General features: G+C 71.1%; 112 protein-coding genes, 1 tRNA gene, 2 pseudogenes and 1 riboswitch (2 of these 116 running past the window's edge). Of the genes and pseudogenes, 53 read left to right on the top strand and 62 right to left on the bottom strand.

Annotation, left to right across the window (positions count from 1 at the left end):
• From MQP27_RS14180 to MQP27_RS14175, 3 genes are all read right to left on the bottom strand, one after another.
• On the bottom strand, positions 1-574 hold the 5' end (the start) of the coding sequence (locus MQP27_RS14180) for an ABC transporter ATP-binding protein (protein ID WP_242765424.1). 1,484 nt of this gene lie to the left of the window's left edge; 574 of the gene's 2,058 nt are visible here — the first part of the coding sequence; its start codon is at positions 572-574; the stop codon falls past the left edge of the window.
• Between the two features lie 97 nt (positions 575-671).
• Positions 672-806: a hypothetical protein gene (locus MQP27_RS50945; protein ID WP_278196063.1), complete on the bottom strand. Its 135-nt coding sequence runs from the start codon at positions 804-806 to the stop codon at positions 672-674.
• A gap of 205 nt (positions 807-1,011) precedes the next feature.
• The gene (locus MQP27_RS14175) at positions 1,012-4,068 is read right to left on the bottom strand and encodes an FAD-binding and (Fe-S)-binding domain-containing protein (protein ID WP_242765423.1); all 3,057 of its coding nucleotides are present in this window, start codon (positions 4,066-4,068) and stop codon (positions 1,012-1,014) included.
• Positions 4,069-4,288: 220 nt separating this feature from the next.
• On the opposite strand from MQP27_RS14175, the gene MQP27_RS51900 reads away from it, so the two are divergent.
• From MQP27_RS51900 to MQP27_RS14140, 7 genes are all read left to right on the top strand, one after another.
• The gene (locus tag MQP27_RS51900) at positions 4,289-6,844 is read left to right on the top strand and encodes a sensor histidine kinase (RefSeq protein ID WP_242765422.1); all 2,556 of its coding nucleotides are present in this window, start codon (positions 4,289-4,291) and stop codon (positions 6,842-6,844) included.
• Complete coding sequence (locus tag MQP27_RS14165) at positions 6,841-7,248, top strand: roadblock/LC7 domain-containing protein (RefSeq protein WP_242765421.1); 408 nt, start codon at positions 6,841-6,843, stop codon at positions 7,246-7,248. The genes MQP27_RS51900 and MQP27_RS14165 overlap by 4 nt, the downstream gene beginning before the upstream one ends.
• A complete protein-coding gene (locus MQP27_RS14160) occupies positions 7,245-7,592 on the top strand; it encodes a DUF742 domain-containing protein (RefSeq protein ID WP_242765420.1) in 348 nt (115 codons plus the stop codon). Before MQP27_RS14165 ends, MQP27_RS14160 begins: the two co-directional genes overlap by 4 nt.
• Before the next feature lie 24 nt (positions 7,593-7,616).
• Positions 7,617-8,852 (top strand): cytochrome P450, encoded by a 1,236-nt coding sequence (locus MQP27_RS14155; protein ID WP_242765419.1) that lies wholly within the window; start codon positions 7,617-7,619, stop codon positions 8,850-8,852.
• Positions 8,853-8,905: 53 nt separating this feature from the next.
• The gene (locus tag MQP27_RS14150; protein WP_242765418.1) at positions 8,906-10,252 is read left to right on the top strand and encodes a cytochrome P450 family protein; all 1,347 of its coding nucleotides are present in this window, start codon (positions 8,906-8,908) and stop codon (positions 10,250-10,252) included.
• Positions 10,253-10,375: 123 nt separating this feature from the next.
• On the top strand, positions 10,376-11,494 hold the full coding sequence (gene serC / locus MQP27_RS14145; RefSeq protein WP_242765417.1) for a phosphoserine transaminase: 1,119 nt from the start codon (positions 10,376-10,378) through the stop codon (positions 11,492-11,494).
• Positions 11,495-11,602: 108 nt separating this feature from the next.
• Complete coding sequence (locus MQP27_RS14140) at positions 11,603-12,076, top strand: hypothetical protein (protein ID WP_242765416.1); 474 nt, start codon at positions 11,603-11,605, stop codon at positions 12,074-12,076.
• Here MQP27_RS14140 and MQP27_RS14135 read toward each other — a convergent pair.
• Both MQP27_RS14135 and MQP27_RS14130 read right to left on the bottom strand, forming a co-directional pair.
• Positions 12,057-13,565, bottom strand: coding sequence for a cellulase family glycosylhydrolase (locus MQP27_RS14135; RefSeq protein WP_242765415.1), 1,509 nt, complete (start codon positions 13,563-13,565; stop codon positions 12,057-12,059). The two genes, MQP27_RS14140 and MQP27_RS14135, sit on opposite strands and share 20 nt — an antisense overlap.
• Positions 13,566-13,737: 172 nt before the next feature.
• Entirely contained in the window at positions 13,738-14,739 is a 1,002-nt protein-coding gene (locus tag MQP27_RS14130) for a WD40 repeat domain-containing protein (RefSeq protein ID WP_242765414.1), read from the bottom strand.
• Between the two features lie 94 nt (positions 14,740-14,833).
• Here MQP27_RS14130 and MQP27_RS14125 point away from each other — a divergent pair, with 94 nt between their 5' ends.
• From MQP27_RS14125 to MQP27_RS14110, 4 genes are all read left to right on the top strand, one after another.
• Positions 14,834-15,508: an SGNH/GDSL hydrolase family protein gene (locus MQP27_RS14125; RefSeq protein WP_242765413.1), complete on the top strand. Its 675-nt coding sequence runs from the start codon at positions 14,834-14,836 to the stop codon at positions 15,506-15,508.
• A gap of 84 nt (positions 15,509-15,592) precedes the next feature.
• Positions 15,593-16,180 (top strand): Uma2 family endonuclease, encoded by a 588-nt coding sequence (locus MQP27_RS14120; RefSeq protein ID WP_242765412.1) that lies wholly within the window; start codon positions 15,593-15,595, stop codon positions 16,178-16,180.
• 16 nt (positions 16,181-16,196) lie between these two features.
• A complete protein-coding gene (locus tag MQP27_RS14115; RefSeq protein ID WP_242765411.1) occupies positions 16,197-16,841 on the top strand; it encodes a maltokinase N-terminal cap-like domain-containing protein in 645 nt (214 codons plus the stop codon).
• Positions 16,842-16,881: 40 nt separating this feature from the next.
• The gene (locus MQP27_RS14110; RefSeq protein WP_242765410.1) at positions 16,882-17,874 is read left to right on the top strand and encodes an aldo/keto reductase; all 993 of its coding nucleotides are present in this window, start codon (positions 16,882-16,884) and stop codon (positions 17,872-17,874) included.
• A gap of 128 nt (positions 17,875-18,002) precedes the next feature.
• Here the strand turns inward: MQP27_RS14110 and thpR are convergent, their stop codons facing one another.
• The gene (thpR, locus tag MQP27_RS14105; protein WP_242765409.1) at positions 18,003-18,575 is read right to left on the bottom strand and encodes an RNA 2',3'-cyclic phosphodiesterase; all 573 of its coding nucleotides are present in this window, start codon (positions 18,573-18,575) and stop codon (positions 18,003-18,005) included.
• A gap of 26 nt (positions 18,576-18,601) precedes the next feature.
• On the opposite strand from thpR, the gene MQP27_RS14100 reads away from it, so the two are divergent.
• Entirely contained in the window at positions 18,602-19,111 is a 510-nt protein-coding gene (locus MQP27_RS14100) for a GNAT family N-acetyltransferase (protein ID WP_242765408.1), read from the top strand.
• 7 nt (positions 19,112-19,118) lie between these two features.
• On the opposite strand, the gene MQP27_RS14095 is transcribed toward MQP27_RS14100, so the two are convergent.
• Together MQP27_RS14095 and MQP27_RS14090 are read right to left on the bottom strand one after the other, a co-directional pair.
• On the bottom strand, positions 19,119-20,477 hold the full coding sequence (locus MQP27_RS14095; RefSeq protein ID WP_372511185.1) for an MFS transporter: 1,359 nt from the start codon (positions 20,475-20,477) through the stop codon (positions 19,119-19,121).
• Between the two features lie 24 nt (positions 20,478-20,501).
• Positions 20,502-20,939, bottom strand: coding sequence for a MarR family winged helix-turn-helix transcriptional regulator (locus MQP27_RS14090; RefSeq protein WP_242765406.1), 438 nt, complete (start codon positions 20,937-20,939; stop codon positions 20,502-20,504).
• 152 nt (positions 20,940-21,091) lie between these two features.
• Here MQP27_RS14090 and MQP27_RS14085 point away from each other — a divergent pair, with 152 nt between their 5' ends.
• Positions 21,092-21,274: a BrnA antitoxin family protein gene (locus tag MQP27_RS14085; protein ID WP_242765405.1), complete on the top strand. Its 183-nt coding sequence runs from the start codon at positions 21,092-21,094 to the stop codon at positions 21,272-21,274.
• Between the two features lie 26 nt (positions 21,275-21,300).
• Here MQP27_RS14085 and MQP27_RS14080 read toward each other — a convergent pair whose 3' ends face one another.
• Complete coding sequence (locus MQP27_RS14080; protein ID WP_242765404.1) at positions 21,301-22,695, bottom strand: NCS2 family permease; 1,395 nt, start codon at positions 22,693-22,695, stop codon at positions 21,301-21,303.
• Between the two features lie 113 nt (positions 22,696-22,808).
• On the opposite strand from MQP27_RS14080, the gene MQP27_RS14075 reads away from it, so the two are divergent.
• Positions 22,809-23,075 carry a DUF2530 domain-containing protein gene (locus tag MQP27_RS14075; RefSeq protein ID WP_242765403.1) on the top strand — a complete coding sequence of 89 codons (267 nt, stop codon included), beginning with the start codon at positions 22,809-22,811 and terminating at the stop codon, positions 23,073-23,075.
• A 95-nt stretch (positions 23,076-23,170) separates the two neighbouring features.
• Entirely contained in the window at positions 23,171-25,564 is a 2,394-nt protein-coding gene (locus MQP27_RS14070) for an HAD-IC family P-type ATPase (protein WP_242765402.1), read from the top strand.
• A gap of 94 nt (positions 25,565-25,658) precedes the next feature.
• On the opposite strand, the gene MQP27_RS14065 is transcribed toward MQP27_RS14070, so the two are convergent.
• The 4 genes from MQP27_RS14065 to MQP27_RS14050 form a co-directional block, all read right to left on the bottom strand.
• Positions 25,659-26,531, bottom strand: a complete 873-nt coding sequence (locus MQP27_RS14065; protein WP_242765401.1) for a hypothetical protein — start codon at positions 26,529-26,531, stop codon at positions 25,659-25,661.
• A 191-nt stretch (positions 26,532-26,722) separates the two neighbouring features.
• A complete protein-coding gene (locus MQP27_RS14060; RefSeq protein WP_308289931.1) occupies positions 26,723-27,637 on the bottom strand; it encodes a hypothetical protein in 915 nt (304 codons plus the stop codon).
• A gap of 150 nt (positions 27,638-27,787) precedes the next feature.
• Positions 27,788-31,045, bottom strand: coding sequence for a sacsin N-terminal ATP-binding-like domain-containing protein (locus tag MQP27_RS14055; protein ID WP_242765399.1), 3,258 nt, complete (start codon positions 31,043-31,045; stop codon positions 27,788-27,790).
• A gap of 85 nt (positions 31,046-31,130) precedes the next feature.
• Positions 31,131-32,057 (bottom strand): DUF3027 domain-containing protein, encoded by a 927-nt coding sequence (locus tag MQP27_RS14050; RefSeq protein ID WP_242765398.1) that lies wholly within the window; start codon positions 32,055-32,057, stop codon positions 31,131-31,133.
• A 312-nt stretch (positions 32,058-32,369) separates the two neighbouring features.
• Between MQP27_RS14050 and MQP27_RS14045 the strand changes: the two genes are divergently transcribed.
• The 4 genes from MQP27_RS14045 (at position 32,370) to MQP27_RS14030 (ending at position 35,859) form a co-directional block, all read left to right on the top strand.
• Entirely contained in the window at positions 32,370-33,794 is a 1,425-nt protein-coding gene (locus tag MQP27_RS14045; RefSeq protein WP_242765397.1) for an MFS transporter, read from the top strand.
• 61 nt (positions 33,795-33,855) lie between these two features.
• On the top strand, positions 33,856-34,368 hold the full coding sequence (locus MQP27_RS14040; RefSeq protein ID WP_242765396.1) for a DUF2771 domain-containing protein: 513 nt from the start codon (positions 33,856-33,858) through the stop codon (positions 34,366-34,368).
• Entirely contained in the window at positions 34,338-35,018 is a 681-nt protein-coding gene (locus tag MQP27_RS14035; protein ID WP_242765395.1) for a futalosine hydrolase, read from the top strand. The genes MQP27_RS14040 and MQP27_RS14035 overlap by 31 nt, the downstream gene beginning before the upstream one ends.
• Complete coding sequence (locus MQP27_RS14030; protein ID WP_242765394.1) at positions 35,008-35,859, top strand: 1,4-dihydroxy-6-naphtoate synthase; 852 nt, start codon at positions 35,008-35,010, stop codon at positions 35,857-35,859. Before MQP27_RS14035 ends, MQP27_RS14030 begins: the two co-directional genes overlap by 11 nt.
• Before the next feature lie 50 nt (positions 35,860-35,909).
• On the opposite strand, the gene MQP27_RS14025 is transcribed toward MQP27_RS14030, so the two are convergent.
• Together MQP27_RS14025 and MQP27_RS50935 are read right to left on the bottom strand one after the other, a co-directional pair.
• Positions 35,910-36,410, bottom strand: a complete 501-nt coding sequence (locus MQP27_RS14025; protein WP_242765393.1) for a hypothetical protein — start codon at positions 36,408-36,410, stop codon at positions 35,910-35,912.
• An 18-nt stretch (positions 36,411-36,428) separates the two neighbouring features.
• Entirely contained in the window at positions 36,429-36,812 is a 384-nt protein-coding gene (locus MQP27_RS50935; protein WP_308289930.1) for a cold-shock protein, read from the bottom strand.
• A 176-nt stretch (positions 36,813-36,988) separates the two neighbouring features.
• Between MQP27_RS50935 and MQP27_RS14015 the strand changes: the two genes are divergently transcribed.
• Entirely contained in the window at positions 36,989-37,237 is a 249-nt protein-coding gene (locus tag MQP27_RS14015; RefSeq protein ID WP_242765392.1) for a hypothetical protein, read from the top strand.
• Here MQP27_RS14015 and MQP27_RS14010 read toward each other — a convergent pair.
• The 3 genes from MQP27_RS14010 to MQP27_RS14000 all read right to left on the bottom strand — a co-directional run bounded on the left by MQP27_RS14010 (position 37,216) and on the right by MQP27_RS14000 (position 40,607).
• Positions 37,216-37,860 carry an HAD family hydrolase gene (locus MQP27_RS14010; RefSeq protein ID WP_242765391.1) on the bottom strand — a complete coding sequence of 215 codons (645 nt, stop codon included), beginning with the start codon at positions 37,858-37,860 and terminating at the stop codon, positions 37,216-37,218. The two genes, MQP27_RS14015 and MQP27_RS14010, sit on opposite strands and share 22 nt — an antisense overlap.
• A gap of 64 nt (positions 37,861-37,924) precedes the next feature.
• The gene (locus tag MQP27_RS14005; protein WP_242765390.1) at positions 37,925-38,917 is read right to left on the bottom strand and encodes a hypothetical protein; all 993 of its coding nucleotides are present in this window, start codon (positions 38,915-38,917) and stop codon (positions 37,925-37,927) included.
• A 64-nt stretch (positions 38,918-38,981) separates the two neighbouring features.
• Positions 38,982-40,607: a substrate-binding domain-containing protein gene (locus MQP27_RS14000; RefSeq protein WP_242765389.1), complete on the bottom strand. Its 1,626-nt coding sequence runs from the start codon at positions 40,605-40,607 to the stop codon at positions 38,982-38,984.
• Between the two features lie 712 nt (positions 40,608-41,319).
• Here MQP27_RS14000 and MQP27_RS13995 point away from each other — a divergent pair.
• The 3 genes from MQP27_RS13995 to MQP27_RS13985 all read left to right on the top strand — a co-directional run bounded on the left by MQP27_RS13995 (position 41,320) and on the right by MQP27_RS13985 (position 46,665).
• The gene (locus MQP27_RS13995; RefSeq protein WP_242765388.1) at positions 41,320-43,902 is read left to right on the top strand and encodes a helicase-associated domain-containing protein; all 2,583 of its coding nucleotides are present in this window, start codon (positions 41,320-41,322) and stop codon (positions 43,900-43,902) included.
• 141 nt (positions 43,903-44,043) lie between these two features.
• On the top strand, positions 44,044-44,943 hold the full coding sequence (locus MQP27_RS13990) for a UTP--glucose-1-phosphate uridylyltransferase (RefSeq protein WP_242765387.1): 900 nt from the start codon (positions 44,044-44,046) through the stop codon (positions 44,941-44,943).
• A gap of 78 nt (positions 44,944-45,021) precedes the next feature.
• Complete coding sequence (locus tag MQP27_RS13985) at positions 45,022-46,665, top strand: DNA repair helicase XPB (protein WP_242765882.1); 1,644 nt, start codon at positions 45,022-45,024, stop codon at positions 46,663-46,665.
• A 27-nt stretch (positions 46,666-46,692) separates the two neighbouring features.
• Here MQP27_RS13985 and MQP27_RS13980 read toward each other — a convergent pair whose 3' ends face one another.
• Positions 46,693-46,875 carry a hypothetical protein gene (locus MQP27_RS13980; RefSeq protein ID WP_242765386.1) on the bottom strand — a complete coding sequence of 61 codons (183 nt, stop codon included), beginning with the start codon at positions 46,873-46,875 and terminating at the stop codon, positions 46,693-46,695.
• A gap of 291 nt (positions 46,876-47,166) precedes the next feature.
• On the opposite strand from MQP27_RS13980, the gene MQP27_RS13975 reads away from it, so the two are divergent.
• Positions 47,167-49,215 carry a HelD family protein gene (locus MQP27_RS13975; protein WP_242765385.1) on the top strand — a complete coding sequence of 683 codons (2,049 nt, stop codon included), beginning with the start codon at positions 47,167-47,169 and terminating at the stop codon, positions 49,213-49,215.
• Here MQP27_RS13975 and MQP27_RS13970 read toward each other — a convergent pair.
• Both MQP27_RS13970 and MQP27_RS13965 read right to left on the bottom strand, forming a co-directional pair.
• Positions 49,206-49,952 carry a copper homeostasis protein CutC gene (locus tag MQP27_RS13970; protein ID WP_242765384.1) on the bottom strand — a complete coding sequence of 249 codons (747 nt, stop codon included), beginning with the start codon at positions 49,950-49,952 and terminating at the stop codon, positions 49,206-49,208. The genes MQP27_RS13975 and MQP27_RS13970 overlap by 10 nt on opposite strands.
• A gap of 158 nt (positions 49,953-50,110) precedes the next feature.
• A complete protein-coding gene (locus MQP27_RS13965) occupies positions 50,111-50,776 on the bottom strand; it encodes a maleylpyruvate isomerase family mycothiol-dependent enzyme (protein ID WP_242765383.1) in 666 nt (221 codons plus the stop codon).
• 46 nt (positions 50,777-50,822) lie between these two features.
• On the opposite strand from MQP27_RS13965, the gene MQP27_RS13960 reads away from it, so the two are divergent.
• The 3 genes from MQP27_RS13960 to MQP27_RS13950 all read left to right on the top strand — a co-directional run bounded on the left by MQP27_RS13960 (position 50,823) and on the right by MQP27_RS13950 (position 53,441).
• A complete protein-coding gene (locus tag MQP27_RS13960) occupies positions 50,823-51,467 on the top strand; it encodes an HD domain-containing protein (protein WP_242765382.1) in 645 nt (214 codons plus the stop codon).
• Positions 51,468-51,495: 28 nt separating this feature from the next.
• Positions 51,496-52,563 carry a GNAT family N-acetyltransferase gene (locus MQP27_RS13955; protein ID WP_242765381.1) on the top strand — a complete coding sequence of 356 codons (1,068 nt, stop codon included), beginning with the start codon at positions 51,496-51,498 and terminating at the stop codon, positions 52,561-52,563.
• Positions 52,564-52,700: 137 nt separating this feature from the next.
• On the top strand, positions 52,701-53,441 hold the full coding sequence (locus MQP27_RS13950) for a hypothetical protein (protein WP_242765380.1): 741 nt from the start codon (positions 52,701-52,703) through the stop codon (positions 53,439-53,441).
• Positions 53,442-53,453: 12 nt separating this feature from the next.
• Here the strand turns inward: MQP27_RS13950 and MQP27_RS13945 are convergent, their stop codons facing one another.
• Complete coding sequence (locus MQP27_RS13945; protein WP_242765379.1) at positions 53,454-53,723, bottom strand: DUF4031 domain-containing protein; 270 nt, start codon at positions 53,721-53,723, stop codon at positions 53,454-53,456.
• Complete coding sequence (locus MQP27_RS13940; RefSeq protein ID WP_242765378.1) at positions 53,720-54,100, bottom strand: DUF8819 family protein; 381 nt, start codon at positions 54,098-54,100, stop codon at positions 53,720-53,722. Before MQP27_RS13940 ends, MQP27_RS13945 begins: the two co-directional genes overlap by 4 nt.
• Positions 54,101-54,155: 55 nt before the next feature.
• Between MQP27_RS13940 and MQP27_RS13935 the strand changes: the two genes are divergently transcribed.
• Positions 54,156-55,091, top strand: coding sequence for a MurR/RpiR family transcriptional regulator (locus MQP27_RS13935; RefSeq protein WP_242765377.1), 936 nt, complete (start codon positions 54,156-54,158; stop codon positions 55,089-55,091).
• A gap of 77 nt (positions 55,092-55,168) precedes the next feature.
• Positions 55,169-56,101: an N-acetylmuramic acid 6-phosphate etherase gene (murQ, locus tag MQP27_RS13930; RefSeq protein WP_242765376.1), complete on the top strand. Its 933-nt coding sequence runs from the start codon at positions 55,169-55,171 to the stop codon at positions 56,099-56,101.
• A gap of 54 nt (positions 56,102-56,155) precedes the next feature.
• On the opposite strand, the gene MQP27_RS13925 is transcribed toward murQ, so the two are convergent.
• Positions 56,156-57,064: a LysR family transcriptional regulator gene (locus MQP27_RS13925; RefSeq protein ID WP_242765375.1), complete on the bottom strand. Its 909-nt coding sequence runs from the start codon at positions 57,062-57,064 to the stop codon at positions 56,156-56,158.
• A 71-nt stretch (positions 57,065-57,135) separates the two neighbouring features.
• Between MQP27_RS13925 and MQP27_RS13920 the strand changes: the two genes are divergently transcribed.
• The 3 genes and pseudogenes from MQP27_RS13920 (at position 57,136) to MQP27_RS13915 (ending at position 58,303) form a co-directional block, all read left to right on the top strand.
• Positions 57,136-57,567 carry a RidA family protein gene (locus MQP27_RS13920; RefSeq protein WP_242765374.1) on the top strand — a complete coding sequence of 144 codons (432 nt, stop codon included), beginning with the start codon at positions 57,136-57,138 and terminating at the stop codon, positions 57,565-57,567.
• Between the two features lie 18 nt (positions 57,568-57,585).
• Positions 57,586-57,741, top strand: a pseudogene (locus tag MQP27_RS51895) (Rid family hydrolase); the annotation flags it as partial.
• Positions 57,734-58,303: a hypothetical protein gene (locus MQP27_RS13915; protein WP_242765373.1), complete on the top strand. Its 570-nt coding sequence runs from the start codon at positions 57,734-57,736 to the stop codon at positions 58,301-58,303. The pseudogene MQP27_RS51895 and the gene MQP27_RS13915, both read left to right, overlap by 8 nt.
• Positions 58,304-58,464: 161 nt before the next feature.
• On the opposite strand, the pseudogene MQP27_RS13910 reads toward MQP27_RS13915, so the two are convergent.
• Positions 58,465-58,764, bottom strand: a pseudogene (locus MQP27_RS13910) (class I SAM-dependent methyltransferase); the annotation flags it as partial.
• Between the two features lie 126 nt (positions 58,765-58,890).
• Between MQP27_RS13910 and MQP27_RS13905 the strand changes: the two are divergent.
• Together MQP27_RS13905 and MQP27_RS13900 are read left to right on the top strand one after the other, a co-directional pair.
• A complete protein-coding gene (locus MQP27_RS13905) occupies positions 58,891-59,844 on the top strand; it encodes an ankyrin repeat domain-containing protein (RefSeq protein ID WP_242765372.1) in 954 nt (317 codons plus the stop codon).
• 41 nt (positions 59,845-59,885) lie between these two features.
• Positions 59,886-60,455: a hypothetical protein gene (locus MQP27_RS13900; RefSeq protein WP_242765371.1), complete on the top strand. Its 570-nt coding sequence runs from the start codon at positions 59,886-59,888 to the stop codon at positions 60,453-60,455.
• Between the two features lie 39 nt (positions 60,456-60,494).
• Here the strand turns inward: MQP27_RS13900 and MQP27_RS13895 are convergent, their stop codons facing one another.
• The 8 genes from MQP27_RS13895 to thrC all read right to left on the bottom strand — a co-directional run bounded on the left by MQP27_RS13895 (position 60,495) and on the right by thrC (position 69,313).
• Positions 60,495-62,027: a carboxylesterase/lipase family protein gene (locus MQP27_RS13895; protein ID WP_242765370.1), complete on the bottom strand. Its 1,533-nt coding sequence runs from the start codon at positions 62,025-62,027 to the stop codon at positions 60,495-60,497.
• 71 nt (positions 62,028-62,098) lie between these two features.
• Complete coding sequence (locus MQP27_RS13890; protein WP_242765369.1) at positions 62,099-63,001, bottom strand: metallophosphoesterase; 903 nt, start codon at positions 62,999-63,001, stop codon at positions 62,099-62,101.
• A gap of 17 nt (positions 63,002-63,018) precedes the next feature.
• Positions 63,019-63,615 carry a GNAT family N-acetyltransferase gene (locus MQP27_RS13885; RefSeq protein WP_242765368.1) on the bottom strand — a complete coding sequence of 199 codons (597 nt, stop codon included), beginning with the start codon at positions 63,613-63,615 and terminating at the stop codon, positions 63,019-63,021.
• 145 nt (positions 63,616-63,760) lie between these two features.
• Positions 63,761-64,879, bottom strand: a complete 1,119-nt coding sequence (locus MQP27_RS13880; protein ID WP_242765367.1) for an NADH:flavin oxidoreductase — start codon at positions 64,877-64,879, stop codon at positions 63,761-63,763.
• 166 nt (positions 64,880-65,045) lie between these two features.
• Positions 65,046-66,668, bottom strand: coding sequence for a chaperonin GroEL (gene groL, locus MQP27_RS13875; RefSeq protein ID WP_242765366.1), 1,623 nt, complete (start codon positions 66,666-66,668; stop codon positions 65,046-65,048).
• A 357-nt stretch (positions 66,669-67,025) separates the two neighbouring features.
• The gene (locus tag MQP27_RS13870; RefSeq protein ID WP_019057200.1) at positions 67,026-67,232 is read right to left on the bottom strand and encodes a cold-shock protein; all 207 of its coding nucleotides are present in this window, start codon (positions 67,230-67,232) and stop codon (positions 67,026-67,028) included.
• A 430-nt stretch (positions 67,233-67,662) separates the two neighbouring features.
• Positions 67,663-67,938: a ubiquitin-like small modifier protein 1 gene (locus MQP27_RS13865; protein ID WP_242765365.1), complete on the bottom strand. Its 276-nt coding sequence runs from the start codon at positions 67,936-67,938 to the stop codon at positions 67,663-67,665.
• Between the two features lie 88 nt (positions 67,939-68,026).
• Positions 68,027-69,313, bottom strand: a complete 1,287-nt coding sequence (gene thrC, locus MQP27_RS13860) for a threonine synthase (RefSeq protein WP_242765364.1) — start codon at positions 69,311-69,313, stop codon at positions 68,027-68,029.
• Between the two features lie 18 nt (positions 69,314-69,331).
• Positions 69,332-69,478, bottom strand: a riboswitch (SAM riboswitch).
• Positions 69,479-69,606: 128 nt separating this feature from the next.
• Here thrC and MQP27_RS13855 point away from each other — a divergent pair.
• Complete coding sequence (locus tag MQP27_RS13855; RefSeq protein ID WP_242765363.1) at positions 69,607-70,551, top strand: glucosyl-3-phosphoglycerate synthase; 945 nt, start codon at positions 69,607-69,609, stop codon at positions 70,549-70,551.
• Between the two features lie 84 nt (positions 70,552-70,635).
• Positions 70,636-72,099: an alpha,alpha-trehalose-phosphate synthase (UDP-forming) gene (locus MQP27_RS13850; RefSeq protein WP_242765362.1), complete on the top strand. Its 1,464-nt coding sequence runs from the start codon at positions 70,636-70,638 to the stop codon at positions 72,097-72,099.
• A 25-nt stretch (positions 72,100-72,124) separates the two neighbouring features.
• On the opposite strand, the gene otsB is transcribed toward MQP27_RS13850, so the two are convergent.
• Genes otsB through MQP27_RS13835 form a run of 3 tightly spaced genes read right to left on the bottom strand, consistent with a single transcriptional unit; the run spans position 72,125 to position 74,508 of the window.
• On the bottom strand, positions 72,125-72,979 hold the full coding sequence (otsB, locus tag MQP27_RS13845; RefSeq protein ID WP_242765361.1) for a trehalose-phosphatase: 855 nt from the start codon (positions 72,977-72,979) through the stop codon (positions 72,125-72,127).
• A gap of 9 nt (positions 72,980-72,988) precedes the next feature.
• Positions 72,989-73,225, bottom strand: coding sequence for a DUF3263 domain-containing protein (locus MQP27_RS13840; RefSeq protein ID WP_242765360.1), 237 nt, complete (start codon positions 73,223-73,225; stop codon positions 72,989-72,991).
• Positions 73,226-73,275: 50 nt separating this feature from the next.
• On the bottom strand, positions 73,276-74,508 hold the full coding sequence (locus MQP27_RS13835; protein WP_242765359.1) for an extracellular solute-binding protein: 1,233 nt from the start codon (positions 74,506-74,508) through the stop codon (positions 73,276-73,278).
• 138 nt (positions 74,509-74,646) lie between these two features.
• Between MQP27_RS13835 and MQP27_RS13830 the strand changes: the two genes are divergently transcribed.
• The 3 genes from MQP27_RS13830 (at position 74,647) to MQP27_RS13820 (ending at position 77,829) form a co-directional block, all read left to right on the top strand.
• Complete coding sequence (locus tag MQP27_RS13830) at positions 74,647-75,588, top strand: ROK family protein (protein ID WP_242765358.1); 942 nt, start codon at positions 74,647-74,649, stop codon at positions 75,586-75,588.
• An 80-nt stretch (positions 75,589-75,668) separates the two neighbouring features.
• On the top strand, positions 75,669-76,799 hold the full coding sequence (gene nagA, locus MQP27_RS13825; RefSeq protein WP_504979075.1) for an N-acetylglucosamine-6-phosphate deacetylase: 1,131 nt from the start codon (positions 75,669-75,671) through the stop codon (positions 76,797-76,799).
• A gap of 100 nt (positions 76,800-76,899) precedes the next feature.
• The gene (locus MQP27_RS13820; RefSeq protein ID WP_242765356.1) at positions 76,900-77,829 is read left to right on the top strand and encodes a 1-phosphofructokinase family hexose kinase; all 930 of its coding nucleotides are present in this window, start codon (positions 76,900-76,902) and stop codon (positions 77,827-77,829) included.
• Positions 77,830-77,839: 10 nt separating this feature from the next.
• On the opposite strand, the gene MQP27_RS13815 is transcribed toward MQP27_RS13820, so the two are convergent.
• Entirely contained in the window at positions 77,840-78,799 is a 960-nt protein-coding gene (locus MQP27_RS13815; protein WP_242765355.1) for a carbohydrate-binding protein, read from the bottom strand.
• 131 nt (positions 78,800-78,930) lie between these two features.
• The gene (cdgB, locus tag MQP27_RS13810) at positions 78,931-80,589 is read right to left on the bottom strand and encodes a diguanylate cyclase CdgB (RefSeq protein WP_242765354.1); all 1,659 of its coding nucleotides are present in this window, start codon (positions 80,587-80,589) and stop codon (positions 78,931-78,933) included.
• A gap of 375 nt (positions 80,590-80,964) precedes the next feature.
• Here cdgB and MQP27_RS13805 point away from each other — a divergent pair, with 375 nt between their 5' ends.
• Both MQP27_RS13805 and MQP27_RS13800 read left to right on the top strand, forming a co-directional pair.
• Positions 80,965-81,549 (top strand): flavin reductase family protein, encoded by a 585-nt coding sequence (locus MQP27_RS13805; protein WP_242765353.1) that lies wholly within the window; start codon positions 80,965-80,967, stop codon positions 81,547-81,549.
• Positions 81,550-81,602: 53 nt separating this feature from the next.
• Complete coding sequence (locus MQP27_RS13800; protein ID WP_242765352.1) at positions 81,603-82,073, top strand: GNAT family N-acetyltransferase; 471 nt, start codon at positions 81,603-81,605, stop codon at positions 82,071-82,073.
• Here MQP27_RS13800 and MQP27_RS13795 read toward each other — a convergent pair.
• Positions 82,070-82,981 carry a sigma-70 family RNA polymerase sigma factor gene (locus MQP27_RS13795; protein ID WP_242765351.1) on the bottom strand — a complete coding sequence of 304 codons (912 nt, stop codon included), beginning with the start codon at positions 82,979-82,981 and terminating at the stop codon, positions 82,070-82,072. The genes MQP27_RS13800 and MQP27_RS13795 overlap by 4 nt on opposite strands.
• A 124-nt stretch (positions 82,982-83,105) precedes the next feature.
• Positions 83,106-83,546: an alternative ribosome rescue aminoacyl-tRNA hydrolase ArfB gene (gene arfB / locus MQP27_RS13790; RefSeq protein ID WP_242765350.1), complete on the bottom strand. Its 441-nt coding sequence runs from the start codon at positions 83,544-83,546 to the stop codon at positions 83,106-83,108.
• Between the two features lie 207 nt (positions 83,547-83,753).
• Between arfB and MQP27_RS13785 the strand changes: the two genes are divergently transcribed.
• Complete coding sequence (locus MQP27_RS13785) at positions 83,754-84,329, top strand: TerD family protein (RefSeq protein WP_242765349.1); 576 nt, start codon at positions 83,754-83,756, stop codon at positions 84,327-84,329.
• Positions 84,330-84,426: 97 nt separating this feature from the next.
• Here MQP27_RS13785 and MQP27_RS13780 read toward each other — a convergent pair whose 3' ends face one another.
• The 4 genes from MQP27_RS13780 to MQP27_RS13765 are packed head-to-tail and all read right to left on the bottom strand — an operon-like array spanning position 84,427 to position 86,943.
• Positions 84,427-85,395, bottom strand: coding sequence for a DUF3710 domain-containing protein (locus MQP27_RS13780; RefSeq protein WP_242765348.1), 969 nt, complete (start codon positions 85,393-85,395; stop codon positions 84,427-84,429).
• Positions 85,396-85,398: 3 nt separating this feature from the next.
• Positions 85,399-85,857 (bottom strand): hypothetical protein, encoded by a 459-nt coding sequence (locus MQP27_RS13775; RefSeq protein WP_242765347.1) that lies wholly within the window; start codon positions 85,855-85,857, stop codon positions 85,399-85,401.
• 1 nt (position 85,858) lies between these two features.
• Positions 85,859-86,071 (bottom strand): DUF397 domain-containing protein, encoded by a 213-nt coding sequence (locus MQP27_RS13770; RefSeq protein ID WP_242765346.1) that lies wholly within the window; start codon positions 86,069-86,071, stop codon positions 85,859-85,861.
• Positions 86,068-86,943, bottom strand: coding sequence for a helix-turn-helix domain-containing protein (locus MQP27_RS13765; protein WP_242765345.1), 876 nt, complete (start codon positions 86,941-86,943; stop codon positions 86,068-86,070). The genes MQP27_RS13770 and MQP27_RS13765 overlap by 4 nt, the downstream gene beginning before the upstream one ends.
• Positions 86,944-87,088: 145 nt before the next feature.
• Between MQP27_RS13765 and MQP27_RS13760 the strand changes: the two genes are divergently transcribed.
• Both MQP27_RS13760 and MQP27_RS13755 read left to right on the top strand, forming a co-directional pair.
• Positions 87,089-87,580 (top strand): ATP-binding protein, encoded by a 492-nt coding sequence (locus MQP27_RS13760; RefSeq protein ID WP_242765881.1) that lies wholly within the window; start codon positions 87,089-87,091, stop codon positions 87,578-87,580.
• A 227-nt stretch (positions 87,581-87,807) separates the two neighbouring features.
• Complete coding sequence (locus tag MQP27_RS13755; RefSeq protein ID WP_242765344.1) at positions 87,808-88,677, top strand: helix-turn-helix domain-containing protein; 870 nt, start codon at positions 87,808-87,810, stop codon at positions 88,675-88,677.
• Here MQP27_RS13755 and MQP27_RS13750 read toward each other — a convergent pair.
• On the bottom strand, positions 88,659-89,108 hold the full coding sequence (locus MQP27_RS13750; protein WP_242765343.1) for a hypothetical protein: 450 nt from the start codon (positions 89,106-89,108) through the stop codon (positions 88,659-88,661). The genes MQP27_RS13755 and MQP27_RS13750 overlap by 19 nt on opposite strands.
• 87 nt (positions 89,109-89,195) lie before the next feature.
• Between MQP27_RS13750 and MQP27_RS13745 the strand changes: the two genes are divergently transcribed.
• On the top strand, positions 89,196-89,708 hold the full coding sequence (locus MQP27_RS13745; RefSeq protein WP_242765342.1) for a GNAT family N-acetyltransferase: 513 nt from the start codon (positions 89,196-89,198) through the stop codon (positions 89,706-89,708).
• A gap of 60 nt (positions 89,709-89,768) precedes the next feature.
• Here the strand turns inward: MQP27_RS13745 and MQP27_RS13740 are convergent, their stop codons facing one another.
• Positions 89,769-91,199: a M1 family metallopeptidase gene (locus MQP27_RS13740; protein WP_242765341.1), complete on the bottom strand. Its 1,431-nt coding sequence runs from the start codon at positions 91,197-91,199 to the stop codon at positions 89,769-89,771.
• A 37-nt stretch (positions 91,200-91,236) separates the two neighbouring features.
• Here MQP27_RS13740 and MQP27_RS13735 point away from each other — a divergent pair, with 37 nt between their 5' ends.
• Complete coding sequence (locus MQP27_RS13735) at positions 91,237-91,737, top strand: hypothetical protein (protein ID WP_242765340.1); 501 nt, start codon at positions 91,237-91,239, stop codon at positions 91,735-91,737.
• A 54-nt stretch (positions 91,738-91,791) separates the two neighbouring features.
• Here MQP27_RS13735 and MQP27_RS13730 read toward each other — a convergent pair whose 3' ends face one another.
• From MQP27_RS13730 to MQP27_RS13720, 3 genes are all read right to left on the bottom strand, one after another.
• Positions 91,792-92,256, bottom strand: coding sequence for a DUF5707 domain-containing protein (locus tag MQP27_RS13730; protein WP_242765339.1), 465 nt, complete (start codon positions 92,254-92,256; stop codon positions 91,792-91,794).
• Positions 92,257-92,490: 234 nt separating this feature from the next.
• On the bottom strand, positions 92,491-93,129 hold the full coding sequence (locus MQP27_RS13725) for a hypothetical protein (RefSeq protein ID WP_242765338.1): 639 nt from the start codon (positions 93,127-93,129) through the stop codon (positions 92,491-92,493).
• Positions 93,130-93,159: 30 nt separating this feature from the next.
• Positions 93,160-93,807 (bottom strand): pentapeptide repeat-containing protein, encoded by a 648-nt coding sequence (locus tag MQP27_RS13720; RefSeq protein WP_308289936.1) that lies wholly within the window; start codon positions 93,805-93,807, stop codon positions 93,160-93,162.
• A 305-nt stretch (positions 93,808-94,112) separates the two neighbouring features.
• Between MQP27_RS13720 and MQP27_RS13715 the strand changes: the two genes are divergently transcribed.
• The 3 genes from MQP27_RS13715 to MQP27_RS13705 all read left to right on the top strand — a co-directional run bounded on the left by MQP27_RS13715 (position 94,113) and on the right by MQP27_RS13705 (position 97,893).
• Positions 94,113-95,273 (top strand): NAD(P)-binding protein, encoded by a 1,161-nt coding sequence (locus tag MQP27_RS13715; RefSeq protein ID WP_242765336.1) that lies wholly within the window; start codon positions 94,113-94,115, stop codon positions 95,271-95,273.
• A gap of 47 nt (positions 95,274-95,320) precedes the next feature.
• On the top strand, positions 95,321-96,301 hold the full coding sequence (locus MQP27_RS13710) for a zinc-binding dehydrogenase (protein ID WP_242765335.1): 981 nt from the start codon (positions 95,321-95,323) through the stop codon (positions 96,299-96,301).
• 161 nt (positions 96,302-96,462) lie between these two features.
• Positions 96,463-97,893 carry an MFS transporter gene (locus MQP27_RS13705; RefSeq protein WP_372511179.1) on the top strand — a complete coding sequence of 477 codons (1,431 nt, stop codon included), beginning with the start codon at positions 96,463-96,465 and terminating at the stop codon, positions 97,891-97,893.
• A gap of 91 nt (positions 97,894-97,984) precedes the next feature.
• Here the strand turns inward: MQP27_RS13705 and MQP27_RS13700 are convergent, their stop codons facing one another.
• The 3 genes from MQP27_RS13700 to MQP27_RS13690 form a co-directional block, all read right to left on the bottom strand.
• The gene (locus MQP27_RS13700) at positions 97,985-100,618 is read right to left on the bottom strand and encodes a glycosyl hydrolase (protein WP_242765334.1); all 2,634 of its coding nucleotides are present in this window, start codon (positions 100,616-100,618) and stop codon (positions 97,985-97,987) included.
• A gap of 103 nt (positions 100,619-100,721) precedes the next feature.
• Entirely contained in the window at positions 100,722-102,131 is a 1,410-nt protein-coding gene (locus MQP27_RS13695) for an NAD(P)/FAD-dependent oxidoreductase (protein ID WP_242765333.1), read from the bottom strand.
• 10 nt (positions 102,132-102,141) lie between these two features.
• On the bottom strand, positions 102,142-102,798 hold the full coding sequence (locus MQP27_RS13690) for a rhomboid-like protein (RefSeq protein ID WP_242765332.1): 657 nt from the start codon (positions 102,796-102,798) through the stop codon (positions 102,142-102,144).
• On the opposite strand from MQP27_RS13690, the gene MQP27_RS13685 reads away from it, so the two are divergent.
• Genes MQP27_RS13685 through MQP27_RS13675 form a run of 3 tightly spaced genes read left to right on the top strand, consistent with a single transcriptional unit; the run spans position 102,797 to position 105,292 of the window.
• Positions 102,797-103,726 (top strand): aminoglycoside phosphotransferase family protein, encoded by a 930-nt coding sequence (locus MQP27_RS13685; RefSeq protein WP_278196056.1) that lies wholly within the window; start codon positions 102,797-102,799, stop codon positions 103,724-103,726. The two genes, MQP27_RS13690 and MQP27_RS13685, sit on opposite strands and share 2 nt — an antisense overlap.
• Positions 103,723-104,202 carry a GNAT family N-acetyltransferase gene (locus MQP27_RS13680; RefSeq protein WP_242765330.1) on the top strand — a complete coding sequence of 160 codons (480 nt, stop codon included), beginning with the start codon at positions 103,723-103,725 and terminating at the stop codon, positions 104,200-104,202. Before MQP27_RS13685 ends, MQP27_RS13680 begins: the two co-directional genes overlap by 4 nt.
• A gap of 52 nt (positions 104,203-104,254) precedes the next feature.
• Complete coding sequence (locus tag MQP27_RS13675; RefSeq protein ID WP_242765329.1) at positions 104,255-105,292, top strand: DUF4037 domain-containing protein; 1,038 nt, start codon at positions 104,255-104,257, stop codon at positions 105,290-105,292.
• A gap of 20 nt (positions 105,293-105,312) precedes the next feature.
• On the opposite strand, the gene MQP27_RS13670 is transcribed toward MQP27_RS13675, so the two are convergent.
• The 4 genes from MQP27_RS13670 to MQP27_RS13655 all read right to left on the bottom strand — a co-directional run bounded on the left by MQP27_RS13670 (position 105,313) and on the right by MQP27_RS13655 (position 106,278).
• Positions 105,313-105,378: transfer RNA gene (locus MQP27_RS13670), tRNA-OTHER, on the bottom strand.
• A 263-nt stretch (positions 105,379-105,641) separates the two neighbouring features.
• Positions 105,642-105,821 (bottom strand): hypothetical protein, encoded by a 180-nt coding sequence (locus MQP27_RS13665; protein WP_242765328.1) that lies wholly within the window; start codon positions 105,819-105,821, stop codon positions 105,642-105,644.
• Positions 105,821-106,030 carry a hypothetical protein gene (locus MQP27_RS13660; RefSeq protein ID WP_242765327.1) on the bottom strand — a complete coding sequence of 70 codons (210 nt, stop codon included), beginning with the start codon at positions 106,028-106,030 and terminating at the stop codon, positions 105,821-105,823. The genes MQP27_RS13665 and MQP27_RS13660 overlap by 1 nt, the downstream gene beginning before the upstream one ends.
• Entirely contained in the window at positions 106,027-106,278 is a 252-nt protein-coding gene (locus tag MQP27_RS13655; protein ID WP_242765326.1) for a hypothetical protein, read from the bottom strand. The genes MQP27_RS13660 and MQP27_RS13655 overlap by 4 nt, the downstream gene beginning before the upstream one ends.
• A gap of 231 nt (positions 106,279-106,509) precedes the next feature.
• On the opposite strand from MQP27_RS13655, the gene MQP27_RS13650 reads away from it, so the two are divergent.
• On the top strand, positions 106,510-107,268 hold the full coding sequence (locus tag MQP27_RS13650; RefSeq protein ID WP_242765325.1) for a GntR family transcriptional regulator: 759 nt from the start codon (positions 106,510-106,512) through the stop codon (positions 107,266-107,268).
• A gap of 75 nt (positions 107,269-107,343) precedes the next feature.
• Here the strand turns inward: MQP27_RS13650 and MQP27_RS50930 are convergent, their stop codons facing one another.
• The 6 genes from MQP27_RS50930 to MQP27_RS13620 all read right to left on the bottom strand — a co-directional run.
• Positions 107,344-107,997, bottom strand: a complete 654-nt coding sequence (locus tag MQP27_RS50930) for a collagen-like protein (RefSeq protein WP_278196054.1) — start codon at positions 107,995-107,997, stop codon at positions 107,344-107,346.
• Positions 107,994-108,260: an MreC domain-containing protein gene (locus MQP27_RS13640; protein WP_242765324.1), complete on the bottom strand. Its 267-nt coding sequence runs from the start codon at positions 108,258-108,260 to the stop codon at positions 107,994-107,996. The genes MQP27_RS50930 and MQP27_RS13640 overlap by 4 nt, the downstream gene beginning before the upstream one ends.
• Positions 108,261-108,485: 225 nt before the next feature.
• On the bottom strand, positions 108,486-109,298 hold the full coding sequence (locus MQP27_RS13635) for a LysM peptidoglycan-binding domain-containing protein (RefSeq protein ID WP_242765323.1): 813 nt from the start codon (positions 109,296-109,298) through the stop codon (positions 108,486-108,488).
• 63 nt (positions 109,299-109,361) lie between these two features.
• Complete coding sequence (locus MQP27_RS13630; protein WP_242765322.1) at positions 109,362-109,607, bottom strand: hypothetical protein; 246 nt, start codon at positions 109,605-109,607, stop codon at positions 109,362-109,364.
• A 22-nt stretch (positions 109,608-109,629) separates the two neighbouring features.
• Positions 109,630-110,031, bottom strand: a complete 402-nt coding sequence (locus tag MQP27_RS13625) for a hypothetical protein (RefSeq protein ID WP_242765321.1) — start codon at positions 110,029-110,031, stop codon at positions 109,630-109,632.
• Between the two features lie 9 nt (positions 110,032-110,040).
• Positions 110,041-110,681 carry the end of a hypothetical protein gene (locus MQP27_RS13620; RefSeq protein WP_242765320.1) on the bottom strand. It continues 2,815 nt past the right edge of the window, so 641 of the gene's 3,456 nt are visible here — the last part of the coding sequence; its start codon lies off the right edge, out of view; its stop codon occupies positions 110,041-110,043.

The following is a 110,681-nucleotide window of genomic DNA, read 5'->3' as shown; positions in this document are numbered from 1 at the left end:
GAGGGGCGAGGACGAAGGTGGCGGCGGCGAGGTCCCAGCGCAGCCAGAAGGCGGCGGCCGCGTAGAAGAGGGCGGAGAAGGCTGCCGAGGCCGCACCGACCAGTCCCGACACGACCATCGTCTCGATCGCGTCGACGTCACTGGTCAAGCGGGACAACAGGTCGCCCTGGCGGTGGCGTTGGAAGAAGTGCGGGGGCAACTGCTGCACGTGGTCGAAGACATGCTCGCGCAGTCGCATGACGAAGCGTTCGGTGATCCACGCGGCCAGCGAGTTGCCGGCGTACGCGACGATCGCGCCGAGGACGGCGACGCCCAGCCACTTCACTGCCGGGCCCCAGAACGCGGCCAGGGACCCCTTCTGCAGGGCGTTGTCCGTGAGGTCGCTGAAGACGAGGATGGCCTCGGTCTCGGCGAGCGCGGCGACGACCGTGCACAGCCAGACGAGGATCAGCCAGCGACGCAGGCCTCTGGTCAGCGGCCAGAAACGACGGAAGGCTGTGCGGGCGGGAATGGTGGGGGTGAAGTCTTCTTCCTCGTATTCAACCTCCTCATCGTCTTCATAATTCCTGCTCATTTCGCATTCCCCTCCCTTTCCCCCGGAAATCGGAAAGGGGGCCGACGGTGCACCATCGACCCCTTTCTTCAAGTATGAATCAGCCGGATCAGCTGGTTCAGCTGTCCTGGCCGGGCAGCGGCTTGGGCGCCGGCTTCGGGTGGTGCTTCTTCTTGGGCTTCGGCGGGGGCGGGGGCGGCAGCTGCTTGTTCTTGGGCTTCGGGGGCAGCGGGGCGAGCTTCTTGAGGCTCATTTCCGACTCCTTGTTTCGCGCTGTTCTTGTGATGCCATTCGCTGAATTCCGCGTCCGGAACCCGACATCGAAGAACCTACACGGCGCGGAACTCAAGGGACAGCAAAGTCGACGAGAGAACGGCAAACAAGCGCTGTGAATACCTAGGTGAATCCTGAGAGAGGGCGCCGAACCTGAGAGTCCCCTTATGAACCTGAGAGCAACCTTATGAACGGCCGTCCCCCGGTCCTTCCTCCAGCCCGTCCGCCAGTACCTCCGCCAGGTGTCTGCCCCGGACACCGGCCAGTTGTCGCAGTTGGGTGCGGCAGGAGAAGCCGTCGGCCAGGACTGTTGTGCCTGCCGGGGCTTCTCGCACCGCCGGGAGCAGTTGGTCCTCCGCGCAGGTCTTCGACACCTCGAAGTGGCCTTTTTCGAAGCCGAAGTTGCCTGCCAGACCGCAGCAGCCGCCCGCCAGGTCGCCGGTCAGGCCTGCCGCCTCGCGCAGACGGCGGTCAGGGGCGTCGCCCAGGACCGCGTGCTGGTGGCAGTGGGTCTGGCCGGTGATCGGGCGGTTCAGGGCGGGTGGGGTCCAGTCGGGGGCCAGGCGCTCCAGGGCCTCCGCGAAGGTCATGACCGAGGCCGCCAGGCGGGCCGCGCGCGGGTCGTCGTGAAGGAGTTCGGGGAGGTCGGTGCGGAGGGCCGCCGCGCAACTCGGTTCCAGGACGACGAAGGGGAGGGTCGCCGCTTCGGCCAGATCCGGGTCGAGCAGCACTCCGAACTGGTCCAGCGTCCGCTTCAACACCTCCCGGGCGCGGTCGAGTTGGCCGGTCGAGATGTACGTCAGGCCGCAGCAGACCCGGTGGCGGCGGGCCGGCCGGAGGCTGGGCGTGAACGACGTGCTGCCGTCATCCTCCCGTACTTCCTTCACCCGCCTGGGCAGCGTCGGCAACGGGACCGGCACGAGTCCGGCCGCGTCCAGCACGCGCACGGCCGCCTTGCCCACCTCCGGGGAGAGGTGCTCGGTGAAGGTGTCCGGCCAGATGAAGACGTGCTTGGGCAGGCCTTCATCGTCATCATCGTCATCGTCATTCTCATCTTCGACCTCGGCCTCGGCTTGGGCTTCGGCTTCGGCCTCGGCTTCCACTTCCTCCTCGGTCTCCTCTTCTTCGGTCTCCTCGAACTCCAGCCCCCTCTCCCGGATCATCCGCAGCATCCGCTCTCTCGCCCAGCGGCCGTACCACTGCGTGAACCTCTCCTCCGCCACCCGCGGGATGTCCCGCTCGGGCGCGATCCCCCCGATCCGTTTCGCGAGCGCCGCCAACGGGCCGATCGAGGCGAGCGCGTTGACCAGCCGTGCCGTGCGGGTGCGGGCCACCCAGTTCAGCCATACCGGCAGTCGGCCCATGCTGTAGTGCGCGGCCGGGCGGCGGCGGCCCTCGTAGTGGTGGTGCAGGAACTCCGCCTTGTACGTGGCCATGTCGACCCCGACCGGGCAGTCGGTACGGCAGCCCTTGCAGGACAGGCACAGGTCCAGCGCGTCCCGTACCTCCGTCGAACGCCAGCCGTCGGTGACCACCTCGCCCGCGAGCATCTCGTGCAGCAGCCGGGCACGCCCGCGCGTGGAGTGCTCCTCCTCGCCGGTCGCCCGGAAGGACGGGCACATGACGGATGCCCCGGGGGCCGATGTCGTACGGCATTTGGCGACGCCGACACACCGCCGGACCGCCGCCGAGAAGTCACCGCCGTCGGACGGGTAGCCGAAGGCCACGTCGACCGGCTTGCCGGGCAGGACCGAGAAGCGGAGGTTCGCGTCCAGGGGGGACGGGTGGACCAGCATGCCGGGGTTGAGGAGGTCGTCCGGGTCCCAGACGGCCTTCGCGCGCTCGAAGAGGGCGACCATGTCCGTGCCGTACATCTTCGGCAGCAGTTCGGCCCTGGCCTGTCCGTCCCCGTGTTCGCCGGAGAGCGAGCCGCCGTGGGCCACGACCACCTCGGCCAGTTCCTCCGAGAAGCGGCGGAAGCGGGCGATGCCCGGCTCGGTGAGCAGGTCGAAGTCGATACGGACGTGGATGCAGCCGTCCCCGAAGTGGCCGTACGGCGTGCCTCGTAGCTGGTGGCTGGTCAGCAGCGCGCGGAAGTCCCGTAGATACGCGCCCAGTCGGGGCGGCGGCACCGCGCAGTCCTCCCAGCCCGGCCAGGCCTCGCTGCCGTCCGGCATGCGTGTCGCCGTACCGCTCGCGTCCTCCCGGACACGCCACAGTGCCCGCTGGTCGGCGGGGTCGGTGACGATCAGGGAGTCGACGACGTCGGCGGCACGGGCGATCGTCTCCGCACGCGCGCGTGCCTCGTCCGGGGTGTCGCCGCCCGTCTCCACGAAGAGCCAGGCCCCGCCGCGGGGCAGTCCGGTCGCCTCGGCCGGCGGGACCAGGTCCGCCGCCATGCCCTCCACCGTGAGCGGGCCGTACGGCAGCAGGCCCGCCGCCGCCTCGGCCGCCGCGCTCTCGTCGGCGTACCCGAGCACGGCGAGCGCACGCGCGCGGGGCGACTCGACCAGTCGTACGACCGCTTCGGTCAGCACGCCCAGCGTGCCCTCGCTGCCGCAGAAGGAGCGGGCCACGTCGGTGCCCTTCTCGGGGAGCAGGGCGTCCAGGGCATAGCCGGAGATACGGCGGGGCAGGTCCGGGAAGCCGGTGCGCAGGCGGGCCAAGTCCCCGTCCACCAAGGCCCGGAGGCCGTCCGGGGCGCCTTGCCAACCCTGGCCGGGGCGTAGGCGCTGCCCGCGCGCGGTGAGCACCTCCAGCTCGATCACGCTGTCCGCCGTGGTCCCCCAGGCGACCGAGTGGGAGCCGCAGGAGTTGTTGCCGATCATGCCGCCGAGCGTGCAGCGGCTGTGCGTGGAGGGGTCGGGGCCGAAGCGCAGGCCGTGCGGGGCGGCGGCCTCCTGGAGGCGGTCCAGCACCAGGCCGGGCTGGACCACGGCGGTGCGGGCGGCCGGGTCGAGGGAGACCAGGCGGTTCATGTGGCGGGTGAAGTCCAGGACGACGCCGGTGCCGGTGGCCTGGCCGGCGATCGACGTGCCGCCGCCGCGCGCCACGACCGGCACGGCGTGCTCGCGGCACACCGCCAGTACGGCCGCCACGTCCTCGGTGTCGCGGGGGGCCACGACTCCCAGCGGGACCCGCCGGTAGTTCGACGCGTCCATGGTGACCAGCGCCCGGTCGGTGACGCCGAAACCGACCTCACCCCGGACGACCCTCCGCAGCTCCCGCTCCAGATCCGTCATGCTCCCAGCATGCATCCCGCCACTGACAGTGACGATGCGCATGGGGCGGCGGAAACTGTGAACGCATTCGGAACCTGCCCAATTCGATCACGAACTCCCATATAGTGACCGGCAGTTGAGCATCAGGTGTCGCTTCTCGCACGGCAACACAACCGGCACGATCGAACCACCTAGGACCCGACCGCGGACCGACCGCGGACTCCGACCGAGGACCCGATTCATGACCGCCCCCACCCTGCCCGGCGAACGACCCAGCCTCCGCAGCCTCGCGCCCGTGCCCCTGCTCACCGCCGTCCTCGCCGCGCTCGCGGTCGCCGGTGCGGTCGCGCTGGCGCCGAGGTCGCAGCGTGTCGCGCTCGGTCTCGGCGCGGGCATCGGCGCGCTGCTGCTGTGCGTGGCCGTCACCGTGGCCACGCGCGCGGTCGTGTCGGCGCGGATCACCCGGCGCCGGCTGGAGGCCGTGACCGCGGACACCGGGCGGCTGCTGCAGGACCGCATCCGGCAGAGCGCGGAGTTCGACCGGGAGCGGGCGCGGCTGACCGAGGAGCTGACGCGCGAGCGGGGGCGGCTCGCCGCCGAGCTCGCGCATGAACGGGCCGTGCTGAGCGCCGAGTTCAGCGAGGAGCGGGCGCGGCTCGCCGCGGAGAACGGGCGGCTGGCCGAGCGGGCGCGGCGGGCCGACCAGGAGCGGGCCACGGCGATCTCGGCGACCGCCAACGCGGCCGGGCGGATGCAGGCCTTGGCCACCGGGATGCTCGCCGACCTGCGCGCGATGGAGGAGCGGCACGACGACGAGGACGTCCTTGCCGACCTGCTCCATCTCGACCACCGTACGGCGCAGGCGGGGCGGCTCGCGGACTCCGTGGCGGTGCTGGCGGGGGCGCGTTCGGGGCGGCGCTGGGCCCGGCCGATCGGCATGGAGTCGATCCTGCGCGGTGCGATGGGGCGGATCAGCGGATATCGGCGGGTGCGGGTGCACTCCGCGAGCGAGGCCGCGGTCGCGGGGCACGCCGCGGAGGGCGTGATGCACGCGCTGGCGGAACTCCTCGACAACGCGGCCAACTTCTCGCCGCCGACTGCGGAGGTGCATGTCTACGTCGAGGAGGTGCCGGCCGGGGTCATCGTGTCCGTCGAGGACAGCGGCCTGGTGATGGGCGACGTCCAGCTCCGCCGCGCCGAACGCGCGGTCTCCGGCGACGAGACGGACCTCGGCGGCCTCACGGGCACGCGCCTCGGCCTGGCGGTGGTGGGCCGACTGTCCCGCAAGTACGGCCTGAAGGTCTCCTACCGCCCGTCGGCCCGCGGGGGCACGGGCGTGCTGATGCTGATCCCGCAGGACATCCTCGTACCCGAGCAGTACGCGAACGGGAACGGGCCACGGGAGGAGTTGACGCTGGCGCGGGTGGGGGTGGGGGTGGGGGTGGGGGTGAACGGGCGGGTGGCTACGGCTGGTGGGGGGCCGGGGGGTGCGGCTGGCGGGAGGCCGGGGAGTACGGCTGGCGGAGGGCCGGGGAGTAGGGCTGGCGAGAGGCCGGGGAGTACGGCTGGCGGAGGGCCGGGGAGCACGGCTGGCGAGAGGCCGGAGAGTACGCCTGGCGAGAGGCCGGGGGGAATGGCTGGCGGAAGGCTGGGTGCGGGTGCCGACAGGAGGCTGGCGGCGACCGCTGACGGAAGCCTGGGGGTGGGTGTCGAGGGAAGCCTGGGGGTGGGTGTCGACGGAAGCCTGAAGGAGGGCGTCGACGGAAGCCTGAGGGCAGGTGCCGACGGAAGCCTGAAGGCGGGTGCCGACGGCGGCCAAGAAGGGTCGGGGAGCGGCGAGTTACCGCTTCTGAGTGACGGGCAGACGCGGAACCCGACCGACGGGACACCTCGGATGCCGGCCGACGGGAAGCCGTGGGTGTCGGGGGACGAACCGGGGGCGGGGTCTGCCGACGGGCGTGCGCGGGGGGTCGCCAACGCGCATGCGCAGGGGTCGGCCGATGGGCACGCGCGTGTGTTGTACGACGGGCACGCGCCAGGGGCCGCCGACGGGCACGCCCCAGGATCCGCCGACGGTCTCGCATCGGGGCCGCACAACGGACACGCGCCGGGCTCTCCCAACCGGCACGCGCGTGTGTCGTACGACGGGCACGCGCATGTGGCCGACGGCGAGCAGCGGAGTGGCGGCGGGCCCGATGCCGTGGGGACGCACGAGTCCTCTGATCGCGGTGCCGCTTCCCTTGGCGAGGTGCTCCCCGTAGCGCTGCCCAAGCGGCGTCGCGGGCGGGCCCTCGCGGAGGCCGAGAGGGAGCGGGAGCGGGCACGCGCGCGTGCTGCCGAGTTCGACCGGGAACGTGGACGCACGCGTGCGCGTGCCGAGGGTTTCGACGGCTTCGGCGACCCAAGCAGCAGCACTGGTGGCCCCGACAGCTCCGGTGGTTCCGGCAGGTCCTGGGGTCTCCGCGATGCCGATCCCTCCGCCCCCGAATCCGCCCGCATCTCCCTCGACGACCCCCTCGCCCGCGCCGCCCGCTTCAGCAGTTTCCGTCGGGCCGTGCGCAGTTCCCTCTCCGACCAGGCCCCACCCACACCGGACACCAACGCCCACGACATCGACGTACACACAGCGCATGGCATCGAGACTCGCGGCCATGCGCCGGACGCCTCCGAAGCGACCGAGACGCGTGGGCGTACGCCCGACACCCCCGAAGCCGCCGAAACCCGCAACCGTACGCCCGAAGCCCCCGAACCAGCCGCCCCCATCCCCTCCCACCAGGAAGGCCCCACAACCTCATGACCGGCACGTCCACCGCCGACGAGAAGCTCACCTGGCTCATCGAGGGATTGTTGGAGCGCACTCCGGGGGCGCGGCACGCGCTCGTGTTGTCCCGGGACGGGCTGAAGCTGTGCCGGACGCCCGAACTCACCGTCGACCAGGCCGATCAGCTCGCCGCGATCGCCGCCGGCATCCAGTCGCTGTCGCACGGCGCGTCCATGGAGTTCGGGGACGGGAGCGGGGGTGTGCGGTCGGCCATGGCCGAGTTCTACGGCGGCGTCCTGTTCATCGTGGAGGCAGGCGACGGCGCCCATCTCGCCGTCGTGACCGACGAAGACGCCGACGCCGGTCTCGTCGGCCACAACATGACCGAACTCGTCGAGCAACTCGGCCTCCACCTGACCGCGCGGCCCCGGACGTCATGAGCCGCCCCGGCAGGGACGACTCACCCGACCGCCTCTACACCCTCACCGGTGGCCGCGCCCGCTCCGCCCCGGACAACCCCTTCGACCTGATGACGCTCGTGGTCGCCGAGTGCGATCCGAGCACCGGCATGCAGTCGGAGCACGCGACGATCCTCCGGCTCGCCCAACGACCCACCGCAGTCGTCGAGTTGGCCGCAGTGCTGAAACTGCCCGTCAGCATCACCAAGATCCTGCTCTCCGACCTCCTCGCGGCGGGCCGGGTCAGCGCACGCCATCCGCGCAAGGCAGCCGTCATCGACCCCGACGTCCTGGAACAGGTGCTCCTTGCACTCCGCAACCTCTGAACCCAGCCGTGAGGAGTTCACCCTGTGACCGCGCCCGTCCCCGCGCCCGTCCCCGCCCCCGCCCCCGTGCCGCTCGGCGGACCCAGGTTCCAGGCCGAACCGGCCGAGCTGTACCGGGAGATGCGGCGCGAGCACGGTGCCGTGACGCCGGTCCTGCTGGACGGGAACGTACCGGCCTGGCTCGTGCTCGGCTACCGCGAACTGCACCAAGTCACCGGTGACCCCGTGCTGTTCAGCCGGGACTCGGAGCTGTGGAACCAGTGGGAGCGCATCCCCGCCGACTGGCCGCTGCTGCCGATGATCGGCCGCCGGCAGCCCTCGATCCTCTACACGGTCGGCGAGCGCCACCGGGAGCGCGCCGCGATGATCAGCGACGCGCTGGAGGCAGTTAACCCCTCCGAACTGCGCACGTACGCCGAGAAGTTCGCGGACGAGCTGATCGACGGGATCTGCGCGAACGGCGTGACCGACCTCGTCGCCGACTACGCGATGCTGCTGCCGGTGCGGGTGCTGGCGCGGCTGTTCGGGTTCCCGGACGAGCAGGGGCCGGGGCTGGTGAGCGCGCTCAACGACATGATCGACGGGCGGGAGCGGGCGATCGCGGGGCAGGGCCATGTGGCCGCGTCCATGGCGCGGTTGCTGAGCGAGCGGCGGGCCGTGCCCGCGGACGACGTGGTGTCGCGGATGCTCGCGAACCGCGGCGGGTTCACCGACGAGGAGATCGCCCAGGATTTGATGGTGATGATGGCGGCCGGCCATCAGCCGACGGCCGACTGGATCGGCAACTCGCTGCGGCTGATGCTCACCGACGAGCGGTTCGCGGCCTCGCTGTTCGGCGGCCGCAACAGCGTCGCGGACGCCATGAACGAGGTGCTGTGGGAGGACACGCCCACGCAGAACGTCGCCGGCCGCTGGGCCTCCCGGGACACGCAGCTCGGCGGCCGGCGGATCCGCGCCGGCGACCTGCTCCTGCTCGGCCTCCAGGGCGCCAACTCCGACCCCCAGGTCCGTACGGACGGCTCCGCGCTCACCGGCGGCAACAGCGCGCACTTCTCCTTCGGGCACGGGGAGCACCGGTGTCCGTTCCCCGCGCAGGAGGTCGCCGAGGTCATCGCGCGCACGGGCATCGAGGTCGTACTGGACCGTCTCCCCGACATCGACCTGGCCGTCCCGCCCGAATCCCTGAGCCGCCGTCCCTCCCCCTGGCTCAGAGGCCTGACCCGCCTGCCCGTCCGCTTCACCCCGGTCCCGGCGCTCTGACCCGACGACACCCCCGGCACTCCGACGACCCCGGCCCTTGGAGGCGCTTCCCCATGACCACCGGCATGGAAGACACCCGGAACACCCGAAATACCCAAGACGCCCAAGACACCCAAAACACTCGCGACACCCGCGACACCCGCGACACCCGTATCGCCCTGGATCCCTTCGTCACCGATCTCGACGGCGAGAGCGCGCGACTGCGCGCCGCGGGACCGCTGGCCGCCGTCGAACTCCCGGGCGGGGTCCCCGTCTGGGCGGTCACGCACCACGCCGAGGCGAAGCAGCTGCTCACCGACCCTCGTCTCGTGAAGGACATCAACGTCTGGGGTGCCTGGCGGCGCGGTGAGATCCCGCCGGACTGGCCGCTGATCGGGCTCGCCAACCCCGGGCGTTCCATGCTCACCGTGGACGGCGCCGACCACCGCCGGATGCGCGCGCTGGTCGCGCAGGCGCTGACGCCGCGGCGAGTGGAGCGGATGCGGGAGAGGATCGCGGAGCTGACCGAAGACCTCCTGGACGACCTCGCCGAACTGACCGGCCTGGACGACCTGGCTGGCCTGGACGATCTGGCCGGGACCCCGGGTCCCGTCGTCGACCTGAAGGCGGCCTTCGCCTACCCCCTCCCCATGTACGTCATCGCCGACCTCATGGGCATCGACGAGTCGCAACTCCCGCGCCTCAAGGAGCTGTTCGAGAAGTTCTTCTCGACGCAGACGCCGCCCGCCGAGGTCGTCGCCACGCTCACCGAGCTCGCGGGCATCATGGCGGCGACGGTCGCCGCGAAGCGGGCCGACCCCGGCGACGACCTGACCTCGGCCCTGATCCTTGCGTCCGAGGACGGTGACCACCTCACCGACGAGGAGATCGTCTCCACCCTCCAGCTGATGGTCGCGGCGGGCCACGAGACGACGATCTCCCTCATCGTCAACGCGGTGGTCCAGCTGTCGCGCCACCCCGAGCAGCGCGCCCTGGTCCTCGCCGGAAAGGCGGACTGGTCCTCGGTGATCGAGGAGACCCTCCGCCACTCCACCCCCACCTCGCACGTCCTGATCCGCTTCGCGACGGAGGACGTCCCGGTCGGCGACCGGATCCTCCCGGCGGGCGACGCGCTGATCGTGTCGTACGCCGCGATCGGCCGCGACGAGCGGGCCCACGGCCCCACCGCCGGCGACTTCGACATCACCCGCACCTCCCCGAACCGCCACATCTCCTTCGGCCACGGCCCCCACGTCTGCCCCGGCGCCGCCCTCTCCCGCCTGGAGGCGTCGGTAGCCCTCCCGGCTCTGTACGAGCGCTTCCCGGGCCTCGACCTGGCGGTCCCGGCGACGGAACTCCGCAACAAGCCGGTGGTGACCCAGAACGACCTGTTCGAGTTGCCGGTGCGGCTGACGGCGTAGAACTCCAGGAGGCGGGGGGCGAGCAGGCGGGAGCAAGGAGGCAAGGGGCAAGGTCGTCCACGGAGCGTCTCACCCGACGGACGACGTTTCGCCCACGTTTCCTCCACCGGCTACGCTCCCCCCGTGGCTGAGATCCAGATTCCCGCTGACATCAAGCCCGCCGACGGACGTTTCGGCGCGGGCCCCTCCAAGGTGCGGACGGAAGCGCTGGACGCGCTCGCCGCCACCGGTGCGTCCCTGCTCGGTACCTCCCACCGCCAGGCCCCGGTCAAGAACCTGGTCGGCCAGGTGCGCGAGGGCATCTCCGAGCTGTTCCAGCTGCCCGAGGGGTACGAGGTCGTCCTCGGCAACGGCGGGTCGACCGCGTTCTGGGACATCGCGACGCACGGCCTGATCGAGAACAAGTCGCAGCACCTCAGCTTCGGCGAGTTCAGCTCGAAGTTCGCCAAGGCCGCGAAGCTCGCCCCCTGGCTGGCGGAGCCCGACGTCATCACCACCGACCCCGGCACGCACCCCGAGCCGGTCGCCGAGGCGGGCGTCGACGTCTACGCCTTCACGCACAACGAGACCTCGACCGGCGTCGCCATGCCGATCAAGCGCGTGGCCGGTGCCGACGAGGGCGCGCTGGTTCTGGTCGACGCCACCTCCGGCGCCGGCGGCCTGCCGGTGGACGTCAGCGAGACGGACGTCTACTACTTCGCCCCGCAGAAGTCCTTCGCCTCCGACGGCGGCCTGTGGATCGGCGTCTTCTCCCCGGCCGCGATCGAGCGCGCCGAGCGCATCCACGCGTCCGGCCGCCACATTCCGGAGTTCTTCTCGCTCCCCACGGCGATCGACAACTCCCGCAAGAACCAGACGTACAACACCCCGGCGCTCGCCACCCTCTTCCTGCTGAACCAGCAGCTGGAGTGGATCAACGGCCAGGGCGGCCTGGACTGGGCGGTCCGCCGCACGGCGACCTCCTCGCGCACGCTGTACGGCTGGGCCGAGGACGTGAAGTTCGCCAACCCGTTCGTCGCGGACCCGGCGAAGCGCTCGCAGGTCATCGGCACGATCGACTTCACCGACGAGGTCGACGCGGCCGCCGTCGCCAAGGTCCTGCGCGCCAACGGCATCGTCGACACCGAGCCCTACCGCAAGCTCGGCCGCAACCAGCTCCGCGTCGCCATGTTCCCGGCGATCGACCCGGAGGACATCGACGCGCTGACGAAGTGCATTGACTACGTGATCGAGAAGCTGTAACTCCCTGGCCAACCTGCATAGTTGTCCACGTAGTTGTTCACGTAGTCGTGCAGCTTGTTGCAGGGCCCTGTCGGTGACAGGGCCCTGTGCGCTGGGTACGGCTGTGGCATGAACAGACCGATACCCGGCACCGTGCAGGTCGCGGTGCGTCACATCCTCAGCGACAACACGACCGGCGTGCTGACCAAGACCCGCAGCATCACCTGGCGGGACACCCGGTACCGGGTGCGCCGGCCGGCATCAGGCAAGCACACCGTGCAACTGACCTGCTCGGCGTGCGAAGCCGCCGTCCTGGCCGAGGTCCGGGACGAGGCCGGTACCCGCAGGACCACCACCGTCCTGCGGGCTCTGGCCGCATTGTGCGTGCTCGTCCTCGTCGTGGCCTTCGGTTACGCCGTCCACGAAGGCGGCAAGACGCTGCCCGAGGGCCAGTCGTCACCGGTCCTGTTCCCCATCAGCATCATCGCGATCGCCCTCGCGCTCATCGCCGCTCCCCTGTTCTTCGCCAAGAGCCTCCGCTACACCGGCGTCAGCCTGCTCAACGCCCCCAAGCTGCACGGCATCATGCCGGTGCGCAACTGACCGTCGGCACACCCCCGCCCCCGGGCGCGCCCCCGAACCCGAAGCTCACCGAACCGCCCACCGGCACACTCCCGTTGTGCGCGGCGTTCACCGCCGTCACCGTGGCGCCGCTCTGGGTGTACGAGGCGTTCCACATGTTGGTGACCTGCTGGGCGCCGCTCCACGTCCAGGTCACCTTCCAGGACGAGATCGCAGCCGTACCGGTGTTGGTGACCTTCACCTCCGCGTTGAACCCGCTGCCCCAGTCGCTGCTGACGGTGTAGGCGGCGCTGCACGCGGCCGACCCCGGGGAGCCGCCGCCGCTTCCACCGCCCGTGCCCGGGAACAACGGCGCCTTCACGCTCGCCAGGTAGCCGTCCTTCACCGTGTCCACGGTCTGCCAGTCGTCCTTCAGGATCCCGCCCGTGTCACCGGAGTTGGGGTTCCACGACCAGAACGTCCAGTGGAAGGAGTCGGCCCCGTACGCCGACGTCGGCCGCAGGTAACTCACCAGCGCCGCAAGCCACTTCTGGTCGACGGCCGACGCGAGCGTCGTACCGAACTCGCCCACCCACACCGGCGCGATGTTCTGCTTGAAGATGTAGCCCCAGTACTTGTCCCAGACCCCCGGCATGTTGTCCGGGAAGGAGGGATCGCTGAACCACGGCTGCTGGGCCACGCTGGTGGCGTAGTCGTGGGCGGAGTACACGACCCGGCCCGCGACGTCGAGCTGCACCGGGTACTGGGCCACGCCCATCAGGTTGCCGCCCCACCACCCGGACACGCCGTTGTACGTCTGCACGCCCTCGACGAAGATCAGCAGATCGGGGTTGACCCCGAGCACGGCGTTGCCGGCCCGCTGAGCCGCCAGCCGCCAGTCCGTCGCCGTGTCCCCGCAGCCCCAACAGGCCGGATCGTGCGGCTCGTTGTGCAGATCGATGCCGACGACGGTGTCCTGGCCCTTGTAACGGGCCGCCAGTGCCTTCAGGTCGGTGATCCAGGTCGACTCGGGGACCGCCGCCGTGTACCAGAGCGCCGACTGCCCGCCCGCGTCGGGCCGGTGCCGGTCGAGGATGACCTTGAGGCCGTCCTGACCGGCGTAGGCGACCAGCTTGTCCATCACCTGAAGGGAGTTGAGGCCCTGCAGGTCGGCGTTCTTGCCGCTGCTGAAGTCGATGCTGTTGGGGACGGTGGAGGACTTGAAGATGTCGTCGCTGTAGGGGAGGCGGATGGTGTTGTAGCCCAGCGACCTCATCTGGTCGATCATGGACTTGTAGTCGCGGGACCAGAGCCCGTGGACCACGTAGTTGCTCGTCTCGAAGCCGAACCAGTTGATGCCGGCGATCCGGACCGGCTGCCCGGCCGCGTCCAGGATCTGCCGGCCGCTGGTGTGCCAGTACCCGGCACCGGGTGCCTCGGCCGCGTCCGCCGGACGGACCCCGGCACCGGCCAACGGCAGCAGGAGCGCCGCCGCACCGGCGCACAGCGCTCTTCGCAGGCTGCGGAACATGTCGCTGCTTCCTCTCGGGAGTTCGGGAGGCGCGGGCCCGGAACGAGTGGGAGCGCTCCCACAACCCGGCACCTCCCATGGAAGCCAGCCACCATGAACACGTCAACAGCTAGGACAGAGCAGGACGGGAGGAGACCGGACCGAATGCCGGTCAAAGCCCCCGCCGGGCCCGCTAGTTACGCCGGGTCAGCCGCCGGAAGCCGAACAGCACCGCCACCACGACCGCGACGGCGAGGGCGCCGACCTTGAGTTTTCCGTCCGGGCCGGTGCCGTTGTCCCCCGACGCGCCCGAACTCCCGCTGGACGAGGGCGAGTCGGAGCCGGTGCCCGCGGCGCCGCCGGGGGCGTCCTGTGCCTGCACCTCGCTGTTCGCGCCCTCCATCCCGAGCAGGATCTTCGTACCGTCGGCGGAGTAGGAGACGGACTCGCCCTGTCCGAGGGGCACGTCGAAACGGCCGCCGCGCTTGAGGTCGCCGCCGTTCCAGTCGTACCAGATACCGCCCAAGTACCCCCGTACGACGATCCGTTCGCCGTTCGGCGAGAACGCGGCGTCCGTGGCCCACAGGTCGATGGGCTTGACCGGCTTGAAGACGTTGGTGCCGGTGGAGGAGAGGGTCGCCGGGCCCTCGTAGAGATGGCCGCCGTCCTCGTGCTTGTCGATGATGTAGACGCGGCCGGTCTTGGGGTGGACGAGGAGCGACTCGGCGTCGCGGGAGCCGTCGGTGTACTTCACGACGTACTGGGTGGCCCGGATCGACTGGTCCTTGAGGACCTTCGGCTCGGGGAACTTGTAGATCCAGACGTACGGCCAGGTCACGCCGTCGTTGTCGCCGATGTCACCGACGTAGATCTGGTTGCCGGGGCCCATGGCGACGGCCTCGACGTCGCGCTGCGTGCCCACCCCGGTGAGGGTGATCGTCGCGACCGTCTTCCCGGTGCCGCTGTCGACGGCGTAGAGGTGGACGCCCTTGCCCGTGTCCTGGTCGTTGTGGGTCCAGTAGATGCCCGGGTGGAGGTGCGAGGCGGTGAGACCGCTGGACTCGGTGATCCGCGGGTCCTTGATGGTGAACCCCTGGTCCCCCTTGCCGTCGTCGGCGGCGGAGGCGGAGGCGGCGGGCAGCGCGAAGGCGCCCACGAGCAGGATCCCGGCGAGGAGAGCGAACGGTCGGCGCATGCCCCAAGCCTGCCATCCCGGACTGTCAGCAAGGTGTCAGGCTTCACACCTCACCCGCCCCATTGATCCCCCGCCGATCGTCCATCATGAGCGGATGCTTAGGTTCATGCCGGTCGGTGACTCCATGACGATCGGGAGCGCGGGCGAACACACCTGGCGCTATCGCATGTGGCAGCACCTGCGGGACACGTACGGCGGCCCGTTCGCGCTGGTCGGCCCGCGCGAGACGCTGTACGACAAGGCGGCGGGGGCGCCGACCTCGTACGAGTACGCCGACCCCGACTTCCCGCGCGCCCATCTGGCCGGCTGGGGCGAGGGCTGGCAGCACATGGCACCGCTGATCGCGGAGGCGGTACGGTCCTGCCGCGCCGACGTCCTCCTCGTCTCCCTCGGCCTGATCGACCTCGGCTTCTACACGAACGCGGACCAGACCGCCGAGAACGTCCACCGCTTCGTGGCGGAGGCCCGCTCGGCCAACCCGCGCATCCGCATGGCGGTCCTCCCCGTGATCCCGAACGTCCGCGCCACGACGGACGCCCCCTTCGCCGCCCAGGTCACCCGCTTCAACGAACTCCTGGCGAAGACGGTCGCCGACCTGGACGAGCCCCGCTCGCCCCTGCTTCTGGCGTCGCCGCCGCCCTCGTACGACATCAATCTCGACACGTACGACGGCACGCACCCGAACGCGAGCGGCGAGCACCGGATCGCGGCGGCCTTCGCGGACGCGATGCACCAGGGGTGGGATCTGGGGGAGCCGTATGAGGGGTGACCCGACCCCGTGACGTGGTCACCGTGCGTATCGTTGTACTGCGCGGCTGCACCTGTTCGTGGGCGGCCGGGGAGGAGCGCCACGGTGACCGTCGTTGAAGACAGGATCGAGATGGCCGAAGCGAGCGGCGAGCTCACTCTGGATGTCATGTTCGAGTGGCTCGAGAAGATGCCCATCCCCGAGGGAACGAAGGTCGAGATCGTCGGGGGAAACATCTTCATGTCACCGCAGCGGCACACCCATTTCCAGATCGTCTTCGACATCCTGGAGCAGCTGCGGGCCAAGTATCCGCGCACCCGACTGGCCTCGGACGTGCGGATCGACTTCCCCGGGCATCTCAACGGCTTCGCCTGTGACGTGGCAGCCGTGGCCGACCGTTCGGTGAGGGACGACAAAGGACGCTGGCGCTACCAGGACGTGGAGTTCGTCGCGGAGGTCATCTCCAAGAACACGGCCGCCAACGACTACGGCCCCAAGAAGGACGCCTACGCGCTCGCCGAGGTCCCCGTCTACCTCATCGCCGACCCCTACCAGGGCAAGTGCCACCTCTACACCCAGCCCAAGGACGGCGAGTACATCGCTGAATTCTCCATCGCCTTCGGCTCGGACCTCGACATGACCACCACCCACCTCGGTCTCACCCTCAAGACCGACGAGTTCCCCCGCGACTGACTGACAGAATCGCCCCATGGCGATCATCCACCACACCACCGTCAAGCCCACCAAGCTCGAACTCCTCACCACCTGGCTGCCCACCCGGCCCTGGTATGTCGGCGGCGGCACACCGGAGTTGGCCAAGGCCGGCGGGTTTCGGCTGGACGATCCGGAGGGCGAGGTCGGGGTCGAGTTCATGGTGGCCGTCGACACCTCCGGCCCCGCACCCGTCGCCTACCACGTGCCCCTCACCTACCGCGGCGCCCCTCTCCCCGGCGCCGAGCACGCCCTCGTCGGCACCATGGAGCACGGTGTGCTGGGCCCGCGTTGGGCCTACGACGGCACCCACGACCCGGTCCTCCGCACCGAACTCCTCGCGCTGATCGAGGGCCGCGCCCAGGCCATGGCCCAGAGCATCACCGACACCCCGGATCACGAGGTGGCCCGCTCGTACACCGGCCCCGGTCTCGGTGCCGCGTCCCACCCGGTCCAGATCACCGACGACCGGCACGGCACCACATTCCCCGCCCCGGACGGCACCACCCTCCGCATCCACCGCGTCCTCGACCCCACCGCCCCCGACGCCCGCCCCGAGGCCGCGACCGGCCATGTCGCGGGCGCCTGGCAGTCGCCGGACGGCGCCCGCGTCCGGGCCGTGTTCGCCGCGCTGTACTCCTGACCTTGCCTAGAGCGCACTCCACGCCGTTGGCTTGTGAACCATGAAGTACACGCAGCTCGGACGCACGGGACTCAAGGTCGGCCGACTGGTCCTCGGGACGATGAACTTCGGACCGCAGACCGACGAGGCCGACAGTCACGCGATCATGGACGCGGCGCTGGACGCCGGCATCAACTTCTTCGACACCGCGAACGTGTACGGCTGGGGCGAGAACAAGGGCCGTACCGAAGAGATCATCGGCAACTGGTTCGCGAAGGGCGAGGGCCGCCGCGACAAGGTCGTCCTCGCCACCAAGGTGTACGGCAACATGGCCGCCGACGGCGAGGCCTGGCCCAACCACGACAAGCTCTCCGCCCTCAACATCCGGCGGGCCGTGGACGCCAGCCTGAAGCGGCTGCGGACCGACTACATCGACCTCTACCAGTTCCATCACGTCGACCGCAGCACTCCCTTCGAGGAGATCTGGCAGGCGATCGACGTACTGGTGCAGCAGGGGAAGATCCTCTACGTGGGGTCCAGCAACTTCCCCGGCTACAAGATCGTCCAGGCCAACGAGATCGCCGCCCGCCGCGGCGGGACGATCGGACTGGTCAGCGAGCAGTGCCTGTACAACCTCGCCGAGCGGCGCGCGGAGATGGAGGTGATCCCGGCCGCGCAGGAGTACGGCCTCGGGGTCATCCCCTGGTCGCCGCTGCACGGCGGGCTGCTCGGCGGGGTCATCAAGAAGGAGGTCCAGGGCGGCCGACGCGCCTCCGGACGGGCCGCCGACACCCTCGCCGACCCCACCACCCGCGCGCAGATCCAGGCCTACGAGGACCTGCTGGACAAGCACGGGGTGGAGCCCGGCGAGGCCGCTCTGGCCTGGCTGCTCACGCGGCCGGGAGTCACCGGCCCGATCGTCGGCCCGCGCACGGCCGAGCAGCTGGAGTCGGCGCTGCGGGCGGTGGAGCTGGAGCTGAGCGAGGAGCTCCTGACCGGCCTCGACGAGATCTTCCCGGGTCCGGGGCCGTCTCCGGAGGCCTTCGCCTGGTAGGAACGGCCGTCACGGCGGCGGTGTCCGGCTACTTTCCGAGCGCCGCCGCCAACGCCACCACGACGAACAACAGCACGAGCACACCGGCCATGATCCGGTTCCGGGTCTTCGGGTCCACGTACCCGAGCCTAACCGGCCCCGCCGAGCGCCCAGCGGGCGACCGCCTCGTACCGCGGCTGCTCCCCCGGCACCCCGGACGTCGGCAGGCTGCTGCGCACCAGCACCAGCTCGTCCACCGTCCAGGTGCGGCCGGCGAAGCCCGCGAGGGCGTCCAGGTAGGGCCGTACGTCGATCGCCTCCCGGCTGCGGGCCACCGTGAGGTGGGGCTTGTAGCGCCGGTGCTCCCCCATCTCCACGCCCGCCTTCCGCGCGGCGGCCTCCGCCCGGTCCGCGAGCAGCCGCAGCGTGCGCAGCTCCCCTTCCGCCCCCGCCCACAGCGCCCGCCCGTGCCCGAACTGTCCCCCGCCGCGCAGCGCGAGCGCGAAGGGTTCGGTGCGGCGCGCGGTCCGCGCCAGTCTCGCCGACAGTTCCGGTACGACGTCGTCGTCGACCTCGCCGTAGAAGGCCAGCGTGAAGTGCCAGCCGGGGCGGCCGGTCCAGCGCAGCGCCTCCGCGCCGGGCAGCCGCTTCAACTCGGCCACCTCCGCGGCCAGTTCACCGGCGACGTCCTCGGGCGGCAGCACGGCGGCGAAGAGTCTCATGGGCATCAGCCTGCCACCATGAGGGCATGGAGATCAGCATCAGAGAAGGCGAGCCGGACGACATCCCCGTGATACTCGGCCTGTTCGACGGCGCGGTGGAGTGGCTGGTCGCGCAGGGGCGGACCGGGCAGTGGGGCAGCGAGCCGTGGTCGCGCAACCCGCGGGCGGTGGCCATGGTGGAGCGCTACGTCGGCCAGGGCACCGCCTTCCTCGCGGAGTACGACGGCGTCCCGGCCGGCACCCTGACCCTCACCGACGGCCCCGGCCCCGGCATCCCGCCCGCCGAGGAACCCGAGCGCTACGTCCACCTGCTGGCCTCCGACCGCCGCCTCAAGGGCCACGGCATCGGCGCCGCCCTCCTCGCACGCGCGGCCGATGAGACCCGGCGCTCGGGCATATCGCTGCTGCGGGTGGACTGCTACGCGGGCGGCGACGGCAAGCTCGTGCGCTACTACGAGAGCAACGGCTTCACGCGTACGGAGACCTTCGTCGGCACGGGCGACTGGCCGGGGCAGGTGCTGGAACAGCGCCTGTAGTCCCGCCTCACGCCGCCGCCGTCAGCTCCTCCCGCCGCTCCCGCGGCACGAACCGGACGTGCGGGTGGCCGCCGTTCCAGCCGACCGACAGCCGCAGGCCGCCCACGCGGGCCAGCACCAGGCCGATGAGGACCGCCGCCGTGGCCGCGATCGCGCCGCCGACCGCGAGGCCCGCGCGGACGCCGTACGCGTCCGTGATCCAGCCCGCGATGGGTGCGCCGACCGGTGAGCCGCCGAGGAACACCATCATGTAGAGGGCCATCACCCGGCCGCGCATGGCGGGGTCGGTGCCCATCTGGATGCTGGTGTTGGCGGTGACGTTGATCGTCATGCCGAACATGCCGATCGGGACCATGAGCAGGGCGAAGAGCCAGAGGGAGGGGGCGGTGGCGGCGACGAGTTCCAGCGTGCCGAAGGCCGCCGCGGCCCCGATCATCACCCGCATCCTCGCTGTGCCGCGACGGGCGGCGAGCAGGGCGCCGACCAGGGAGCCGACCGCCATCAGCGTGTTGAACGCGCTGTAGGAGCCGGCGCCCGCGTGGAAGACGTCGTCCGCGAAGGCCGAGAGGTAGACCGGGAAGTTGAAGCCGAAGGTGCCGATGAAGCCGACCAGGACGATGGTCCAGATCAGGTCGGGGCGTCCGGCGACGTAGTGGAGGCCCTCCCGCAGCTGGCCCTTGCCGCGCGGGGCGCGCTCGACGACGTACAGCTCACGCGCGCGCATCAGCAGCAGGCCCGCGATCGGGGCGACGAAGGACAGGCCGTTGAAGAGGAAGGCGTAGCCGGTGCCGACGCCGGTGATCATCAGGCCGGCGACGGCCGGGCCGACCAGGCGGGCGGACTGGAAGTTGGCGGAGTTCAGGCTGACCGCGTTCTGCAGCTGGTCCGGGCCGACCATCTCGGAGACGAAGGACTGCCGGGCCGGATTGTCGACGACGGTCGCGAGGCCGACGGCGAAGGCGGCGAGGTAGACGTGCCAGACCTGGACATGGCCGGTCAGGGTGAGCAGGGCCAGCACGATGCCGGCGACGCCCATCGCGGACTGGGTGAACAGCAGGGCGCGGCGCTTGGGCAGCCGGTCGACCAGGACACCGCCGTACAGGCCGAAGAGCAGCATCGGCAGGAACTGCAGGGCCGTCGTGACGCCGACGGCGGTCGCGGAGCCGGTGAGGCTGAGGACCAGCCAGTCCTGGGCGATGCGCTGCATCCAGGTGCCGATGTTGGAGACGACCTGGCCGACGAAGAAGAGCCGGTAGTTGCGGACCTTCAGCGAGCTGAACATCGAGGACCTGCGGCGGTCGGGGGGAGAGACAGGGGTAGTAGGTGCCGGTGCGGGGGCGGAGTCTGCTCCGGGTCCCGTACTCAAAAGGGTTCGCCTCCTCGAAGTGGCTTACAGATGTGCGAGCTTCTCCAGCACGGGGGCGGCGGCGCGCAGTTTCGCCCACTCGTCCTCGTCCAGGCCCTCGACCAGGTTGGCCAGGAACGCGTTCCGCTTGGCGCGGCTCTCCTCGAGCATGGCCTCGGCCTGCTCGGTCTTGGTGACGACCTTCTGGCGCCGGTCCTCGGGGTGCGGCTCCAGGCGGACCAGCCCCTTGGCCTCCAGCAGCGCGACGATGCGGGTCATCGACGGCGGCTGCACATGCTCCTTGCGGGCGAGCTCGCCCGGCGTGCACGGGCCCCAGGTGGACAGGGTGCCCAGCACCGACATCTCGGTGGGGCTGAGCGACTCGTCGACACGCTGGTGCTTGAGCCGACGGGACAGCCGCATGACGGCTGAGCGAAGCGAGTTCACGGCGGCAGCGTCGTCGCCATGGGTGAGGTCCGGCATCTCTTTAGGGTAACTCATTACTCTCTCTAAACAAGCTGGGGCGCGCCGGGATTCCCGTGACTCCGGACACTCAAACCGCATGTTCACCCGTACGAGTGAGTCGACAGCAGAAAGTGAACATCACCGGAACCCCGCCAGCGACCCTCGACTCCATGGGGACCGAAGTGCTCAGCCTGCGGATAGACGGGGAGCTGCTCGACCGGCTCCGGGACCACGCCTCGAAAAGGGGAATGAGCGTCCAGGACTATGTGGTCCGGACGCTCATTCGAGACGACTTCGACGAGCGGTTCCAGACCGCCGTCGAGGAGACGGAGAAGTTCTACGGGGTTACCTGACCGGTCAGGCCGGACTCAGGCCGGACTCAGGTCAGACCCAGCGCCGGCATCAGGTAGTAGAAGCCGAACACCGCCGCGACGACGTACATCGGCACCGGGATCTCCCGGCCCCGTCCGGCGGCCAGGCGCAGCACCACGAAGGTGATGAAGCCCATGCCGATGCCGTTGGTGATGGAGTAGGTGAAGGGCATCATCACCATAGTGATGAAGGCGGGGATGGCGATCGTGTAGTCCGCCCAGTCGATCTCCCTGACGGAGTTGGACAGGATCAGGAAGCCGACCGCGAGCAGCGCCGGGGTGGCCGCCTGGGACGGGACCATGGTGGCGACGGGGGTCAGGAACAGGGCGATCGCGAAGAGCCCGCCGGTGACGACGTTCGCGAATCCGGTACGGGCGCCCTCGCCGACGCCGGCCGTGGACTCCACGAAGGCGGTGGTGGCCGAGGAGGAGCTGGCGCCGCCGGCGGCGACCGCGAGGCCGTCCACGAACAGGACCTTGTTGATGCCGGGCATCTCGCCCTTGGCGTTGGTCAGCTTCGCCTCGTCGGAGACGCCCATGATCGTGCCCATCGCGTCGAAGAAGCACGACAGCAGGACCGTGAAGACGAAGAGGATGCCGGTCAGCACGCCGACCTTGTCGAAGCCGCCGAACAGGCTGACCTTGCCGATCAGGCCGAAGTCGGGGGTGGCGACCGGGTTGCCGGGCCACTTCGGGGTGGTCAGGCCCCAGGACGGCACCGTGGCGACCGCGTCGATGATCATCGCGAGGACGGTCATGGTGACGATCGAGATCAGGATCGCGCCGGAGACCTTGCGGACGAGGAGCGCGAGGGTGAGCAGCGCGCCGAGGACGAAGACCAGGACCGGCCAGCCGTTGAGGTGACCGTCGCCGCCGAGCTGGAGCGGGACGGTGGTCTGGGCGGCGTCCGGGATGCGGGAGACGAAGCCGGAGTCGACGAGCCCGATCAGCATGATGAACAGGCCGATACCGATGGAGATCGCCTTGCGCAGGCCGAACGGCACGGCGTTCATGACGCGCTCGCGCAGGCCGGTGGCGACCAGGAGCATCACGATGAAGCCCGCGAGCACGACCATGCCCATCGCGTCCGGCCAGGACATCCGGGGGGCGAGCTGGAGCGCGACGACCGAGTTCACGCCGAGGCCGGCGGCGAGGGCGATCGGGACGTTGCCGACGACGCCCATGAGGAGGGTGGTGAAGGCGGCCGTGACGGCGGTCGCCGTGACCAGCTGCCCGTTGTCCAGGTGGTGCCCGTACATGTCCTTCGCGCTGCCGAGGATGATCGGGTTCAGCACGATGATGTAGGCCATCGCGAAGAAGGTGGCGAAGCCGCCCCGGATCTCGCGGGGCAGGGTCGAGCCCCGCTCGGAGATCTTGAAGTAGCGGTCTAGGGCGGTGTGCATTGGATGTTCCTACGAGCAGAAGTGGACAGACGCAAACGGTTTCAGTATGAACATATGAGATCGCTGGTGACCATCTCCGCGCGTAGATGTGATCGCCTCGTAAGCTGTCTTCCATGGCGAAGTGGACACCGCAGCACGAGGCGCCGGAGCCCCTGGAGGGCCCCGTGGTCGCGACCATCACCGGCGGCACCATCCTCTGGTTCGTCCTCTTCCTGGTGCAGCTGCCCTTCTACGGCTGGTACGACGACCACGGTCACCTGTGGTGGCTGTGGACGTGTCTGGCCGGCGGAGTCCTCGGGCTGTACGGCGTCTACTTCGTCCGGCGGCGCGACGCGGCGATCAAGCGGGCGGCGGCACCGGAGGCGGAGTCGGCCGAGTAGGCCGTACTACCGCTGCACGAGCCTGCTCCTCCCCAGGTCGGATCTTCCGCCCACTCGGCGGGTGAAGCCGCAAATCCGCACGTACCGTCGAATGCATGACGCACATCGACGCGGGCGCCGAGCTCGACCCTGCGCACCCTGTGACCGCCTCCGTGGCGGCGCGCGGACTGACCGCGGCCGAGGTGGCCGAGCGGGTGGCCCGGGGGCAGGTCAACGACGTTCCCCTGCGCAGCAGCCGGTCGATGGCGGAGATCGTCCGGGCGAACGTCTTCACCCGGTTCAACGCGATCATCGGTGTGCTCTGGCTGATCATGCTGTTCGTCGCGCCGTTCCAGGACAGCCTGTTCGGGTACGTGATCATCGCCAACACCGGCATCGGGATCATCCAGGAGTGGCGGGCGAAGAAGACCCTCGACTCGCTGGCCGTGATCGGCGAGGCGAAGCCGACGGTACGGCGGGACGGGATCGCCGCCCAGGTCAGCACCTCGGAGATCGTGCTGGACGACCTCATCGAGATCGGGCCCGGCGACAAGGCCGTGGTCGACGGGGTGTGCGTCGAGGCCGACGGCCTGGAGATCGACGAGTCGCTGCTCACCGGCGAGGCCGACCCGGTCGTCAAGCGGCCCGGGGACCAGGTGATGTCGGGCAGCTTCGTGGTGGCCGGCGGCGGCGCGTTCCAGGCGACCAGGGTGGGCCGGGAGGCGTACGCCGCCCAACTGGCCGAGGAGGCCTCACGCTTCACCCTCGTCCACTCTGAACTGCGCACCGGTATCTCCACGATCCTCAAGTACGTGACGTGGATGATGATCCCGACCGCGATCGGCCTGGTCATCAGCCAACTCTTCGTCAAGGAGCACGGGTTCAAGGACTCGGTCGCGCGGACGGTCGGCGGGATCGTGCCGATGGTCCCGGAGGGGCTGGTGCTGCTCACCTCCGTCGCCTTCGCGATAGGCGTGATCCGACTTGGCCGGAAACAGTGCCTCGTGCAGGAACTCCCCGCCATCGAGGGCCTCGCCCGCATCGACACCGTCTGCCTCGACAAGACCGGCACCCTCACCGAGGGCGGCATGGACGTCACCGAGCTGCGGCCCTTGCAGGGCGCCGACGAGTCGTACGTACGCAAGGTGCTCGGCGCCCTCGGCGAGTCCGACCCGCGCCCGAACGCCTCCCTCCAGGCGATCATCGACGCCTACCCGGACGTCGAGGACTGGCGCTGCACCGAGTCGCTGCCCTTCTCCTCCGCCCGCAAGTACAGCGGCGCCACCTTCAGCGAGGGCAACGGCGAGAGCAGTACGTGGCTGCTGGGAGCGCCGGACGTGTTGCTGGGTGACGGCGACCCGGCCCTCGCGGAGACCGCACGCCTCAACGAGCAGGGGCTGCGGGTGCTGCTGCTGGCCCGCGCGGGCCGTGAGCTGGACGATCCCGAGCCCGCGCGGGAGGCCCGGCCGACCGCTCTCGTCGTACTCGAACAGCGGCTTCGGCCCGACGCGGCGGACACCCTGCGCTACTTCGCCGAGCAGGACGTCAAGGCCAAGGTGATCTCCGGGGACAACGCGGTGTCGGTGGGCGCGGTGGCCGCGAAGCTGGGGCTGAGCGGCACCACCGTCGATGCCCGCCGGCTGCCCTCCGACCAGGAGGAGATGGCGAAGTCCCTCGACGAGGGCACGGTGTTCGGGCGGGTCACCCCGCAGCAGAAGCGGGACATGGTGGGCGCCTTGCAGTCACGCGGGCACAACGTCGCGATGACCGGGGACGGGGTGAACGACGTACTGGCCCTGAAGGACGCGGACATCGGCGTCTCGATGGGGTCGGGGTCGGAGGCCACGCGGGCGGTCGCGCAGATCGTGCTGCTGAACAACAGCTTCGCGACGCTGCCCGACGTGGTCGCCGAGGGGCGCCGGGTCATCGGGAACATCACGCGGGTGGCGACGCTGTTCCTGGTGAAGACGGTGTACTCGGTGCTGCTGGCGGTGCTGGTGGTGTGCTGGCAGGTGGAATACCCGTTCCTGCCACGGCACTTGACGCTGCTGTCCACCCTGACGATCGGCGTCCCGGCCTTCTTCCTGGCCCTCGCGCCCAACAAGGAACGGGCCCAACCCCACTTCGTACGGCGGGTGATGCGGTACTCGATCCCGGGCGGGGTGGTGGCGGCGGTCGCGACCTTCGTGACGTATCTGATCGCCCGTCACTACTACGTCGGTGAGGGCTCGTTGGACGCGGAGACCAGCGCGGCGACGCTCACGCTCTTCCTGATCTCGATGTGGGTGCTGGCGATCATCGCCCGCCCCTACACCTGGTGGCGGATCGCCCTGGTGGCCTCGATGGGCGTGGCGTTCCTGTTCGTGCTCTTCGTCCCGTGGCTCCAGCACTTCTTCGCGCTGAAGCTGGTCGGGGTGACGATGCCGTGGGTCGCGGTGGGCATCGCGGCGGTGGCGGCGGTCGCCCTGGAACTGCTGTGGAAGTGGGTCGACCGCCGCTTTCCTGCGTAACGCTCCGCTGGATGTGCCGAGACGTGTCGTCGTTCGTCTGCGGCATCATCGTGGCCGGTCGCGCAGTTCCCCGCGCCCCTTTGGGGCGCGGTTCTTACTGCACGTCTACGTAGTCGCCCGTCGCGCTGACCGCCGGGGTCGTCGTGGTGCCCGCGAAGGAGAAGCGGTAGTAGCCGTCGACCGTGGCCTTGGTCGTCGTCTTCAGGGCGCCCGTCGAGTTCGAGTAGATGCCCTTGAGGGTGGTGTAGGTGGTGGAGCCCTTCTTGCGGAACTGGAGCTTCACCGGCTGGTTGGTGTAGCCGTGGTACTTGTTGTCCTCCCAGTTGGCGCGCGTGAGCGTGCCGGTGACCGTGATGGTCTTGCCCTTCTTCACCGGCTCCGGCGAGGCGTTCACCGTCAGCTTGGAGAAGCGCTGGACGAGGGTGGTGCCGAGGCCCCCCTGCAGGGAGTAGTCGTTGGTGCTGTACTGCAGCGCGAGCGCGCCGGCCGACCACTTGCCCGCTTCGGAGTTGAGCAGGTCGCCCTCGGCCGGATAGATGTCGATCTTGCCCGAGCAGCTGGCGGTGGTGTCGGAGGTGACCGTGCAGGTGGCGGGCGCCTCGCCGCCGAGCATGTTCGTCGGGGCGGTGATCGAGCCCTTGTAGATGACCGGGCCGCTGTCGAAGTCGTCCGACGTGGGGTCGTAGTTCGCACCGTGGGTCAGCGTGTAGGTGACCGTGGTGGAGTAGTGGCCGCTGACGCCGACCTTGATCGCCTTGGCGATCTTCAGGTCCGAGAAGGTGACGCCGAGGTCCGCGGCGGTGGTGTCGGCCGTGCTGAACGCGGTCCTGCCGGAGTGTGCGGCGAGGATCTTCGCGGCTTCCGCCTGGTACGAGGACGTCGAGTCCGCTGCCTGCGCGGCCGGCAGGGCGAAGGCGGAGATGGCCAGGGCGCCGGAGACGGCGGCCACAGTGGCACGTATGCGCATGTGTTCCCCAAGTGGAGAAAAGTGAATGTGGAGCCTGTTGGCTCACGGGATGAGATCCGTGACCGGTGTGGGGAGTTGTACGGGGTCCGGGGATTTTTACCGTGGATTGCGAAGCCCTTGCCATCCACGGAGAAACGGCGGCTTCCGGGGTCCCCGCCCGGAAGCCGCCGTCACTCGCGGTTGGTTGCCGCTTACTTCACGTCGACGTAGTCACCCGCGGCGCTGACGGCCGGGGTGGTCGAGGTGCCCGCGAAGGAGAAGCGGTAGTAGCCGTCGACCGTGGCCTTGGTCGTCGTCTTCAGGGTGCCGGTGGAGCTCGTCTTGATGGTCTTCAGCGTGGTGTAGGTGCTGGAGCCCTTCTTGCGGAACTGCAGCTTCACCGACTGGTTCGCGTAGCCCGCGTACTTGGTGGTCTCCCAGTTGGCGCGGGAGAGCTTGCCGGTGACCGTGACGGTCTTGCCCTTCTTGACCGGCTCCGGCGCGGCGTTGACGGTCAGCTTGGACAGGCGCTGGAGGTTGTAGGCGGCGACCTTGTCCTTGACGGCGACGCCGACCTTGCTCAGGTCCAGGTCCGGGTCGTCCGGGAGCTGGCCGTTCCAGGCGACGGCGAAGGCGGCGGCCTTCCAGGCGCCCGCGTCCTCGTTCAGCAGGGTGAACGGGTCGACCGCGACGGAGGCGGTGCAGGTGGCGACGGTGTCCGAGGTGTCGGTGCACTTCGCCGGGTCGCTGTCGATCCACCACTCCTCGTCGTCGAAGGAGGCGCCGCGGTAGAGCTCGACGGCGGAGACGAAGTCGTCCGCGTGGATGTTGACCTCGACGCCGTGGGTCAGCGTGAAGGAGACCGGCACCTTCACGACGTTGGTGGTGCCCACGACGATGTTCTTGCCCTTGTTGACCTTCACGTTGGAGAAGGTGGCGTTCAGGGCGTACGGCGTGCCGGTGACGTCCGCGGTGCTGAACGCGGTCTTGCCGGCGGCGGAGTGGGCGGCCTTGTTGGAGGCGGCGACACCCGCGGGAGCCTTCGGGCCGTCGGCGGCGAGAGCCGCGGGCGCGACGAGGGCGGAGAGGGCCAGGGCGCCGGTGACGGCGGCCACGGTGGTGCGCATACGCATGTGATCCCCGTAAGGAAGTGACCAGTGAGCCTGTTGGCTCACGTGATCAGATCCGTGACGCGGGGGAATGGTTGTACGAGGGTGAACAATTTGTGCGGGAGATTTTGAGATCAAGGACCGCCCTGTGAAGGGCGGTCCGTCCGGTCAGTCGAACCAGCGGTCCCGCGCGAGCTCCTCGGTCCGCGAGGGGTCCTCCAGCAGCGCCGCGACCTCGAATCGCCGCGGCCACTGCCCGGCCGCCCAGGCGAGCCCCGCGGCGACGCCTTCGAGGGTGGCCGCGTGCAGGACGCCGTCGCCGGTCAGCCGCCAGTCCAACTCCACGCCGTCGACGAGGAGTTCCTCGTGTTCGACGTACGTGGCGGGGGTCCGCGGCCCCAGCAGCACCCGTACCGGGTCCGGTACGTCGTGCTCGGCGCCCTCGGAGTCCACCTCGCCGGTCACCGACTCGCTCAGCCGCCGCACCTGGAACAGCTCCGCCAGCTCGGCCGCGCGCGCCGGCCGCACCGGCAGCAGCGGCACACCCTCGGTGAAGGGCAGCAGGTCCGGCGAGTCCACGACCACGGCGTCCGCCGCGTCCACGACCTCCACCCGCCCGTCCACGACGGCCCGCAGCTCGTCCGGCAGTGTCACCTGCTCGGGGTCCAGGTCGGCCAACGCCCCGTAGAGGGCGTGCAGTTGGGCCCCGCTCACCGGCCGCTCGGGGTCGGCGAGCCGGTCCAGCAGCTCGGCGGCGCCGCCCGGCTCGTCGAGGAGCGCCGCGACCGAGGTCCGCACCCCCAGCGCCCGCAGCACCTGCTCGTCGTCGAACCCGGTCGCGTCGGCCTCGTCGTACAGGCCGCGCAGCAGCGGGTCGCCGCCGGAGGCCAGCAGACCGGCGGGGCGCCGCCCGTCGATCACCGGGTGCCCGCGCAGCCACCATGCGGTGTAGGGCCGTACGACTTCATGGGTGCCGTCGGGCAGCAGGATCCGGACCGGCTGGGTGAGCGCGTCCCTCAGCGGCGGCCGGGCGAGCAGCGCGAGGGCCTGCGGCCACTTGTCGTCGTCGACGAGGTCCAGATCCCGTACGGCGATCAGCTCGGTGGCGACGGGCGGTACCGGCGAGTCGGGGAACCGGTCGAGGACGTCCTCGCTCCAGACGTCGACGGCGTCGAGCAGCCCGGCGTCGTCCGGCTCCGCGAAGTCCCCTTCCCGGGGCTCCAGTTCGTCCGGGTCGAGGACGACGTCGGTGGCCCGCACGAGCGCGAAGTTCGCGAGGACCCCGCAGGCGGCCAGCGGCTGCTCGCCCCACTTGTCGGCCAACTCGGCGTCGACGGTGGCGAGTTCACCCTCGCGCATCACGCTGTGGAAGGGGCTGCCGGGAAGGACGAGTTCACCTGCGGGCGCCAACTCCCCCTCCTCGTCGGGGAGGGCGAGGGCGCCGAGCCACGGCTCGTCCCCGGGCTCCAGGCCCGCGTCCCGTACGAGCGCGAGGACGGTGTCGGCCAGTTCCTCGGCGTCCGGGGCATCCTGCTCCCAGTCCAGCCCGCCCTCGTCGTCGAGGGAGGCGGCGACGGCGGCCCGGACCTGCGGGGTGGTGAGGACCGCGCGGGGCGTGGCGGGCAGCGCGCCGAGCTTCTCCAGGAGGGGGTGGGCGGCGTCCGGGTGGGCGACCTTGAGGCCGAGGCGGGCGAGCACCTCGGGGTCGATGCGGGCCGCGTCCGCGGTGGGCAGCAGCACCTGCCGGGGCCCGATGGTGGTCCGCCCGTCGGCGAGCGGCACGGGCAGCCCGGTGAGCCGGTCCGGATCGACCCCGGCGAGGCTGTCGTAGAGCCGCCGCCACCAGCCGGGCTCCTTCTCCAGCCCCGCGAGCCGGTCGACGGCGTCGGTGAGGGGAACGCGGGCGACGCCCAGGGTCCGCAGCTCGGCCCGGCGTTCGAGACCGGCGGGCAGGAGAGTGGGCAGCACTTCGGCGAGCACCCGAACGGTCTCGGCCCCGGCACCCTCGACGATCTCGGCGTCTCGGGGGCGGAGGGACTCGGGGAGGTCGAGATCGGACGCGTGCGCGTCGGCGAACTCGGCGGAGCCGGCCGCCCTGGCGCCCGCGACGGACCCGGTCGGCTCGCCGGACCAGGCGGACCCGGCCGACGGGGTCTCTCTCGGTCCGGCGGCCCCTTCGGCTTCCGCGGCCGCCGCGGTCTCCGCCGCCGGTGGCAGGAACTCTGTCCTCGGGAGGCGTTCTAGGATCGCCGCTCGCAGTGCGCCGTCCAGTTCGCCCTTGCCCAGGGGGCCCGGGACCAGGGTGATGATGCCCTCGGTCACCGGGCGCCAGGTGCCGAGGAGTTCGGCGTAGGCGTCCGCCGCGCGCTGGACGAGGAAGTCGGTGAGGGGGCCGGGGGCGGCGTGGCGGCGGGTGGTGTCCAGCGGGAAGGAGGCGATGAGCAGCGCCGGTACGCCGAGGGGCTCGTCACTCGGGGTCGGGGCGTGGACGAAGGGGCTGGTGGCGGGCCGGGCGGGGCTGCCGTCGGCGTCGGCCGGTACCGCCCAGGTGACGGACCAGTGCGGGCGGAGGCGCTCCTCGACCGGGCGGTCGGCGAGCAGGTCCGGGGTGAGCGGGCCGTGCGCGGCGGCGGTGCGCCAGCGGGTCGTGCCGGTCCGGGAGTCCTCCACGACCGTGTAGGGGCCGTCGGCGCCGCGGCGCAGGGTGCGCACGGTGCCGGTCTCGACCACGACCTCCTCCAGGCCCGGCAGGGCGAGGAGCAGCGCGTCGTCGACGGCGTCGAGGAGCCGCTCGGCGAGATCGGTGGCGGCGGTGTCGCGCAGCGGCAGGATCACGACGGTGTCGTACGGGTCCGGGGCGGAGCCCTCCGCGGCGAACGGCAGCCGCAGCAGCGGCACATGACCGTCCCGCCGCCGGATCTCGTCGCCGAGCCCGGGGCTGTGCCGCGCGGTGTCGGCGGCGAGCTCCCGCGCCTCGGCGAGGGACCACCGCACACCGCCGTGCCGGCCGACGACCGCGGGTTCGTCGGTCACGGCGAGCACGGCCGCGAACCCGACGCCGAACCGCCCCACGGCCCCGTCCCGGTCCCCGGCGTCCCGCTTGGCGGAGGCCCGCAGCGTGGCGAGCGACTCGACACCGGCCGCGTCCAGCGGGGCACCGGTGTTGGCGGCGACGAGGACGCCGTCGCGGAGGGTGAGGCGCAGCCGCCCCGGCACGCCCGCCCGGGCGGCGGCGTCGGCGGCGTTCTGCGCGAGTTCGACGACGAGCCGGTCCCGGTACCCGCCGAGGACGAGATCCTCCTCGGCGTTGGCGTCCTCACGGAAACGGGCGGGGCTGGTGGCCCAGGCATCCAGCACACCACGCCTGAGACGGGCGGTGCCGAAGGGATCCGCACCTTCGGCTGCGGGCCGCACGAACTTGCTCACGTTCACTCTCCTCATCGGCGTGAGCACGAAGGTACCGCCGCGCGCGGGAGGAGAGCGCCACGGGCCGTCCGCGGACGCCGGACGGCTACGAGTGCCCCAGCTCCGCCGCGTCCTCGTCCGCCACCGCCGGCACCGAGCCCGAGTCCGCGGACGGGCGCAGCGGGAAGGGGTCGACCTTGGTCTCGTCGATCACCGGCGGGGCCGGGACCGGCGGCTTCGGCATGACCGCGGCCTCGGAGTGGCCGCCGCAGCCGTAGGAGAGGGAGACCACCCGGCCGTCCGCCGGGGAGAACTCGTTGGCGCAGACGCCGAAGGCCTGGCCGAGGGAGCCGCCGATCGGCTGGAGGAAGCCGCAGCTGACGCAGGTCGCGGGGGCCGCCTGGGCCATGGGGGTCTTCGCGCCGTACGCCTCGTCCCAGCGGTCCGCGGCGATGTGCAGGCCGTAGCGGGACAGGACCCGGGCGCGGCGCATGCCCAGTTCCTCGGCGACCGAGGTGATGGAGCCGCGGGCGGGGGTGACCGGAAGGTTCGCGGGGGTGCCGGCGGTGACCTCCGCGTCCTCCGCCTCCACCAGCTCGGCCATCTCCTCGGAGACCGGCGAGGAGGGCATCGGCTCGTCGTCGCCGGAGTAGCCCGGCTCCAGGCGCAGGTCCTCGGCGTCGGTGGGCAGGAGGTCGCCGGGGCCCATGTCGCCGGGGCGGAGGCGTTCGCTCCACGGGACCCACTCGGGCGCGAGGAGGGCGTCCGGGCCGGGCAGCAGGACGACCTCGTCGAGGGTGACGATCTTGGCGCGGGAGGCGCGGGCCACGGTGACCGCCCACCGCCAGCCGCGGTACCCGAGCTCCTTGCACTCGAAGAAGTGCGTGACGACACGGTCTCCCTCGGAGACCAGCCCGGCGTGCTCGCCGACGACGCCGGGCGCGGCGGCCTCCTCGGCTGCGGCGCGGGCGAGGTCGACGGCCTCGGCACACAGGCGGTCGGTGGTGCGGCTTCGCGTTGTCGCTGCGCTCACAGGTATCGCTTCTCTCCTACGCCGTCACTCGGGTGCGCCGGCCTGAAGGCGGTGGGCCTGGACGGAGCGGACCAGGGGGCCGCGTCGACGTCCGTGCCCGATCGCGCTCGGGCGCACCTCATGCATCCATTCTGCGGGATGTCCGAGAGGCGCGCGGCCGAGAACGTTCGCCACGACGCGCTACGCACGCTACCTTCTCGCGACCCTCCGGCCTACACCGACGTGATGGTTCATAGCCCCATGGGCGCTTCATACGCGTTCATACGCGCGGTAACCGCACTACACACAGCTTTCTCGGGGCACTATGACGGAGTGGCAGCCGCAAGGACGCCCCAAGGAGCCACCGGGGTCGGTGGGATCAAGGGCAGCAGTCGTGGTGGCGGTTCGGGCCGGTTCGGCGGGTCCGTCCGCGCCGTCGGGCGTGCCCTGCACTTCCCGGTGACCGGCACGGCGCGCGGGATCCGCAAGGCCACGCACGCGCACGGAGCCGGTGAGTCCGGTCTCGGCAAGCTGATCGAACTGCACGCGGTGAACGGCGCGGGCGACGTGATGATCACCGTCGCGCTCGCCTCCACCGTCTTCTTCGCCGTGCCGACGGACGAGGCGCGCGGCCGCGTCGCCCTCTACCTCGCCATCACCATGGCCCCGTTCACCGTCCTCGCCCCGGTGATCGGCCCGCTCCTCGACCGACTCCCGCACGGCCGCCGCGCCGCGATGGCCGGTTCCATGCTCGCCCGCGCCATGCTCGCGCTGATCCTCTCCGGCGCCGTCGCCAGCGGCAGCCTGGAGCTGTATCCGGCCGCGCTGGGCGTGCTGGTCGCGTCGAAGGCGTACGGCGTGATCAGAAGCGCCGTCATGCCCCGCCTGCTGCCGCCCCGCTTCTCCCTCGTGAAGGCCAACTCGCGGGTCACCCTCGGCGGTCTCCTCGCCACCGGTGTCGCCGCGCCGATCGGGGCGGGCCTGCAGGCGATCGGCCCGCGCTGGCCGCTGTACGGCGCCTTCGTGATCTACATCGCCGGTACGTTCCTGTCCTTCACGCTGCCGCCGAAGGTCGACTCGGCCAAGGACGAGGACGTGGCGCTCCTCGCGGCCGACGAGGAGCACCTGCACGGCCCGCACCTCAAGCCGGTCAAACGCCCCGGTCTGCGGACCGTCGGCATCGGTGTCACCCACGCGCTCGGCGCGAACGCCGCCCTGCGCTGGCTGTCCGGCTTCCTCACCTTCTTCCTCGCCTTCCTGCTGCGCGAGCACCCGCTGACCGGCGAGAGCGCGGCGGTCTCCCTGGGCCTGGTGGCCGTCTCGGCGGGCGCGGGCAACGCGCTCGGCACGGCGGTCGGGGCGTGGCTGCGGCAGCGGGCGCCGGAGATCATCATCGTGACCGTCCTCGCGGTGGTGCTGGGCGCGGCGATCGTCGCCGCGATCTTCTTCGGCGCGTTCCTGGTGGCGTGTCTCACCGCGACGACCGGTTTCTGCCTGGCGCTGGCCAAGCTGTCCCTGGACGCGCTGATCCAGCGGGACGTGCCGGAACTGGTCCGCACCTCGGCCTTCGCCCGCTCCGAGACCATGCTCCAGATGGCCTGGGTGCTGGGCGGCGCGATCGGCATCGTGATGCCGCTGAACGGCACGGCGGGGCTGTGCCTGGCCGCCGCGGTCCTCGCCCTCGGCTGGGTCCTGACGACCAGGGGGCTGCTGAGCTCGGCCCGGCGCGGGGGCCCGGTGAAGCCCCGCGTGGCGTAACACACAGCCACGCCGCACCCCACGTAAGGAGCGCGTCAGGGCCGCCCTATAGCCTTCGTCCATGACCTCGATGCCACGCGGCGGAGCCGCAAGTGTCTACGCCGTTGTGCGACGCCGCCGCGCCGTCGCCGTCGCCGGCGCCGTTTCCGCCGGACTGCTCGTCCTCTCGGCCTGCGACAAGCCGACGCCCCGCTCGACGATCACGGTCGGCCGCTCCTCGGTCAGCGAGGAGGCCACGTGCGGTGGTGAGGGCAAGAACCTGCAGACCGCAGCCCTCGCGACGTGCCTGAAGGACAAGGACATCCAGTCCATCAAGGTCGACCCCGACGACACGGTCCGCTTCGGCGTCGACCCGGACATCGCCGACAAGCGGTGGACGATCCTGATGAACGGTCAGCCGCTCACCGAGGACAGCGACAAGACGTACCGCACCATCCCGGGCAGCGTCTTCTTCAACCAGCAGTACGGCGCCACCGGCAACTCGACCCTGGTCTCCATCAAGGCCGGCGACGGCAAGAAGAGCGGCACGGGCGTGACGGGCCTGTGGTCGTTCAAGCTCAAGAAGGACGACTGATCACGTCTTCGGTACGTGTCCTCGTGGCCACCGCGGTCCCCGCCGAACGGGACGCGGTGGCACGGTCGTTCACCACCGGTGACGTCATCGCGGCCGGCGTCGGCCCCGCCCTCGCGGCCGCCGCCACCGCAACGGCCCTCACCCGCGCTCCGTACGACCTCGTCGTCTCCGCCGGCATCGCGGGCGGCTTCCAGCCGGACGCGCCCGTCGGCTCCCTGGTCGTCGCCGACGAGATCACCGTCGCCGACCTGGGCGCCGAGACCGCCGACGGTTTCCTGCCCGTCACCGAGCTGGGCTTCGGGACCGTCACCCACCGTCCACCGAATTCACTCGTACGGGAGCTCGTGCGCGCCACGGGCGCCCGCGCCGGAGCCGTACTCACCGTCTCCACGGTGACCGGGACCGCCGAACGGGCCGCCGGACTGCGGCACCGCCACCCCACCGCGCTGGCCGAGGCCATGGAGGGGTTCGGAGTCGCCGAGGCCGCCGCGCTGCACGGCGTCCCCGTGCTGGAGATCCGCGCCGTCTCCAACCCCGTCGGCCCGCGCGACCGCGCCGCCTGGCGCATCGGCGACGCGCTCGCGGCCCTGACCGAGGGGTTCGGGAAGCTCGCGCCCGTCCTGGAGAGTTGGAAAGAGCATGACCTCTGAGCGCCCGTTGCAGATCGCGTACTCCCCCTGCCCGAACGACACCTTCGTCTTCGACGCCCTCGCCCACGGCCGCGTCCCCGGCGCCCCCGCGCTCGACGTGACCTTCGCGGACATCGACATCACCAACGGCATGGCCGAGCGCGGCGAGTTCGACGTACTGAAGGTGTCGTACGCCGTGCTGCCGTACGTCCTCGGCGAGTACGCGCTGCTGCCGTGCGGCGGGGCGCTGGGGCGGGGGTGCGGGCCGCTGGTGCTGACGCGGGAGGCGGGGGCCGACCTCACGGGCCGTACCGTCGCGGTGCCGAGCGAGAAGTCGACGGCGTACCTGCTGTTCCGGCTGTGGGCGGCGGACACCCTGCCGGGTGGGGTCGGCGAGATCGTCGTACTGCCGTTCCACGAGATCATGCCGGCCGTGCGGGACGGGAAGGTCGACGCGGGGCTGGTGATCCACGAGGCGCGGTTCACGTACCAGAACTACGGGCTGCACAAGCTCGCGGACATGGGCGAGCACTGGGAGGGGACGACCGGGCTGCCGATTCCGCTGGGCGCGATCATCGCGAAGCGGTCGTTGGGAGCGGATGCGCTGACGGGGCTGGCCGACGCGATCCGGACGTCCGTACGCGCCGCCTGGGACGATCCCGAGGCTTCTCGGGCGTACGTCATGGAGCACGCCCAGGAGATGGACCCGACGGTCGCGGACCAGCACATCGGGCTGTACGTCAACGAGTTCACGGCCGACCTCGGCGAGGACGGTTATGCGGCGGTACGGGAACTGTTGACGCGGGCTGCGGCGGAGGGGTTGGTTCCGGCCCTTGGACCGGATGCGCTGGCGTTTCCCTGACGCTTTCGCTGCGGCGCCGTCGTGGCTGGTCGCGCAGTTCCCCGCGCCCCTTACGGGGCGCTCTCGTCGCCGTCGGCCAAAGGAGTGCGGGGCGGCCAGTGCGCCAGCGACAGCATCCCCAGCACCTTGTGGATGAGGAACCAGGCCAGGGGGAGTTCGACGCACACCGCCATGGCCGCCGACATCCAGACCCCGTCGGTGCCCAGGGCCAGGGAGACGTCGAACCACGCGTCGCAGATCAGGAGGGCCGCCGTCGCGGCCGCCGAGACCGCTACCGCGCGGTGTCGGCGCCAGCCCAGCACCGCGGTGCAGGCCATCGCGAACACCAGCAGGACGTCGAAGCCGACCCAGGCCGTGCGCCACTGGCGGACCGTGTAGCCGCTCGGCAGCGTGAACCAGAGCAGGATCGTCCAGGGGACGAGACCGACCGCGGACACCGTGAGCAGTTCCAGGGTGTGCCTGCGCTGCCTGCGGATCCGTTCCAGGAGTTCGGCGGACGGGGCCCCGGAGACCGTGGCCCCGCCTTCGTGCTCGGTGCGTATGTCGCTCACGTCGGTCGCTTCGGACGGCTACACGTCGAGCTGGTCGGCGACCGCGCGCAGCAGGCCGGCGATCTTCTTGCCGGCGGCCTTCTCGGGGTAGCGGCCCCGCTCCAGCATCGGCGTGATGTTCTCGAGCAGGGTCGTCAGATCCTGGACGATGGAAGCCAGTTCGTCGGGCTTCTTACGGGTCGCGGCCGCGACCGAGGGCGTCGGGTCGAGAATGCTCACCGAGAGCGCCTGGTCACCTCGCTGACCGGCGACGACCCCGAACTCCACTCGCTGTCCCGGCTTGAGTGTGTCTACTCCGGCGGGGAGGACCGAGGAATGGACGAAGACGTCACCGCCGTCGTCGCGGGAGAGAAAGCCGAAGCCCTTCTCGCTGTTGAACCACTTGACCTTGCCGGTAGGCACGTCTGTCCTCGTCCTCGTACTCGTCGGAAAACTGCTTCTGGAAACGGCTGTGGAACGGCTCTTGATAGCACTTGGGCGGGTCGTCACGGACCCGCCGGTACCAAGGCTAATGGTCTTCAGGCCGGTGACAAGACGTCGCCGGGTTGTTCCTTCGCGCTGGGAACTACCCTGGTCCGGTGCGTGACAAAACCCAAACGAATTCCGCCGCGCCCGGTGACCGACTGATCCGTGCCGGTGCCATCGTGTTCTTCCTCGGCGCGCTGGCCACACTCGTCACAGTGGCTCCGCTGTTCCTCCACGCGAAGCCATTTCCGACATACATGTTCGGACTGAGCATGCTCATGGGAGTCGGCTTCCTGATCGCCGGTGCCGGAGTGCTCCGGTCCATTGCCGCCGGCCGCCGTCAGGCGCGAGCGGGCCGGTAGCCGTCGAGCCAGCCCGGGAACTCCGTGAGGTCCCCGAGGACGACGTCCGCCCCGGCCGACGCCAGCTCCTCGGTGCTGCACGGCCCGGTCGCCACGGCCACCGACAGCGCGTCGGCCTTGCGCGCCCCGCGCACGTCCCCGACGTGGTCGCCGACGTACACCCCGGCCCCGTGCTCGCGCAGCGCCTCCGCCTTCTGCTCGGCCCACAGGTCGCCGACGACCTCGTCGGGCCGGATGCCGAGGTGCTCCAGGTGCAGCTTGGCGTTCGGCTCGTACTTCGCGGTCACGACGACGGCCCGTCCCCCGGCCGCCCGCACCGCGTCGATCGCCTCCCGGGCGCCGGCCATGGCGGGTGTCGCGGCGATCGCGATGCTCGGGTACATCGACCGGTACAGATCGCTCATGGCCGCGATCTCGCTCTCCGGGAACCAGTTGATCAGCTCCTCGGCGAGCGGCGGCCCGAGCCGGGTGACCGCCAGGTCGGCGTCGATGTACGTCCCCGTCCGCTCGGACAGCGCCCGGTAGCAGGCGTGGATGCCGGGCCGGGAGTCGATGAGGGTCATGTCGAGGTCGAAGCCGACGGTGAGGGGGGCGGGTGCGGTGGTGGAGGCCATATCGGCCATTGTGCCCAGTCCGTACGACGGCCAGGCGTCCGCCAGGTGTGACGTACACCTGCATCCGCGCCACCTACATCCGGCGCTGTGACCGCCATACGACGAACAGGGCCGACAGCACGGCCGCGCCCCGCACCACCCACGGCCAGGTCTGGGCGATGGCGTCGTTCATGTGGCCCTGGGCGATGGGGTCGCCCCAGCGGCCGTCGTTGCGGCCCCACAGCCAGACCAGTCCGGCCGCGACGGCGATGCCCGGCATCCCGATGACCGCCCACTTGGACTCGTTCTGCGTCAGGCGGCGGGAGGCGTAGGCGATGAGCCAGCCGAGCAGCAGGGCGAACCAGTTCCCGAGGATCGCGCCGACGACCAGCAGCCCGGCGGCGAGCAGCAGGAGGGGGTTGCTCCAGCCGCCGGCCGGGAGGGAGAGGCGGCGGCGGGGCGCGGGCGCGTCCTCGACGACCTCCGCCTCCGCTTCGGCCTTCTCGACGGCGGGCGCGGGCTGCGGCTCCTCCTCCTTCGGCCTCGGGGGCTTGAGCAGGTCGGGGATCTCCACTCCCCCGACGAACCCGGTGGGCAGGCTGTCCTCGAACCGGGTGTTGTCCACCCGCCACCAGTCGGGGTGGGTGGCACTGCCGCCGAGCTCGGCGGCGCTCGCCAGGTGCGGCGGGGAGGGGACGTCGGAGGGTGGTGCGTGTGGCTCGGGCTTCGCCGGGCGCGGACGCGGTACGACGCGACGCAGGCTCCTGGGCAGGCGCTTGCCGTCGTTGGGCTCGTCGTAGGGCTCGTCGTCGCGCTGGACCGGCACATGGGCCGGGGTGGCGGGGGCCACCGGGGCCGCGCTGCCTCCGGCCGCCTTGACGACCTCGTCGGGGCTGCCGAGCCGGGAGATGATCCGGCGGACGGCGGCGGGGCTGTCGACGGTGGCCTTGGCGCGGCGGCGCTCGATCTCGCCGCGCAGCTCGGAGACGAGGCGCATGCGGGAGGCCGACGGCAGCTGGCGCTGCTGCGCGACGTCCCCGACGGCGCTCAGATACTCGTAGACGACCTTGTCGCTCTCGATCCCCACGAAGTCCCCTCCGGGGCGGCTGCGTTGGATACCCCGTCGGGACGACGGTAGCGCAGGTGTCGGCTCACGTCGGCGTGCACACCAGCGGGTATTCGGTCTCGGAGCAGGGGCGGTTGCCGTACTCGCGCAGGATGTCCTTGCCGCCCTGGTCGGTGAGGTAGCGCAGGAAGGCGGCGGCGATGGAGTCGGCGGGCGGTTCGCCGTAGGTGTAGGCGTACTCGGTCTGCCAGTACGGGTAGGTGCCGTCCTCGACGCCCTCCAGGGTGGGCGGCATGTCGTCGATGCGGAGCTTGACGAGGCCGCCGGTGGTGACGCTGCCGGCCTCGCTGTAGCCGAGGGCGCCGGGGATGGAGGCCGTGCGTTCCAGCAGCGTGCCGGTGCTGTCGACCTCGCAGACGCCGGGTTTGTTCCGGTCGAGCTGGGCGCAGTCGTCGACACCGGCCTCGGGGACGGAACGGCCCTTGAGGACACGCTGTTCCAGGGCGCCCCGGGTGCCGGAGCCGCGGTGGCGGTCGACGAGGTGGATGGGGAGGTCTGCGCCGCCGACGTCCGACCAGTTGGTGATCTTCAGGGCGTAGATGTCGCGGATCTGCTGGAGGGTGAGGCTGCGGACCTTGGCGTCCTGGTTCACGACGAGGGTGAACAGGGAGTAGGCGATCGGGCGGGGAAGCACCTGGGGGTGGCTGCCGTCGGCGGGCCCGTCGGTGAAGGAGACGCGGTCGCCGAGCCCCTCGGTCCCGGAGATCCCGGCATCCGCGCCGGCCTTCTCCAGCGCGGCGATGCCTTCCCCGCTGCCCTGGAAGGACCCCTCGTCGGCCACGACCTTCGCGCCCTTGGCCTCGCACAGCCGCGCGTACTCCTTCGCGGCCTCGGTGACCGCGGGCGCGAAGGCGGTGGAGCCCTGCAGGCGCAGGGTGCCGCCGACGCAGTCCAGCGGGGCGGGTCTGGCGGGCCAGAAGAGGGTGAGGCCCGCCTGGAGGAGTACGGCGACGGCGAGCAGGCCGATGAAGGCCAGTGCCGGGCGGGAGGCGAAGGTGTGGGCCTCGGTGCGGGCGGGCTTGAGCCGGGCGAACCAGCGGCTCCAGGCGAAGGGCGGGCCCTCGCCGCCGATCAGGTCGGCCTGGAACTCCGGTGCGGGGAAAGGGGTGTTGGGGATGCCGGAGCTGCGTTCCAGTACCGCCAGCACCTTGTAGTGGGCGCCCGGGTTCAGTGTCACCCTGGGCAGCCGGATGAGGCCGGCACCGTTCTGCGCGCCCATCCCGAAGCCGGGGGTCTCCTGGGCGACGTCTCCGTGCACGGTGACGAAGAAGGGGCCCAGTACGGGGTGGCTGAGCTCGGTGACCGCCATGCCGACGACCCTGCGGTCCTTGAACAGGACGTGGATGCCGGTGTCGCTGGTGGGAGGGGCCAGATAGTCACTGGCCTCGATCGGCCGCCAGCCGGCGTTCTCGACCCGCACCAGCACGAAGGACGGCTCGTTCAGCAGCCCGTTCCTGCCCTGGAGTTGGGACAGTACGGCGGCGCTCGGGGCGTGGGTCGAGTCGGTGGCGAGGACGTCCATCTGGAAGCGGTAGCCGAGCCGCTTGCGCCGGATGACGACGAACTCCCACACGAACGCCAGCACGGGGATCGTCACGCTGACGATCGCGACGACGTTGTTGAAGTCAAGCTCGACACCGAAGAGGCTCACCGCGAATCCCCTTGATTCATAGAGTGGTTGAGGGGGAGGGAGAGGGGGTGGCTGAGGTGGGGTTGGGGGTGGGAACCCAGGGTGACGAGTGGAAGCGGAGGGTTGCCAGGGCTGCCGCATTCCTCCCGATGAAATTCATGCAGGGGCCATCCAGGCAACGCGGCGTTTGCCGGGGCCGGCCCTTCACGGCCCTTCGCGGTCCTTCGCGGCCCTTCGCGGCCCTTCGCGGTCCTTCGCGGTCCCTCTCGGGGACGGCTCTCCGGAGGGGCGGCTCTCCGCAGGGGTGGGCTATTCGCAGGGCGGCTCTCTGTCAGGGGGCTCTCCGCGAGGGGGCTCTCCGCGAGGACTGGCCGCACCCGCACGCCCCGCCCGGCCACCTCTCAGCCCGTCCGGCGATTGAGGACGAGCGATTGCCATCCCCATCCCCCACCCACCCTAGGAGGCGCCTCTCCGAAGCACGCCTCTCCGGAGGGGCGGCTCTTCGCAGGGGTGGGCTCTCCGCAGGGCGGCTCCCCGCCAGGGGGCTCACCGCAGGGCGGCTCTCCGCCAGGCCGGCTCACCGCGAGGACTGGCCGCACCCGCACGCCCCGCCCAGCCGCCTCTCAGCCCGTCCGGCGATTGAGGACGAGGCCGTTCAGGCCGGACGGGGGGCTGGGGGCGGAGCTCCCAGGGGCGTCGGCTCTGGGGGGTCGTAACCGCTAACGTGGGTCAGATGAGCACCCCCGGCCCACGTTCCCTCGCAGAGGCGCTCCGGCTCAGGGACGACGCCTCCCTCGCCGCGCTGCTCCGTGCCCGCCCCGACCTCATCACCCCCGTCCCGTCCGACCTCACCCAGCTGGCCACCCGGGCCGGCACCCGCGCGTCGGTCGTCCGGGCACTGGAGCGGCTGGACCGTTTCGCGCTGCAGACGGCGGAAGCGCTGGCCGTGGCGTCGGACCCGGCGTCGTACGACGAACTGCTGGGCCTGATGACCGGCGACGAGGGCGACCCGAAGGTCACCGCGGCGCTCCCCCGCGCCGTCGCCACCCTGCGCGAACAGGCCCTGGTGTGGGGCGGCGAGGACCGGCTGCGGCTGGTGCGGACGGCGCGCGAGCTGCTCGCCCCTTCGCCGCAGCATCCGTCCCCGACCGGGCTCGGGCCCACCGTCCAGGAGGCCACCGCGGGGATGTCTCCGGGCCGTATCCAGGAGATCGTCGTCACCGCCGGGCTCGCCTCGACCCACGACTCCGTCTCGGCCGTCGCCGCGCTGACCGGCCTCTTCAACGACCGCGGGAGGATGGCCGCGCTGCTCGCCGAGGCCCCCGCGCAGTCCCGGGAGGTGCTGGAGCGGCTGGTGTGGGGTCCGCCGTACGGCCAGGTCACCGCCGAGCCGGCCGCCCACCTGCGCCACCTCCTCGACCGCGGCCTCCTCCTGCCGACGGCGCCCGGCACGGTCGTACTCCCCCGCGAAGTGGCCCTGCACCTGCGCGGCGGCCGTGCCCACCGCACCACGGAGCCGCTGCCGCCCGCGCCAGAGCCGACGGCCGTGCACCGTCCACAGGTTGTGGACGCGACGGCGGCCGGGCAGGCGTACACCGCGCTGGCGACCGTGGAGGAGCTGCTGAAGGACTGGGACGAGGGCGGGCCTGCGGTGCTGCGCGCGGGCGGGCTGAGCGTGCGCGACCTCAAGCGCACGGCCGTCGCCCTGGACGTGTCCGAGCCGGTCGCCGCGTTCTGGGTCGAACTCGCCTACGCGGCGGGCCTGTTGGCCTCCGACGGCGAGGCCGACGAACGTTACGCGGCGACCCCGGCCTACGACGAGTGGCTGGAGCAGCCCGCCGCACAGCGCTGGGCCCGGCTCGCCCAGACCTGGCTGACGGCGACCCGGACGCCTGGACTGGTCGGCGGCCGGGACGCGAAGGACCGCGCACTGTCTGCGCTCGGGCCGGGCCTGGACCGTTCGGCGGCCCCGGAGGTACGGCACCGGGTGCTGACGCTCCTCGCCGGCCTCCCGGAGGGCGCCGCCCCGTCACCGGACTCGGTCCTGGACCGCCTGCGCTGGGAACGCCCCCTGCGCGGCCCCCAACAGGACGACGACCTGCGCGCCCGCCTGGCCCGCTGGACCCTGACAGAGGCGGAACTCCTGGGCGTGACGGGCCGAGGCGCCCTGTCGGGCCACGGACGGGCACTGCTGGGAGCGCCGGCGCCGACAGGGGCCGCGAAGAAGGGCGGGGGCAGAGAGGCAGCGGAGAGCGGGACCGCCACCGCCGGGCCGAGCCGGCCCCGAGTCGATGACAACGGCCCCGGTGACAAGCTCCCCGTGCATCACACCCCGGTCGTCGTGGAGCCGTTGTCTCCCCCCGAGCAGGCCGTCGCCTCCGCGGCCGCGGCCCGGCTGCTCGCGCCGCTGCTCCCCGAGCCGCTCGACCACGTCCTCCTCCAGGCCGACCTCACCGCGGTGGCCCCCGGCCCGCTCCAGCGGCCGCTCGCCGACATGCTGGACGTGCTGGCGGACGTGGAGTCGAAGGGCGGGGCGACCGTCTACCGGTTCACGCCCGGGTCGGTACGGCGCGCCCTCGACGCCGGCCGTACCGCCTCCGACCTGCACGCCTTCCTCGCCGCGCACTCCCGTACGCCGGTCCCGCAACCGCTCGCGTACCTGATCGACGACGTGGCCCGTAAGCACGGACATCTGCGAGTGGGCGCCGCCTCGGCGTACGTGCGGTGCGACGACGACGCCCTGCTGAACGAGATCATGGCCGACAAGCGGGCCGCCTCCCTGCGGCTGCGCCGCCTCGCGCCCACCGTGCTGGCCACCCAGGCCGACCCCGCCACCCTCCTGGACGGCCTGCGCGCGATGGGCTTCGCGCCGGCCGCCGAGTCCGCCGACGGCGACGTCGTGATCACCCGCCCCGACGCCCACCGCACCCCGCCGCGCGCCGCCCCGGAACCCGTCCCGGACGGCCCGCCCACCCCCGACGCCACGCTCCTGACGGCCGCGATCCGCGCCATCCGGGCCGGCGACCTCGCCTCCACCACCCCGCGCAAACAGCCCCCGTCGGCCACCGCCCCCACCGGCGCCCTCCCCCGCACCAGCTCCGCCGAGACCCTCGCCACCATGCAGGCCGCCGTCCTCACCGGCGAGGCCCTGTGGATCGGCTACGTCAACGCCGAGGGCGCCGCCAGCCAGCGCGTCATCGCCCCGATCCGCGTCGAGGGCGGCTTCGTCACGGCGTACGACCACACGGCGGACGAGGTACGGACGTATCCCCTGCACCGCGTGACGGGGGTGGCGGAGCTGGCGGACGAAACATGAACCGGCCGGCCGGCGGCCCTTTCGCCACAGCTCCACCCCCGCGTCCGGAACTGTTCACCCGGGGCTTCCGGTCCGGGCTCGCGGGCAGCGTTTCCTGAACGGGACCGGAACCGAGACCGGCTTTTCGACGAAAGGGGCCCCATGGCCACGACGATCCGCCGCGCAGTCATCCCCGCCGCGGGGCTGGGCTCCCGCCTGCTGCCGCTGACGAAGGCCATCCCGAAGGAGATGCTGCCGGTCGGCGACAAGCCCGTCGTGGAGCACACCGTGCGGGAGCTGGTGGCGTCCGGCATCACCGACATCACGATCGTGGTGTCCGGCGGGAAGGGGCTCATCCAGGAGCATTTCCGGCCGAATCCGGGGCTCGTCGCCCAGCTGCGGGCCGACGGCAAGACCGCGTACGCGGACGCCGTCGAGGAGGTCGGCGAGCTCTCCCGCCTCGGCCACATCACCTACCTCGACCAGCACGGCCCGTACGGAAACGGCACCCCGGTCCTGAACGCCGCCCGCAATGTCGGCGACGAGCCGATCCTCGTCCTGTGGCCCGATGACGTGTTCGTCGCCGAGGTACCCCGCGCCCAGCAGCTCATCCGCGCCTACGAGGCGACCAGCTGCCCGGTGCTCGCCCTGCTCCCGATGGACCCGGCCGACTCCCAGCGCTACGGCGTCCCGCGCGTGAAGGAGGACCTCGGGGACGGGCTGCTGCGCATCACCGGCCTCGTCGAGAAGCCGAAGCCGCAGGACGCGCCCTCCGCCTACGCGGCCATCGGCGGGTACGTGATCACCCCGGGCATCGTCGAGGAGCTCCGCAAGCAGACCAAGGCCTGGTACGAGCACCGCACCGGCGAGATCTACCTCACCGACGCCATCAACGCCTACGCAGCCACCAAGGCGGTCTACGGCCAGGTCATCCAGGGCCGCTGGTACGACACCGGCAACCCGCTCGCCTACCTCACGGCCCAGTTCGCCGCCGCGCTCGCCGACCCGGAGTACGGGCCGCACCTGCGCCGGCTGGCCGAGCTGGACGAGCATCGCCCGTGATCGTCCCCCGTTTTTCCGGGGGTGGGGCACACTGGACGTTTGGCCGGTGAGAACGGCCGTACGGAAAGGGTGCCCCGGGTGAATGGTCCGCTGATCGTCCAGTCCGACAAGACGCTGCTCCTGGAGGTCGACCACGAGCAGGCCGACGAGTGCCGTCGGGCCATCGCCGCGTTCGCGGAGCTGGAGCGGGCGCCCGAGCACATCCACACCTACCGGGTGACGCCGCTCGGCCTGTGGAACGCGCGGGCGGCCGGGCACGACGCCGAGCAGGTCGTGGACGCGCTGGTGCAGTACAGCCGCTATCCGGTGCCCCACGCGCTGCTCGTCGACGTCGCCGAGACGATGGACCGGTACGGGCGGCTGACGCTCAGCAAGCACCCGACGCACGGGCTGGTGCTGACGACCACGGACCGGCCGGTGCTGGAGGAGGTGCTGCGCTCGAAGCGGATCGCCCCGCTGGTCGGCGCCCGGATCGACCCCGACACCGTCGCCGTGCACCCCTCCGAGCGCGGGCAGATCAAGCAGACGCTGCTCAAGCTGGGCTGGCCGGCCGAGGACCTCGCCGGGTACGTGGACGGCGAGGCGCACCCCATCGAGCTGAACGAGGACGGGTGGGCCCTGCGGCCGTACCAGAAGCAGGCGGTGGAGAACTTCTGGCACGGCGGGAGCGGTGTGGTCGTGCTGCCGTGCGGGGCGGGCAAGACGCTGGTCGGCGCCGGTTCCATGGCCCAGGCGAAGTCGACGACCCTCATCCTCGTCACCAACACCGTCTCGGCCCGGCAGTGGAAGCACGAGCTGGTGAAGCGGACCTCGCTGACCGAGGACGAGATCGGTGAGTACAGCGGTACGCGCAAGGAGATCCGGCCGGTCACCATCGCGACGTACCAGGTGCTGACGACGAAGCGGAAGGGTGTCTACCCGCACCTCGAGCTCTTCGACTCCCGCGACTGGGGGCTGATCGTCTACGACGAGGTGCACCTGCTGCCGGCGCCGGTGTTCAAGTTCACGGCGGACCTTCAGGCACGGCGGCGGCTGGGCCTGACGGCGACGCTCGTGCGGGAGGACGGCCGCGAGTCGGACGTGTTCTCGCTCATCGGCCCGAAGCGGTTCGACGCTCCGTGGAAGGAGATCGAGGCGCAGGGGTACATCGCGCCGGCGGACTGCGTGGAGGTACGGGTCAATCTCACCGACTCCGAGCGGCTCGCGTACGCGACGGCCGAGCAGGAGGAGAAGTACCGCTTCTGCGCGACGACCGACACCAAGCGCAAGGTCACGGAGGCGATCGTCCGCCGCTTCGCGGGCCAGCAGATCCTCGTGATCGGCCAGTACATCGATCAACTCGACGAGCTGGGCGAGCACTTGGACGCGCCGGTGATCAAGGGCGAGACGTCGAACGCGCAGCGCGAGAAGCTCTTCGACGCGTTCCGCGAGGGCGAGATCAGCGTCCTGGTCGTCTCCAAGGTCGCGAACTTCTCCATCGACCTGCCCGAGGCGACGGTCGCGATCCAGGTGTCGGGCACCTTCGGCTCCCGCCAGGAGGAGGCCCAGCGCCTAGGCCGTGTCCTGCGCCCCAAGGCCGACGGCCACCAGGCCCACTTCTACTCGGTCGTCGCCCGCGACACGATCGACCAGGACTTCGCGGCCCACCGCCAGCGCTTCCTGGCGGAGCAGGGGTACGCCTACCGGATCGTGGACGCGGACGAGCTGCTGGCAGAGGGCTGAGATCGTCGCCGAGCACACGTACTCAGGTCACTTCCTGCGTACGCCCGCTTCCTCGCCGTACTCGCCGAGTATGACGACGTCGAACGCCGCGCCCGCGAAGACGCGGACCGCGCGCAGGGCATTGCCTATCCGGTGGGCCGCGTGGGCGCCGGAGACGGGGGTCGCGCCGGACGGGCGACCGGGGGCTGGGGTTATGGTCGCTGCACTCATGTCTCCATGGTGGCTTTCGAGGCATAAGGATGGCATCGGCCCAAGGTCCACTCTTCCTGTGGTCCTTGGGTACACCCTGTGGGTGGAGCCTCCTACACCGGACGCAGGGGCCATCCCCTAGGGGACGGACGGAGAGGGACGGACGCCGGGCGTTAATTCGTTGGCCTCCCGCCGGGCGCCTGACCTAGACTCTCCGCTCTTGCCCGCCTCCCTTCCCGGAGTGCCGCCGACCGGACGGAAACCGGCCGGCACATCGCAGCCCAGGCCCGCAGCACCTTCGGAGGCACCCCCTTGTCCACGCCCGTCGACGACCCCCTCGGCCCGCTCCACCGGGAACGCTCCCACCTCGCCGAGTCCCGAGCCGCCCTGCGCGCCATGCGGGAGGACGTCGAGTCCCTCGACATCAGCGACGTGACCGCGAACTGGGTCAACGCCCAGATCCTGGAGCGCCAGATCGACGAGCGCATCAAGGCGCTGGCCGACCTGAGCGACACCCCGCTGTTCTTCGGCCGCCTCGACTACCTGCACGCACCCGGCGCCGACCAGGCGGAAGGCGCGGACGGCGAACGCTTCTACATCGGGCGCCGGCACGTGCACGACCAGGACGGCGACCCGATGGTCATCGACTGGCGCGCGCCGGTCTCGCAGCCGTTCTACCGGGCGTCCAAGAAGGACCCGATGGACATCGCCCTGCGCCGCCGCTTCGGATACACCCGCGGCGAGATCACGGCGTACGAGGACGAGCACCTCTCCGACCCGGCCGAGGCGGCCCGCACCAGCAAGCTGCTCCAGCAGGAGATCGAGCGCCCGCGTGTGGGCCCCATGCGCGACATCGTGGCCACCATCCAGCCCGAGCAGGACGAGATCGTGCGGTCCGGGCTCGGCGGGACGGTGTGCGTGCAGGGAGGGCCGGGGACCGGGAAGACCGCCGTCGGCCTGCACCGGGTGGCGTATCTGCTGTACGCGCACCGGGAGCGGCTCGCCCGCACCGGCACCCTCGTCATCGGGCCGAACCGGTCCTTCCTGCACTACATCGAGCAAGTGCTGCCCGCGCTGGGCGAGTTGGCCGTGCAGCAGGCGACGGTGGACGACCTGGTGGCGGCCGGGGCGGAGGTGCGCGGGAGCGACGACGCGGCGGCCGCGGTCATCAAGGGCGACGCGAGGATGGCGGAGGTGCTGCGCCGGGCCGTGTACTCGCACGTGACCATGCCGACCGAGCCGGTGGTCGTCGTGCGCGGGTCACGGCGGTGGCGGGTTCCTGCGTACGAACTCGAGGACATCGTGCGGGAGTTGCTCGCCCGCGACATCCGTTACGGCGCCGCCCGCGAGGCCCTGCCGCAGCGCATCGCGCACGCCGTGCTGGTGCAGATGGAGCGGGCCGGGGAGGCGCCGGACGACCGGGTGCAGGACGCGGTGGCCCGCAACGCGGCGGTGAAGGCGGCCGTGAAGGAGGTCTGGCCGCCGGTCGACCCGGCGAAACTCGTCCTGCGGCTGCTCACCGACGCCGACTTCCTCGCCGTACAGGCGGAGGGGCTGCTCGACGAGGACGAGCAGAAGACGATCCTGTGGACGAAGCCCGTGCGGTCGGTGAAGTCCGCCAAGTGGTCCGCTGCCGACGCGGTGTTGATCGACGAGGCGACGGACATCGTGCAGCGCACGCACTCACTCGGGCATGTGGTGCTGGACGAGGCGCAGGACCTCTCGCCCATGCAGTACCGGGCGGTCGGCCGCCGCTGCTCGACCGGCTCGGCGACCGTCCTCGGCGACCTCGCGCAGGGCACCACGCCCTGGGCTACGCGGAGTTGGGAAGAGGCGCTGGCCCATCTCGGCAAGGCGGACGGGGTGATCGAGGAACTGACGGCCGGTTTCCGCGTGCCGACGGACGTCATCGCGTACGCCTCCCGGCTGCTGCCGCACATCGCGCCCGGCCTCACGCCGGTCGCGTCGGTCCGGGAGAATCCGGGCTTCTTCGAGCGGCGGGAGGTCGGCAGTGCGGGGGAAGTCGTGGCCGCGTGCGAGGAGTTGCTGCGGCGGGAGGGGTCCACGGGGCTGATCGCCGCGGACGCGCGGGTGCCGGTACTGGCGGAGGCGCTGGCTTCGGCGGGCCTCGGCTATCTGGCACCCGGTGAGGAGACCACGGCCGAGACTCGGCTGACGCTGGTGCCGGCCTCGCTCGCCAAGGGGCTTGAGTACGACTATGTGGTGCTGGACGAGCCGCAGGCCGTGGTGGACGGGGAGCCGGATGAGCGGACGGGGTTGCGGCGGTTGTATGTGGCGTTGACCCGGGCGGTCTCGGGGTTGATCGTGACGCATGCGGGGGCTTTGCCGGCTCAGTTGTGAGTGCGGGTGGGTGGGGGCTGGTCGCGCAGTTCCCCGCGCCCCCAAGAAGGTTGGTCCACGACCCGGCGCCAGATGCTCACCGCCTCTGCCGACACCGGTCGGCCCCAGCCTTCCGGCCTGGCTGCACCGCCGATGTGGAAAGCCCCGACGCCCGCCGCCCTCAGTTGTGGCACGTGCTCCAGTCTCAGGCCTCCGCCCACCATGATCTGGGGCTCGTAACCCGGCTCCCCACTCCTCGCCGCCTCCCTCAGCAGCGTCGGCAGGCCCTCGTCCACTCCCGCCGCCGAGCCTGCCGTCAGGTAGGCGTCCAGGCCCGGGAGGCCGTCCAGTTGTTTGCGCAGGGCGTCTCGGTCGGTGGTGTGGTCGATGGCGCGGTGGAAGGTCCAGCGGCAGCCGTCCAGTTCCGCCACCACCCGCTCCACCGCCGCCAGGTCGACGCCCCCGTCCGCGTCCAGGAAGCCGAGGACGAACTCCTCGGCCCCCGCCTCCCGCAGTTCCCTCGCCGCCCGTACCACCCGGCCCGGGTCCCCGGCCGCGAAGCCGTCCTGCAGGCGCAGCATCACCCTCAGGGAGATGTCGACGGCGGCGCGGATCGCTGTGAAGGTCTCGGTCGGCGGGGTGAGGCCGTCGGCCGCCATGTCGGTGACCAGTTCGAGGCGGTCCGCGCCTCCGGCCTGGGCGGCGATCGCGTCCTCGGCGTCGAGAGCGATCACCTCCAGGACTGCACGCTTGCTCATGGGACCCCATTCATCTCATCGGCTCGATGGGCACAGTACAGGTCTAGTCCAATTCACAGACTACGCCGGTACGGCCGCCGACACGACGACGCCCCTGGGTGGAACATCGAGGGAAGATCAGCCGAGGGGTTCAGCCGATGAAGTTCAGCCAAAGAGGTTCAGCCGAAGAGGTTCAGCTCCTCCGCCTCCACCCCGGCCAGCTCGAAGTCCGCCCCCTCCACCGGACGGCCCGAGTACAGCCGTACGAGCGTCGCCGCCCCGCCGATGAAACGCGCCGGCGTCCGCCCGGCCACCGGGTCGCCCAGGCGCAGGGGCTCGTCCACGTCGTCCAGGTCGGCGTGCAGCGGTACGTGCGCCTTCTCGCGGGTGACGCGGGCGAGGAGGGTGAGGGCGTCGGGGAGACCGGCGCCCGCGTACGCGCCCGGTTCGCCCCATACGTCCCGTACGTCGCCCGCGTGCACCCACTCCCCCAGCGCGACCATGTCCAGCACCCCGCCCGCCTTGGCGATCACCGGGCCGGCCTCGGTCATCCCGCGTTCGAGTTCGTCGACGACCTGCTGGTTCGTCCACTCGGCCCGCTCGGCGATGTCCCGGTCGTTGCACTCGGGCGAGAACACGCCCTTCTCGTAACGGCTCTCCACGACCCGCATCAGCGCGGACGAACAGTGGGCCAGCACGTCCCGCACCGTCCAGCCCGGACACGCGGCCGTCGGCAGGGCGAAATCGGCGTCCGGGCGGGAGCGGAGGAGGGGGATCAGCGCGTCGCGCTCGCCGGTGAGGATCCGTCCGGGGAGTTCGGGGTCGCGTACCTCGGCAGTTGTCATGGGCCCACGCTAGGACGCTCCGGGTGATCGGCGGGAGAATGCGGGCATGGCCGATCTCGACGCCCTGCGCTACCGCTGGACCCGTGCCCTGGAGGGCGCCCGGTCCCCTTCCGCCGGCCCCGCCCCCGCCCCGTACGCCGAGAACCTCCTCGCCCGCTGGCAGGAGCCTCAGCGGCACTACCACACGCTCACGCACCTCACGGCGGTCCTGGAGCACATCGACGTACTGGAGGAGTACGCGGACGACGCGGACCTGGTGCGGCTGGCGGCCTGGTTCCACGACGCGGTCTACCTCCCGGACCGGTCCGAGAACGAGGAGCGCTCCGCCCGCCTCGCCGAGCGCGCCCTTCCCGAGGCGGGGGTGCCGGAGGGGAAGACCGCCGAGGTGGCCCGGCTGGTCCGGCTCACCGTCACGCACGCCCCCGAGCCCGGCGACGCGAACGGCGCCGTCCTGTGCGACGCCGACCTCGCGATCCTCGCCGCCGCCCCCTCCGCGTACGCCGCCTACACGGCCGCCGTCCGCGAGGAGTACCACTTCGTCCCCAACGGCGCCTTCCGCGAGGGCCGTTCGGCGATCCTGCGCCAACTGTTGGACCTGCCACGGCTGTTCAGGACGCCGTACGGGACGGAGAAGTGGGAGGCGACGGCCCGGTACAACATCGGCGCCGAGCTGGAAATGCTGTCGCCCTGACATGCGGGATCGGCCTAGCCTGCGGCTCATGCGAAACATGGGCGGGGAATATGTGACGGACGCCGTCGCCGGGTGTGTGGCGGCGCTGCGGCCTGCGGTGGAGCGGGACTGGACCGAGGTGAACGCGGCCGGGCTGGAGTGGTCCGTGCACGCCACGGCGGTGCACATCGCCGACGATCTCGTCGCGTACGCCGCCAATCTGGCCGGACGGGCCCAGGACGACTACGTCCCCTTCGAGCTCAGGCTCGACGACGGCACCGACAACTCCGGGCTGCTGCACGTCATCGAGGCGACCGGCGCCCTGCTCGCGGCCGCCGTGCGCACCGCGCCGCGCGAGGCGCGGGCCTTCCACCCGTACCCCTTCCGCAGCGCGAACCGCGAGGGCTTCGCCGCGATGGGCGTCGCCGAGGTGCTGCTGCACACGTACGACATCACGGCCGGACTCGGGCTGCCGTACGAACCCCCGTCCGTACTCCCGGAGTTCGTCCTCACCCGGATCTTCCCGGAGGTCCAGCCAGGGCCCGACCACTGGCGCACCCTGCTGTGGGCCACCGGCCGCGGCGAGCTGCCGGGGCGTGCCCCGGTCACCGAGTGGCGGTGGAAGAACAACCTCGTCGTCGAGGCCGAACGCCTCACCCTGCAGGGGCTCACGCCCGCCGCGGCCCGCGACCTGGCCGTGGGCGGCGACGGGGGCTTCGCGTGGATCGAGGGCGGCCCCTTCGAGGGCACGCGGGACGCCGCCGGCTTCATGGCCAAGGCGTACGAAGGGGGCGTCCACCGGCCGGAGTTCGGCGTCTTCACCCTCGTACGGCGGGAGGACGGACAGGCGATCGGCGGCATGGGGTTCCACGGGGTGCCGGACGAGGAGGGGCGGGTCGAGATCGGTTACGACCTCGTCGAGGGCGCGCGTGGGCAGGGTTACGCGACGGAGGCGCTACGGGCCCTGGCCGACTGGGCGTTCGCCCGGGACGACGTCAGCTCCCTCTTCGCGACCATCGACCCGGACAACCTCCCCTCCCAGGCGGTCGTCACCCGCGCCGGGTTCCGGCGGGCGGGGGTGGACGAGGAGGGGTACGCCTACGAGCTGCGCCGCTGACCGCGCCTGGCGTACCCGGGGCCCATACCCGTCCCTTTTCCTCCCCCGGACCGTCCGGTGTCCGGATAATTCCGGTACGGAATCAGGGGAGTCGGGGAAATCCGGGAAATCCGGGACCGGGAAATCGGGGGAGCGCCATGAGTCAGTACGACCCACCCGGCATGCCCGGACCGCCGCAACCGGACCCGGACCATCTGCTGGCCCGCCGGAGCGTGCGCTGGACCATCATCGGGGTGGTACTGAGCACCGCGCTGGCCCTGATCGGGCTGTTCGTCCAGGCCTCGCAGTCGGGGGGCGGGACTTCGGCGGGCGGGACTTCGGGGGGCAGCTCCGGCGGCAACTCCGGTGACAGTACGGCCGGTTCAGGCGATACGGGGGTTACGGGGGGTACGGCGACCACCGTCGGCCCGTCCGAAAGTGTCGACTCCGCCGACGACGGGCTGACCTCCGCCGAGCGCTCGCTGCGGGACTCGCTCAACAGCAGCCAGTGGCAGCGCGAGAGCTGCGAGCACTGGACGGCGCCGGACGCGACCGCCGCGCTGCGCTGCACCGTCAGCACCCTGGGCGGCACGACCAAGGCGAAGATCGCGACGTACCCCTCCAAGAGCGAGGTCCAGGAGGTGTACCTGCGTTACACGGCGCGGCTCGCCGAGGGGAACTGCGACACCACCCAGAACGCGCGCGGCACCTGGCACGAGAACGACACCTCGACCCCGGCCGGCGACATGGCCTGCTACTGGGCCGGCGCCGGGCAGTACACCATTTTCTGCACGTACTACGACCGGCCCGCGCTCTTCGAGGTGGACGGCAACGACCCGGCGGCGCTGACCGACTGGTGGCACACGGTCGACCCCGTCTTCACGAGCTCCACGGGCTGACCGGCCGGACGCTCAGGACACCGGCCGCCCCTTCGGCCGGCGCAGCCCCGCGCCCGTCAGCAGCCGTACGACCTCCCGGCTGCTGACCTCCACCGCCCCGGCGGCCACCGCGTCCGCGTACCGGTGCGCGGGGATGTCGTAGTGGTCGCGCTCGAAGGCCCGGCGCGGGACGCCCAGGTCGTCGGCGAACAGCCGGAGTTCGTCGTACGAGACATCGCTGATGAGGTGGGACCACATGCGTCCGTGGCCCGGCCAGTTCGGCGGGTCGATGTACACGGTCACGACAGTACCGAGCCCAGCGCGCCCACCGCCGCGACCTGCACGCCCGCCTTGTGGCAGACCCAGTGCGGGTCGGGGCCCAGCTCGGGCTCCACATCGAGGGCGTGCGGGTCGCCGGAGCCGCAGACCGGGCACACCGGCCAGCGGCCGTACGTCTCCAGGAGCGCGTCCTGGACGTCCTGGGCGACCAGCCCGGCCACATAGGGCGCGCCCTCCGGCCACTGCTCCACCCACCAGCGCCGCTGCACGACGGACTCCTCGACCATCGACACCACGTCCGCCGCGGCGACCTCGCCCGCGGCCAGATCGGCGAGCACGAGGGCGCGTGCCGCGTGCAACGCCTGCTCCAGGGGGCTGATGGGGGTGCCGGAGGGGTCCATGCCCCCATTGTGCGCACTCTTGACCGGGACACCGAGCCGAAAATATCTTTCATACGTGACCCAGGACGTGAAGGAAATTTTCGCCCTCCCGGGCGGTCCGCAGGCCGGCCGGGCCGGTGCGCCGCCCGCCCCCGCCGCGCTCGCCGCCAAGGTGCGTACCCTCGCGCCCTCCATGACCCGCTCCATGCAGCGCGTCGCCGAGGCCGTCGCGGGCGACCCGGCGGGCTGCGCGGCCCTCACGGTCACCGGACTCGCCGAACTCACCGGCACCAGCGAGGCGACGGTCGTACGCACGGCCCGGCTGCTCGGCTACCCGGGCTACCGTGACCTGCGGCTCGCCCTCGCGGGTCTCGCGGCGCAGCAGCAGTCGGGGCGGGCGCCGGCCATCACCACCGACATCGCGGTCGACGATCCGATCGCCGATGTGGTGGCGAAGCTCGCGTACGACGAGCAGCAGACCCTCGCGGACACGGCGGCCGGGCTCGACACCGTGCAGTTGGGGGCGGCCGTCGCAGCGGCGGCGGTGGCCCGGCGCATCGACGTGTACGGGGTGGGCGCGTCGGGGCTCGTCGCGCAGGACCTCACGCAGAAGCTGCTGCGGATAGGGCTGATAGCCCAGGCGCACAGCGATCCGCATCTCGCCGTCACGAACGCGGTGCAGCTGCGGGCGGGGGACGTCGCCATCGCGATCACGCACTCCGGGTCGACCGGGGACGTCATCGAGCCGTTGCGGGTGGCCTTCGAGCACGGGGCGACGACCGTCGCGATCACCGGGCGGCCGGACGGAGCGGTCGCCCAGTACGCCGACCACGTGCTGACGACGTCGACCGCGCGGGAGAGCGAGCTGAGGCCGGCGGCGATGTCCTCCCGTACGAGTCAACTCCTCGTCGTGGACTGCCTGTTCGTGGGGGTGGCGCAGAAGACGTACGAAACGGCGGCACCGGCGCTCGCCGCGTCGTACGAGGCGCTGGCGCATCGGCATCGCAGGTAGGGACTGACACCCGACCGCACTACACGAGGGCAAGAACGAACGCACACCGGACCGCACGACCGAGAGAGCCGCCCGCCATGACCTCCACCTCCAACCCCCGTGATCTGCGCGCCGAGTTGGAATCGCTGACCACCGAGGCCTTCCGGCCGGAACTCGCCGACATCGACCAACTGTCCACGCCGGAGATCGCGCGGCTCATGAACGGCGAGGACGCCACCGTGCCGGCCGCCGTCGCCGAACGCCTCCCCGAGATCGCCGCCGCCATCGACGCGGTGGCCGAGCGGATGGCCCGGGGTGGCCGGCTGGTCTACGCCGGGGCGGGTACGGCGGGGCGGCTCGGCGTCCTGGACGCGTCGGAGTGCCCGCCGACCTTCAACACCGACCCCTCGCAGGTCGTCGGGCTCATCGCGGGCGGTCCGCCGGCCATGGTGACGTCCGTCGAAGGGGCCGAGGACTCGGCGGAGTTCGCGCGGGCGGACCTGGACGCGCTGAGCCTCACGCCCACCGACACGGTCGTCGGCATCTCCGCCTCCGGTCGCACTCCGTACGCCATCGCCGCCGTCGAACACGCCCGCCGGGTGGGCGCGTTGACGATCGGGCTCGCCTGCAACGCGGACAGCGCGCTGGCGGCGGCGGCCGATCACGGCATCGAGATCGTGGTCGGCCCGGAGCTGCTCACCGGCTCCACCCGCCTCAAGGCGGGCACGGCCCAGAAACTCGTCCTCAACATGCTCTCGACGATCACGATGATCCGGCTGGGCAAGACGTACGGGAACCTGATGGTCGACGTACGCGCCTCGAACGAGAAGCTGCGGGCCCGCTCACGCCGCATCGTCGCGCTCGCCACCGGGGCGTCGGACGAGGAGATCGAACAAGCCCTGGCGGCCACGGACGGCGAGGTCAAGAACGCGATCCTCACCATCCTGGCCAACATCGACGGCCCAACGGCGGCCCGACTGCTGGCAGAGTCCGGGGGGCACTTGCGGGCGGCGCTGGCGGGGGCGGGCTGAGGGTCCGGGAGGGCCCGGGGGGGGCCGGGGGGCCGTACGTGACGCTCCCGTCGGCTAAGGCGTGGACGGTGGGGCCTGGTTGAGCGTCGCCAACAGGTGGGCGACGAGGGGGTCTTGGTCGTTCTTCCGCCAGGCGACGGCCACTCGGGTGCGGGCGGTGCCGGGGTCGATCCTGCGGAAGGCCACGCCCTTGAGGCGGATCCGTCTGATGCTCGCCGGGGCCAGGGAAACGCCGAGGCCGGTCTCCACGAGAGCGCAGACGGTCTGCCACTCGACCGCGTGCTGGACCACCCGCGGTGTGAACCCTGCCGCGGTGCACAGGCCGGTGATCTGGTCGTGCAGTGACGGGCCGACCCTGCGGGGCAGCAGCACGAAGGGCGCGTCCGCCAACCGAGCCAGCTGGACGCTCCGTCCGGCGGCCAGCGGGTGGGCGGACGGCAGCACGGCCACGAACGGCTCGGTGAGTACCGTCCTGAAGCCGAGCTCCGGCTCGTCGGCGGGGGGTTCGCGCAGGAGGCCGATGTCGATGGTCCGGTCGTGCAGGGCGACGAGCTGCGGAGCGGTGGTCATCTCGTGGATGTCCAGGTGCACGCCGGGGAACCGCTCACGGAAGGTGCGCAGCAGGCCGGGCAGGACCGTCAGGGCGACGGAGGCGGCGAAGCCGATCCGCAGGCGGCCGGCGCTGCCGCTGCCGACGGCCCGGGCCGCGGCCAGACCGTCCGCGAGGCCGCTGAGTGCGCGCCGGGCGGCGGGCAGCAGTTCGCGGCCCGCCGGGGTCAGGGCGACCTGCCCCGGAGCGCGGGTGAACAGCGCGTGGCCGACCTTCTCCTCCAGGCGGCGGATCTGCTGGCTCAGCGGCGGCTGGGCGATGCCGAGGCGGGCGGCCGCGTGGCCGAAGTGGAGTTCCTCAGCGAGTACGACGAAGGCGTGCAGCTGCGGCAGGGGAAGTTCGGGGCGATCCATACGTCTGGAGATATCAGATCATGCGTAGGGAAGTATTAGACGTATCGATGCCGCTCTTCTAGCGTCGGCGCATGACAGAGCGACGACGTGCGGTGCTCGGCGGCTCGGCCTTCGAGGAGCAGATCGGCTATGCCCGTGCCGTGGTCGACGGCGACCGGGTGCACGTGTCCGGGACGACCGGATTCGACTACACCACCATGACGATCTCCGACGATGTCGTGGAGCAGGCCGAGCAGTGCCTGCGCAACATCGGGGCCGCGCTGGCCGAGGCGGGCTGCACCTTCGCGGACGTGGTGCGCGTGCGCTACCTGCTCCCCGACCGCGAGGAATTCGAACCCTGCTGGCCGGTCCTGCGCCGTGCCTTCGGCGATGTCCGCCCGGCCGCCACGATGCTCGTGTGCGGCCTCGCCGACCCGCGGATGAAGATCGAGATAGAGGCGGACGCGCGACGCCACTCGGCAACGCCCGCCGTTCCCGTGGGGGCCTCCTGGCGGAGCCGGTGAAGGACGTCCCCAGGTTACGCCGACGCCCTCACCCGGTGGCGGACCGACGCCGAGCACCGGGCGGCGCAGGAGCGCGGCCGGGCCGAGTGGTACGAGCGGTACTCGCTGCATGTGGCGAAGGTGGAGCGGAGTCACGGGTTCACGCGGGTGACCGTATCTTTCCGGGATGAGTAACTCTGCTGCGGCCGCCGTCCTCACCACCGCCGACCTGTCCGAAGCGATACGCGCGGTGCGCACTCTGCTGGGCCTCGCGGACGTCTCGCAGGCGGAGGTCGACTTCGAGGGCGTGATCAGCTCGCCGGCCGTACTGGCACAGGTGCGTGACGTACTGCCCGACCTCGTGTGGTGGGCGTCGGCCGGCAAGGAGCACGGTTCGTCGGAGGCGGGCGACGATCCCGCGGGCTGTCTGCCGATCCGGGTGTACGACTGGTGCCGTCCACTCGACCGCGCCGAGCCCTTCATCGCCGCGCTGGGTCCGGATCCGGCGGCCGTCCGCTGGGATCTGGACGGCTGGCCCGCGGTGCCGGAGGCGGGCCTGGAGGCGATCTCGCAGAAATGGGCGTACCTCACCCTGGCGGTGAACTCCCGCGACATCTACCAGGAGGAGCCGTCGCAGGACCACACGGTGTACGTCCACGCCCGGGACCGCAACGGCGACCAACTCCCCCGCGTCCACTGGCTCGCCGCCCAGGTGGGCGGCCGGTTCACCGGCAGGGTGGAGATCGCCCCGCTGTGACCACCGCTCCTCCCGTCCCCGGAACCCGTCGTACCCCCGAAACCGAGCACCTCATTCACGCCAGACAAGCGTGTAGCGCACATACCCGAGCAACCGCGCAACGGCACTCTCGTCCCTCGCCAGCCCGACGACGAGCGTGCCATCGGGGCGAGACGGTCCCGGCCGTCCGGAATGCCGTCGGGCGCGTCCGCGACGCTGAAGCTCACACGTGTGTCGCCGCCGCTCAACTCCTTCGCGCGAGCGATGATTTCCGGATCCGCATCGATCCCGTACGTCTCCTCGGCCCGCCCGGCGAGCAGCCGCGCCAGATCGCCGGTTCCGCAGCCGACGTCCAGGGCGCGGCCGAAGCGGTGGGGCAACTGCCGTAGCAGCCACGGGTGGTAGTGGGCGTTGTGGTCCCAGGGGTGGGCGGAGTTGAAGCGGGCGAGGGCGTCCAGGACCCGGGGGGTGAGGATCTTCATCGGCTCAGTGTGCAGCCCGCACCCCTCCGGCCGTTGTCAGTGGGGTCTGCGATGGTGTGGGTACGGAGATCCACGGGCTGGAGGGGGCACGGGATGGTGGGGCGGGATGCCGGTGGGTGGGGCGGCATGGACTACCGGGGGTGGCAGGACCACGAGGACGTTCGGCGGCGGCTCGACGCCGGGGCCGATCCGGAGAGGTTCGGCGTCGGCGGTTCCCGGCCGCTGCACCGCGCCGCACTCTTCGGCTCCCCCGAGGTCGTCGCGGAGCTGGCCAGGCGCGTGGCGGACGTGGACGCGCTGGAGGGCGGGACCACGGCGCTGTGGGACGCGGTGGTCGCAGGCCGCACGGACAACGCGCGAGCACTGGCCGCCGCCGGAGCCGACCCGGAATGGACCGGCCACGGGGGCTGGACACCGGCCCGACTGAGCCTCGCCGGCCCGGAACCGGACCTGTTCACCTCGCTCCTGAAGGAATCCCCCGAGGGCCGACCCGCGCTGACGGACGCCGAACTCGCCGTCGTGGCGGAGGCGCGGCGGCTCGTCGCGGCTCTCGGGGACTTCTACTACGACGGCCTCGGGCTCGCCTGCGTCGCCGGTATCGACGCCGAGGAGGCCATACGGCGGCTCGAAGCGACCCCGGCGGACGAGGAGCTGATGGCCTCCGTGGTCGCGGACCCGTTCGAACATGACATGGACGAGACCCTGCGGTTCGTCGGCGTGACGACCGTGCCTGGCGGCTGTGTCCTCACCCAGCCCTGGGGATACGGCCCCTCGATGCCCGGCATACACACCCGCCTCTCCGCGGGCACCGCCTCCTACGGCCTGTACGCCAACCCCAAGAGCGGCAACCAGGGCAGCATCCACCGCGACGGCGTCTGCGAGGGCTGGGACCTGCACCCCGGCGGCGGCCCGGACGCGGGCGACAGCCCGGCCGAAGTCCTCTTCTCCTACGTCTACTGCCACCACGCCGTGGCCTACTGCCTGGCCCACGCCGGCCTGCGCCCGACCGACCCCCGAGCGGTCCTCGGCCCCCCGGACCACTGGGTCGAACTGCCCGACCGCGACTACTGGACCACGTGAGGAGCGTCCCGAAAAGTGCGACGAACACGCAGACTGGCACCATGAACCACGCCCAGCTGACCGCCCTGGGCCGTGCCCTCCGCCTCCTCGGCGAGCACGGCGAGGCTCTCACCGCCGACACCCCTGACACCAGGCTCCACGAGGTCAGGGCCGATCTGCGCCGCGCCCTCGACCTGCTGGAGGAGAGCGTCACGGCCGCCGCGCCCGCCACCCGTTGCGCCGAACACCCGAACGGCCCGGTCGACGAGAGCGCGCCCGACCTCTGTCTGCTCTGCGAGACCCGCCGCCGCGCCGCCCGCCGCAACGAGTTCAACGGCGGCCCGCTCCCCCACGCCCCCGCCGAGTCCGCCCCCTCCCGCTACGGCGTCCGCGGCGACCGCCCACAGCCCCAGCAGCGCTGGCTGCCGGAGCTGTGGAACGGCCAGGAGTGGCAGCTGTGCGGCACCCCGAGACGGGACCGCCGCGAGGCCGAGCTCTACCTCGCCGCCCAGCGCCGCGGCCCGCGCGCCGCGATGGCGTACCGGCTCGTGCACGAGTTCACCGACTACGAGGTGCTCCGGGTGTGGGGCACCCCGGTGAAGGTCGACATCGAGCCGCTGGGCAACCTCTAGCCGGCTACCCGGCGGATGCCGGCCACCCGGGGATGCCGGCTACCCGGCGGGCCTCAGCAGCGGCAGCGGCTCGAAGTCGTACGTCTCCCACAGGCGCCGCGACGCCTCCTCCGGATACGGCCGCACCTCCGGCTTCACGTCCAGGACCTGCACCAGACGCTCGTCGAGGTCGTACGCCGGCCAGCCCGGCTCGCCCGTGCGCGCGAACGCCGTCCACGCCGAGCGGAAACGGGCCGACAGCTCCCGCGCCTGGTCCGGCACCCCGCTGCCCATGAACAGCAGGTTCCCGAGGTCCGCCTCGTACGTGCCGAACAGCAGCGGGATGTCCAGCCCGTGGCACGCGCCGAGCACGCCCCCGGCACCCGGCGCCGGCCAGGTCAGTTCGTAGACGTGGGCCCGTCCGCCGCCCGCCACCTGCGCCTCGGCCAGCCGCAGGCTCGGCATGCCGAACAGCCAGTCCGTCTGGACGCGTTCGTACAGCTCCCCCGGCCCGGCCTCCGGGAAGGCGGCACGGTAGGCCCGCTCCCCCTCCGGACCGGGCCCGAAGGTCCGCAGCGCCCCTGCCGCCTGCTCCTCGGTGATCTTGCCGAACTGCCCGCCCATGACGACGAACAGCCGCCACTCGTCGCGGTTGTGCCCGGCCAGCAGCTCCACGTCCCGGCCCGCGCCCGCCGCCAGCGCCTGCCAGGGCGTCGTCGGCAGCACCTCGCCGTCGACGACGGGAGAGAAGGGCGTGACCGTCGGCGCCAACTGCCCCCACCGGTCCTCGTACTGCCGCATCTTCTCGCTCAACTGCTCACCCGCGGAGGTGAGTTGGCGCGGATCAACGGCGGACAGCGCGGCGGCCGTGGGCGGCAGGCCCACCTCCTTGGCGATCTCGGCCGCCACGTCCCGGGCCAGCTCGTCGGAGAAGAAGGTGCCCGGCACGCTCTGGGCGACGGCCCGCCGGAACAGCCCGCGCGCGCTCGGCATCGCCAGCAGCGAGGCCACGCCGCCCGCGCCCGCCGACTCCCCGAAGACCGTGACCTGCGCGGGGTCGCCGCCGAACGCCGCGATGTTGTCCCGTACCCACTCCAGCGCGGCGACCTGGTCCAGCAGCCCCCGGTTGGCGGGCGCCCCGTCGATCCGCGCGAAGCCCTCTATCCCGACCCGGTGGTTGAAGGTCACGACCACCACGTCGCCGTCCCGGGCGATGTGCTGGGCGTCGTAGCCAGGGCTGCCGGCGTGCCCCATCTTGTAGGCGCCGCCGTAGATCCACACCATCACCGGCCGGCGGGCCGACGGGTCCGCCGCCGGGGTCCAGACGTTCACGGTCAGCCAGTCGTCGCCCATGGGCCCCGGGATCTCGCCCGTACGCCCCTGGAAGGCCGCCTCCTGCGGGGGCGGCGGCCCGAACTCGTACGCCTCCCGGACCCCGTCCCACGCCCGCGCGTGCCGCGGCGCCTGGAACCGGGCCTCCCCCACCGGCGGCTCGGCGAACGGGATGCCGCGGAAGACCGTCAGCCCGCCCTCCTCCCGTCCCCGCACGGCACCGGCCTCGGTGCGTACGACCGGACCCTCGGCTGTCGTCATCGTCGACTCCTCACTGGTGGGGGGCGGGCAACGCTGCTCACCCCCACCCAAACGCAAAGAGCTTGCGTAAGTCAACCAATCGGCGGTGAAGAGGCGTCGTACTGCTCCAGCAGCGCCCGCGTCCGTTCCTCGTCCAGCTCGTAGACCGTCTCGTGGGCGCGCGGGTCACGGGCGTGGAAGGTGTGGAACATCGGCCCCGCCACCCCGCCGAGCTCCACGAGCGAGGCCGAGGCCCCGCGCACGGCCCGCTCGGTGCCGGGGGCGGTGGTGAGGTCGATGCGGTTGACGATGCCGGGGGTGACCCACACCGGCACGGACTCCAGCATCCCGAAGAGCTGGAGGTGGTAGTGCCCGGTGAGGATCACCCGTACGTCGCTCCCGCGGATCGCCGCCGCCAGGGCCTCGGGATTGCGCAGCCCGAAGACCGGCTGGGTGGCGGAGATGTCGAGGCTGACGGGCGGATGGTGAAAGGCGAGAAGCGTGCCGCGCTCGGCGGGCACGTCCAACACCCCCCGCAGCCAGTCCAGTTGCTCCTCCCCGATCCACCCGTGGATCCGCCCCGGCACGAGCGAGTCCAGCGTGACGACCCGCCACCCGTCCACCACACTCACGGCGGCCCGTTCCCCGCCCGAGGATTCGTGGACGAGGACGTCGCCCCGCTCACCACCGTCACCCGTCAGGTGCCCACTCCCCAGCACCTTGCCGAAGGCCTCGCGCTCATCATGATTGCCGGTGGTGTAGAAGACGGGCGCGTCCAGCCGCCGCGCGAACTCGCCCACCAGCTCCTTCACGGCCGAATACGCCTCCACCGCCCCGTCGTTGGCGATGTCCCCGGTGACGACGACCGCGTCCACGCCACGCTGGTGGCGGAGTTCGGCGAGGATCAGACGGAGGGATTCGGTGGCGTTGACGCCGTGCCGGTTGGGGGCGTCGGTTCGTTCGACGTGGGTGTCCGACAGATGCAGGATCCGCATACCACCGAACGCTAGCCCTAGTTGACGCCTCCGGGCCGCCACATTGTCGTGACGACCTTCCCGCCGGCGATGGTGATCTCCTCGCGCACCCGGAAGCCGACGCTCTCGTAGCGCTTGAGGTTGGCCGGGTTGGTGGACTCCAGGTAGGCGGGGGCGCCGAGTTCGTCGATACGGGCGAGACTCTCGGCGACGAGCCCCATGCCGAGCCCCTTGCCGCGGTGGTCGGCGTGCGTCCCGAGGATGGTGAGGTAGAAGAACGGCTCAGCGGGATGCGCTTCCTCGAACCGCTCCCCGATCTCCATGATCGCCCGAGCGGTCCGCTCATCAGTCACCTCGGCCAACTCCCGCTCCAGCCGCCCCACTTCCTCCTCCGTCAGCTCGACACCGCCCGGCGGAATCCAGATGGCGGCGGCTTCGACGTTCGGGGTGACAAGGGTCCAGGGATAGCGGAGGGCGGAGGTGACGTAGGCCCGCCACATGACAGCCGCCTGAGCACCCCGCCGCGCCTCGTCGGGAAAGGCGGAACCCCAGACGGGATCGTGGAAGAAGGCGGAGTTGAAGGTGGAGACGATGGACTCGACATCGGCGGCACCGGCGACACGGACGGAAGTCATGCAGTCATTCTTACCTCCGGCCACTTTTTCAGCCCCGACCAGCCCCTCCAGCCCGTCCGGCGTTTGAGGACGAGGCCGAAGGCCGATGGGGGGTCTGGGGGCGCAGCCCCCAGGGACGCGCACCCCCACCCACACCGGCACCGAATCAGCTCAGCGAGCGCAGCGACCCCGCGTCGTACGGCGCCAGCTCATCCACCCGCCCCGCAAGAACCTTCGCCGCCCACTCCGGATCCTGGAGCAGCGCCCGCCCGACCGCGACCATGTCGAACTCCTCGGCCTCCAACCGGTCGAGAAGGTTGTCGATGCCCTTGACCGGCGCCCCTTCACCCTGGAACCCCTTGAGGAAGTCCCCGTCGAGACCGACCGAGCCGACGGTGATGACCGGCTTGCCCATGAGCTTCTTCGTCCACCCGGCGAGGTTCAGATCCGAACCGTCGAACTCCGGCAGCCAGTACCGCCGCGTAGACGCATGGAACGCGTCGACACCCGCGGCGGCCAGCGGCGTGAGGATCGCCTCCAGCTCCTCCGGGGTCTCGGCGAGCCGCGCGCCGTAGTCCTGCTGCTTCCACTGCGAGTAACGGAAGATGATCGGGAACTCGGCCGACACCGCCTCCCGGACCGCCGCGACGATCTCGGCCGCGAACGTGGCACGGGCGACGGCGTCACCGCCGTAGGCGTCCGTACGACGGTTCGTGCCCGCCCACAGGAACTGGTCGAGGAGGTAGCCGTGGGCGCCGTGCAGCTCCACGCCGTCGAAGCCGATGCGCTCCGCGGCGGCAGCGGCCTCGGCGAACGCGCCGATGACGTCGTCCACGTCCTTCTGCGTCATCGCCTTGCCGGTCGGCTCGGCGCCCGCGGTCACCAGACCGGAGGGGCCGACGGCGGGGGCGTCGGCGTACGGCGCCTGTCCCTGCTCGCGCACCATGCCGATGTGCCACAGCTGCGGGACGATCGTGCCGCCGGCCGCGTGCACGTCCTCGGCGACCTTGGCCCAGCCCGCGAGCTGCTCCTCACCGTGGAAGCGCGGTACGCGGTCGCTGTTGCCCGCCGACTCGTGGCCGACGTACGTCCCCTCGGTGACGATCAGCCCGACACCGGCGGCGGCACGGCGCGCGTAGTACGAGCGAACGTCCTCGCCGGGAACGCCGCCCGGGGAGAACATGCGGGTCATCGGCGCCATCACTATCCGGTTCGGGACGGTGAGGCCGTTGATCGTCGTCGGCCGGGAGAGGACCTCGGCGGCGCGGGAGGTGGTGGTGGTCACGTGGGTGGGCTCCTCGTGCGGGGCTGCGTTAACCGGCTGGTATGTGCATACGCATTGTTGCACCCGCTTAAGCAATCCTCCTATGACCTCGAACACGCCCGAGGGCGGCACCCCTGTCTCCAGGGAGTGCCGCCCTCGGTAGGAACCCGGATCAGCCGGCGGCCGATCAGAAGTCCATGTCACCGCCCGGCATGCCGCCACCGGCGGGCGCGGCGGCCTTCTCCGGCTTGTCGGCGATGACGGCCTCGGTGGTGAGGAAGAGCGCGGCGATGGAGGCGGCGTTCTGCAGAGCGGAACGCGTGACCTTCGCCGGGTCGATGATGCCTTCCTTGACCAGGTCGACGTACTCACCGGTCGCGGCGTTGAGGCCGTGACCCGGGGTGAGGTTGCGGACCTTCTCCACCACGACGCCGCCCTCGAGGCCGGCGTTGACGGCGATCTGCTTCAGCGGGGCCTCAAGGGCGAGCTTCACGGCCTGCGCGCCGGTCGCCTCGTCACCCTCCAGCTCCAGCTTCTCGAAGACCTGGGAGGCCTGCAGCAGGGCCACGCCACCACCGGCGACGATGCCCTCCTCGACGGCCGCCTTGGCATTGCGCACGGCGTCCTCGATGCGGTGCTTGCGCTCCTTGAGCTCGACCTCGGTCGCGGCACCGGCCTTGATGACGGCGACACCACCGGCGAGCTTCGCCAGGCGCTCCTGGAGCTTCTCGCGGTCGTAGTCCGAGTCGCTGTTCTCGATCTCGGCGCGGATCTGGTTCACGCGGCCCGCGACCTGCTCGGAGGAGCCGGAACCGTCGACGATGGTGGTCTCGTCCTTGGTGATGACGACCTTGCGGGCCTTGCCCAGCAGGTCCAGGGAGGTGTTCTCCAGCTTGAGACCGACCTCCTCGGAGATGACCTCGCCGCCGGTGAGGATGGCGATGTCGTTCAGCATCGCCTTGCGGCGGTCGCCGAAGCCCGGGGCCTTGACCGCGACGGACTTGAAGGTGCCGCGGATCTTGTTGACGACCAGGGTCGACAGGGCCTCGCCCTCGACGTCCTCGGCGATGATCAGCAGCGGCTTGCCCGACTGCATGACCTTCTCCAGGAGCGGGAGCAGGTCCTTGACCGAGGAGATCTTGGAGTTGGCGATCAGGATGTACGGGTCGTCGAGGACGGCCTCCATACGCTCCATGTCGGTGGCGAAGTACGCCGAGATGTAGCCCTTGTCGAAGCGCATACCCTCGGTGAGCTCCAGCTCCAGACCGAAGGTCTGGGACTCCTCGACGGTGATGACGCCTTCCTTGCCGACCTTGTCCATGGCCTCGGCGATGAGCTCGCCGATCTGGGTGTCGGCGGCGGAGATGGAGGCCGTGGAAGCGATCTGCTCCTTGGTCTCGACATCCTTGGCCTGCTCGAGGAGGGCACCGGAGACGGCCTCGACGGCCTTCTCGATACCGCGCTTGAGGGCCATCGGGTTGGCGCCGGCGGCTACGTTGCGCAGGCCTTCCTTGACGAGCGCCTGGGCGAGAACGGTCGCGGTGGTCGTACCGTCACCGGCGACGTCGTCCGTCTTCTTGGCGACTTCCTTGACCAGCTCGGCGCCGATCTTCTCGTACGGGTCCTCGAGCTCGATCTCCTTGGCGATGGAGACACCATCGTTGGTGATCGTGGGGGCGCCCCACTTCTTCTCGAGGACGACGTTGCGGCCCTTGGGGCCGAGCGTCACCTTCACGGCGTCCGCGAGCTGGTTCATGCCGCGCTCGAGGCCGCGCCGCGCCTCCTCGTCGAACGCGATGATCTTGGCCATGTGAAGTGGTCCCTCCAGGACTGGGGGTGATTCCTTCGGACCGCGCCCGCGCCCGCGACGGACGGCTCGCCGACCCATGGGTTCCTTGCCCCACCCGGCCTGCGGGCCTCACCGACCCGGTCCTTCTTTGTCACTCTCACCTTCAGAGTGCTAACGCCAATGATTAGCACTCGGCATGGTCGAGTGCAAGCGCCTCTCGGGGACCGGCCAGACCCCGCACGGGCTCCCGGCAGGCCCCGCACGGGCCCCGACGCGTGCCCCGGGCATGCCGAAGGGCTCGTAACCCATGACTCCCCATGGGATACGAGCCCTCCGAAGAAGAACGAAGAACGACGCTGTTACTGCCCGGCGCGTGCTTCAGCTGGTCGCCAGACGGACCATGTCCGCCTGCGGCCCCTTCTGACCCTGCGAGATCTCGAAATCGACCCGCTGGCCCTCTTCCAGGGTGCGGTACCCGTCCATCTGGATGGCGCTGTAGTGGACGAAAACATCCGCACCACCGTCGACCGCGATGAAGCCGTACCCCTTCTCCGCGTTGAACCACTTGACGGTGCCCTGAGCCATGCCTAACTCCCCTATTACTGGCCCTTGCACAGATCCGCACTTCGCGGATCCGGGTCAGACCTCACCCCCCACGGTTTGGGGGCGTGCGCCGGAACGCGTCGACCGCGGCTGAATGTATCTGTCCAACTGCCGTCTGCAACAGGTCAATCGGACGAGAATTCTGGACGGAACCGGTCCGGAATGTAGTGAGAATTCGCCTGAATTCAGGGCAAGTCGGGCCCCATAAAAGGAACATAAGCCGCAAAAGACCTGCACACTTTGGCTGCTTCTTGTCGCATCCGGAGCCGGTACTCATATGCGTCCGGCATGCGGGAAGCAGCAGGTTCCCCAACTGTACCGTGCTCAACCATGCAGAATTGCCCCCTCCGCTTCTCTCACGGAGGGGGCAATTCGGTGAACTCTTGGTGACCGCCGTTACCGACGGTAATAATCAGCCTCCGGCGACGGCCGGGATGATCGAGACGCCCGCACCGTCCGGGGTCGCCGTCTCCAGCCCCTGCTCGAACCGCACATCGTCGTCGTTCACATACACGTTGACGAACCGCCGCAACTTGCCCTGATCGTCGAGCACCCGGGCGGCGATGCCGGTGTGGTTCTTCTCCAGGTCGGCGATGACCTCACCAAGGGTCGCACCCTCGGCGCTCACCTCGGCCTGCCCGCCGGTGTAGGTGCGCAGGATGGTGGGGATGCGGACGTTGACGCTCATTCTCATGACCTCCGGTCAGCTACAGCGCCCCATCAGGGGCGCGGGGAACTGCGCGACCAGCCCCCACCGGCCCGCAGACGAACGACGGTTATGCGAGTCCAGCCTCGCGGAACGAATCAAGGTTGGGCCGAATCGTCGCGGTAAGCCCCGTACCGGCCACCGCGTCGAGGGTCTTGAGGCCGTCGCCCGTGTTGAGCACGACCGTGGTGAGGGCCGGGTCGAGTACGCCGTTCTCGATCAGCTTGCGCGTGACCCCGACGGTCACCCCACCCGCGGTCTCCGCGAAGATCCCCTCGGTCCTGGCGAGCAGCCGAATCGCGTCGACGATCTGCTCGTCGTTCACGTCCTCCACCGCACCGCCGGTACGGCGCGCGATGTCCAGCACGTACGGCCCGTCCGCAGGGTTGCCGATGGCGAGCGACTTGGCGATCGTGTTCGGCTTCTGCGGCCGTACGACATCGTGCCCCGCCTTGTACGCGACGGAAACCGGGCTGCACCCCTCGGCCTGCGCACCGAAGATCTTGTACGGCTTGTCCTCGACGAGCCCGAGCTTGATCAGCTCCTGCAGCCCCTTGTCGATCTTCGTGAGCTGCGAGCCGGAGGCGATCGGCACCACCAGCTGGTCGGGCAGCTTCCAGCCCAGCTGCTCGCAGATCTCGTACGCCAGGGTCTTGGACCCCTCCGCGTAGTACGGCCGCAGGTTGACGTTGACGAAGCCCCAGCCCTCGCCGGCCGGGTCGCCGATCAGCTCGGAGCAGAAACGGTTCACGTCGTCGTAGTTGCCCTCGATGCCGACGAGTTCGCCGCCGTAGACCGCGGCCATGACGACCTTGCCCTGCTCCAGGTCGTGCGGGATGAAGACGCAGGAGCGGAAGCCGGCGCGGGCCGCCGCGGCACCCACCGCACCGGCGAGGTTGCCGGTGGAGGAGCAGGAGAGGGTGGTGAAGTCGAAGGCGCGCGCGGCCTCGATGGCCTGGGCGACGACGCGGTCCTTGAAGGAGTGCGTCGGGTTGCCGGAGTCGTCCTTCACGAAGAGCTTGCCGGCCTCGACGCCCAGCTCGCGCGCGAGGTTGTCGGCCTTGACGAGCTTGGTCCAGCCGGGGTTGATGTTCGGCTTGTCGGCCACGTCGGCCGGAACGGGCAGCAGCGGCGCGTAACGCCAGATGTTCGCGGGTCCCGCCTCGATCCGCTTGCGGAGCTCCTCGGTGTCGTAGGCCGAGAAGTCGTACGCGATCTCCAGCGGGCCGAAACACTCCTCGCAGGCGAAAACCGGACCGAGCGGTACACGGTGACCGCACTCGCGGCAGGAGAGCGCCGCGGCGGGACCGAGGTCGACGGTGGGGTTCGTGGTGCTTGCAACTGTCTGCGCAGCCATGTGAGGCGAGGCCCTTTCTCCTCATCTTCCTCACGACGCATCTCGCCGTGAGACGGATTTGGCACCTTCCCTAGCCGGGAGCCTCACCACGACGACGTGGAAAGACCGGCTGGAGGGTTGCCGGGGCTTCATCGGGCCGTATCCCTCTGCCCCTCTGGATGAGCGGTATTCGGTTGTACGTTCAACGACCTCGGACATGCGATGGTCATCGACGTTGTTCAAGACTGTAACCGAAGGCCAGGACAGTTGAGATAGTCGTCCGAACCGCGAGACACAAGTGAGGAGCCGCCTACGTGCTGGAAGAAGTCGAGCGCTGGCTGAGCACCCGCTCCTGGTCCGTCACCGACCGTCCGCTGCACCAGATCCTCGCCGCCAAGCACCGCTCGGGCCAGACGGTCTCCGTCGTGCTGCCCGCGCTCAACGAGGAGGAGACCGTCGGCGACATCGTCGCGATCATCCGCCACGACCTCATGCAGCAGGTCCCGCTCGTCGACGAGATCGTCGTCGTCGACTCCGGATCCACCGACCGTACCTCCGAGGTCGCCGAGGCGGCCGGTGCGCGGGTCGTCCACCGCGACGAGATCCTGCCGCGCATCCCGACGGTCCCCGGCAAGGGCGAGGTGCTGTGGCGCTCGCTGCTGGTCACCGACGGGGACATCGTCTGCTTCATCGACGCCGACCTGAAGGACTTCTCGTCCGACTTCGTGTCCGGAATCGTCGGTCCGCTGCTCACCGACCTCGGGATCGACCTGGTCAAGGGCATGTACGACCGTCCGCTCGCGGGCGCGGCGGGCCAGGGCGGCCGGGTCACCGAGCTGATGGCCCGCCCACTGCTCAACATGCACTGGCCGCAACTGGCCGGTTTCGTGCAGCCGCTCGGCGGCGAGTACGCGGCCCGCCGCTCCCTCCTCGAACAGCTCCCGTTCCCCGTCGGCTACGGCGTTGAGCTCGGCATGCTGGTCGACGCCCTGCACCTCGTCGGCCTCGACGCGCTCGCCCAGGTCGACGTCGGCGTCCGCAAGCACCGGCACCAGGACGGCCAGGCGCTCGGCCGCATGGCGGCGGCGATCTACCGCACCGCCCAGCTGCGGCTGGCCCGCGGCCACCTGATCCGCCCCTCGATCATCCAGTTCGAGCGGGGCGAGGACGGCTTCGAGCCACGCACCTATTCGGTGGACACGGAGGAACGGCCGCCGATGGTGGAGATCGCGGAGTACGCGGACCGCAAGGTCGCGTAACGGCACGGAGCGGTCCGTATACGGGCCGCCACCGGAAACCGGCCATACGTTTGAGCTTTTCCGGGCCGGGCTAGGTTGAGGCGTATGGCTTCCACGCACGGTGCTGCTCATCAGGTGCTGGTCGCGTCCAATCGCGGACCGGTCTCGTACGAGGTGCGGGAGGACGGCTCGCTGGCCGCCAGGCGCGGCGGCGGCGGGCTGGTCTCCGGTCTGTCCGCGATCGGTCCGGACGCGGGCGCGCTGTGGGTGTGCTCGGCGCTGTCCGACGGCGACCGCGAGGCGGTGCGGCGCGGCGAGGGCGAGGCCGGCGTGCGGATGCTGGACATCCCGGCCGACGTGCACGCGGACGCGTACAACGGCATCGCGAACTCGGTCCTCTGGTTCGTCCACCACATGCTGTACCAGACGCCGCTGGAGCCGGTGTTCGACGCGGAGTTCCGGCGGCAGTGGGAGTCGTACGAGACCTACAACCGGGCGTTCGCGCAGGCGCTGGCGGAGGAGGCGGCCGAGGGCTCGGCGGTCCTCGTACAGGACTATCACCTGTGCTTGGTGCCGGGGATGCTGCGGGAGCTGCGGCCGGACCTGCGGATCGGGCACTTCTCGCACACGCCGTGGGCGCCGGAGGACTACTTCCGGATGCTGCCGGACGACATCCAGGTGCGGTTGATGGAGGGCATGCTCGGGGCGGACCGGGTGGCGTTTCTGACCTGGCGGTGGGCGACGGCGTTCCAGAAGTGCGCGGACGGCGTCGACGTCGACCGCTGGGTCTCCACATGGCCCTCGGGCGCCCCCAGGACCATCGAGCATCTGCGCGACGGCCGCCGGACCGGCCGCGAGACGCTGATCGGCGTCCACGGGCTGGGCGCCGACGCTGAGTTCCTGCACGCGCGCTCGCACGAGGCGGACGTCGAGGAGCGGCTGGCGGCGCTGCGGGAGGAGATCGGCGCGGGGCGGAAGACCATCGTCCGGGTGGACCGGACGGAGCTGTCGAAGAACATCGTGCGCGGGCTGCTGGCGTACCGGCAGCTGCTCGACGACCACCCGGAGTGGCGCGAGCGGGTCGTGCACGTGGCCTTCGCCTACCCCTCCCGGCAGGACCTCGCCGTCTACCGGGACTACACGACCGAGGTGCGGCGGCTGACGGAGGAGATCAACTCACGGTACGGGACGGCGGGTTGGACTCCGGTCGTACTGCACGTCAAGGACGACTTCGCCCGCTCGCTGGCGGCCTACCGGCTGGCCGACGTGGCGCTGGTGAACCCCATCCGGGACGGCATGAACCTGGTCGCGAAGGAGGTGCCGGTGGTGTCCGACGAGGGCTGCGCGCTGGTGCTGTCGCGGGAGGCCGGGGCGTTCCAGGAGCTGGGCAAGGACGCGATCGTGGTGAACCCGTACGACGTGACCGGCACGGCGCGCGCCCTGCACGAGGCGCTCACCATGCCGGTGGAGGAACGGGCCGAGCGCACGAAGCGGCTTGCTGCCGCGGCTACGGCGTTGCCCCCGGCGCAGTGGTTCCTCGAGCAGCTGGAGGCGCTGCGGCGGGGCTGAGCCGCCCCGAAGCAGACCGGCTGCCCTAGCCGAGCCGGTTCGCCAGTGCCCGCAGCAGCCCCACCACCCCCTCCGGCCCCTCCACCACCAGGTCCGCCCGCTCCCTCAGCTCGGTCACCTCGTCGCTGCCGCTGCACACCAGTACTCCCGGCACCCCGTCCGAGCGCAGCTTCTCCACCGCCGCGAACGCCGGGAGGTCGCCCAGGTCGTCGCCGGCGTAGAGGACCGCCGTCGCGGCGGTCTCGCGGACGTGGTCCAGGAGGGCGACGCCCTTGTCCATGCCGGGTGGGCGCAGTTCCAGGACCAGGCGGCCCGGTTCGACGATCAGGCCGTGGCGGGTGGCGAGGTCGGTGAGGGGGGCGCGCAGGGCCTCGAAGGCGGCCTGCGGGTCGGTGGCGCGGCGCGTGTGGACGGCCACCGCGCGGCCCTTCTCCTCGATCCACGTGCCCCGCCAGGCCCCGGCCCGGTCCAGGAACCCGGGGAGTTCGGCGCGGACGGCGGCGACGCCGGGGTGCGGCGGGGGAGCCGTGACCTCGCCGCTGACCGCGTCCCAGCGCTCCGCGCCGTAGTGCCCGAGCACGGTGAGGTGCTCCAGGCCGGGCACGCCCGCGAAGCCCCCGTGCCGGACGGCGACGTCCGCCGGGCGGCCGGTCACCACGGCGACCGAGGCCACCTTCGGGGCGAGCCGCGCCAGCGCGGGGACCGCGTCCGGGTGGGCGCGGGCCTGCTCGGGGTCCGCCACGATCGGGGCGAGGGTGCCGTCGAAGTCGAGGGCGATCACCGACCTGCCGGGGTTCGCCAGGATCGCGTCGAGTCCGTCGCGGCCGGCCCGGGTGGCGGGCGTCGGCAGGGGGTCCGTGTCCGTGTCATGGGTGCCCATACGGCGACCCTAACGGTCACCCCTGCGCTGCTCCCGCACCCTTCTCAGCCTGTTCACCGTCACCGGGTCGTGGGCCAGCGCCCGCTCGTCGTCCAGCAGGGCGTTGAGCAACTGGTAGTAGCGGACCGGAGCCAGCCCCAGCTCCTCCCGTATCGCCCGCTCCTTCGCGCCCGGCCCCGAGAACCCCCGGCGCTCCAGCGCGAGCACGGCCCGCTCCCGCTCCCCCAGCTGCTGCTCCTCTTCCATGTCACGAACCGTAGCGCCCGCCACTGACAGTCACCCCGGCCGGCGGGAGGCTACTCCGCGCTCTCCGCCATGGACGCCGTGGACTGCAGTTGCGCGAGCGTCGCCGCCGGGCTGCCGTTCGCGGCCACCGCCTGGCCTATCCGCTTCTTCACCGCCGCGCTCACCGCCGCCCACGAGGTCTTGTCCACCGGCGGCAGCTCGGACTGCGGCAGCTCGTCCAGGAACGGCTTGAGGTCGGCGTCCTGCTCGGCCGAACTCATGGTCTGGGAAGCCGAGTTGGTGACCGGAAGGAGGTCGTACTCGCGGGAGAAGTCGAGGACGTTCTTGTCGGAGTAGACGAAGTCGAGGAACTTGCCGACCTGCTCGGCGTGGCCGTTCTTCTTGAAGGCCATCATCCAGTCGGCGACGCCCATGGAGTTCTTGGTCGCGCCGTCGACGCCGGGCATCGGCACCATGCCGTACTTGACGCCCTTCTTCGCGGCGATCTTCATCAGCGAGGGGTGCCCGTTGAGCATGCCGACGTCACCGCTCGCGAAGGCGGCGAAGGCCGCGGCGCGGTTGAGCTTGCCGGGGGCGACGGGTCCGGTCAGGCCCTTGTCGACCAGGTCGTCCTTGAGCCAGGTGAAGGTGTCGACGTTCTGCGCGGAGTCGATGCCGTACGTGCCGACGGTGTCGGTGTAGCCGCCCCCGCCGCTCAGCAGCCACTGCATCGTCTCGGCCTGCGCCTCCTCGGGCCCGAGCGGCAGCGCGTACGGGTACTTCACGCCCTGTGCCTTCAGCGCCTCGGCGTCGGCGGCGAGCTGCTTCCAGGTGGTCGGCGCGCTGAGCCCGGCCTGCTTGAAGAGGGTCTTGTTGTAGAAGAGCAGCCGGGTGGAGGCCGCGAACGGCATGCCGTACTGGATGCCCTTCACCTGCCCCGCGGTGGCCAGCTGGGAGGCGAAGTCGGCCTGGGTGCTGATGGAGAGCAGGTCGTCGGCCGAGTAGAGCAGGTCCTTGGCCGCGTAGTCGGCGTACGCACCGATCTGCGCCATGTCCGGCGCCTTGCCGGCGTCGACCATCTCCTTGACCTTGCGGTCGACGTCGGTCCACGAGTAGACGGTGACCTCGACCTTCACGCCGGGGTGCGCGCTCTCGTACTCCTTCACCAGCTTGTCCCAGTACTTCTGGGAGGTGTTGGCGCCGGAGTCGCCGTAGTCCGCCGCGACCAGTCTCAGCGTGACGTCCCCGGAGCCGCCGGTGACACCGCAGCCGCCGAGGGCCGCCGTCATCCCCAGCGCGGACATCACCGCGACCGTTCCCGTCCTGCGCCGCCGCACTACGCCACGTCCCAACTGTCTCGCCGTTCAATATGTGGACGCCATAAGGTCTACACCACGTAAGTGGACTAGACCTCTCGCGGGTCGGCGGGCCACACTACCCCCGTGAGACATGTCATCGCCCTCGATGTGGGCGGCACCGGGATGAAGGCCGCGCTGGTCGGTCCGGACGGCGAGCTGCTGCACCAGGCCCGCCGCGCGACCGGCCGCGAGCGCGGGCCGGAGGCGGTCGTCGAGTCGATCCTCGACTTCGCCGCGGAACTGCGCGCGTACGGCCTCGACCGCTTCGGCGAGCCCGCGGCCGCGGCCGGCGTCGCCGTCCCCGGCATCGTCGACGAGGAGCGCGGCGTCGCCGCCTACTCGGCCAACCTGGGCTGGCGCGACGTACCCCTGCGCGACCTGCTCGCCGGCCGCCTCGGCGTACCCGTCGCCCTCGGCCACGACGTCCGCACGGGTGGACTGGCGGAGGGCCGGATCGGCGCGGGCAAGGGTGCCGACCGTTTCCTCTTCGTGCCGCTCGGCACGGGCATCGCGGGCGCGATCGGCATCAACGGCCGCGTCGAGTCCGGCGCGCACGGCTTCGCGGGCGAGATCGGGCACATCGTCGTACGGCCGGGGGGCAGCCCCTGTCCGTGCGGGCAGGTCGGCTGCCTAGAGCGGTACGCCTCCGCGGCGGCCGTGAGCGAGGCGTGGGCGGCGGCCTCCGGGGACCCCGAGGCGGACGCGGCCGACTGCGCGAAGGCCGTCGCGTCCGACGACCCGAACGCCGTCCGGGTCTGGCAGCAGGCGGTGGACGCCCTGGCCGACGGCCTGGTCACCGCCCTCACCCTGCTGGACCCACGCACCCTCATCATCGGTGGCGGCCTGGCGGAGGCGGGGGAAACCTTGTTCACACCGCTACGGGAGGCCGTGCGACGCCGGATCACTTTCCAGAAACTGCCGACCATCGTCCCCGCGGCACTGGGAGACACGGCGGGCTGTCTGGGTGCCGGGCTACTGGCCTGGGATCTCCTGACCACCACCAACCGTACGGAGGTAACCCCCTGATGGCAGCCGACCTAGGGGCGCGGGGAACTGCGCAACCAGCCACAACGCACCCGCAGCCCGCAGCGGCCGGAACCCCCCTGGTGCTGTCCGGCGCCACGGTCGTACTCCCCACAGGAACCGTCCAAGGCGGCCGAGTCATCGTCGACGGCCCCCGAATCGCCGGTTCCGCTCCGGAGAACGCCCAGGTCATCGACGTAACCGGACACTGGCTGGTGCCCGGCTTCGTCGACATCCACAACCACGGCGGCGGCGGAGCCTCCTTCACCTCCGGCACCGTCGACGACGTCCTCACCGGCATCCACACCCACCGCCTGCACGGCACCACCACCCTCGTCGCCTCCACCGTCACCGGCGACATGGACTTCCTCGCCCAGCGCGCGGGCCTGCTCAGCGAGCTCGCCGAGCAGGGCGACATCGCCGGCATCCACTTCGAGGGCCCCTTCATCTCCCCGTGCCGCAAGGGCGCGCACTCCGAGGAGCTGCTGCGCGACCCCGACCCCGCCGAGGTCCGCAAGCTGATCGACGCGGCGCGCGGCCGGGCCGCGATGGTCACCCTCGCCACCGAACTGCCGGGCGGCATCGACTCCGTACGGCTGCTCGCCGAACACGGCGTCATCGCGGCGGTCGGCCACACCGACGCGACGTACGAGCAGACGGTCGAGGCGATCGACGCCGGTGCCACCGTGGCCACGCACCTGTTCAACGCCATGCCCGCCCTCGGCCACCGCACCCCCGGCCCGATCGCCGCGCTCCTGGAGGACGAGCGGATCACGGTCGAGCTCATCAACGACGGCACGCATCTGCACCCGGCCTCCCTCCAGCTGGCGTTCCACCACGCCCGCGCGGGCCGGGTCGCCTTCATCACGGACGCGATGGACGCGGCCGGTTTCGGCGACGGGCGTTACATGCTCGGTCCGCTGGAGGTCGAGGTCAGCGAAGGCGTGGCGCGGCTCGTCGAGGGCGGGTCGATCGCCGGGTCGACGCTCACCCTGGACCGCGCCTTCCAGCGGGCAGTGACCGTGGACCGGCTGCCCGTGGAGGACGTCGTGGAGGCGATCTCCGCCAACCCGGCGCGCCTGCTCGGCCGGTACGACCGGATCGGCTCGCTGGAGCCGGGCAAGGACGCCGACCTGGTACTTCTTGACCATCAATTCGCCCTCAAGGGCGTGATGCGCCGCGGTGAATGGGTGGTCGATCCCCAACTGGGGTGATGTGTCCGGCTGTTGGGGCGGAGGTTGTCCTGGGAGAATGGGACGGCCGCCGCCTGTCCGGCGGGCGTACCGCATTCGTCGTCGGGGGAGGTCGGCCCAGGTGATCCTCACGGTGACGCTGAACACCGCTCTCGACATCACGCACCGCGTCCCGGCCCTGAAGCCGCACACCTCGCACCGCGTCACGCAGGTGACCGAACGCCCCGGCGGCAAGGGCCTGAACGTGGCGCGCGTGCTGGCGGCGCTCGGCCACGAGGTGACGGTCACCGGGTTCACCGGCGGCGCGACCGGCCGTATCGTCCAGGACCAGCTCACGGCCGTCCCCGGGGTGGTGGACGCGCTGGTCCCCGTATCGGCCGCGACCCGGCGCACAATCGCCGTCGTGGACGAACAGACAGGCGACACCACCCAGCTGAACGAACCGGGCCCCACGATCACCTCGGCCGAGTGGTCCGCCTTCCAGGAGGCGTACGAGGATCTGCTGCCGTCGATGGCGGCGGTGGCCCTGTGCGGCAGTCTGCCGCCGGGGGTGCCGGTGGGCGCGTACGCGGGCCTGGTGCGGCTGGCGAAGGCGGCCGGGGTGCCCGTACTCCTCGACACGAGCGGGGAACCCCTCCGCCGGGGCGTGGCCGCCCGCCCGGACCTGATCAAGCCGAACACCGAGGAGCTGGCCGAACTCACTGGCTCCCACGAGCCGTTGCGCGCCACCCAGGACGCCCGCCGCCGCGGCGCCCGCGCGGTGGTCGCCTCCCTCGGCACGGAGGGCCTGCTGGCCACCACCCCCGAGGGCCGCTGGCGCGCGACCCCACCGGCCCGTCTGCACGGCAACCCGACAGGCGCCGGAGACTCGGCAGTCGCGGGCCTCCTCTCGGCCCTGGTGGAACAACTCCCCTGGCCCGACCGCCTGTCCCGCGCGGTGGCCCTCTCGGCGGCGACCGTACTGGCCCCGGCGGCGGGCGAGTTCGACCGCGAGGCGTACGAGGAACTGGTGGGGCGCGTGGCGGTGACCGGGGAGGTCACCGCCGCGTGACCACCGGTCCCTAGCCGGTGACCTGGCCCTTCTTCAGGTACAGCTGGTCCAGCAGGATGTTGCACTTGTCGCCGGACTGGCAGGTCAGGGTGATCGTGTTCGAGCCCTTCTTGAGGGTCGGGTACGAGTACGTCGTCGTCCAGCCCTTGGCGAAGTCGCCGTCCTTGGCGTGCGCGAAGTTGCTCAGCTTCATCTTCGAGCCGAACGTGTCGCCGTTGATGACCAGCGACATCGACTGGTCGTCGCCCGCCGTGCTGTAGCGCGCGAACAGCGTGTACGCGCCGCCCTCGGGGAGGTCGTCGATGGTCCAGGTGACCGACGCGCCCTCGTTGTTGAGGTTGCCCACATAGCTGCCGCCGTCCGCCTGGGCGCCCTCGACGTCCGAGGCGACCGTCGCGCCGCCGCCCAGCTGGAGGTCCTTCGCGTCCGTCTTCGGCAGCTCCGCCGCCGCGCTGCTGCTCGCCGACTGGCTCGGCGAGGCGCTCTGGGAGGTGGACGCCGACGGGGAACTGCCCCCGCCCGCGTTGTCGTCCGAGCCGTCGCCGCCCATCATCGCGACGCCGATGCCGATGACCACCGCGGCGACCACCGCGATCGCGCCGATGAGCAGACCCTTGGTGTTGGGGCCGCGCCGGCCGCCGCCACCGCCGCCGTACGCGGGCTGCTGCGGGGCCGTGGGGGCGCCGCCGCCGGGGAAGGTCTCCGGGGCCGCGTAGTGGGCGTTCGGCTGGTTGTACGCGCCCTGCTGCTGAGGCACCTGGCCGTAGGCCGCGGTCTGCTGGGCCTGGGGGGCCGGGGCAGCCGGCTGCCCGTACTGCCGCTGGCCGACCGAACGCACGCGGTTGACGGAGTTCGGGTAGCCGTAACCGCCGGAGGGCGGCTGGGCGCCGTTGGCCTGCCCATCGGCGTAGAGGTAGCCGAACGGGTCGTCGTCCTCGGGCGTGCTGGCGCCGTTGTTGCCGGACGTCATCCCTTGGTACTCCTAGCGGGTGCGGGTCGGTGCGATACCTGGGGTCAGAATGGCGAGCCTACCCGCTCACCGCCCCCCAAACGGGTGACTCGGATCGCATCGCCCCACCGACCCGGCCCCTGACCTGGGGATCAACCGGCCCGTCTGTGCTGTTTGGGACGAGATCGTTTCTCTACGTACATCCGCTCGTCCGCCGACTTCAACACTTCGTCCGCGGTCATGCCGCAGTGCGCCCACCCGATGCCGAAGCTGGCCCCGACCCGCACGGCCCGCCCCTCGGCGCGAATCGGCTGGATGATCTCGTTGCGCAGTCGTACGGCGAGGTCCGCCGCGTCGGCCCGGCCGAGCCCGTCGGCGAGGATCACGAACTCGTCGCCGCCGAGCCGGGCGACCGTGTCGCCGTCGCGCACCGCGCGGGAGAGCCTGCGGGCGACCTCGATGAGCACCGCGTCGCCCGCGTTGTGCCCGAACCGGTCGTTGATCGACTTGAAGCCGTCGAGGTCGCAGAAGAGCACCGCGAGCCCCTTGGTGCCGTCGTCGCGCTCGCTGTCCGGCGCGGTGGTGTGCACATGGTGGTCGAAGCCGTCGTAGACCTCGACCCCGCCCGGGCGGAAGTCGAAGCCGTGCCCGTTGGCGTCGTAGGCGGGGTGGCCGAAGGAGGCCGCGTCCAGGGACTCCAGGGCGCCGGGGTGGGCGGGCCGGGTGCACAGCCGGGAGGAGAGGCGGGTGCGCAGTTCGGCGGAGTTCGGCAGGCCGGTGAGGGAGTCGTGGGAGGCGCGGTGGGCGAGCTGCTGCTCGCGGCGCTTGCGGTCCTCTATGTCCTCGACGTGGGTGAGCAGGAAGCGGGGGCCGTCGGCCGCGTCCGCGACCACGCTGTTGCGCAGGGAGACCCAGACGTACGTACCGTCGCGGCGCCCGAGTCTCAGCTCGGCGCGGCCGCCCTCCGCCGATGTCCGCAGCAGGGTGCCGATGTCCTCGGGGTGGACCAGGTCGGAGAAGGAGTAGCGGCGCATCGCGGAGGCGGGCCGGCCCAGCAGCCGGCACAGCGCGTCGTTCGTGCGCAGGATCCGGCCGTGCTGGTCGCCGCCCATCTCGGCGATGGCCATGCCGGAGGGGGCGTACTCGAAGGCCTGCCGGAAGCTCTCCTCGCTGGCCCTGAGCGCCTGCTGCTCCCTTTCGAGCCTGACCAGTGCGCGCTGCATGTTGGCACGTAGACGCGCGTTGCTGATCGCGATCGCGGCCTGGAAGGCGTACATCTGGAGCGCTTCGCGTCCCCATGCGCCCGGCCGGCGGCCGTTGCGCGGCCGGTCCACGGACAGGACGCCGATCAGCTCGCCGCAGGTGCCGCCGGGCGAGGCGGGTGTGTACATCGGGGCGAACAGCCGGTCGGACGGGTGCCACTCGTCCTCGAAGCGGGGCGCGGGTCCGTCGGTGTACCACTGCGGTACGTCGTCGTCGTCGAGGATCCAGCCCTCGGTGTGCGGTATGAAGACCAGGTCGCCCCAGTGCTCACCCATGGTCAGCCGGCGCTCCCAGGAGTCGCGGGAGCCGACGCGGCCGGTGATCAGGGCCTCCGCGGCGGGGTTCCCGGCGAAGGCGGCGACGACGAGATCTCCGTCCGGACGTACGAGGTTGACGCACGCCAGCTCGTAACCGAGCCCGTTGACCACGCCGTCGGCGACGGTCTGCAGGGTGTCCGCCAGGCTTCGTGCCGTGTTCATGTCGGCCATGACCTGGTGCAATTGCCGCAGGGTCGCAAGACGGACGTACGGCTCCGACTCGGTCTCCATGCTCGCCCTCCCCCCGAGACCTCGCAGCGAATCAAGGGTTCTCATCGGCGTATCGTTCTGGCAGCTTCCCCGCCACTGAATCACAGCGCGCTGCCCACCCGGTACACAGGGTCAACAATTAGTCCCTCTTGTGACTCAAGTCACAGCGAAAGATGAACAATTGAGTGGGGTTTCTGCGTTCTTACCGAGCTGTTCCTGCGCAGTTCCTGTGCGATTCCTGGACGCGAACTTTGTGGATATCCGGTAAACCCGGCGGCCGGTCCGTCGACGGCTCCGTGGACGGGGTCCGTGGACGGGGTCCGTCGATGGTCCTAGGTCCGGCCTCGGCCGAGGGCCCGATGCGGTCGGCCCGCCCCGGAGATTAGCGTTTCCGGCGTGCTGAACACTCCCTCCACCACGGCCCCGATCATTCCCGCGCCCGCCTCCGGGCATGCTGTCGGTGTGAGCAACGACGAGTTCCGCGCCGCCATGTCCCGGCTGGCCGCGGGCGTGGTCCTGGTGACCGCGCAGGAGCCGCCGCTGGACCCCGACGACGCGTCGGCGCCGGCCGGCGAGGACGTCGGCATGACGGCGACGGCCTTCATGTCCGTCTCCCTGGACCCTCCCCTGGTCCTGGTCAGCCTCCGCAACGGCTCCCGCATGGACGACCTCCTCGACGAACAGCCCCTGTGGGCGGTCTCGGTCCTGTCCGAAAGCCAACGCCACATCGCGGGCCGCTTCGCGATGAAGGGCCGCATCAGCGACCGCCTGCTGTTCGAGGACATCCCGTACGTCCGCGGCAAGGCGACCGGCGCCCCCCTGGTGGGCGGCGCCCTGGCCACCCTGGAGTGCCGCACCGAGCAACGGGTGATCGCCGGCGACCACACCCTGGTGATCGGCCACGTCCTGACAGCGGACGTACCTAGCGCGGACGGGGGGCCGCTGGCTTATTTTCGGGGGCGGTATCGGCAGTTGGGTTGAGGCGGCCCAGTAATTCCATGGCCGACGGTGATCGTCCGGCATACGGTCCCCGAGTGACCTCGAATCCCGTACTCCGCCTCGAAGAGATCACACCCGGGAACTTCGAGGCCACCACCAGCATTAAGGTGCGCCCGAAGCAGGAAGTCGCCGTCTCCCCCGTCATGCAGTCCCTCGCCGAGGCATACGTCCACCCAGGCGTCGCCTGGCCTCGCCTGATCCTCGACGGCGACCGTCCCGTCGGCTTCCTGATGGCCTTCCTGGACATCGACTGGCGGGGCGACGGCAGCCTCTTCCGGTCCGGCCTGTGGCGGCTGAACATCGCCGCGGAGGAGCAGGGGCGCGGGTACGGCCGGTTCGCCGTGGAGTCGGTGGCGGCCGAGATCCGCCGCCGGGGCGGCGAGCAGTGCTATGTCACATGGCACCCCGGCCCGGACGGCCCCGAGGGCTTCTACCTGGGCCTCGGTTTCCGTACGACCGGGGAGACCAGCGGCGGCCAGACGGTCGGCGTACTGGACCTGCGCTAACCGGCATCGACCAGGCTGACATCGAGTTCCGCGACCCGCGCGGCGTCCGTGACGATGTCGATGACGGCGATGCGGTTTCGTACGAACGTGAAGGTCAGCGTCCGGTCCAGGCGGTTCTCGATGAAGACGGCGAGGGCGGTGTGGCCGTTGACCAGGGCCGGGCGGGCCACCGCCGCGAAGTGGCGGAAACTCGACGCTCCCTTGGCGACCGCAGCCGCGCCCGTGGTCACGCCGACCTCGGTACGCGCGACGACATCCGGGTCCAGCAGTTCGACCAGGGCGTCGAAGTCGCCCTCCCGCGCGGCCGCGAGGAAGGCGTCCACGACCTCCCGCTGCCGCACCAGATCGGCATCGTGCACCTCGGCCCCCTGCACCCGCCGCCGCGCCCGGCTGGCCAACTGCCGCGCCGCCACCGGACTGCGCCCCACGATGTCCCCGACCTCCTCGTACGGCACCGCGAACAGATCGTGCAGCACGAACGCGAGCCGCTCCGGCGGCGACAGCGTCTCCAGTACGACGAGCAGCGCCACCCCGACCGAGTCGGCGAGCAGCGCGTCCTGCTCGGGATCGGCGCCGGGGGCGCCCGCGCCCGCCACGCGCGCGTGCGTCTCCATCGGCTCCAGCGGCAGCTCCGCCCGCGACTTCCGCGACCGCAGCATGTCCAGGCACACCCGCCCGACCACGGTCGTGAGCCACCCGCCGAGGTTCTCCACCTCCCGCGTGTCACTCCGGCTCAGCCGGAACCACGCCTCCTGCACGGCGTCGTCGGCCTCGGCGGACGAACCGAGCATTCGGTAGGCGACGGCCCGCAGATGAGACCGGTGGGATTCAAATCGCCGCGCAAGGAATTCCTTTTCGGCCCCTTCTCGATCCGATCCCTCTCGACCGGGAAATGCGTTCTCATTCATTGTCACAGCTCCTCGGGTACCAATCCGCCGTCGCCGACATGACGGATCGGACGCACCCGATGTGACAAAGGACGTTCTACGACACGGACGTTCTACGACACCTGGCCCTGGGCCGGCCCGGGGCTTATCCCCAGTCCCGCCCCGACCGCCCCCGCTTGGTGTCGGACCGCTGCTTCTTCTCCCGCAGCCGCCGCTCGTTGATCCCCCGCGGAATCCGAGTGGGCCGGCGCGGCTTCGGCGGCGGCGCGCTGGCCTCGGCGAGCAGCGCCGCGAGGCGCACGGCGGCGGTCTCGCGGTTGCGCCACTGGGACCGGTGCTCGGACGCCCGTACGACGACCACCCCGCCGTCGACGAGCCGCCCCGCCAGCCGCTCCAGCGCCCGCGCCTTCCACACCTCGGGCAGCGCCTCGGTCTTCGCCAGGTCGAAGCGGAGCTCCACCTGGGAGTCGCTGGTGTTGACGTGCTGCCCGCCCGGCCCCGAGGACCGCGAGAAACGCCACATGAGCTCGGCCTCGGGGAGGGAGACGGAGCCGCGGATGAGGTAGGGACCGGACATGTCGTCCATGGTGACCCGCCTGACCGGCACACGTCACCCCAATATCGCTACCCTCCGGGCCCTCCGGGCGTTCACCCACTGTTCGGTAAAGAAAGTAAAGAGAGCTGGAACCTTCGGTACCCCTCTCGGCGTTCATACGGGTAGCTGTAGCTTCATGCCCGTACGACCCGTACCGGCTGCACCGCCGTACGCAAACGAGGGAAAGGACTCCCAACCATGGCTGTAAGCCTGTCCAAGGGTGGCAACGTCTCGCTCACCAAGGAGGCTCCGGGCCTGACCGCCGTCACCGTGGGCCTGGGCTGGGACGTCCGCACCACCACCGGCACGGACTTCGACCTCGACGCCTCGGCGATCGCGGTGAACGGTCAGGGCAAGGTCTACTCGGACGCCCACTTCGTCTTCTTCAACAACAAGAACACCCCGGACAACTCGATCGTCCACACCGGCGACAACCGCACGGGCGAGGGCGCGGGCGACGACGAGGCGATCAACGTCAACCTGGCGGCCCTCCCGGCCGACATCGACAAGATCGTCTTCCCGGTCTCGATCTACGACGCGGAGAACCGCTCGCAGAACTTCGGCCAGGTCCGCAACGCCTACATCCGCATCGTCAACCAGGCGGGCGGCGCGGAGATCGCCCGCTACGACCTCTCCGAGGACGCGGCGACGGAGACGGCGATGGTCTTCGGCGAGCTCTACCGCAACGGCGCGGAGTGGAAGTTCCGCGCGGTCGGCCAGGGCTACGCGTCGGGCCTGGTGGGCATCGCCCAGGACTTCGGCGTGAACGTCTGACACGCGCTGCGCTGAGCTGAGCGGAAGCCCTCGGTTGTGCTGCACAACCGGGGGCTTCGGCGTCCGATACCGGACGGTGTTCCGACGGAACCGGCGTTCAGCCCTCCGCGACAGTCACCTCCGCCACAGTCACCTCCACCGCGGTGCCTTCCTCGCCGTCGTCCTGAGCGGCAGGAGGAAGGGCGACGACGGTCTGCGTGAAGAGATGATGGGCCCGCGGGTCCACCACCTCTGCCAGCGCGTCCGGTCCGCGGAAGAGACCGCGCAGCAGCCAGCCCGGACCGTCGCAGCCAAGAAACCGGGTGGGCAACAGTTCCTGGTGCCCGTCATCGTGCGTGACAGGTATCCGCGCACGTAGCTCCGCGCCAAGGGTGCTCTGGTCGGCGGTCACTGTGCCGCCTCTCGCCAGCACCGCCCCTTCAAGCCGCGGACGTACGTCGTCCCAGACCGGTCCCTGGGGCGCGCGAAAGACCTGCAACCACAGGTCGTGGCCGGCGAAGCCGACGATCACCCCGACCTGACGACCGCCCTCGCGCAACGGACGCATTTCGGCGCCAACGAGCTGCGGCACTTTCAGGACGCCGTAGTCGATCCGCTCCGTACCCGGAGGCAAGGGGTCCTCGGTTGCGTCCCATGGGCCGAACTCGCCGTTCCTGACACGTGGCCGGGTCACCTCGCCGGACTGCACGATCTCAGTCCACAGGGATTCGGCCTCGGTCAGCAGCCGGTCCAGGGCATCGGGAGGCGTGCCAGAGCGGCGCAGGTACGCCTGGACCAGGGCCACCACATCGTCCCAGCCGAACTCCGCGCCTTGATCCGTGAGGGCGAGGCCCTCAAGTCCGCCGCGCATGAACGCGGCCAACACCTCTCCACCGGTGCGGTCGGCCTCCTGGGCAAGCGTGGGGTCCTCGGTATCGATGAGCGCAGCGGCACCCAGGATGAGCGCCCCCGGCGTCACCTGATCCCAGACCCCGAACATCGCCAAGTCCACGCTCTGAGCGGAAAGGGCCCCGTCCCTTTCGTATTGGTCGAGGATCGCCCTAGTGCGTGCCTGGATGTCGTTCATGTCTCAGACCGGACAGAAGTCAGGGCCGTCCGGCGTATCGACCAGCTTCCACCCGAACGCCGTCAGACTCACGTCTTCCCGAACTGCGAACTGCCTCATGGCGTTTGCCGCGGCACCGCCAGGGAGCCGATCCGCAATCTGGATGAAGAGCGGCCCCGGATGCAATCCGATCAACTGGGCCACCACATGATGAAGACTCATCCCGACCATCATGTCGCGGGCGTCCTCTTGCCCAGCCCCGCTCATCCCGTATGCCAACAGCGCCGTCTCCAGCTCGGCTGAAGAGCTGTGCCGGAGCGCGACGGACGCCATCCTGACGCCGTAGCGTCCCAGTGCGCGACGGTCACCATCAGTCAGAGACGCGAGGAGCCCCTGATCGATGCCGCCTTCCGTTCTCCGGAGAATCCCTTCGGCAAGGGAGTCCTTGTCTCCCGGGATCCTGACCAGATTCGGCTTCGCCAACTCAATCCGCCGAGGTGTACGGGAGGAAAGCCGTCCAGGCGGTGGGGGTGACGGTGAGGCGGGGGCCGGCTTCGGTGTGCTTGGAGTCGCGGATGTGGATCGTGTGGGGGGCTATCGCGATCTCGACGCAGGAGTCTCCGTCGGGGCCACTGCTGTAGCTGCTCTTGAACCACGCCAGTTCGGAGGCGTCACCGGCGGTGGACTTGCGGATCATGTTTCTCCCAGCAGTTGCTCGATGAGGGCCAGCGACTCCCTCGGCCGAAGAGCCTCGGCCCGGATGGTGCCATACCGCAGCTCAAGGATGCGCAGCTCCCTCGGATCCGAGACCGGGCGGCCGTTGAAGGCGCCGTCGGCGCGCCCGACAGCCGTGCCGTCCTCGAACTTCAGCAACTCGACCCTGCCGCTCATGCCGGGATGCGGCAAGCTGTCCATCGGCATCACCTGAAGCGTGACACCAGGCAACCGCCCCACCTCCAGCAGACGTTCGAACTGCTGTCGCCGAACCATTGTGCCTCCGACGTTGCGGTGCAGCGTCGCCTCTTCCAGCACGAAGCCCAGGGAAGGCGCGGGCGACCGTTCGAAGATGGTCTGCCGGGCGATGCGTGCGGCCAGCGCCCGTTCCAGGTCCTCCTGCGAATAGGCGGGTTGCCATGACTCCAGCAAGGCGCGCGCGTACTCGGGTGTCTGGAGCAGCCCGTGGATGTTGCTGCACTCGTACACCCCGATCTCGACCGCCTTGGCCTCCATTTTCGCCAGCGCCCGCACCTTCTTCGGATACCGGACCTTCTTGACGTCCTCCCACATGGCCGAGATGAGCCCCTCGGCCCCCAACACCTCGTCGGCCCTGTCCAGATACTCCTGCCGAGGGATCCGCTTCCCGCCCTCGATCTTGTAGACCATGTCCTCGCCGTACCCGACCGCCGCCCCGAACTCCGGCGCCCGCATCCCCGCCGCCTCCCGCCGTAGCTTCAACTGCCGCCCCACCGTGGCGATCACCGCGACGCCCCACTCGTCGTCCGGGTCCACCTCCCAACCCGGCTCGTCCGCCTCGGTCCTGAGCCGTACCGCGTCCGCCTCCACCGACATCCCGCACCCCTCCGCCGTACCAACGCATCACGACGGCCCTACCCGTACGGCGGCTCCGGACCAGCTCGACACCACCGGACAACGTCCGGACAGTGACCGTACGCAACGGCGTCGTCACTGTTCAAGGTAGGCGTACGTCGCCACGCTGAGTGACGTGAATCAAGAAATCGCCGCCCCTGTACGGAACTACAGCGCGCGCCTCTCCCCCACGCCACGCGGAGCCCGCCTCGCCCGTCTGCTCGCGACCGAGCAACTGCGGGACTGGGGCGTGCCATTGGACCCGGCCGCGCACATCGTCGCCGAGCTCGCGGCGAACGCGGCCACGCACGGGCGGGTGCCCGGGCGGGATTTCGGGCTGTTGCTGTACGTCGTCGGGGACACCCTGCGGATCGAGGTGACGGACACGCGGGGTGACCGTGTTCCTCGCGTCGTCCAACACCCGGCCGCCGACGCCGAGTCGGGGCGGGGGCTGCTGCTCGTGGACGCGCTCGCCGACAAGTGGGGGGTCTCGGCGGGCGCGCCGCCGCGCAAGACGGTGTGGGCCGAGGTCCGTCTCGACCGGAGTGCGGGGGCCTGTGCTCCGGTGGGGCCGCGCTGCGGTGAGGCGGGCGGTCTTTCCCAAGGAACGAATGGATGAAAGGACCCCAACCAAGCCCACCCCCTCCCTCCGCCGATCCGCCGATCCGCTGGTCAGGCCGGCGCACGACGCTCACCCGCGCGAGTGAACATCACCAACTCAGCTGGATTTCGGCCCGGTTGCTTGCTCTACGCTCGCCGCAACACAACCGCAGACATACGACGGCCCTCGCCGGGACTGGCATCCCAATGCGAGGGCCTGACCACCTAGGAAGACAGCCCTTCCCGATGGACACCCAAAACCCTAGCGCGCCCTCGCGCGCCCAGTCCCGTATCCCGGGCGAAAACCACCCTCACGCGGGCGGTCTCATCCACGACCACACCCGCCACACCACCCGATTCACGATCATCGGCAACCACCTCGCCCAACACCCCTCACTCTCCGGCCTCGCCATCGGACTGGCCGTCTACATCCAGTCCCTCCCCCAGGGCGTCCGCGTCGACATCAAAACCCTGGCCGACCGCTTCCCCGAAGGCCGTGACCGCATCGCCGCCGCCCTGCGCGAACTCGAAACCCACGGCTACCTCCGCCGCGAACGCGAACGCATCCACGGAGGCCGCATCGTCACCCGCACGATCTCCTGCAACCAGCCGGGCCGCAGCAGGGACGACCACGCACGCCACTCCACCAGCAAGCCCGCCCGGCCGAAGAAGTCCCCACCTCGGGCCCTCCCACCAGTACCGCGCCCGTCGTACCCCGCCCCCGCCCTCATCCGGCAGGCCACGGACCTCCTCGCTGACCTCCACCGCCACGACCGACGCCTGCTGCTCAGCGAGCGCGACGCGGCCCACCTGGCCCCCGGCGTCGCCGCCTGGCTGGAACGGGACGTAACACCCACAGCCGTACGCGAATCCCTGACCGCGGACCTCCCGGCCGAGCCCCTGTGCCGCCCGGCCGCCCTCCTGGCCCACCGCCTGACCGACCGCCTGCCACCACTCCCCCTGTTCCGCCCGCCTTCGGAGCCGCCGACCACCCGCCACCCACTCCAGAACTGCAACGGCTGCGACCGCGCCTACCGCGCGCCCCACCCCGGCCACTGCCGCGACTGCCGAACGGATGATCTCCGAGCCCCGCTTCGTCAGCCCATCGGCCGGTAATAGCCCAGCACAGCCGCCAACTGCCCGAACCACTCCCCCAGTTGTGCCCTCGGCTTGGCCTCCACCACGCACTCGTAGAAGCGGCCGTCCGGGAGGACCACCGCCATCATCAGGGACTTGCCGTTCGGGCTTGCCTTGTAGTGGACGCTGCGGATCTCCGGCCACGGGAAGTCGGCCGACGCGCCATGGTCCTCGAAGGCGACGCCTTCCATGTCCACGACGATCGAGTTGTGGGCGTCCACCGCCATGAACTCCGGGCCAGTGGATGGTTGTTGGGGTGGGGCGTAGGCGTACTGGGGTGGAGGTGGGCCGAAGCCCGGCGGGGCCGGCGGGGCCGTCGCGGGTGGTGGTGGGGGCGGTGACGCCGGCATCGGTGGCGGCTGTTGGCCGTACGGCGGCTGGCTGCCGTACGGCGGTGGCTGCGTGGTCATCGGCTTCCGTCCCCAGATGTGGTTGCTTCCCGGGGAAATCTACCCAGCGCACCCGGCCTCCCTCACACCGGCGGATATGGTCCCGCCATGCTTCTCGAACAGCTCAGGCCGACGGACGGCGCCCTCCCGGGCGAGTTGCTCACCGAACTCACCGCCCTCTACGCCTCCAACCACGAGTTCCACGCCATCAGCGGCGACTTCCCGGACCCGTACGACATCCGTCCGGAGCAGGTCGCCGCGGCGCTCGCGGACGAGTTCGTGAATCCGGGCGCGGAGGTGTTGCTGGCGCGGAGCGAGGGGCGGGTGGTGGGGATCGCGATCACGCTGGCCCGGCATCCCGACCCGGCCGATCCGGATCCGTGGATCGGGTTGTTGATGGTGGACGCGGGGGCGCACGGGCAGGGGTTCGGGCGGCGGCTCGCGGAGGCGGTCGAGGAACGGTTCCGGGCGGCAGGGCGAGGTGCCGTACGGCTGGCCGTTCTCGACAACAACCCCAAGGGGCTCGCCTTCTGGACCGCCCTCGGGTACGAGGCGATCGACCACCGACGCGACCGCGGCCTTGGCCGGCCGTGCTCGGTGCTGCGCAAGGCACTGCCGTAAGGAACTGCCGTGAGGAACCGCCGTAAGGAACCGTGTGACCCGGCTGCCGGCTGAGCCGGATTACGCGTGGTCCGGCTTGCCGTCGCCGTACAGCCAGTCCTTCCAGATCTCGTCGAAGTTCTTGTCCGGGGCCTTCTTCTCCACGTACGCCGTGAAGCCGGCGGTGTCCGCGTTGCCGTGGCGGTGGGTCCTCGCCCAGCCCTGGATGATGTCGTAGAACGTGTCGTCGCCGACCGTCTCGCGGATCTTGTGGAGGACCATCGCGCCGCGGTCGTAGACCGGGCTGTCGGAGATGTGTGCCGCGCTGCTCGGGCGGGCCGGCGGGAAGGCCCAGATCGCCTTGTCGTCGGCGGGGTCGTCGTAGTAGTCGCCCTTGTAGAGCGCGTCGAAGGTCTCCTGGGCCGTGTCGCCGCCGTGGTCCTCGTCCCACAGCCACTCCGCGTACGTCGCGAAGCCCTCGTTGAGCCACATGTCCCGCCAGGTCTTCGGCGTGACCGAGTCGCCGTACCACTGGTGCGCGAGCTCGTGGACGAGGGTCTCGGTGTCGGGGGCGCCGGGGAAAACCGGGCGGTTCTGGGTTTCGAGGGCGTACTCGGCGTCCCCGCCCCGGTCGACGATCGCTCCCGTGGAGGAGAAGGGGTACGGGCCGAAGTTGTACTCCTCCCACTCCATGATCTCGGGCAGCTTCGCCAACACCTTCTGGCTCGCCTTCGCCTCGGTCGGGTCGACCGCGACGTACGCCGGGAGGCGGTTCTTGCCGATCGTGGAGCGGGTGATGTCGTAGTGGCCGACGGCGATCGTGGCGAGGTAGGTCGCCATGGGCTCCGCCGTGTGCCAGGAGTAGGTCGTACGGCCGCCGGTCGTCGCCGTCTCGCTCGTCAACTCGCCGTTGGACACCGCCTGGAGGCCCTTCGGCACGGTGACCTCGATGTCGTACGTCGCCTTGTCGGAGGGGTGGTTGTCGGACGGGAACCACGTCATCGAGCCGATCGGTTCGCCCAGCGCCAGCGCGCCGTCGGCGGTCGGCAGCCAGCCCTCGTGGGAGCCGTCGGCGTCGGTGAGCGTCTGCGGGGTGCCGGAGTAGCGGACGGTGACGCGGAAGGTCTCGCCGTCGGTGAGGTCGTCGTGGGGGCGGATCGTCAGTTCCTGGCCGGCGCGGTTCCAGCGGGCACGCTTGCCCTCGACCGTGACGTCCTGGACGTCCAGTCCCTTGAGGTCGAGGTCGAACGCGGTGAGGTCCTTGGTGGCGCGGGCGGTGAGGGTGGCGGTGCCCGCGAGGTGATCGCCGTGGTCCCCGTCCCGGCCATGGGTGTCTCGGTCATAGGTGAGCTCGAGGTCGTAGTGCGTGACGTCGTACCCGCCGTTGCCCGCCTTCGGGAAGTACGGGTCGTGGACGCCGGAGCCGCCGGGGGTGCCGTTCACGCCGGCCGAGCATGCGGTGAGGGTGAGGGCGAGGAGGGCGGTGGGGACAACCGGCGCAGAACGGGACACGCCAGTGATCCTAAGGCGGCGTGACACCATCTCGTACGTGCTCGACATCGGCTACGCCCTCTCCAACCGCTTCCCGGACCCGCCGCAGACGGACTACCGGCGCGCGGACGTCCACGCCCTGCGGCACGACCTGTTCTGCGGGGACGTCTACCTCGCCGACACCAAGGCGGACCGGGAACTGTCCACAGCCTGGGGATGGGTGCCGGTGCTCGACTTCGCATGGGCGCTGTGCGACATCGTGGAGCGGATCGACCGGGACCCGGCGGGGTCCCGGGCCGCCCGGCCCCAGCGCGCCGAGCTCGACTTCACCGAGTCCACCGACCGCATGCTCTTCGAGCGCCGCTTCGGCTGGGTCGACATCGAGGCCGACTGGATGCCGGCCGAGGAACCCCCGCTGACCTTCGCCCACGCCGAACTCCGCCGCGAGGCCCGGGACTTCCTGCACGACCTCCTCGCCGACCTCACCGACATGCACGAGGACCTCGCCGAGAACCCGGCGATCTGGACCCTGCAGGCCCGCTTCCCGAGGATCGCCTAGCACCGGGAAGACCGATCCGTCCATGCAGCCCCTCATGCCGGTCCCGGACAGTCCCTAGCCGATCTCGAAGTCCGCCGCCCTCGTGTCCAGCGTCGTCGTCCCGTTCCTCGCCGTGGCCAGGACCGCGATGTGCCAGGTGCCGTGCGGGGACGCGGCGGCGTCGGCCGTCGAGACCGGGGTCGTGTAGGTGCAGCGCGCGGTGTCGGCGGCGGCCGCCTCGCACGTGGCGGACTCCACGGCGGCCAGCTCCTTCGCCGTCGGCGGCTTCTTGCCGAGCTGCGAGTCCGCGGCCGGCCACGCCAGCACCTTCAGGCTCCTGACCCCCGAGGACGCCGTGACCTCGGTGGTGAAGGCCAGCGAGCCGTCGTGGCCGCCGGTGGGCGCGGTGTAGCGGGCGGCGCTGTGCGCGAGGGTCGGTTCCTGCTCACCGGCCTGGGCGATGGCGAAGGCTCCGGCCCCGCCGAGGACGACGGCACCGGCGGCGACGGACAGGGCGGCGATGCGGCGACGGGACGACATGACGGACCCTCCGTAGGGGATCGGGCGGCTGCCTCAGCCGACACGCTCGTCCGCGCCGGCACCACCGATCCTCGCGGCCCGTAGATCACCGGGCCTGAGTACGACTACTCAACTCGCCCTGAGTGGTGGGGCCTTCGGGGTCCGAGTCACCCCTCAGTCACCGCTGAGCCACCGGACGAGGGCGCCGCGCCATCCCCACCGCGCCCATCCCCACCGCGCCTGCCCCCACCGCACCTACCCCCGCCCCGCCGACTCCTCCGCCGGCCACATCCGTCCGCCCAGCAGCACCAGTTCCTCCGCCGACGTCTCGTGCGGGAGGCCCCCGAGCGACAGGTAGTGGTACCCCGTGCTCAGCCGGCACGCGTTCAGGCCCAGACACGTCATCGCGTCGTAGTGCTGGGTGTTGGCGAACACATAGCGGCCGTTCTCGCCGTCCCCCGGGTCCAGCGGTATGCCCAGCAGGACCGCCCGCAGCGCCGGCCGGTCCACCGGGCCGAAGGCCAGCGGCACGAAGGCGTCCGGGTCGGCGCCGACCGGGACGGGGGACTCCCGGTCCTCGGAGTCGCCCAAGTCGCCTTCCGCCGCGTCGAAGTACCCCGGACACGAGTCGTAGTGGTGCGTCGGCTCACCCTCCGCGTACACCGTCATCAGCAGTACGTCCGAGTCGTAGACGTACGTGCCCAGCGCGGGCGCCTCCAGCAGGCGGCTCAGCGGGCCCGCCAGTGCCGTCGCGTCCGTCTCCGGGTCCGGGTAGATCACCGTGTGGCCGGGGCCGACCGGCAGCGCGTACCCCCGTACCGCGCTGTCGGCCGCCCCCGCCGGCCCGCCCGCGGCCGCGAGCAGCGTCACCACCTCGTCCAGCGGCCGTGCCACCAGGACGTTTCCGTAAAAGCTCCCCACCCGTCATCCCTCCACCCGAATCCCCATCTCCGCCGCCAGTACCGGCGCCAGATCCATCAGTTGCACGGAACTGATCACCGCCCCCGCGAGCCGGTCCACGCCCCGTGCGACGACCAGCTCGGCCGCGTCCCGCAGGTCCACGTCCTTCAGGGTCGCCGCCGTGAGGTCGGCGCCCTTCAGCACGCAGTCCACGAACTGCACCCGCTCCAGCTTCGCGCCCCCGAAGTCCGGCTCCACCAGCACGCATCCCTCGAACACGACGTCCCTGAGCCTGGCCGTGCGCAGGTTCAGGTAGTCGATCTTGCCGCCCCGCACGACCACCCGCTCCAGCACGGCACCGTGCGCCTGCACCCCGCCCAGCCGGGCGTCGACCAGCTCGACGTCCCGCAGCGTGGCGTCCGCCAGATCCGTGCCGACGCCCCGCAGTCCCGTCAGCACCGAGTCCAGGACGCGAGCGTGCCGCAGCCGCGTCTCGTCCACCGCGCACCCCGTCAGCGCGCAGTCCATGAACCGGGCGCCCCCGCCGTCGTGCCCGGCGAAGTCGAACTCCCGGAAGTCCAGCCCGTCGTAGTCCCCGTCCGGCTCCAACGCCCCGCCCCGGAAGGGCTCCAGCGGAGGCAACCGCACCTGCGGGCGCTGCGCCGCCTTCACCACCGTACGACCGGGACCGCCCGAACCACCACCGGAATCCTGACCGCGGCCCGCACCCCCACGCACGCCACCGGCGGAACCAACCGCACCACTCGCCTGACCCGCGCCACCCGAACCCACAGCCCGTCCCACCGCACCTCCCGCTCGTCGCCCCACGCCTCCCATCCTGCACCCCACCACTGACAATCCGCCTGACCAGCCAAAACACCCCCCATGTCACATTCCGGCCGCCCGAACCGTCCTATGCATGCAAAGGCGACCAGACCCCCAGACCAGACCCCGAGCCTCCGAGGGAGACGTCAGTCATGCACCGCATCACCGTCATCGGCGGCGGATTCGCCGGGCTCACCGCGGCGATCACCGCCGCCGAGGCGGGCGTCAAGGTGACCGTGTACGAAGCCCACCACACCCTCGGCGGGCGGGCACGGACCGCCGAGGGGCCGTACCGGACGAACGACGGTCCGCACGCCCTCTACCGCGGCGGCGCCCACTGGACCTGGCTCAAGCAGCGCGACCTCATCCCGCCGCTCGCCCCGATCCCTCCCCTGGAGGCAGCCCGGCTGCGGCTCCGGCACCACGGTGCGCTGCGCCGTACCCCGCCCTTCGCCATGCTCAAGCTGCTCCGGCCCGGGCTGCCGCAGGCCCCCGTCGACCTCGACTACCTGTCCTGGGCCACCGGTGTCGCCGGCGAGGAGGGCGCTCGTGCCGCCGCCAATTACTCCGCCGTCGCCCTCTTCCACCACGACCCCGGTGCCCTCTCCGCCGCCTTCGTGCAGGAACGCCTCCGCCGCGCCACCAAGCTCCCGCCCGAGGCCCACTACCCGCGCGGCGGCTGGGCGAGCCTCATCGACCGGATGGCCGCGCGGGCCTGGAATCTGGGGGTGCGGATGGAGACCTTGTCCCGCGTCGACGTCCTCCCCACCGACACCCCCGTCGTCGTCGCGACCTCGCTCGACGCGGCCCGGCGGCTGCTCAAGGACGACTCGCTGACCTGGACCGGCGGGCGTACCGTCCTCGTCGACCTCGCCGTACGCACCCGCCGCGGCGACGCCTTCGCCGTCTCCGACCTCGACTCGCCGGGCTGGATCGAGCGGTTCACCGCCCAGGACCGGTCGCTCGCGCCCGCCGATGAGCAGCTGATCCAGGGGCAGATCCCCATCGCTCCGCACGAGACGAAGGCCGACGGCCGCGCCCGCGCCGAGCACCTCCTCGACCTCGCCTTCGACGGCTGGCGCGAGCGCGTCACCTGGCGGCGCGAGGCCCTCGCGAACGGCCGTACCGGCGCCGTCGACCTCCCCGGCACCAGTTGGCGCGACCGGCCGGCCGTCGACCGCGGCGACGGTGTCTACCTGGCCGGCGACCAGGTCGCCGCCCCCGGTGTGCTCTCCGAGGTGTCCTTCAACAGCGCCCTCGCCGCGGTGTCGCTGGCGCTCGGCCGACGACAGCTTGACCTGAAGCGCGCTTGAGGTTGAAGAGTCGGAAGTCTGAACTGACAACGCCCAGGGAGCCCGCCATGCACGCCATCCGACTGCACGCTTTCGGTCCGGCCGAGAATTTGCGTTACGAGGAGGTCGAGGACCCGGCGCCGGGCCCCGGCCAGGTCCGTATCGCCGTCGAGGCCGCGGGCGTGCATCTGCTGGACACCGCCCTGCGGGAGGGGGCGCAGGGGCCGTTGCCCGCCCCGGGCGTGCTGCCCACGATCCCCGGCCGTGAGGTCGCCGGTGTCGTCGAGTCGCTCGGCGACGGCGTCGCCGCGCTGTGGCTCGGCAAGCGCGTGGTCGCGCATCTCGGCTTCGCGCCGGGCGGGTACGCCGAGCTGGCCGTCACCGATGTCGAACGGGTGCACGAGATCCCGGAGAACCTCGACTTCGCCGAGGCGGTCGCGATGATCGGGACGGGGCGTACGGCGATGGGGATCGTGCAGTTCGCCGAGCTCGGCCCCGGTGCCGTGGCCGTGATCCCCGCGGCCGCGGGCGGGATCGGGACGCTGCTCGTGCAGTACGCGAAGAACTCCGGGGCCGTCGTCGTCGGTCTCGCCGGCGGGCCGGAGAAGACGGCCCGCGTGGAGGCGAACGGCGCCGATCTCGCCGTCGACTACAACGACCCCGACTGGCCGGGCAAGGTCCGGGCCTTCCTCGGCGGGCGGCCCGCGACCGTCGTCCTCGACGGCGTCGGCGGTGACGCCGCCCGCGAGGCCGTCGGCCTGCTCGGGCCCGGCGGCAGGCACATCGTCTTCGGCTGGTCCGCCGAGGGGATCGGCGGCGGTGAGCCGTATCTCGTCGACGGGGTGTCGGAGCAGGTCCTGGGCCCCGTGATGATGCGGAAGGCCGGCGGGCCCGATCCCGTACGAACCCTGGAACTGCGCGCCCTCGCCGAGGCCGCCGCGGGCCGGCTGGCCCCGGCGGTGCAGCGATTCCCGCTGGCCGAGGCGGCGGCAGCGCACCGCGCGCTGGAGACGCGCGGAACGACCGGAAAGGTGGTGCTGGAGCCATGAACAGCCAAGGTGGCCGTAAGTCGCTCCCAGATGCGATACGTACCGATTCATGGTCTTCTGAGCGGGTGAGCGTCACCCCAACAGGTGAATCCCCCGCAGGTGGGTCCCCGCGCTCGGCGGGTGGCCCCCCGGACGCCGATCCCCGTCGCTGGTGGGGCCTGGTGGTCATCGCGCTCGCGCAGCTCATGGTCGTCCTGGACGCGACGATCGTGAACATCGCGCTGCCGTCCGCGCAGAGCGACCTGGGGATGTCCGACGGCAACCGGCAGTGGGTGATCACCGCCTACACGCTCGCCTTCGGCGGACTGCTGCTGCTCGGCGGGCGTATCGCCGACTTGGTGGGCCGCAAGCGGACGTTCATCTTCGGCCTGATCGGCTTCGCCGCCGCCTCCGCACTCGGCGGCGCGGCCACCGGCCCGGGGATGCTCTTCGGCGCCCGCGCCCTGCAGGGCGCCTTCGCCGCCGTACTCGCGCCCTCCGCGCTGTCCCTGCTGACGACGACCTTCACGGATCCCAAGGAGCGCGGGAAGGCCTTCGGCATCTACGGCGCCCTGGCGGGCAGCGGTTCCGCGATCGGCTTCATCGTCGGCGGCCTGCTCACGGAGTACCTCGACTGGCGCTGGTGCCTGTACGTCAACATCCCGATCGCGGTCGTCGCGGTCGCCGGCGCGTTCGCGCTGCTGCACGACCGGCCCGGCCACGAGGGCGCGCGCCTCGACGTGCCGGGTGTGCTGCTGGGCTGCGGCGGGCTGGTCGCGATCGTGTACGGCTTCAGCGAGGCCGAGCCGCGCGGCTGGAGCGACCCGCTGGTGCTGGCGCTGCTCGGCGGCGGTGTCGTACTCCTCGCGGCCTTCGTGTGGTGGCAGAACCGGGCGCCCATGCCCCTGCTCCCCCTCCACATCGTCAAGGACCGCAACCGCGCGGGGTGCTTCCTGACGATGGCGCTCGCCACGATCGGCATGTTCGGCCTGTTCCTGTTCATGACCTACTACTTGCAGGTGGTCCTGGCGTACTCGCCGGTGAAGACGGGGCTTGCCTTCCTGCCGCTCACCGCGGCGATCATCACCGGCTCGACGCAGATCTCCGCCCGCCTCATGAACCGCGTCCCGCCGCGCTTCCTCATGGTCCCCGGCATGATCCTCGCCGCGGGCGGCATGGTGATCCTCACGCAGATGACGGTCGACTCGTCCTACGCGACCGAGATCCTGCCCGCCCTGCTCCTGATGGGCCTCGGCATGGGCCTCACCTTCATGCCGGTCTTCGCGACGGCGACCGCGGGCGTGGCCCCGCAGGACTCCGGGGTGACCTCGGCGACGGTCAACACCTCGCAGCAGGTGGGCGGTTCGATAGGTACGGCACTCCTCAACACGATCGCCACGACGAGCAGCGCCACCTACATCACGGCCCACCTCCACAACCCGGCCCAGCGGGCCCTGATCGCCAAGGAGGGGGTCGTCCACGGCTACACGGTGGCCATCTGGTGCGCGGCGGGAATCATGCTGCTGGGGGGCTTGGTAGCGGGCCTCCTGGTGACGGCAAAGCCGCCCAAGCACGCCCCGACCGAGGCGCCGATGTCAGAGGCAGTGGCATAACGCGCCCCGATAGGGGCGCGGGGAACTGCGCGAACAGCCACGACGGCGCCGCACCCAATCACGGCGCCGTCGCGGCTGTCACAACAGATCGCTACCTCAGACTCCGCACATCGATCGCCCAGATCCCGCGCCCATGCGTAGCCGCGTACAACCGACCGTCAGGCCCGGTACGAAGCTGAAGAACCGCAGTGGTGGGCAGATTCCCACCCGCCACCTTCCACCCCTTCGAACCCGGCGTCCGCACCAGCACCCCCAGGTCCGTCCCCAGCGCAACCGTGCCGCCCTTCAGCAGCACCACCGAGTCGGCAGGCACATCCGGCAGGTTCCCGGAGATGTCCTTCCAGGTCACCCCGCCGTCCCGCGTCTCGAACAGGTGCCCGACTCCCGCTCCGGGCCCCTCCGTCCACTTCCGCGAGAAGCCGTTGACGGCCAGCAGAACATGGTCGGAGTCGGACGGGTCGATCGCCAGCCCGGAGAGGTACCGGTTGGGGACCGTGCCGTCGGCCGGCAGGTTCAGCTGGTGCCAGCCGGTGCCGTCCGCGTTGCCGACCGCGATGCCCCGAGTGAAGCCCTGGTTGTTGCAGGGCCCGCACCAGGCGGCGTACACCTTGCCGCCGGAGGACGCGACCGCCGTCGCCGTGTGGCCCGCGCCGAGGTCGTACGCCCCGAACCACTCGGTTCCGCTGCGGATCGCGTAGCCCTTGGTGTTGATCCACACGTGCCGGCCGCCCGCGACCCAGACCTTCGGGTCCTTGATGTCGGCGTTGAGCGGGGCGATGAAGCGCGCCTCGCCGGTCGCGTTGTCGGGCGGGGCGACCGAGTACGTGGTCGCCTTCGACGGGTCGGTGATCCAACTGCCGTCGTTCACCGCGCAGTTGTTGGTGACGGACACCGCCAGGTAGACGTACTCCTGCGCGATGTTGCATCCGTTGGCCGGGTCGGTGATCGTGTCGCCGCCGTCGCCGCCGAAGTTGGAGCCCATCACGCGGTCGTCGGGCCGGAGTTCGGACTGCCCGTTGTCCTGGAGGCCGCCGGTGACGGCCAGTCCGCGCCCGTCGCGGCCGACGCCCACGGAGTAGTACTGCAGCGCGTCCATCGTGCCGTCGTTGAGGGACGTCCAGTCGGTCGCGTGGCCGGAGGCGTCGGCGCTGCCGTTCAGCGGGCGCCGGAAGGCGCCGCCGTCGTCGCCGACGACGACGTACGGCGCGCCGCCGTCGCTGCCGATGGCGACCGAGTGCTGGTCGGCGTGGACCGTCTGGTGGCAGTCACCCGTCTGCTTGCTCGGGTCGATCGACCAGCACGGGAAGCCGAAGTTCCAGTAAGGCCCGGGCACGGACCAGGACTTGCCGCCGTCCTTGGTCTCGAAGACCTCCTCCAGACCGGCGTACACATGGTCCGGGTTCTTCGGGTCGACGGTGAGGAACTGGTTGTACCAGGCCTGGATGCCCGGCTGGTATCCGGCGCCGGTGAGCGCCGAGCCCGAGTCGCGCAGCTGCTGGTACGTCGCGATGCGCGTCCAAGGGCCGGTCGGTGAGCCGGACTTGGAGACGAAGATGCCTTCGAGTCCGCTGTCCGGGTTCTCGGCCGTCTGCTCCGGGGACTGGTCGATCGCGTAGTACCGCGAGCCGTCCGCGCTGCGCGCGAAGGTCACGTTGCCGACGTCCTCGGCGTTGCTCGGCAGGTCACCGAGTCCGGCCAGCCGCTGCCAGGTCCCGCCGGACTTGGCGTAGAAGCCGTTGTAGGTGTCCCCGCCGCGCCAGCCGACGGCGAGCACGACCTTGCCCGGGTCCTTCGGGTCGACCGCGATGTCGCTGGTGATGTTCTTGTACGGGGCGTTCGGGTCGCTCGCCAGCGAACCACCCGGCAGATAGTCGGGGTTGGGCGCGAACTCCAGCTTCCAGTGACCCTTCAGGGTCTTCGTGGAGTGGCTCCACACGCCCTCGGTGGTCGCCGCCCACACCTTGTCCCCGGCGAACCGCAGCGCGTTGATCGACGTCGATTCGAGCTCGTCGCCGCCGACCCGGTCGCGCTGGGAGAAGCTGCCGTGCCGCGGGTCGTCGAGGACGTAGACGCCCGTGCCGAGGAAGGAGGTCGCGCTGGTGTTGGCCTCGCCGGTGGCGTACCAGAGCCGTCCGCGGCCGTCGAGTTGCAGGTCGCCGGTGGACAGGGCGGGCAGCCCGTCGGAGATGTTGGTCCAGTGGCCGCCGCCGGTGCGCGAGCGGAAGACGCCGCCGTTGGCCGAACCGGCGTACACATAGCCGTGGTTGTCGGCCGCGAGCCCGGTGACCCGGCCGGTCACCTTGCCGGCACCGCCGCTGGAGTTGGAGTTGATGTCGCGGTAGCGGGGGTCGTCGGAGTCGTACGGCAGCCGGGTCAGGTCGCTCCAACTGCCCTTGGTGTGCGGCAGACCGGTCAGTTCGTCGTACGCCGCCCCGTACGCGCCCGGCGCCACGATCCCCGGCGAGGTGCGTGCCTCGGCGTACTGGTCGGCCTGCTCGGCCTCCTCCTGGGCCTCGCCGCCGTCGTCATCGTCGTCCCCCGCCTCCGCGAAAGCCGACAGGCCCTTCTGCTGCTGATGCAGAAGGGCCTGTTCGCGAAGTTCCCGCACCCCGAAGGGGCTTGTGCCGCCGGACGACGCCTGGGCCTGCGTCACTGTCAGGCCCAGCGCGGCCGTGGTGGCCAGTACCGCCCATATCCGTCTTCTTCGCCAGGCATTGGCTGCCATGGAATGCCCTCCCCTGGGAGCGATGGCATGAACTGGCCAACAGCTTCGGGGGAAAAGTGGTTCTTGGAGGTTCCTGTGAGCGCAATCAGCCGGTAAAGATTCGTCAGTGCCGCCCGGCCACCCGGTCCGCCACCCGCGCCAGCCTCGACGACCCGGTGCTGTGCGTGAGCCGTTCCCGCTCGTCGGCGGCCCGGTAGGTGGCGTACATGCCGTGCACGCCCAGCCAGCGGAAGGGCTCCGGCTCCCACTTGCGCACCTTGTGCCCGACCCACGGCAGTTCGGTCAGCTCGGTCGCCGCCGCCTGCCCGGAGTCGAGTTGCACCAGGTCGCGCAGGGTGCGCGCGGCGAGGTTGGTGGTGGCGACGCCCGAGCCGACGTAACCGCCCGCCCAGCCCAGGCCCGTCGAGCGGTCCAGGGTCACCGTCGCGCACCAGTCGCGCGGCACGCCGAGCACCCCCGACCAGGCGTGCTCGATGCCGACCCCGGCCAGCGGCGGGAAGAAGCGGACGAGGATCTCGCGCAGCGCCTCGACCGTCTCGGCCTGCGTCCGCCCGTCGTTGTCGGTCCGCGACCCGAAGCGGTACGGCACCCCGCGCCCGCCCAGCGCGATCCGCCCGTCGGCGGTCCGCTGCGCGTACATGTACGCGTGCGCCATGTCCCCGAGCGCCTCCCGCCCGTCCCAGCCGACCGACGCCCACTGCTCGTCGGTGAGCGGCTCGGTCACGACCATCGAGGAGTTCATCGGCAGCCAGGTGCGCTTCTGCCCCTTGAGGGCGGCGGTGAAGCCCTCCGTGCAGCGCAGGACATAGGGCGCGCGGACGGTCCCGTACGGCGTGACGGCGTGCTTGGGCCGGATCTCCGTCACCGGCGTCGACTCGTGGATGGTCACCCCGAGCCCCTCGACCACGGCCGCGAGCCCCTTGACCAGCTTCACCGGGTGCAGCCGCGCCCCGTGCGGGGTCCAGGTCGAGCCGACCGCGCCGGCCACCCGGATGCGCTCGGCGGTCTCCCGGGCGCCGTACAGCACCCGGTCCTTCTCGCCGTACGACACCTCGTGCGCGTGGAACTCCCTCAGCCGCGCCAACTGCGCGGGCGTGGTGGCGACTTCGAGCACCCCGCCCTTGTGGATGTCGGCCTCGATGCCCTCCTCGGCGGCGGCCCGGACGACCTCGTCCACGGTGTCGTTCATCGCCTGCTGAAGCCGTACGGCGGCCTCCTGGCCGTGCAGCTTCGCGTACCGGTCCCGCCCGGCGATCCCGTTGTAGAGCCAGCCGCCGTTGCGCCCGGAGGCGCCGTACCCGCAGAACTTCTGCTCCAGCACGGTGATCCGCAGGAAGGGCGCGGCCTTCTTCAGGTAGTACGCGGTCCACAGCCCCGTGTACCCGCCGCCGACGATCACGACGTCCGCCGCCGCGTCCCCGTCGAGCGGTTCCCGCACCGCCGGGAAGCCGTCGTCCGCGTACCAGTAGGAGATGCCGCCATTGACGACCGGCCTGCTGCCCGAGCTGCTCATGGCCGGAAAACTAACCCCTCAGGGCGGCCACTGTCTCCTTCGGATTCCATGCTTTTCCGCGCCCTCTGACCAGCGGATAACACGCGAGCCCGATCAGTACGGAGACGAAATGCCCGAGATCGGTGAATGTGGGAGTGGAGGTGAGCGGAACGCCGTACACGAAAAGCACGACCGCCAGATACGGATACCGCCAGGGCGAGGCGATCCGGTACACGAGTACGGCGATCACCCCGGCCAGCGCGTAACTCACGCCGATGTCCAGGGTGTTGACCGCGGAGTGCGGCGCCATCCCGTCCTTGATCGCCTTCAGCAGCGCGCCCTCGCTGATCAGCGTCGCGAGCACATGCGCGGCCACGCACACCATCAGCCACCGCAAGGTCCCCAGCCAGCGCTCGGCCTGCGCGTGGAAAACGGTGTAGAGGAAGGCGTACGGCAGCCAGTGGCCACCGTCGATCCACATCGCGCTCTGCACCAGCACCCGCACCGGGCAGTCCGACAGTTCCCGGATATTGGTCGACCGCTGCCGCAGGAACTGCTCCTCGAACTCCGGCGACATGTGGTGCAGGGCGACCGTGGTGACGAACAGGATCGCCAGCCAGACGTATGTGCCGGGGGCGCTGCGGACATATGCCCACACCTTCTCGCCGAGGTCCCGGAAAATTCGCATGAGGCGATTCACGCACGCAAGTATCGTCCCGAAGGTGATCGACATCCCGGACGAGCTGATCGCCCAGCACGAGCGGTACGACGGGGAGGCCGGGCGGGCCTTGGTCGCCTCGCTGGCCGAGCGCGGCGAGCGGTTCCTGGAGCGCTGGGAGCTACGGCTCGACGGGCCGTCGATGTACGGGCGGTGCGCGCTGGTGCTGCCCGTGCTGCGGGCCGACGGGACACGGGCCGTGCTCAAGCTCCAGGACGTCGACGAGGAGACAGTCGGTGAGCCCCTCGCGCTGCGCGCCTGGCACGGCGACGGGGCGGTCCGGCTGCTGCGGGCCGACGCCGCCACCGGCACCATGCTGCTCGAACGGCTCGATCCGGGGCGGGCGTTGACGGATCTGCCGGACTCCCGCGAGGCCACGCTGGTCGTCGCCCGCCTGCTGGCCCGGCTGACGGCGACCCCGGCACCGGCGGGGCTGCGCCGGCTCGGCGACATCGCGGCACGGCTGCTGGAGCGGACTTCGGCGGCGCTGCCCGGCGTCCCCGACCCCGCCGTACGCCGGCTGCTCGCGGACTGTGCGGCGGCGGTACGGGAGGTCGCCGACGAGCCCGGCGACCGCCTCCTGCACTGGGACCTGCACTTCGACAACGTCCTCGGCGCCGACCGCGCCCCCTGGCTCGCCATCGACCCCAAGCCGCTCGCGGGCGATCCCGGCTTCGACCTGTTCCCGGCGCTGTGGAACCGCTTCGAGGCGGAGGAGGTGCGGTGGCGGTTCGACGCCATGACGGACACCCTGGGGCTGGACCGGCACCGGGCCCGCGCCTGGACGCTGGGCAGGGTCCTGCAGAACTCGGTGTGGCAGCTGGAGGAGCACGGCACCCCGCTCCCCGAGGTCCTGGAGATCGCCCGCAGACTGTCAGGCCCTAACGTGACCGCATGATCCGCACCGCGACCCCCGCCGACATCCCCGTCATCCGCGCCCTGATCCGCGAACTCGCCGACTACGAGAAGGTCCCGCACGAGGCCAGGGCCACGGAGGCGCAGTTGCGCGACGCGCTCTTCGGCGAGCACCCCGCCGTTTACGCCCACATCGCCGCCGACGACACCACCGGCGACCCAGTCGGCTTCGCGCTCTGGTTCCTCAACTTCTCCACCTGGCGCGGAGTCCACGGCATCTACCTGGAGGACCTCTACGTCCGCCCCACCGCCCGCGGCACCGGCCACGGCAAGGCCCTGCTCACCGAACTCGCCCGCATCTGCGTGGAGCGCGGCTACCAGCGCCTGGAGTGGTCCGTACTCGACTGGAACGCCCCGTCCATCGCCTTCTACGAGTCCCTGGGCGCCCGGCCGCAGGACGAGTGGACGGTCTACCGGCTGACGGACGAGGTCCTGGCGCGGCTGGGACGGCCTGTGTAACAGCGTGAAGGAACCGGGCATGACCCATCACGGAATGGGCACGGCCCCAGGCATGAGCTCCACGAATATGCCCGCCGGCCCGCCCCCTTTCCTCCCCGGCCTCGAACTCTCCCGCCGCTTATACACCGACGTCGTACGCCCGTTACTCGAAGAGGCGGCCCCCGGTGTCCCCCACTCCGCGGCCCGCCTCGGCAGCGGCTCCGACGTCCTCGGCTACGACACCCCGCACTCGGCCGGCCCGTCCTGGAGACCCCGCCTCCAGCTCTTCCTGCGCCGCCACGACGTCCACCGCCACGCGGGCCGCATCAGACACGTCCTCGCCGCACACCTCCCGAGGACCTTCCACGGCCACCCCGCCCGCGACGGCGTCGAGGTCACCCACATCACGCCGTGGTTCGTCGCCACCCTCGGCTTCGACCCGTCCGCGCCCGGGGACATCGGCCCCACCGACTGGCTGGCCACCCCGACCCAGCTCCTCGCCGAGGTCACCGCGGGCGCCGTCTTCCACGACGGCCTGGGCGAACTCGCGCCGCTCCGCTCGGCCCTGCGCTGGTACCCCCACGACATCTGGCTGCACGTCCTGGCCTGCCAGTGGCGCCGCGTCGCCCGCGAAGCGCCGTACGTCACCCACTGCGGCGAGACCGGCGACGAGCTCGGCTCCGCGGTCGCCGCCGCCCGCGTGGCCCGGGACCTGATGCGGCTGGGCCTCCTCATGGACCGCCGCTACCCGCCGTACGGCAAATGGCTCGGCACGGCCTTCGCCCGCACCACCACCGGCCACCACCTCGCCCCGGTCCTGACCGCCGCCGTCACGGCCACGGACCGGCGCAGCCGCGAGAAGCACCTCTCGCAGGCGTACGAGGCGACAGCGGACCTGCACAACCAGCTGGACCTCACCGACCGCGTCGCCCAGGACGCCCGGCCGGAACGATTCGCCGCCGCCCTGACCGCCCGCATCTCCGACCCGGCAATCAAGGATCTGCCGCCCACCGGCGCGATCGACCAGTTCGTGGACGACCCGGAGATCCTCACTCGCCCACCACTCACCCGAGCCCTGTACCGGGAAGCAAGAAAGCCCAGGTCGGAATAGCTCCGACCCGGGCCTGAAGGAGCCCCCTGTCGGATTCGAACCGACGACCTACGCATTACAAGTGCCGGGGTTTCTCAATGGGGGGCTCCGGCACACTCTGACTACTCTGAAACTGCCTGGTCGGTCGGCTCTCTCGCTCCGATCGACTCCAGCAATTCCGGCGCCCGATGGGACCTCCGTTCACGCACCGCTCACGCAGACTGCCCGTCCAGCACGCGCCCTGAACTGGGCCTCTTCCATTGTCCCGCACTCCCCCACGCACCACAACGAGCAGACATGGAGCGGCCCCGGCCAGCGACGGGGGCGTCAGCTGACCGGGGCCGCGTTGGGCCCGTCCGTCCCTAGGTGCTCACGGGGTACAGGAACGGACGGGGGTCTCCTGGCGGGGCTGCTGCTTGCAGGTGCTGCCCCTGTGGACGAACAGGATCAGCGGCGGGTTGGTCGGCCGGTCGTGGCTGACCTCGTCGTAGGGCTCGCCGGGCAGGATGCCGAGCTGGCAGCGGCAGCAGATGCGGATGCCTTCGTACATCAGTGGTCCTTCCGGGGAGTCTCCGGAGCGACAGCGCAGCTCGGGCAGGCGAACACCTCGATGTCGAGGACGACCGCCCCGACGCTCCCGCGCGAGATGCCGGCGCTGGTGCCGCCGCAGTCGAGCAGCGACTTTCCGCACCAGCAGCACGCCCAGCCGTCGTACTGGGCTTTGCCCAGTTCCTGGACGGGCGGCGGCTCGGGGCTCACCGCTTGCCGCCCAGCTGTGCCCACAGTCCGCACTCGTCGGTGGTGAGCCCGGACAGGTGGGACAGGCCGCTGATGAGCGCCCATCCGGGGCCGTGGCTGTAGATGACGGGCAGCGGTTCGGGACCCTGGGCCGTGATGCGGAGCCGCGGGCCGGCCGTCGAGAGGGTCATGTCGACGACCGGGGCGCCCGACTTGAGGATGGCGACGAACAGCTCGTGCGCGATGAGCGGGGCGTCGGGGTGCTTCACGCGGCCGGTGGTCCACAGGCGGACGTGGGCCGCCTCTACGGGCTCACCCTTGAATGCCTTTTGCCACGTATGACCCGACTCGGGCATGGCTGTCCCCCGGAGACAGTGGTTATCTGAGTACAGGTAATGCTTATCTGTACTCACAATGTCGTCGGGATTGGCGCTGGTCAAGTGGGACGGGAGAGTATGTGTACTCAGATTGACCTGATCACTCGGAATGGGGGTGCCGCCGTGGCACAGCCTGAGTACCTGCGCATCGCAGCCGACCTGCGGCGCCGCATCTCCTCCGGCGAGTTCGGACCCGGCGACCAGATCCCCACCATCCCCGCCCTCGAAGCCGAGTACGGCGGCGTCTCCCCGACCACCATCCGCAACGCGCTCCGGCTCCTCACCAACGAAGGCCTCATCGAGAGCCGCGCACGCGCCGGTACCCGCGTCCGCCCCCGGCCGGCGATCCACCGCCTGGCAGCCGACCGCTACCGCACGACACCCGGCGCCAAGTCGACCCCGTACACCCGCGATCAGGGCATCGGCTGGTCGGAGTACCGGCTCGACAAGCGGTTCGAACGCGTCCAGGCCAGCTCGGAGCTGGCCGCCCTGTTCGAGTGCGAGGTCGGCGAGCGACTCCTTGCCCGGCACTTCGTGTTCTACGACAACGACCAGCCGACCCAGATGTCCACGAGCTACGTGCGCTGGTCGGACGTCCAGGGCACGCCCGTCGCCGATCCCATCAACGAGCCGTGGCCGGGCGGCACTCGCGCCCAGCTGGCGACGCTCGGCATCCGCGTCACCCAGATCACGGAGTCGTTCACCGCAGCCATGCCCACCGAGCTGGAGGCGGCGACGCTCCGCATCGGCGCAGGCGTCCCGGTCCTGCGGTACACCCGCAAGCACATCGCGGACACCGGCCGCGTCGTCGAGGTCGCCCACCCGATCGTGCGCCGCGGCGACACCACCATCGTCGACTTCCGCATCGACCTCGACGACTGAAGGGTGGGCACCAGCGCCGACCCCCGGGCATGACGAAACGCCCCCAACCTCGCCATTGACGAGGTTGGGGGCGTCTCAGTTCTCGTACTCGCGGCGGGGGTCGAGGCCAGCCGCGAGCGGGCTGGGCGTGCTGCCGCCGCCGTCCGAGGGCGCGCTGTCCCGGCGGCAGACGAGCGCGTCCGGATCCCACGACGGCGCCTGCAGGCTGTACCCGTCCGGACACGCCGGTCCCGCCGGGCCGCGCTCGCCGGTGTCGCCCTTCTCGCCCTGCGGGCCCTGCGGCCCCGGGACGGTGGAGTCAGCCCCTGGCTCGCCCTGTGGGCCCTGGGGACCGGTGGCGCCAGGTGCGCCCGAGGCGCCCGGCGACGGGGTGATGGTCGGGGCCGCCTTGCCCGGGTCGCCCTTGTCGCCCTTGGGTCCGGGCGGGCCGGGGATCTGGACGGGAACGGCCGCCCGGTCGGGCAGATCCTTGACGGCCTTGGTCGGATCCGGCGCGGCCGGGGTGCCGCCCTTGGATTGGATCTGGGCGCGGAGTACGCGCACGTCGGAGGCGAGCGTGGAAACGGCCTCGCCGCGTAGGTCGGCCTCGGCCGCCAGCTGGTCGGCGCGTGATGCTTCGGCCTGGACGCGCACATAGACGAGCATCACGGCCCCGGTGAGGGCGAGCAGGAACGCGAGCAGCGCGAGGGGCTTCCACCGTTGGGCGAGCACACGGTCGGTGCGCGTCATGGTGTCCCTCCCTGGGCCTGCACGAGGAGCCGTAGTCGTGCCGACTCGGCCTTCTCGGCGGCGAGCTCCAACTTGAGCGCGGCCACCTCGGCCTTGAGCTCCTTGCGTTCCTCCTGGAGCTGGTCCGTGAGCGAGTTGAAGCCGGTCACCGCGTTGCCCTCCCGTTGGGCTCGCCCCGCGACCTTGGAGCCGTACATGGCGACCGCCCCGGTCACGGCGGCGCTGCCGATCACGCCGAGAGCCGCGACGAGGGCGCCGTCCATGCCACCTCCAGGCCGCGCTCATGAGGCAGGGCCAGGACCCCGACGGGGTCTGCCGGTTGGGGACGCGCCACGTCACGCCGTAGGCACCGATGATCGCGAGCACGATCGTCACGGCCTCGGCGGTCGTCACCGTGCCGTCCTGCACGGCGGTCCCTGCAGCGGCGGCGCCGGCGGCTACACCCGCGACAACCGCCTTCCACACCTTGGAGATCTTCACGGCGGTCCTCACTTTGCGGGGAGCTTGAGCTTCTGGCCGGGCGTGATCTCGTCGGCGTCCTTGAGGCCGTTGAGGTCGGCGATGTCCTTCCAGCGGTTGCCGTCGCCGAGCTTGCTGGCAGCGATGGACCACAGGGTGTCGCCCTTGGCGACGGTGTACGTGGTGGTGCCGGGCGACCAGGAGGCGGCGTGCTTGAGGCGCTCGGCGACGTCAGCCCGCAGCTGGTCCATGGTGAAGGTGAAGCGGCCGCGGCTGCCGTAGCCCTCGACGGGGCCGCGCGGGTCGACCTTGCCCTCCACGCTGGTCTCCAGGTGGCCGGCCACGCTGCCCGCGCCCCAGCCGTGGTGGCGGCAGATCGCCGCGTTGTAGCGGACCAGGGCGTCGTACTGGGCCCGGGTGTAGGTGTCCTTGAGGTTGCCGAGGTTCTCGACCTCGATGCCGTACAGGCAGTCGTTGCCGTCGACCGTGACCCCCTTGCTGGGCTTGGGCAGCGTCTTCTCGGCGACGATCGCGTCGACGACGTTCTTCGCGGCCAGGCCCGCATGGTTGGCGCGGTGGCAGGAGACGAGCGTGAGCGTGCCGGTCTTGGCCAGGTGCGCGTGCGCGAGCGGCGCGGGCAGGTCCGGGCGGCCGCCGGTGGCCACGGCCTTGAGGGAACTGGTGCCGGCCGTGTGGTGGTTGAGCGAGCCGTGTACGGGGCCGAACGTCTTGCCGGTGGCGGCGTCGCGGCCGCGGGTCGTCCAGCCGTCGTACTCGACGAGGCGCACGCCCTCGGCGCGGAGGGCGGCCCGCCACTGGGCGGGCGTCATCGGTGTGGCCATGGAGCCTCTTTCTGGGCGTGAAGAACGCCCCGGCCAGACGGCACGGGGCGGTGGCGGGGACGGCTACGCGGTGGGGGTGATCTGCTCCGCGTAGGAGTAGGCGCGGCTCGCGGAGACCACCTTGAAGCCGGTCGACTGGGCGATGAGGTCGACGAACGCCTGGACGATGTCGGCCATGCCGGCCGCGTCCGGGTTGTCGGTCGTCGCCTCGACCTGGAAGGTGACCGGGTAGTCGGCGACTGTGGCGACGCTCTGCGCGGTCACCTTCCACTGGCTCGCGGTCGGGCCTTGCGGAGTACCGAGGGCCATGGGCTCTCTCCTTGTCGGCGGGTTACGGCTCTGCGTTCCAGGACGCGGTCATGCGGATGTTGCGGCCGGTGGGGATGGTGGCGGTCGCGGAGCGCAGGGTGACGGCCCCGGTGGTGCCGATCGTGCACTCGCCGTCCTCGCTGCCATCGCCCCAGACCGCGTTGATGACGGTGGGCGGGAACCAGCCGGAGGGCAGCGTGCACAGGGTGGTGTCGCTGATGTTGCCGCTGGTGGCCGTGATCCCCGCGCCCGTGTAGTTGAGGTAGCAGTGCACCAGCACGGACCCGCCGGGCGAGCGGCTGGCGAAGAAGCTGTTGACGGTGAAGTTGGTGGCCGCCACCAGCCCCGAGGTCGTCTCCGCGGACGGCGTGTAGTCGTTGAGGCGGTCGGCGGTCACCCGCATGCCGGCGAGCCACACGGTCATCGTCGCCTCCTACAGGCCTGCGTAGACGGGGTTGGCCAGGCGGATGTCCTGGCCGCTGGGATGGGACTTGACGACGCCGTTGAGGCTTCGCGTCACGGTGAAGGTCTGCGGGTTGAGCAGCACGAAGTTGTCGAAGGACACGACCAGGTTGGCGTTCGTGTTCGCGTTCTGGCGCACGGACCTGACGCCCACGTTGCTGCCGCTCGTCAGCGCCGAGTCGGTGGCGCTCAGCGTCCAGGCGACCGGTTCGGGGTCGGTGGCCAGCCAGGCCTTCATCCGGATCGTGCTGCCGATGGCCTGGAGGCGGATGCGAAAGAATGTGCCCGCCACGTGCGTGAGCCCGGTCGACCCCGAGGCGAGTGTGGCCAGCGTCGTCTCGGTGCCGGCCACCCGCTTGCGCAGCGTCAGGGTGACGGCCGCCGAGGTTCCGAACTCGATCTGGGCGAAGTACATGTTGTTGACGTCGGTGTGCCGGGCGACGACGGAGCAGTACTGCGGGCCACCGGTGGCCAGGGCCCCGGTGGCGATGTCGACCCGCACGTCATGGTCGGTCCCGGACGTGCCCGTGGTGGAGACGCGGGCCACGTCCACGTTGGTGAGGGTGTGGGTTCCGGCGCTGCCGGTGACGTCGTAGTCGGTCGCCGAGCCGC

The organism is Streptomyces cylindrosporus, assembly GCF_022698165.1.
GTDB lineage: Bacteria > Actinomycetota > Actinomycetes > Streptomycetales > Streptomycetaceae > Streptomyces > Streptomyces cylindrosporus.
The sequence above is the reverse complement of the archived record's forward strand: the minus strand, read 5'-3'. Positions and strand labels throughout refer to the sequence as shown.

What these genes read in the sequence shown, in the direction of transcription:
- MQP27_RS50945 (WP_278196063.1), bottom strand. Translation starts at nt 806, where the DNA reads ATGAGCCTCAAGAAGCTCGCCCCGCTGCCCCCGAAGCCCAAGAACAAG.
- MQP27_RS14175 (WP_242765423.1), bottom strand. Translation starts at nt 4,068, where the DNA reads ATGACGGATCTGGAGCGGGAGCTGCGGAGGGTCGTCCGGGGTGAGGTC.
- MQP27_RS51900 (WP_242765422.1), top strand. Translation starts at nt 4,289, where the DNA reads ATGACCGCCCCCACCCTGCCCGGCGAACGACCCAGCCTCCGCAGCCTC.
- MQP27_RS14165 (WP_242765421.1), top strand. Translation starts at nt 6,841, where the DNA reads ATGACCGGCACGTCCACCGCCGACGAGAAGCTCACCTGGCTCATCGAG.
- MQP27_RS14160 (WP_242765420.1), top strand. Translation starts at nt 7,245, where the DNA reads ATGAGCCGCCCCGGCAGGGACGACTCACCCGACCGCCTCTACACCCTC.
- MQP27_RS14150 (WP_242765418.1), top strand. Translation starts at nt 8,906, where the DNA reads ATGACCACCGGCATGGAAGACACCCGGAACACCCGAAATACCCAAGAC.
- MQP27_RS14140 (WP_242765416.1), top strand. Translation starts at nt 11,603, where the DNA reads ATGAACAGACCGATACCCGGCACCGTGCAGGTCGCGGTGCGTCACATC.
- MQP27_RS14135 (WP_242765415.1), bottom strand. Translation starts at nt 13,565, where the DNA reads ATGTTCCGCAGCCTGCGAAGAGCGCTGTGCGCCGGTGCGGCGGCGCTC.
- MQP27_RS14130 (WP_242765414.1), bottom strand. Translation starts at nt 14,739, where the DNA reads ATGCGCCGACCGTTCGCTCTCCTCGCCGGGATCCTGCTCGTGGGCGCC.
- MQP27_RS14125 (WP_242765413.1), top strand. Translation starts at nt 14,834, where the DNA reads ATGCTTAGGTTCATGCCGGTCGGTGACTCCATGACGATCGGGAGCGCG.
- MQP27_RS14115 (WP_242765411.1), top strand. Translation starts at nt 16,197, where the DNA reads ATGGCGATCATCCACCACACCACCGTCAAGCCCACCAAGCTCGAACTC.
- MQP27_RS14110 (WP_242765410.1), top strand. Translation starts at nt 16,882, where the DNA reads ATGAAGTACACGCAGCTCGGACGCACGGGACTCAAGGTCGGCCGACTG.
- thpR (WP_242765409.1), bottom strand. Translation starts at nt 18,575, where the DNA reads ATGAGACTCTTCGCCGCCGTGCTGCCGCCCGAGGACGTCGCCGGTGAA.
- MQP27_RS14100 (WP_242765408.1), top strand. Translation starts at nt 18,602, where the DNA reads ATGGAGATCAGCATCAGAGAAGGCGAGCCGGACGACATCCCCGTGATA.
- MQP27_RS14090 (WP_242765406.1), bottom strand. Translation starts at nt 20,939, where the DNA reads ATGCCGGACCTCACCCATGGCGACGACGCTGCCGCCGTGAACTCGCTT.
- MQP27_RS14085 (WP_242765405.1), top strand. Translation starts at nt 21,092, where the DNA reads ATGGGGACCGAAGTGCTCAGCCTGCGGATAGACGGGGAGCTGCTCGAC.
- MQP27_RS14080 (WP_242765404.1), bottom strand. Translation starts at nt 22,695, where the DNA reads ATGCACACCGCCCTAGACCGCTACTTCAAGATCTCCGAGCGGGGCTCG.
- MQP27_RS14075 (WP_242765403.1), top strand. Translation starts at nt 22,809, where the DNA reads ATGGCGAAGTGGACACCGCAGCACGAGGCGCCGGAGCCCCTGGAGGGC.
- MQP27_RS14070 (WP_242765402.1), top strand. Translation starts at nt 23,171, where the DNA reads ATGACGCACATCGACGCGGGCGCCGAGCTCGACCCTGCGCACCCTGTG.
- MQP27_RS14065 (WP_242765401.1), bottom strand. Translation starts at nt 26,531, where the DNA reads ATGCGCATACGTGCCACTGTGGCCGCCGTCTCCGGCGCCCTGGCCATC.
- MQP27_RS14060 (WP_308289931.1), bottom strand. Translation starts at nt 27,637, where the DNA reads ATGCGCACCACCGTGGCCGCCGTCACCGGCGCCCTGGCCCTCTCCGCC.
- MQP27_RS14040 (WP_242765396.1), top strand. Translation starts at nt 33,856, where the DNA reads ATGACCTCGATGCCACGCGGCGGAGCCGCAAGTGTCTACGCCGTTGTG.
- MQP27_RS14030 (WP_242765394.1), top strand. Translation starts at nt 35,008, where the DNA reads ATGACCTCTGAGCGCCCGTTGCAGATCGCGTACTCCCCCTGCCCGAAC.
- MQP27_RS14010 (WP_242765391.1), bottom strand. Translation starts at nt 37,860, where the DNA reads ATGGCCGATATGGCCTCCACCACCGCACCCGCCCCCCTCACCGTCGGC.
- MQP27_RS13995 (WP_242765388.1), top strand. Translation starts at nt 41,320, where the DNA reads ATGAGCACCCCCGGCCCACGTTCCCTCGCAGAGGCGCTCCGGCTCAGG.
- MQP27_RS13990 (WP_242765387.1), top strand. Translation starts at nt 44,044, where the DNA reads ATGGCCACGACGATCCGCCGCGCAGTCATCCCCGCCGCGGGGCTGGGC.
- MQP27_RS13980 (WP_242765386.1), bottom strand. Translation starts at nt 46,875, where the DNA reads ATGAGTGCAGCGACCATAACCCCAGCCCCCGGTCGCCCGTCCGGCGCG.
- MQP27_RS13970 (WP_242765384.1), bottom strand. Translation starts at nt 49,952, where the DNA reads ATGAGCAAGCGTGCAGTCCTGGAGGTGATCGCTCTCGACGCCGAGGAC.
- MQP27_RS13965 (WP_242765383.1), bottom strand. Translation starts at nt 50,776, where the DNA reads ATGACAACTGCCGAGGTACGCGACCCCGAACTCCCCGGACGGATCCTC.
- MQP27_RS13960 (WP_242765382.1), top strand. Translation starts at nt 50,823, where the DNA reads ATGGCCGATCTCGACGCCCTGCGCTACCGCTGGACCCGTGCCCTGGAG.
- MQP27_RS13955 (WP_242765381.1), top strand. Translation starts at nt 51,496, where the DNA reads ATGCGAAACATGGGCGGGGAATATGTGACGGACGCCGTCGCCGGGTGT.
- MQP27_RS13950 (WP_242765380.1), top strand. Translation starts at nt 52,701, where the DNA reads ATGAGTCAGTACGACCCACCCGGCATGCCCGGACCGCCGCAACCGGAC.
- MQP27_RS13940 (WP_242765378.1), bottom strand. Translation starts at nt 54,100, where the DNA reads ATGGACCCCTCCGGCACCCCCATCAGCCCCCTGGAGCAGGCGTTGCAC.
- murQ (WP_242765376.1), top strand. Translation starts at nt 55,169, where the DNA reads ATGACCTCCACCTCCAACCCCCGTGATCTGCGCGCCGAGTTGGAATCG.
- MQP27_RS13925 (WP_242765375.1), bottom strand. Translation starts at nt 57,064, where the DNA reads ATGGATCGCCCCGAACTTCCCCTGCCGCAGCTGCACGCCTTCGTCGTA.
- MQP27_RS13920 (WP_242765374.1), top strand. Translation starts at nt 57,136, where the DNA reads ATGACAGAGCGACGACGTGCGGTGCTCGGCGGCTCGGCCTTCGAGGAG.
- MQP27_RS13915 (WP_242765373.1), top strand. Translation starts at nt 57,734, where the DNA reads ATGAGTAACTCTGCTGCGGCCGCCGTCCTCACCACCGCCGACCTGTCC.
- MQP27_RS13905 (WP_242765372.1), top strand. Translation starts at nt 58,891, where the DNA reads ATGGACTACCGGGGGTGGCAGGACCACGAGGACGTTCGGCGGCGGCTC.
- MQP27_RS13900 (WP_242765371.1), top strand. Translation starts at nt 59,886, where the DNA reads ATGAACCACGCCCAGCTGACCGCCCTGGGCCGTGCCCTCCGCCTCCTC.
- MQP27_RS13895 (WP_242765370.1), bottom strand. Translation starts at nt 62,027, where the DNA reads ATGACGACAGCCGAGGGTCCGGTCGTACGCACCGAGGCCGGTGCCGTG.
- MQP27_RS13890 (WP_242765369.1), bottom strand. Translation starts at nt 63,001, where the DNA reads ATGCGGATCCTGCATCTGTCGGACACCCACGTCGAACGAACCGACGCC.
- MQP27_RS13885 (WP_242765368.1), bottom strand. Translation starts at nt 63,615, where the DNA reads ATGACTTCCGTCCGTGTCGCCGGTGCCGCCGATGTCGAGTCCATCGTC.
- groL (WP_242765366.1), bottom strand. Translation starts at nt 66,668, where the DNA reads ATGGCCAAGATCATCGCGTTCGACGAGGAGGCGCGGCGCGGCCTCGAG.
- MQP27_RS13870 (WP_019057200.1), bottom strand. Translation starts at nt 67,232, where the DNA reads ATGGCTCAGGGCACCGTCAAGTGGTTCAACGCGGAGAAGGGGTACGGC.
- MQP27_RS13865 (WP_242765365.1), bottom strand. Translation starts at nt 67,938, where the DNA reads ATGAGCGTCAACGTCCGCATCCCCACCATCCTGCGCACCTACACCGGC.
- thrC (WP_242765364.1), bottom strand. Translation starts at nt 69,313, where the DNA reads ATGGCTGCGCAGACAGTTGCAAGCACCACGAACCCCACCGTCGACCTC.
- MQP27_RS13850 (WP_242765362.1), top strand. Translation starts at nt 70,636, where the DNA reads ATGGCTTCCACGCACGGTGCTGCTCATCAGGTGCTGGTCGCGTCCAAT.
- otsB (WP_242765361.1), bottom strand. Translation starts at nt 72,979, where the DNA reads ATGGGCACCCATGACACGGACACGGACCCCCTGCCGACGCCCGCCACC.
- MQP27_RS13840 (WP_242765360.1), bottom strand. Translation starts at nt 73,225, where the DNA reads ATGGAAGAGGAGCAGCAGCTGGGGGAGCGGGAGCGGGCCGTGCTCGCG.
- MQP27_RS13835 (WP_242765359.1), bottom strand. Translation starts at nt 74,508, where the DNA reads ATGTCCGCGCTGGGGATGACGGCGGCCCTCGGCGGCTGCGGTGTCACC.
- MQP27_RS13815 (WP_242765355.1), bottom strand. Translation starts at nt 78,799, where the DNA reads ATGACGTCCGGCAACAACGGCGCCAGCACGCCCGAGGACGACGACCCG.
- cdgB (WP_242765354.1), bottom strand. Translation starts at nt 80,589, where the DNA reads ATGGAGACCGAGTCGGAGCCGTACGTCCGTCTTGCGACCCTGCGGCAA.
- MQP27_RS13795 (WP_242765351.1), bottom strand. Translation starts at nt 82,981, where the DNA reads ATGAATGAGAACGCATTTCCCGGTCGAGAGGGATCGGATCGAGAAGGG.
- arfB (WP_242765350.1), bottom strand. Translation starts at nt 83,546, where the DNA reads ATGGACGACATGTCCGGTCCCTACCTCATCCGCGGCTCCGTCTCCCTC.
- MQP27_RS13785 (WP_242765349.1), top strand. Translation starts at nt 83,754, where the DNA reads ATGGCTGTAAGCCTGTCCAAGGGTGGCAACGTCTCGCTCACCAAGGAG.
- MQP27_RS13780 (WP_242765348.1), bottom strand. Translation starts at nt 85,395, where the DNA reads ATGAACGACATCCAGGCACGCACTAGGGCGATCCTCGACCAATACGAA.
- MQP27_RS13770 (WP_242765346.1), bottom strand. Translation starts at nt 86,071, where the DNA reads ATGATCCGCAAGTCCACCGCCGGTGACGCCTCCGAACTGGCGTGGTTC.
- MQP27_RS13765 (WP_242765345.1), bottom strand. Translation starts at nt 86,943, where the DNA reads ATGTCGGTGGAGGCGGACGCGGTACGGCTCAGGACCGAGGCGGACGAG.
- MQP27_RS13755 (WP_242765344.1), top strand. Translation starts at nt 87,808, where the DNA reads ATGGACACCCAAAACCCTAGCGCGCCCTCGCGCGCCCAGTCCCGTATC.
- MQP27_RS13750 (WP_242765343.1), bottom strand. Translation starts at nt 89,108, where the DNA reads ATGACCACGCAGCCACCGCCGTACGGCAGCCAGCCGCCGTACGGCCAA.
- MQP27_RS13745 (WP_242765342.1), top strand. Translation starts at nt 89,196, where the DNA reads ATGCTTCTCGAACAGCTCAGGCCGACGGACGGCGCCCTCCCGGGCGAG.
- MQP27_RS13730 (WP_242765339.1), bottom strand. Translation starts at nt 92,256, where the DNA reads ATGTCGTCCCGTCGCCGCATCGCCGCCCTGTCCGTCGCCGCCGGTGCC.
- MQP27_RS13715 (WP_242765336.1), top strand. Translation starts at nt 94,113, where the DNA reads ATGCACCGCATCACCGTCATCGGCGGCGGATTCGCCGGGCTCACCGCG.
- MQP27_RS13710 (WP_242765335.1), top strand. Translation starts at nt 95,321, where the DNA reads ATGCACGCCATCCGACTGCACGCTTTCGGTCCGGCCGAGAATTTGCGT.
- MQP27_RS13700 (WP_242765334.1), bottom strand. Translation starts at nt 100,618, where the DNA reads ATGGCAGCCAATGCCTGGCGAAGAAGACGGATATGGGCGGTACTGGCC.
- MQP27_RS13695 (WP_242765333.1), bottom strand. Translation starts at nt 102,131, where the DNA reads ATGAGCAGCTCGGGCAGCAGGCCGGTCGTCAATGGCGGCATCTCCTAC.
- MQP27_RS13685 (WP_278196056.1), top strand. Translation starts at nt 102,797, where the DNA reads ATGAGGCGATTCACGCACGCAAGTATCGTCCCGAAGGTGATCGACATC.
- MQP27_RS13690 (WP_242765332.1), bottom strand. Translation starts at nt 102,798, where the DNA reads ATGCGAATTTTCCGGGACCTCGGCGAGAAGGTGTGGGCATATGTCCGC.
- MQP27_RS13680 (WP_242765330.1), top strand. Translation starts at nt 103,723, where the DNA reads ATGATCCGCACCGCGACCCCCGCCGACATCCCCGTCATCCGCGCCCTG.
- MQP27_RS13675 (WP_242765329.1), top strand. Translation starts at nt 104,255, where the DNA reads ATGAGCTCCACGAATATGCCCGCCGGCCCGCCCCCTTTCCTCCCCGGC.
- MQP27_RS13665 (WP_242765328.1), bottom strand. Translation starts at nt 105,821, where the DNA reads ATGTACGAAGGCATCCGCATCTGCTGCCGCTGCCAGCTCGGCATCCTG.
- MQP27_RS50930 (WP_278196054.1), bottom strand. Translation starts at nt 107,997, where the DNA reads ATGACGCGCACCGACCGTGTGCTCGCCCAACGGTGGAAGCCCCTCGCG.
- MQP27_RS13640 (WP_242765324.1), bottom strand. Translation starts at nt 108,260, where the DNA reads ATGGACGGCGCCCTCGTCGCGGCTCTCGGCGTGATCGGCAGCGCCGCC.
- MQP27_RS13635 (WP_242765323.1), bottom strand. Translation starts at nt 109,298, where the DNA reads ATGGCCACACCGATGACGCCCGCCCAGTGGCGGGCCGCCCTCCGCGCC.
- MQP27_RS13630 (WP_242765322.1), bottom strand. Translation starts at nt 109,607, where the DNA reads ATGGCCCTCGGTACTCCGCAAGGCCCGACCGCGAGCCAGTGGAAGGTG.
- MQP27_RS13625 (WP_242765321.1), bottom strand. Translation starts at nt 110,031, where the DNA reads ATGACCGTGTGGCTCGCCGGCATGCGGGTGACCGCCGACCGCCTCAAC.